Raw genomic sequence first — 113,143 nt, 5'->3', positions numbered from 1 at the left:
AGATCGAGATGTTCGATGCCGGAGGCAGCTACGCGGGCCGCATGATCTACGGACGGCGGGTGATGGAGGCGGATGACGTGACGTTCAAGCGAGACGTCCACAATCCGGATCCAGCGCTCAGGAGCCGGTCACTCCAGCATGCCGTCGTGAAATGGCACGCCGGTCATCGTCGGTGGGAGGGGGGTCATCTCTACGATGGCGCCTCTGGCCGGACCTACTCTGCCCGCATCGAACTCAAGAACGGCAGGATGGAGATGCGTGGTTACATGGGATCGCCGGTGCTTGGCCGCACGGTCGTCTTGGACCGCGTAGCCGGCTGAGCCGCGCGCCCGGCGCTGACGCCGAGACGCCGTCGCGCGGATGGCGAAACGCGTCGTTTTCACACCGGCGAAGACGCGCGGCCGTGCGCGCGACGCGTCGACCTCCCTTGTTTGTGGAATGCGATCATGAACCTTCCCTGGAGCTCGGTACTGTCGCTGCTGAGCCGGAGATGTCCTGCCGGAACGCCATCGAGTCTGGAACTGCTGGCGACCGCAGGCGCAACCCGCGACCGCGCGGATCGCTGCGCCGGCATGCCTTTGCGCATGGCAGAATTGGCATCCGGCAACGAACCGGCGCCCCGCTTCTGGTCCGATGCGGCGAGGTTCTTGGTCGAGTGGTCGCGCCACCCTTACGATACCGCCGCCATCGCCCCGTCGGGACGAGCGCTGGCTGTGTTGATCACCTGCGAGATCGATGGCGGCTCGGGGCCGGTGCTCGAGCTCGGCCCGGGTACTGGCGTCTTCACACGGGCTCTCACCCGCCGGGGAGTAGCCGAGCGCGATCTGACGCTGGTCGAGCGGAGCCTGTCCTTCGCCGGGCTGTTGAAGGACCGTTTTCCGGCGTCGACGGTCCTCACCAACGATGCCGCCGACCTTCATCTGACGAGGCGAGCGGCTGCGCAGCCGTTCGGTGCTGTGGTGTGCGGGCTCGGTCTTCGCAACATGACGTCGCCCGAGGTCGAAGGCATCGTTCGGGCCAGCTTCACCGTCCTGCGACCGGCGGGATCATTCTACCTGTTCACCTATGGCGGCCGCTGCTCGGTGCCGGATGACGTTCTGGACCGGCTCGGCCTGATCGCCGACAAAGTGGGTTCGACGCTGCGCAACCTTCCGCCTGCGTCGGTCTACCGCCTGCGACGGGTCGGGACGACAGGATGAGCCACGAACCGGTCTGCGGCGCGTTCGGTCATAGCACGGCGCCCGAGATCATATTGCGGTGTGTCGGCCATCTGATCGTCGTCGGCGCTCTGCCGTTCAGGCTCGGTCAGACCGGAGCGCCATGGTGGTGTCTGCCGATTTACGCTGTCGTCGCGGGTGTGATGATGACTGTGGCCGAGGACATCCGCTTCGCCCGGGCGATCTTCCTGCGTCGGGACGTACGTGGCTACGCGCAGGTGCGTATCGCAATCATTGCCCTCTTGGGCACGGCGCCCTTCGCTGCGGGGACGGGCTTCGTGGCGTGATCACCGGCTGCGGCCTGCACCCGAACCGGGCCACAGGATCGGGCAAGTTTTCCATGGGATCGGGTGTTCGCGGCGCGTGGTGCCTGGCCTAGCATCGCGCCATGATCAACATCGTGACGGCCTAGCTCATGGCGTATTCCCTTTGGGTCAACGGCGCGACGTATCAGGTCGACGAAGAGGGGCAGACCCCCTTGCTCTGGGTGCTGCGTGACACGCTGAAGCTTACAGGGACGAAGTATGGTTGTGGCGTCGCGCAGTGCGGCGCCTGCACCGTGCATGTCGATGGCCAGCCGGTCCGCTCCTGCTCGTTTCCGCTCGAGGCAGCGTCGGCATCGCACATCGTCACCATCGAAGGCTGCGAAGGCGCCGAGGTCGAGGCGATCCAGAACGCCTGGGTGGCGCGTGACGTGCCGCAGTGCGGCTTCTGCCAGTCGGGGCAGATCATGAGTGCGGTGGCGCTTCTACGCGCCAATTCCGCGCCGAGTGACGCCGACATCGACGTGGCGATGAGCGGCAACATCTGCCGCTGCGCGACCTACAACCGGATCCGCGCCGGCATCCACGACGCCGCAGGACAGCTAAGGCACCGCCCGTCGTGAAATGGCGGCGTGCTGCCGGTGAGCGCCGACGTGTCGGCTGTCTCCCGATCCTGGTGTCGCTCGTCGCGCTCCTCGTGCTCGGCGTAGCCATCGCCTTTCGCCCGCAGGCGCTGCCGTCATCGCAGCCGCTGGTCGCTGCGCCGGCACGATTGCACGGTTCGGCTCTGCGGCCGGCATCGACATTCGCGTCGATCGCGGACCCGAGCGTGCGATCGCTCGCGCTGTTCGAGGAGGCGGGACGCGTGATCGAGCACCCGCGCTGCATGAACTGTCATCCGCGAGGCGACCGGCCGACCCAGACGGCGGCGATGCGGCCCCACATGCCGTGGGTGACGCGAGGACCGGATGATGCCGGTGCGCCGACGATGCGGTGCGCGACCTGCCACCGTGCCACCAACTTCGCGGCGTCCGGGGTTCCCGGCAATCCGAAATGGAAGCTCGCGCCGATCGAAATGGCCTGGCAGGGCAAGACGTTGGGAGAGATCTGCCGACAGATCCTCGATCCGGCCCGATCGCACCTGAACCGGGCCGAACTCCTCCACCATATGGCCGAGGACGAGCTGGTTGGCTGGGCCTGGCACCCCGGCGGCAACCGGGAGCCCGCTCCCGGCTCTCAGGCAGCGTTCGGCGCCCTCATCACGGCATGGTTGGAGACGGGGGCTGCATGTCCCGTCTGACCCCTTGCCGAGCAGGAGATTGCTCGTGACCGACGCCCCGGCATCCGGACGCCGCTTTCAGATGACCCGCCGCAAGATGATCCTGGGCGGTACGCTGGCGGGCGGAGCGCTCGTCGTCGGCTACACGGCCACTCACCCGATGCAGGCCGCAGGCGCGATCCTGTCAGGAGGTGGGCCCGCGCCCGAGGAAAGCGCCTTCGGCTCCTTTATCCGGATCAGTCTCGATGGCTGGGTAACGATCGTCAACAAACAGCAGGAACTTGGCCAGGGCATCCATGCCGGCATGGCCGCGATGATCGCGGAGGAACTGGATGCCGACTGGGACCGGGTTCGGGTCGTCAGCGCCCATGCCAATTTCCGTGCTTACGGCCCCCAGATCACGGCAGGCTCGCGATCGGTGGCGACGAACTGGGATCCGATGCGCAACGCCGGCGCCGCCGCGCGTGCCATGTTTGTCGCGGCAGCGGCCTTGCGCTGGAGCCTGCCCCGGCGACTGATCGACGTGCGCGACGGGGTGGTCTCTCACGGCGCATCTGGACGCTCGGCGACCTTTCCGGATCTTCTCGCGGACGCCGCCCGCCAAACCGCGCCGCAACGCCCGACGCTCAAGAATGCCAAGGATTACCGGCTGATCGGCACGGACCGCGTGCGGCGCAAGGATAGCCTGCCGAAAAGCACCGGCGCGCAGGTCTACACGCAGGACGTCCATCTGCGCGACATGCTCGTGGCGATGGTCGCCCACAGCCCGCGCTTCGGTGGCCGTCTTGCGCGATACGATGCAGCGGCGGCGCGCAAGGTGAAAGGCGTCGTCGACGTCTTCGCGATCGAGACGGGCGTCGCGGTGGTGGCGAGAAACACCTTCGCCGCGCGTCAGGGCCGGAATGCGCTCATCCTCGAATGGGACGACAGCGAGGCGGAGAAGCGCTCCACCGCCGATCTGATCCGCTACTTCCACGACATCGCTGCAGGTCGCACCGACGTCGCCTCGGCCGACTTCCACAGCAAGGGAGAAGAGCCGGACGGACCTTTCTCCGCAGCGGCGGTCGAGTTCAGCTTCGACTTCCCCTATCTCGCTCATGCGCCGATGGAGACGCTCGATTGCGTCGCCGAAGTGGATGGCTGGGATGTGAAGATCATCTCCGGCTCGCACCTTGCAACCGTCGACCAGGTGCAAGCGGCACGCGTCGCGCTCACCATCCCCGGCCGAGTCGACATCGAGGTGGTCCCGGCCGGCGGATCCTTCGGCAGGCGCGGGATCATGGGCGCCGACTATCTCGTCGAGTGCGTGCGGGTCGCAAAGCGGATGCCGCGGCGTCCGGTCAAGCTGATCTGGACCCGTGAGGACGAGATGTCGTCCGGCTTCTTCCGGCCGATGAGCCACCACCGCGTGCTGGTCGAACTGGGTGAAGACGGCTTCCCGGCACGGTGGCGGCACCGCACCGTCTCGCAGCCGCTGCTGCCGCTCGGACCCAATGCGCAGGCGGTCGAAGGCGTCGCGGAGTCGCCGTACCTCGCCGCTGCGAAGGTGATCGACGGCAAGATCTACTCTCCCACCTTTCCGGTGCCGGTCGCGTTCTGGCGTTCCGTCGGTCACTCGCACAATGGCATGGTGATGGAACATATCGTCGATCAGCTCGCGCGGCGGCTCGATCGCGATCCGGCAGCGTATCGGAGAGCCTTGTATCGCCGTGCCAACGCCAAGCGGCACCTCGCGGTGCTCGATGAACTATGCCGGCGGGCGGGCTGGGGCACGGCGATAGACGCCGGCTGGGCACGCGGTCTCGCCATCCACGAATGTTTCGGCACTGTCGTCGGGCAGATCGCGGAAGTCCGCATCGATGCGGGCAGACCGGTGGTCCGTCGGGTCGTCGCGGTCGTCGATTGCGGCACCGCCATCTCTCCAGACCAGATCGCAGCGCAGATCGAAGGCGGCATCGGCTTCGGTCTTTCCGCCGCTCTCTTCGGAGCGATGACGATGGAGAAAGGCATCGTGCAGGAGACCAATTTCGACAGCTACCCGGTCATCCGCATGAACGAAATGCCGTCGATCGAGACATACGTCTTGCCCTCGACCAATCCGCCAACGGGCATGGGGGAGCCCGGTGTGCCGCCGATCGCGCCCGCCGTCGCCAACGCGGTGCTTGCGCTCACGGCCGCACCAACCACCAGCCTGCCGATGTGGCGAAACGGGACGGCGACAAACGCCGGCTTCTCTACCCAGCGAATCTCGGCGTGACGTTCTTACCGTCGGCTCTGAGCGCGACCAGCTATCCCTGTTGCAGCCGCGCGCGGTGAGACGGTGGACAGCCACGACAATCCTGTGGCCGCGCCATCGCTTCGTAGCGACGCGGACACTGCCCACCGCCTCTATGCACGCGAAGGAGGACAGATGATGCCAACACGATCGAGCATTGCCTTGCTTTCGGCCGTCCTGCTTGCCTCTGTGACGCCGGCGGCAGCGCTGGGGCAGGATGCGAGCGACACGGACAGCGGCAAGGAGGCGCGCAATCGCACCCTGATCGCCGGCGCTTTTGCTCGCTGGTCGGCGGGAACGGGTGACGTGTTCAGCCTGCTTGCAGACGACGTGGTCTGGCGCATCACCGGCCTCGATCCGGCGGTGGCGCAGACCTACAACAGCCGCCAGGCGCTGCTCGACGCGGCCGCCAATCCGCTGCGCGCTCGGCTGAGCAAGCCGCTCAAGCCGATGGTGCGTAGGATCTGGGCCGATGGTGACGACGTGTTGGTCCACTGGGACGGCGCCGCGCCGTTCAGGGATGGCACGTCGTACCGCAATACGTACCTGTGGATCATGACCATACGCGGGCAAAGGATCGTGGCGGTCACCGCCTTTCTCGACAACGCCGCCTTTGCGGCGGCGCTGGCGAAGCCGGCCCCGTGATCGCGCGAGAACGGCTGGTGCAGCTGCCGAGAAGAAAAGGCCGCTCCCGATGTCCACGCCGCGCTGCCTGGATGCATCTTAACGCACGTTGGCGAGGGTGGAGCGAGCGTGTGGCACATCGAACCGGGAATGTGGATGAGGTGCACCCGTGCAAGGCGGACCGGCAGACCGTCGTATCGAGATCTTGGCTGAAGGCTTGCGGACGGCAGCGCGGCTCGCCCGCACCAAAGCGTTCCCGGTCCTTGCCGCCGGCGAGGACGCCGACCACGATCGAGCGCTTATCGCCAGGACCTTGGGTTCCTTCGCCGACGAACTTGATGCAACGGCGTTCCGGTTTGAGGAACTCGTGGAGGGGACGATCGCCGTAACCCGCTAGCCTCGCCCAGTCGTCCCGTTCCCACCCGCGCGGGTCGCTTGAGGTGCACGCGTGGAAACCAGGGTTGCCAACGAGGGTGCGCCGAAGCCGAACAGCCGGGCACGAGCGCACGCTGCCGCCGCTCGTAAGAAAATGCGGTACCGTCCGGTACATAAAGCGTTGACGGGAATGGCGCCGCTTCTATACCGGTCAGTATAGATGGTGGTGGCGTTCCGGCGGCACCGCGCGGGAGGCCTGTCCATGAACATCACCGGGTTCGGCAACACTGCCGCCCGCTGGCGATGGTCCGGAGGGGCTCGTCCGGGCGCGCCGTCCTTTTTCTCAACCGGATGGGCTTCCGTCTCTCCCCGATGTCGCTCGGCGAGAGCGCGGGCGGCGCCCATTCCAAGGAGGCACGACATGGCTATCGTCCGGGCGGGAGTGTCAATGGCGCGAGACGGAACGGGGATCGCCGTGTCGTCATCGCGCGGCGAGACCGCGGTGGACGCGACGATCTCACTTGGCCGGGGCGTGGCTCTCGCCGACGGAGGCGAGCAGGCACGCTACCAGTCTGCTGCTCGCGGAGGTGGCCAGTTCGGCGCCGACGATTCGCGTGAGGACGGATCCGACCGAGATCATCATGAACGCCTCCGCGAGCAGTCGATGCTCCGCCGTCACGCTGGTGCTGCCGGTCAGGCCCGCGAACGCACGGCTGATGTTGTCGAACATCATGCGCCGGACGCCGAGGAAGATTTCCCTGATGCGATCGTTGCGCGAGGCTTCCGCTGCGATCTCGAGGAAGAGCCGGTCGCCTTCCTCGTCCTCCCGACGGGTGGCGGAGGTAAGCCATTCGCGCACGCCGTCACGGCTGCGCGCGGCCAGCGCGGTGTCGAGCGCGTCCAGATCGGCGAATTTCCGGCAATCCTCCTCCGCGATCGCCGCGATGATGTCCTCCTTGGCGGGGAAGTCGCGATACAATTGCTGCACCGCAACGCCCGACTCGCGCGCGATCAGCGCGATGCCGGTGCCGTGGAAGCCATTCTCCACGAACAGGCGCCGTGCGGCTCGCTTCACATGCTGTCGGCGCTGCTCGGCGCGAGTCTGGCGGGGACGTTCGACGTTGACCAATCGGGGACCTCTTAAAGCGATGTTGACGCTTTTGTGCAGTGCGGCTAACCACTCACTTTGGAAGTGATCGCTCCCTTACATTTTAGCAAGCGAGAAATGTCTCATGGTGTGGAAGCGGCTGACTGGCGGTATGTTGGCCTCGAGCGCCCTGCTCGTGCTCGCCGGATGCGGTGACGGCGGGAAAGCGCAGCAGCAGGCCCCGCAGGGCCCGCCGCCGGTCGGCTATGTCGTCGTGCGCGAGGAGCCGGTCACGCTGACGACCGAGCTGCCGGGGCGGACGACCGCCTTCGAGACCTCCGAGGTGCGGCCGCAGGTCAACGGGCTGGTGCTCGCGCGCCTGTTCGTCGAGGGCGACGTGGTCCGCAAGGGTCAGCCGCTCTACCGCATTGATCCCGCGCCGTATCAGGCGCAGGTGGCGAGCGCGCGTGCCGCGCTGGCGCGGGCGCGCTCCAGCATCGCCTCCAGCGCGGCGCTGGCGCGTCGCTACGGCGAGCTGGTGAAGATCAACGCCATCGCACGGCAGGAATTCGAGAATGCGCAGACCACGGCGGCGCAGGCGCAGGCCGATGTCGCCGCGCAGCAGGCCGCGCTGCGGGCGGCTCAGATCGATCTCGCGCGCACCACCATCAGCGCCCCGATCACCGGCCGGATCGGCCGCTCGCTCTTCACCACCGGCGCGCTGGTGTCGGCGGCGCAGGCGAATCCGCTCGCGACGATCCAGCGGATCGATCCGATCTACGTTGATATCCAGCAGTCGAGCGCCGACCTGCTCAGGCTGCGCCAGCAGATCATCAGCGGCCAGCTGACCCGCGACGGCAACGCGCGGGTAAAGCTGAAGCTCGAAGACGGCAGCGACTATGGGCCGCAGGGCAGCCTCCGCTTCGCCGACGTCACCGTCGACCCGACGACCGGGTCGCAGGTGATCCGCGCGCTCTTTCCGAATCCCAACGGCCTGCTGCTGCCGGGCATGTTCGTCCGCGCCGCGCTGGCGCAGGGCACCGCGCAGAAGGCGATCCTGGTGCCGCAGCGCGCGGTCGGCCGCGACGAGAAGGGCCAGGCGACCGTCATGGTCATCGGCAACGACGGCAAGGTCCAGGTCCGCAGCCTGCAGACCAGCCGTGTCGTCGGCGACAATTGGCTCGTCTCCGGCGGCATCAATCCCGGCGAGAAGGTCATCGTCGAGGGTGGCATGATGCTGCGCCCGGGGATGCCGGTGCAGGGGCATCCGTTCGACCCCAATGCCAAGCCCGCGGGCGGTCAGCCGCCCCAGGGACAGGCACAGGCGCAGGCGAAGTAATCGGTCATGTCACGCTATTTCATCGATCGTCCGATCTTCGCCTACGTGCTGGCGGTGATGGTCGTCATCGTCGGCATCCTGGCCGTCCGCACGCTGCCGATCGCGCAGTTCCCCGCGATCGCGCCCCCCGCAGTGTCGATCACGGCGAACTATCCGGGCGCGGACGCGCAGACGCTCGAGAACACGACGACGCAGATCATCGAGCAGCAGATGAAGGGGATCGACCACCTTCGCTACTTCTCGTCCTCGTCGTCCTCGTCGGGCACGGTGACGATCACGCTCACCTTCGAGCAGGGCACCGATCCCGACATCGCGCAGGTCCAGGTGCAGAACAAGCTCCAGGCCGCGACGCCGCTGTTGCCGCAGGAGGTGCAGCGCCAGGGCATCATCGTCGCCAAGGCGACGCAAAACTTTCTGCTGTTCGTCGGCCTTTACTCCGAGAACGGCAAGCACGACGCGGACGACCTCGCCGATATCGTCGCGTCGCGCATCCAGGATCCGCTGTCGCGGGTGACGGGCGTCGGCGACACGCAGATCTTCGGCTCGCAATATGCGATGCGGATCTGGGTCGACCCGCTCAAGCTGAACAATTTCGCGCTGACGATGTCCGACGTGACCAGCGCGGTGACGGCACAGAATGCGCAGGTCTCCGCCGGCCAGATCGGCGCGCAGCCCGCGCCCAAGGAGCAGATGCTCAACGCGACGGTATCGGTATCGTCGCGGCTCACCTCGCCCGAGCAGTTCGCGCAGATCCGGTTGAAGAGCAATCCGGACGGCTCGGTCGTGCGGCTCGGCGACGTCGCCCGCGTTGCGATCGGCGCCGAGAACTACAGCTTCTCGGCGCAGTGGAACGGCAAGCCCGCGTCGGGCATCGGCATCAAGCTCGCGCCGGGCGCGAACGCGCTCAACACCGTGGTGGCGGTGAAGGAGCGGGTCAACGAGATCGCCAAGCAGTTCCCCCCGGACGTGAAGGTGATCTTCCCGTACGACACGTCGCCGTTCGTGCGGCTGTCGATCGAGCAGGTGATCGAGACGCTGATCGAGGCGATCGTCCTCGTGTTCCTGGTGATGTTCTTGTTCCTGCAGAACTTCCGCGCGACGCTGATCCCGACGATCGCGGTGCCGGTGGTGCTGACCGGCACCTTCGCGGTGCTGGCGGTGTTCGGCTACTCGATCAACACGCTGACCTTGTTCGGCATGGTGCTGGCGATCGGCCTGCTGGTGGACGACGCGATCGTGGTGGTCGAAAACGTCGAACGCCTGATCACGACCGAGCATCTGTCGCCGCGCGAGGCGGCGCGGAAGTCGATGGACGAGATCACCGGCGCACTGATCGGCATCGCCATGGTGCTGTCGGCGGTGTTCCTGCCGATGGCGTTCTTCGGCGGCTCGACCGGCGTCATCTACCGCCAGTTCTCGATCACCATCGTCTCGGCGATGATCCTGTCGGTGGCGGTGGCGCTGATCCTGACACCGGCGCTCTGCGCGACCATCCTGAAGCCGCACGACCCGAACAAGGGGGAGGGCAACGGCCCGCTGGCGCGCTTCTTCCGCTGGTTCAACGATCGCTTCGATCGCGGGCGCGCGCGCTACGAGCGCGGCGTGCAGTCAACCGCGCGCCGCTGGGGCCGGTCGCTGATCGCCTATGCGCTGATCCTTGCGGGCATGACCTTGCTGTTCACGCGGCTGCCGACCGGCTTCCTGCCCGACGAGGACCAGGGCGTGATGATCGCGCTGGTGCAGGGGCCGCCGGGCGCGACCACGGCGCGCACGCAAAAGGGCCTGGATCTGATCCGCGACCAGTTCCTCGGCGACGCCAAGGACGCGATCCGCGGCGTCTACACCATCAACGGGTTCAGCTTCGCGGGCGTCGGCCAGAACAGCGGCATCGCGTTCATCCCGATGAAGGAGTGGAAGGATCGGCCCGGTGCCGAGAACAAGGCGCAGGCGATCATCGGTCGCGCCATGGGCGCCTTCGCGCGCTACAATGACGGCCTGATCTTCGCGGTGATCCCGCCCGCGGTGCAGGAGCTGGGCAACGCCACCGGCTTCGACCTCCAGCTCGTCGACGAACTCGGCATGGGGCATGAGAAGCTGCTGGCGGCGCGCAACCAGCTGCTCGGCATGGCGTCGCAGAACAAGTCGCTGGTCGGCGTGCGTCCCAACGCGCTCGACGACGCGCCGCAGCTCAAGGTCGACGTCGACCAGGACAAGGCGCGCGCGCTCGGCCTCGATTTGTCGAACGTCAACAACACCATCGCCACGGCGTGGGGCGGCTCGTACGTCAACGACTTCATTGATCGTGGCCGCGTCAAGCGGGTCTATATCCAGGCGGACGCGGCCTACCGCATGTCGCCCGAGGATCTCGGCGATCTCTATGTGCGCGGCGCGAGTGGCAGCATGGCGCCGTTCACGGCCTTCTCCAACCTTTCGTGGAGCCAGGGGCCGATGCAGCTGACCCGCTACAATGGGCAGCCGGCGATGGAGATCCTGGGCCAGCCGGCGCCGGGCGTGTCCTCGGGCGCGGCGCTGAAGGCGATGCAGGATATGCAGGCCAAGCTGCCACCGGGCACGCGGCTCGACTGGACCGGGCTCAGCTACGAGGAGCAATTGTCGGGCGGTCAGGCGCCGGCGCTCTACGGCCTGTCGCTGCTGATCGTCTTCCTCTGCCTCGCGGCACTCTACGAGAGCTGGTCGGTGCCGATCTCGGTGATGCTGGTGGTGCCGCTGGGTGTCGTCGGCGCCTTGCTCGCGGCCTGGCTGACCGGGTTGAACAACGACATCTACCTCCAGGTGGGTCTCATCACGACGATCGGCGTGTCAGCGAAAAACGCCATCCTCATCGTCGAGTTCGCGGAGGAGAAGATGCGCGAGGGCAAGGGCGCGTTCGATGCCGCGGTGGAGGCGGCCAAGCTGCGGCTTCGCCCGATCCTCATGACCAGCCTCGCGTTCGTCTTCGGCGTGTTCCCGCTGGCGGTGTCGAACGGCGCCGGCGCGGGCGGTCAGAACGCGATCGGTCGCGCGGTGGTGGGCGGCATGCTGTCCGCCACGGTGCTGGCCATCTTCTTCGTGCCGATGTTCTTCGTGGTGGTGCTCCGACTGTTCGGCCATGGCGGCAAGGCGGAACCCGTCGTGCAGGACCGGCCTGACGGCGACGGGCGCGGCTCAGACGACGGCCGCGACCACGCGCCCGCGTCGCAAGGGATCTAAGCGGTGATCAAGACCAGAAACGCCTCGCTCTTGCTGGTGAGCGCCGCGCTCGCCGGTTGCAACCTCGCGCCCAACTATGTGCGGCCGGTCGGCGCGGTGCCTGCCGCGCTGCCGCAGGGCGGCGTCTTCCCCGCCGCGGCGACGGATGCGCCGGACGTGAGTGCGACCGGCTGGCGCACGTTCTTCACCGACGAGCGGCTGCGCCGCACCATCGCGCTGGCGCTGGAGAACAACCGGGATCTCCGGATCGCCGCCGCGAACGTCCTGCAGGCGCGCGCGCAATATCGCATCAGTCGCGCGGATCTGGTGCCCTCCACCGTCCTGTCGGGCTCGGGCACCTATACCAACAACATTCAGGGCGCCGCCGGCGCGCTGGGCGGCGCCGCGGGCGGCGGCACCGGCGCCGGAGCGGGAACGGGTACTGGCACCGGCACCGGCACTGGCACCGGTTCGAACGGCGGCGCCGCCGGTTCGGGCGGGACCGGGGTCGGGGTGGGCGTGGGATCCTCGTCCAACAACCTCGAATTCTACTCGGTGAACGCCGGCTTCTCGGCGTTCGAGCTCGATCTGTTCGGCCGCATCCGGAACCTGAACCGCGCCGCGCTCGAGCAATATTTCGCCACGCAGGAGGCGCAGCGCTCAGCCCGGATCAGCCTGATCGCCGAGACCGCGACGGCGTGGCTGACCTATGCATCGGATCAGGACCAGCTGCGAATCTCGCAGGACTCGCTCAGGTCGTTCGAGCAGTCGCTCGAGCTGACCCGCGCGCAGTTCCGCATCGGAGTCGCCTCCGAGCTGGAGGCGCGCCAGGCCGAGACGAGCTACCAGGCCGCGCGCAACGATATCGCGGTGCTGCGAACCCGCCTGGCGCAGGACAAGAATGCGCTCGACCTGCTCGCCGGCGCGCCCGTGCCCGCCGGCCTGCTGCCCGAGAGCCTGGGGAACGGGAGCGCGTCGCTGCAGACGCTGCCGGTCGGTGTCTCCTCGGACGTATTGCTCAGCCGTCCGGACGTCCTCCAGGCCGAGCACCAGCTGATCGCGCAGAATGCGAATATCGGCGCCGCGCGCGCCGCGCTGTTCCCGCGCATCTCGCTGACCGCGACGCTGGGGACGATCAGCACCGCGCTGCGCGGCCTCTTTGCCGACGGCAGCTTCACCTACACCGGCGCGCCGTCCGTCTCGCTCCCGCTGTTCGACGGCGGTCGCCTGCGCGGCAATGTCGAGGTCGCGCGCGCGCAGCAGCAGGCGGCGGTGTCGACCTACGAGCGTGCGGTGCAGACCGCGTTCCGCGAGGTCGCGGACGCGCTGGCGCAGCGCGGCACGATCGACGAGCAGATCGCGGCGCAGACGGCGCGCGCGGAGGCAGCGGCGGCCGCGCTGCGGATCTCCGATGCGCGCTATCGCGCCGGCGTCGAGTCGTTCTTGAACACGCTCGACTCGCAGCGCTCCTCTTATGCGGCGCAGCAGCAGCTGGTGACCACGAGGCTCAACCGCGAGAGCAACCTGGTGGAAATCTATCGCTCGCTGGGCGGCGGCATCAACGACGACGATCGACCGGCCGCGCCGCGCACCGCCAACACGCCGGGCTGAGCGGGCGGGGCGCGTCATCGCCGGGGAGACGCGGCCGGTTCGCGTCTGATCCATCGACGCCGGATCGCGCTCCGGCGAGCGCAGCTTGGCTCGAACCGCATGGCGCCGCCGGCGGTTCGCCACGAGCGCCGAGCTCCTCCGGTTGGTCGGTCGGCGGGCGGTTGCCAGTGCCGGACCGGAAACCGCGACGCCGCTACCCCGCCAGCAGCGTCTGGGTGAAGCGCTGCGCATCGCCCGCGAGCAGCGACAGCGTGCGGTCGAGCGTGCGCGAGGCGTCGCGGAAATGCTCCACCGAGGCGAGGTTGCGCTGCACCGAGCTGCCGATCCGCTCGCTCGCGGTCGCCAGCGCCTGGCTGCGCTCGCGGACCTCACCGATGCGCGCGTTGAGCTGGTCGATCGAGCGCGCCTGGCCGCGCGACATCAGCGCCACCCGGCCGGCGCCCTCGTCCAGCCCGGCGATCAGCGTGCCCAAGCTGTCGGTGTTGGTCACCATCGTGCCGATCGTGCCCTGCACCGCCTCGATCGTGCGGCGCACGTCGCTGGTGGAGGCGCCGGTGCGGCTCGACAGCGACTTGATCTCCGCCGCCACCACCGCGAAGCCAGCGCCCGCGCTGCCGGCGCGCGCCGCCTCGATCGTGGCGTTGAGCGCGAGCAGGTTGGTCTGCTGCGCGATCGCGTCGATCACGTCGACGATCTGCTCGATCGTCGCCGCCTGCTGCTGCGACTGCGCCACCGCCGCCTGCGCACCCTGGGCGTGGCGATTGATCGAGCGCGCGGCGCGGCTGGTGCCCTCCACCTCCTGGTCGATGTTCTCGAAGGCGCCCGCGAGCGAGCGGGTCGCCTCGCTCGCGTCGCGCATCTCCTCGCTGAACTGGTGCGCGATCGTGTCGAGCTCGGCCGCGAGTTCACGGTTGCCGCCAGCCGAGTCGGTGAGGTCGCGCGCGCTGCGGTCGAGATGCGCCATCGCCGCCTGCGCCTCGCGGATCGCGCCCGCGACCTGCTCCTCGAAGGTCTGGGCCAGCACCCGCAGCGTCTCGCGGCGGTGCGCCTCGGCCTCGCGCGTGGCGCGCGCCACCTCCTCGTCGCGGCGGCGCTCCTGGCGACGCGCTTCCTCGTGCAGCCGCGCGGTCTCGCGCGCCAGCCGCTCGGCCTCGCCGCGCTGCTGGTCGAAGCGCTCCAGCGCGGTCACCATCTGGCCCAGTTCGTCGCGCCGGCGCAGCGCGGTGAGATCGGGCGTCTTGCCGGCCAGCACTGCCTCCGTCGCGGCGGCGATGCTGGTGATCGAGCGCACCGTCGAGCGACTGATCAGATAGGCCATGGCGACACCCAGCAGCGCCGCGAGCGACGACACCAGCACGATCGCCAGCAGCGTCGCGCGCGTCGCGAACACTGCGCTGGCCGCACCGGCGTCGGCGCTTGCCACCCCGGCGCGGGTCATCGCGCGCAGCCGCTGCTCCACCCGGTGCGCGTTCTCGCGGAACGGCGCCACCATCGCCGCGCTGCTGGCGAAGTCGATCTCGAGCATCGAGGTGATCACGCCCACGGTGGCGCGATACTCGCCGAGGTCGGCGAGCATGCCGTCCAGCGCGGCGCGATCGGCGGGGTGGCGCGCGCGGTAGCGCAGCAGCGCGTCGCGCACGCCGTCGAGGTCGCGCTCCACCGCGGCGGCGCGAGTCGGCACGTTGGTGGCGGGGGCGGCAGCCTTGGCGATCAGCAGCCGGTACAGCTCGGAATCGGCCATCTCGAAGCGCAGCGCGACCGCGTTGAGCTGGCTGAGGTCACGCATGTCGACCTGGACGATGCGGTTGACGCTGCGATCCGCCACCACCAGCGCGGTGGCGCTCAGCGCGGCGATCAGCGCGAACAGCACCAGCATCAGCAGCGGCGTGGCCGCGACCTTGGCGGTGATCGGCCGGTCGGCGAGCCGCGCGCGCCGCTCAACGCGGTCCGCCAGCGCGGAGAGCAGGGTCAGCATCGCGCCAGTGTCGCCTCTCGCGCGGTCACAGCGTCACGCGAAGCCCGCCGCGCACGCGGCGGTCGGCCGGGATCGGCGAGACCGCGGCGCCATCGGCCAGCGACAGATTCTCGCCCGCGACGAACAGCTCGAGCGCCTTGCTCAGACGATAGCCCGCGCGCGCGTCGAGCGCGACCGCGTCGTCGACGCGGTACAGCCGCAGCTGCTGCAGCGTCGAAAAGGCGAACTGGCGCGTCGCGGCGGTGTAGCGTGCCAGCGCGCTCGCGTACCAGCGGCCGCCGTCATAGCCGAGCGCGACATTGGCCTTGTGCCGCGGCGTCGTCGCGCGCGGCGCGAGCGCATAGGGGATCGGCAGCGCCGTGCCGGCGAGATCGCCGTCAGTCGCGGTCCAGGTGTAATTGACGCGCCAGTCGAGCGCGGCGACCCGCCCGCTCGCCTGCCATTCGGTGCCATAGGTGGCATAGTCGCCCACCGCGGCGAAGCGCGCCGCCAGCACCGGAGTCGGCGTGAGGAACAGGTCGAGGTTGGGCTCCAGCCCGTCGCCCGGCGAGGCGATCGCATCATTGGTACGCGTGTAGAAAGCGGTCGCCTCCAGCCGCGTCGGGCCGAGCGCATGGGTGTAGCCGAGCTCGGCGCTCCACACCGCTACCGGGCGGATTCGCGGCGAGCCGGTCACGACGATCGGTACCGGCGTCGGCACCGACAGCGGCAGGCGGAAGCCGAAGCTCACCAGCGACGGCAGCTGGTAGCCGCGGCCGCCGTTGAGCCGCAGTCGGCCGTTCGCGCTGGTCTGCACCACCAGCGCGGCGTTGAAGCTGAACCGGGTGAAGGCGCGGTCGAACGCCGCCGGATCGTCGAGTACCGGCTGCGCGATCGCGCCGGACTGACCCAGCCACAGCCGGTCGACCCGCGCCGCGGCGCTGACGCCGACTCGGTCGAGCGGGTGAAGATCGAGCATCGCGTCGAGCGACGCGACGTCATAGGCGATCGTCTCGGCGAACTGCGCCTGGCCGCGCATCCGGCTGTTGCGATATTCGCCGCCGACGCGCAGCGTGTCGTCGGTGTCGACCCGGTAGAGCGCCGCCGCCTTCACCGCGATCAGCCGGTTCTCGATCGGCGCGCTGACGCGATTGACGCCGTCGCTGCCTTCCTTGCCATAATCGGCGTCGAGCCAGTTGACGTAGCCGTTGAGCGACGCCCCGCCCCACGGCGTGTCGTGCGTCAGCCCGGCATGGACGTTGCTGCTGCGATAGCGCTGGTTGGAGAGCAGCTGGCTGGGCAGATATTCAATCTGCTCGTTGCTGGCATAGCCGCCGCCGAGCACCGCTTCGGTGGTGCCGAACCGCGCGCTGAGCTCGCCCGCGACCTGGTCGGCAGCGACGTCGACGATCGGCGTCGGCGCGAGCAGCCCGGCGGGCAGGCGGCGCTCGTCCTCGCGCAGCCGCCCGGCGCTGACGCGCGCGCGCACGCTGCCGCCCAGCGGCAGCGACGCGGTGCCCGCCAGCCGTGAGAAGCCGTGGTCGCCCGCCGAGGCGGTGGCGCGCGCGCTCGCCACGTCGCCGGCGCGCTTGGTGATGATGTTGACCACGCCGCTGGCCGCGTTGAAGCCGAACAGCGCCGCGGCGGGGCCGCGCACCAGCTCGATTTGCTGGATTTCCTCCAGCTGCACGCCGAGCAGGTTCCAGTCGGTCAGGCCGTAATGGTCGAGATAGACCTGCCGCCCGTCGACCAGCACCAGCAGCCGCGCGTTATAGGTCTGCACGCCGCCGCGCACCGCGATATCGCTCTGCCCCGCGGTCCAGCGGTTGACGTCGACCCCGGCATAGCCCTTGAGCAATCCGGGCAGATCGCGCGCGGGGGAGCGCGCGATCTGATCAGCGGTGATGATGGTCACCGAAGCGGCGACCTCGGAGGCGCGCTGCGGCTTGCCGATCACGCTGGTGGTGACGGGCTCGCCGATCATCGCTTCCAGCGCGGAATAGTCCACCGCCTGCGCGGTCGCCGGCGCGGCCGCCGCGATTGGCGCGAGCGCGGCGCCGAGCGCGAGCGCGCGGCGCAACATAAGCGCGGTCACGCTCAGATCTCCTTGACGAGCATGAGGAAGGCCGAGCCGAAGCGGGCGTTGGCGGCGCGCGCCGCGGCGCGGTTGACGGTGATCTGGACGCGCGCGCCACTGCCGATGCCGACGACGCAGCGCGCCGCCTGGACGCAGGCGTCGTCCGAGGTGATGGTGACGACCGAACTGCGCGCGGCCGCCGCGGCGATCGCGCCCTGGTCTTCGCGCGTGCCGGCGGTGACGAAGGCGACGCGATAGCCCGTCAGCGAGTCGAGAGCGGTCACCGGCACCCGCTTGGTGCGCAGCGTCGCCTTGCCCGCGGCGGCCCCGCCGCCGAGCGCGCGCTCGATCGCGGCGGCGTCGGCCATCGAAGCGGCATTGCCCGGCGCGACGACGATCGCGGCGGGCATGATGCCGCTCGCCGGCGGTTGCAGGAACGACACCACCCGCACCGCAATCGGTACGTTCAATTCTGCCTGCAGCGGCAGCGCAGCCACCGACGTGCCCGCGACCACCGCCGCCCCGATCAATTGTCTCACGCGACCCTATCCCCAAGCCCGAGAGCGGCAGTAGGCGCGCGAGGTCACCAGATGATTAACGCTGCGGTGACGATGGGGCGGGCGGCCTCCTTATCGCCGGGATCCGGGTAGCCGGCCGCATCACGGAGAGCCGAGTGTCACTCGCGCGCCTGATCATAGGCGACGGCGGCGGCCGCGAAGGCTTGCTCATGCTCGAGCGCCCAGGAGCAGAGTGCCTCGAAGGGGCCGCGCAGCGAGTGACCGAGTGGCGTGATCGCATATTCGACCCCGATCGGGCTCGTCGGAAACACCGTCCGGGTGATCAGCCCGTGGCGTTCCAGCCGCTTCAGCGCGTCGGCGAGCGACTTGTGCGTGATGCCGTCGAGCCGGCGCTTGATCTCGTTGAAGCGCGCCGGCTGCGGGCACAGCACCGTCAGGATCATGATCGTCCACTTATCCGCGATCTTGTCGAGCACGGGGCGAATGCGGGGCACGTCCATCATCGCCCGGCACGACAGCGCCGCCAGGTCGGTATCCTCGGCCATATCTAGGCTATTTCCAGTGCGTTCTTGATAGCAGATACACATCATATATCTGGTCGCCCGTCTCGAAGAAAAGGACGGATGATGACGAACATGACCGGCAAGGTCGCCGTGGTGATCGGCGGAGCGAAGGGGATCGGGCTCGCGACCGCACGCGCGCTCGCAGAGGAAGGAGCGACGGTGCTGCTGACCGGGCGCAGGGAGCAGGAGGTCGAGGCCGCAGCCGCCGGCATCGGCCCCTCGGCGCACGGGATCGCGGCCGACGCCGCCGTGCCGGCCGATCTGGAGCGGGTCATGGCCGAGGCGCGAAGCCGCCACGATCGCATCGACGCGCTGGTGCTCAACGCCGGATTGTCGGAGCCGGCGACCATCGCGGAGGAGACCGCCGAGCATTTCGATCGCCATTTCGCGGTCAACGTGCGCGCTGCGCTCTTCGGCCTCCAGGCGGCCTTGCCCGTGCTGAGCGACGGCGCGGCGGTGGTGCTGGTCGGGTCGATCGCCGACGTGATGGGGGTGACGCCCTTCAGCACCTATGCCGCCACCAAGGCGGCGCTGCGCTCCTACGCGCGCAGCTGGGCGGCGGAACTCGCGCCGCGCCGCATCCGCGTCAACGTCGTCGCTCCCGGGCCAACCGACACCGATATGATGAGAGCGGTGTCCGACGACATGCGGCAGACGTTGATCGCGCCGATCCCGCTCGGCCGCATGGCGCGCCCGGAGGAGGTCGCGGCGGCCGCCGTGTTCCTCCTCAGCGATGGCGCCAGCTTCGTGACGGGAAGCGAGCTCTGCGTCGACGGTGGCATGCGGCAGGTGTAGCGGCACCGTCCTCCACGTGGCAGCGCAGCGTGTCCGACAGGCCGCGCATCACGGACCTGCGCTCCCGCTCCGGCGTTGGGCCGGCATGCGTCTCCCCTTGATCGCGTCGGCTGCCGACGCGCTGTCCTGGACCCTCGTCGGTGGCTTGGCGTTCGCCTGCCTGCTGCTGACCTTTCTGATGGGGTTTGGCGTGCTGCCGGGCCGCGCGCTGCTTGCCGGCATCGGCCTGGCCGTGCTGGCGGCCGCGCTGGTGATCGGACGCCGGCGAGCGGACGCCCGGCTGGCCGCGGGCGCCAGCGCGTTCCTGCAGATGACATCGTTCACCATCCTCGGCGTGGTGCTGACCTATCTGCTGGCGGCGCGGGGAGCGCCGTTGTGGGACGCGCGCCTGGCCGCCGCGGACCAGCGCCTCGGGGTGCACTGGCCGGCGATCCTCGGCGCGGCCGATCGCCTGCCGGCACCGGTGCTGGCGCTCGGCGGCCTGGCCTATCACAGCCTGGTGGCGCAGATGGTTTTGTGCATCCTCGTGCTCGCCGGGACGGGGCGGCTCGACCGGTTGCGCGTGATGACCGCCGCCGCAATCCTGGCGGGGGTGACGACGGTGCTCGTCTCGGGCGTTGTGCCGGCGGTCGGCAACCTGTTCGATCCCGATCGCTACCAGGCGCTCTGGCCGTCGGTGGCCTGGCTGGAGCGCGCCCTCGTGCTCGGACTGCGCGACGGCAGCGTGCGGCAGATCGACCTGCTGCACATGACGGGGATCGTCAGCTTTCCCAGCTATCACGCGGCCTTGCCGGTGATCCTCGGCTGGGGGCTGTACCCGATCGCGCGATTGCGCCTCCCTGCGGCGATCTGGGCCACGCTGACGATCGCGGCGACGCCGCTGTTCGGCGGGCATTATCTCGTCGACGTGCTGGCCGGCGTCGTGCTCGCGTCCGCCGCGCTCGCGCTCGCCGCGCGGCTGGTATCGAAAAATGCCGGGCACGGAGGCATGCCCCGCGGCCAGGAATATGCTATACTTCCGCGATCTAGGGCCGCTGCGACGCTGGCCGCCGCGAGGAATGCCGGATCGCCTGATGACGTGGTATGAGAAACTGCTGATCGTGTCGGCCATGGTGCTCTTCATGGAGTGCTTTGCCTGGGCCACGCACAAATATGTCATGCATGGCTGGGGCTGGGGCTGGCATCGCTCGCACCACGAGCCGCATGACCGCGCGTTCGAGAAAAACGATCTGTACGCCGTCACCTTTGCCGCGATCGTGATCGGACTGTTCGCGCTCGGGACCTATTGGGAACCGCTCTGGTGGGTCGCGCTGGGGATCACCGTCTATGGCGCGATCTACGCCTTCGTGCACGACATGCTGGTGCATCAGCGGTTCGGCATGCGCTGGGTGCCGCGCAAGGGCTATTTCAAGCGGTTGCACCAGGCGCATCGGTTGCACCATGCGGTGAAGGGCAAGGAGGGGGGCGTCAGCTTCGGCTTCCTGTTCGCGCCCGATCCCGCCCGGCTGAAACGTCGGCTCTCCGAACGCGCCGACCGGTGAGCATCGGCGCGCGACACGGCGGCGACACGCGGCGCGGTCTCGCGCTGGCGGCGGCGATCGGCGCCGCGTGGCTCACCGTGCACCTCGGCGGCATCTTCTTCTGGCGCTGGACGCCGGCCACCGCGCTGCTCGCGCCCGTCGTTGTGGTGGTGCAGGCCTGGCTCAGCACCGGGCTGTTCATCATCGCGCATGACTGCATGCACGGCTCGCTGGCGCCCGGCCGGCCGCGGCTCAACCGAGCGGTGGGAACGCTCTGTCTCGGCGCCTATGCCGGCCTGTCCTACGGCGGGCTGCTCCCCAAGCACCACGCCCACCACGCCGCTCCCGGGACGGCGCGCGACCCGGACTTCCATGCCGACGCGCCGACGCAGATGCTGCCGTGGTTCCGATCCTTCTTCCGCAACTATTACACGCACGGCCAGATCGTGCGGATCACCGTCGCGGCGACAGTCTATCTGCTGCTGGGCGCCTCGCTCTTCAACATCGTCGTGTTCTGGGCGGTGCCGGCGCTGCTGGCCTTGGCGCAATTGTTCGTCTTCGGCACCTATCTGCCGCACCGGCATGACGAGCGGCCGTTCGCGGATGCGCACAATGCGCGCAGCAGCACGCTGGGGCCGCTGCTGTCGCTGATGACCTGCTTCCATTTCGGCGCCTATCACCACGAACATCATCTCAGCCCCGGCACGCCGTGGTGGCGCCTGCCCGCGTTCAGGCGGGAGCGGTTAGCGCGGCGGTGATGGCGGCGGCGGCAGCGGCGGCACCGCCGTCCGCCGCGATCTCGTCCGCCAGCGCGCGCGCCGCCTGGCGATAGCTCGGGCGCGCGATCACCGCCGTCAGCGCGTCCGCCAATGCGCCGACACTCAGGCGATGCGGCGACAGCATCCGCCCCGCGCCGATCCGCACCAGCCGGGCAGCGGTCGCGGGCTGCTCGAAGCCGATCGGCAGGGCGACGATCGGCACCCCGGCCGCCAGCGCGTCGAGCACGGAGTTGAAGCCGCCATGCAGCACCGCGGCCGAGCATCGACGCAGCACCGCTGTCTGCGGCCAGAAGGCGCGCACCAGCGGCGCGCCGGGCAGGTCGGCCTCCTCCGCCGGCGAGAGCCCGCCGCCATGGCCGATCACCGCAAGTGCCCCGACGGCGGCACAGGCTTGCGCCATCGTCGCGAACAATTCGCGGTGCGCGCCTTGCAGCGTGCCGAGCGAGCAGAAGATCAGCGGCGTGTGCTCGGGGAGCGGCTCGTGCGGGATCGGTGCATCAGAACGCCACGGGGATCCGTAACGAAAGGTGGGCGGCAAGGCGCGCCGGGGGAAGTCGAGCCCGCGCGGACATTGCGCGACCTGCACACGCGGTGTGGAGTGACCGGTCAGCTGCCATTCCCGCTGCCGTGCCTCGATCACGCGGGTGACCGGTCGCATCAGCCAATCCGTCACCGCATATCCGCCGCGGTTGCGGAACCTGCCCAAGGCGTCAGGACGGTAGCGCCACCCGAGGAACGGCGGCGGCACGTCGGGCTCGCGCAGCAGCGGCAGGCCGGTGGCGGCGACCACATACGGCAGGCCGAGCCGCTCCGCGATGAGCGGGCCGGCGGGTTCTACCGCGTCCGCCAGCACGGCGGTGGCACCGATCCGCTCGAGCACGGCGGGCGCTTCGGCCAGCAAGGCCTCGGTCATCGCCGCCGTGGCGCGGATCATGCGGTTCAGGCGAACGGGTCCGTTGGGCTTCACCAGCGATGCCAGATAGGCGTCGAACGACGTCGCGCTCCCGCTCGGCAGCGCCGCGAACCCGACCCCGGGATCGGTGATAAAGCGCCGCGCCGCCTCCATGTGGACGACCGACACCCGCCAACCCTGATCGATCAGCGATCTGGCCAATATCTGCATCGGGTTGAGGTGACCCGGCAGCGGCGCGGTGATGACGGCGAGATGCCCCGGCGGCGAGCTATCGCTCTGGAGAAGCTCACGATTATGCATCCGTGGCGATCATGAACCGATCAGGCGCCGGCGCAAGGAAGAAACTTGCCGGACGCGGCCAGGCCTCGGCGCCGACTAGACGAGAGACCGCGGAAGCGCTCTGGCCGCGGCTATGTCGCCCGCCGGCGCGAGCATGCGTCGCATTGCGGCGGCGACAGCGACGCGCGGTTCGGCGCCATGCGCCGGCAGCCCGCACGTTTCGGGCAAGCGGCTGAGTTATCGCGTTTTCAGGTCGGAGCGACGGGACTGAATTCGTCTTGCGCGCTGTCAGTCCGCTCGCCATGACCTGTATGACAGGATGCGACGGCGGGCTTGGCAGCGAGGTTGCCGCCCATGGTCGCGGAGCCCGCCGCCGCCAGGGCGCGCAGCAAGGAGCGATGAGAGTGACCGATCCGACTGACAGCGCGGTGTCGCGGCGCATGCTGCTCGGCGGCGCGGCGCTGGGCGCGATGCTGTCTGCGCTGCCGGCGCCCGCGGGCGCGACTGCGGACGAGACCGATGCGGCGCTCGATCCCCGCGTGGCGTTTCCGCTGATCGCGTCGAGCCGTGCGGCGTCGGTGCTGGTCGATGCCGCCGCGGACAGTGCGGTGCAGCGTGTCGGCGCCAGTCTGGCGACCGATCTGGCGCGCGTGTGTGGCGCCCGTGCCGCGCCGGTGCGGCAGCGCGTCGAGGCGGTGCGCGGGCCGGTCGTCGTGATCGGCGTGCTCGGGCAGAGCGAGACGATCGACGCGCTGGTCGCCACCGGCAAGATCGCCGCCGCGGACCTGCGTGGCGAGTGGGAAGCGTTTCGCCAGATCGTCGTCGATCAGCCCTGGCCCAACGTGCCGCGCGCGCTGGTCATCGTCGGCTCCGACCGGCGCGGTGCGGTCTTCGGCACCTATGACGTGTGCGAGCGGATCGGCGTCTCGCCGTGGCATTGGTTCGCGGACGTGCCGGTGGCGCGCCGTCCCGACGTGCTGTTCCCGGCGGGGTCGCGGCGCGACCAGCCCAAGGTGCGCTATCGCGGCTTCTTCATCAACGACGAGGATCCGTGCCTCAAGGGCTGGGCGACCAAGAAGTTCGGCGGGGTCAATGCGGCGATGTACGCCTATGTCTTCGAGCTGCTGCTGCGGCTGAAGGGCAATTACCTGTGGCCGGCGATGTGGGGCAAGGCGTTTGCGGACGACGATCCCCGCAGCATGGTGCTGGCCGATGCGATGGGCGTGGTGATGGGCAATTCGCACCACGAGCCGATGCTGCGCGCACAGGCGGAATGGCACCGCCACGAGGACGATCGCACCCGCGGCGGCGCCTGGGATTACACCAAGAACGGTGCCAATCTGCGTGCCTTCTGGCGCGGCGGCATCGAGCGGATGATGTCCAAGGGCGGGGGGCAGCGCTACGAGTCGGTCGTCACCGTCGGCATGCGCGGCGACGGGGACGAGGCGATGGCGGAGGGCACCGCGACCGAGCTGCTCGAGCGGGTCGTCGCCGACCAGCGCCAGATCATCGCCGAGGTCACGCGCCGGCCCGCGACCGAGACGCCGCAGGTCTGGGCGCTCTACAAGGAAGTGCAGGACTATTACGACAAGGGCATGAAGGTGCCCGACGATGTCACCCTGTTGTTCTCGGACGACAATTGGGGGCAGATCCGACGCGTGCCCGAGCCCGGTGCGGCGCCGCGCCGGGGCGGCTACGGCATCTATTATCATTTCGATTATGTCGGCGCGCCGCGCAACTACAAGTGGATCAACACCAACCAGATCGAGAAGGTCTGGCAGCAGATGGATCTCGCCTATGCCGGCGGGGTGCGCAACATGTGGATCGTCAATGTCGGCGACATCAAGCCGATGGAATATCCGCTGAGCTTCTTCCTGGCGATGGCGTGGAACCCGGAGGCGATGACGCCGGCGGCGCTGGCCGCTTACCCGCGGCGCTGGGCGGCGGCGACCTTCGGTGCCGCGCAGGCCGACGCAATCGGCGCGATCGTCACCGACTATGGCCGCTATGCCGCGCGGCGAAAGCCCGAGCTGATCGACCAGAACAGCTTCCCGCTAGGCGGCGTGACCGCGACCGAGCTCGACGGCGGCGAGTTCGGCGCGATGGTGGCGGAATGGGACGCGCTCGAGCAGCGCATGCTGGCGGCGCGCGCGCAGCTCTCACCCGATCAGCTCGACGCTTATTACCAGCTGGTTGAACACCCCGTTGCCGCCATGGCCAATCTGTACCGGCTCTATTACGCGGCGGCATGGAACCAGCGGCTGACCCGCAGCAACGACGCGCGTGCCAATTACTTTGCGGATCAGGTGGAGGCGACCTTCCGGCGCGACGGCGAGCTGACCCAGCGCTATCATCGCATCAACGGCGGCAAGTGGGACGGCATGATGGCGCAGGTCCACATGAGCTACGTCACCTGGAACGACCCGACCCAGCAGTCGATGCCCAGCATCACCCGCGTCGCCGCGGACACGCCGGTGTCGGAGCGCAACCGCCAGCCGCGCTTCGTCGCGCCTGCGCCCGCACCCGCGGGCGTGGTGGCGATCGAGGCGAGCGCGTTCACGCGCGCGCGCGGCGGGCGCGGGCTGCGCTGGACCCGCATACCGCACCTCGGGCGCACCGGGGGCGCGATGGTGGCGCTGCCGCAGGGCCGCCTGGCGACGCGCGTCGAGGATCAGGTGGCGCTCGACTATGACGTCACGCTGGATGTCGCGGGCGCGGCGCGGCTCACGCTCTATCTCGCGCCGTCGCTCGACACGTCGGGCGGGGCGGGGGTGCGCGTCGCGGTGGCGCTGGACGGCGGCCCCGCGCAGCTGCTCCAGGCGCGGCTGACCGCGACCGGGGGCGATCAGGACACGCCGGCCAAACAGGCCTGGGCCGCGGCGGTAAGCGACAATGTCGTGCGGCTGACCGCGGATGTGGGGCGCCTTGCGGCGGGCAAGCACCGCATCACGGTGTCGCGGGTCGACGACAATGTCGTGCTCGAGAAACTGGTGCTGAGCACCGTGCCGGTGCCGGCGAGCTACCTCGGGCCGGGCGCACGGCAGGGGTGAGCCAGCGGCGAGGACATTCCGTCGCTTGCCCTCCGTCAACCTGAGTCAAGCTCAGGATGACGCGAGAGGGGTAGGGAGGCCGAAGCTCGGCGCGGTCCCGCCGCAGCGCGCCGCGCTTCGTCTACTGGCGCGCGCAGCATCCGGGCTATGCAGGCGCCGGCCATGCGCGCCACACCCGCATCCGCGACAAAAAAGGCGCGGCGGTCACAGGACCGCCGCCCTCCAGGCAGGAAGGATCGGGAAGTTTAGAACGTACCGCGCAGGCCGACGAGGAACTGACGGCCGGGCTTGTACGACGTGAAGGTCGCGTCCTTGAACTGGAAGTAGGAGCGCAGCGTCGCGTCGGTGAAGTTGGCGATGTTGAACGTGAGCTGCGGCGCGTTCCGGATGCCGAAGATCTTGTCCAGGTCGAACGACGACGAGAAGTCGTAGGTCGTATAGTCGGTGCCGAACAGCCCCGCGGCGGGAATGCCGTTCTGCGCCAGCCCGCTGTTCTGCGAGCCCTGCCGCGACGTGGTCGCGACGCGCAGCATCACGCCGTTCTTCTCGTAGAATCCGGTGATGTTGTAGGTGAACGGCGCAACGCCGAACGCGGTCGCCGGGCCGTCGCTGCGCTGGTCGACGATCGTGGCATTGGCGTTGAAGCCGAAGCCGGTCACGCCGATCATCCGGGTGAGGAAGTCGAGCGGCTGCACCCACTGGAACTCGAGCCCGTTGATCGTCAGCTTGTTGGGCACGTTGACCTGCGAGGTGACCTGCACCTGCGCCGCGCCCGGCCCGCCGCGCGAGTTGATCGCGATCTGCTGCGTCGGGTTCAGCGTGTCATAGGTGATGCCATATTGCGCCAGGTTCGAGAACGGCACCGTGTTGATCGCGGTGGTGGTGAAGCCCTCGATCGACTTGCGGAACGCGTTGAAGCTGACGACGCCCTCGCGGCCGGTGTAATACTCGAAGCCGAGGTCGAGGTTGGTCGACAGATAGGGCTCGAGCGCGGGGTTGCCGATCGAGGCCTGATCCGCCGACGGCGCGCCGAAGTTCACGCCCGGCAGCTGCGCCGAGGGGTCGGGACGCGTCATCGTGCGCGAACCCGCGACGCGGACCACCGCATTTTCGCCGACGTCATAGGCGAAGGTCGCCGCCGGCAGCCACTTCGAATAGACGTTGCGGGTCGAGACGATGTTGACGAGGTTCGTGTAACGGCTGCCGTCCGGCAGCGGCGCGCCGGTGGCGGTGGTGTTGCGCGGATCGGGGACCGAGACGCGTCCCTCGATCGTCTGGATCGTGTTGACGTAGCGCACGCCCACGTTGAAGCGCAGCATGTTGTCGCCGATTTCCTGCGCGCCGTTGACGGTGGCGAAGGCCGACTTCACCACCTCGCGGATCAGGCCGCCGCTGGCGCCCGTGGTCGAGCCGCCGCTCTCCGGCGAATTGTCGTGGAACTGATCATAGTTGGTCGCGGAGGCGAAGGCAGGGAAGTCGACCGTGACGAAGCCCGCCGGACCGGGGCGCAGATAGGTCGGCGCGGCGCTGTTGGGCACCAGCGATCCGCCATAGGTCAGCGGCCCCGCGACCCCCGCGCTCGCCCCGGTCCCGAGCCCCGGATAGGTCGGGTAGCCCGCGGGCGCGGCGCCGGGCGCGTTGAGCCCCTCGCACGGCGGCTGGCTGTTGGGCGACTGCAGGAACACGCTGGGATTGTTGCCGCAGACCGCATTCTGCCACGCCTGGCTGTTGTCGAAGCCGCGGATGCGGCGCGACACGTCGTCATAGGCGCCGCCCACCTTGAGGTTGAGCGACTTGTCGCCCCACGTCAGATCGCCGCGGAAGCCCTTGTTCTCGTTGACACGGCGCTCGTCGTTCAGGTTGACGCGGCTGCCGGCATTCCAGCCGAAGTTGTTGGGATCGTTGAGGTCGAGCGCGCTGGTGATCTGCGGGATGCCGCCGTCGTTCGAATAAGTGACGGTGTTGCCCACGCCGAGCGGCGTGGTCATGCCGACGGTCGGGTTCTCGCGATGGAAGGTCGAGCGCGCGTAATTGCCCTGCAACGTCAGCTTGAGGCTCTCCGAAATCTCCCATTCGCCGCCCGGGTTGACGCTGAACAGCTTGGTGGTCTCGATATACGGCCGGAATTCGTTGAAGAACTGGACGTTGGCGAAGGTGCCCCCGGTTACGGTACAGCCCGCGCTGCAATCCGGCTTGTCGAAGGTGAGGTTGGTCGGGATCGCCGCGCCGTTGCGCACGATCCACGCCATGTTCTCGCGGATCAGGTCGTTCTTCTTATAGCCGTACAGGCCATCGATGTAGAAATGCAGCGTGTCGCTGGGCTGCCACTCGGCACTGACGATCGCGTTGATGCGGTCGCGCGGCCCGCGGATGCTGGTGGAGCGGCCGAGCCGCGGCAGCAGCCCGTTGTCGATCTGCTGGATCGTCGCGCCGGGATTGTTGGCGAGCAGGAACGCGCTGTTGATCGTCGTGCCCGCGACCAGGCCCGCGCCGGCGCCGACCGGCACCACCGCTGGAATCGTCCAGTTGCCGCCGCCCGTGCTGTTGCAGCCCGAGGTCGCGCCGCACTGTGCCGCGGTGAGCGCGGGATTGGTGTAGCCGATCGTCTCGAAGCCACGCGTGTCGGTGAACAGGCGCTGCGCCGACACGCCGGCGAGAATGCCGATCGTGTCGTTGCGCCAGCTGCCGATCAGCGAGCCGCGCGCGCCGATGCGATCCTCGGGCGACTGTTTCGTGCCCTGGATGTTGTACGCGAGGAACGAGTTCTGGCGATCGAACGGGCGCGCCGAGCGCAGGTCGATGTTGCCGGCCGCGCCGCCCTCGAGCAGGTCGGCGGTGTAGCTCTTGTTGACGGTCAGCTTGGTGAACAGGTCGGTCGGGAAGAAGCTGAGGTCGACCGAGCGGTCGGTGCCCTGCGCGTCGGTCGCGCCCGAGGAGGCGACCGCGATCGTCGCGCCGTTCAGCGTGACGTTGGTGAAGTTCGAACCGAGGCCACGGATCGCGACGTTCGTGCCCTCGCCGGTGACGTCGCGGGTGATGGTGATGCCGGGGATGCGGTTGAACGACTCGGCGATGTTGGTGTCAGGGAACTTGCCGATGTCCTCGGCGAAGATCGAGTCGGTGAATCCGGTCGAGGCGCGCTTGGCGTCGGTCGACTTGGCCAGCGCCGAGCGATAGCCGGTGACGACGATGTCCTCGCCCGGCGTGCCCTGGGTAGCGTCAGTCTGCGGCACCGGCGGGGCGGCAGGCCCATTGTCCTGACCGTCAGCAGGCTGCTCGGTTGCCGTGGGCGGCACTGCCTGCGCGGAGGCGACCGCAGGCACCGCCGCGCCGAGGATGGTGGCGCTCAGCAGCAGCGCGCGACTGGCGCGGACCGGACGGCTCATCGTCATTCTCTCGTTCCTCTCCTGCGTGCGCTGCCGTCGTCGCGGCATGCGGACACCATCGCGTTCGTCATCACGTGAGCACCCCGCGGACCATCCCGCGCGTATGCTGGTAGCGCTACCTTCCTCAATTGGACTGACTTGTCAATTCGTTCTGTCTGGCCAAAAACGTCGCGTTAGCGCTCTCACTCATTGGTGTGGCCTGCTCGTCACGCTGCCATCATGCGTGCGGGTGCCGAAGGTGCCCGCGTGCCGCGCCGCCCGCGTGACCCGCTCACTGCGGGAGACTGATGTATCCAAGCCGAGCCGTTCTCCCGCGCAGGCGGGAGCCCAGAGCCACAGGCGGAAACGTGATTGGCTCTGGGCTCCGGCGTTCGCCGGAGCACGCTGGCGGTTCAGACGAGGTGGATGAAACTCCACGAACGCGGTGAAGGCAGGCGCGAGCCGTCGCCGCGTCAGACGAGGCGAAACGCGAAGCGCCCGCCCGATAGGTCGGAGCGGGCGCGGCAGCGTAAGCGGAGGCGTCGTTCAGAAGCGCGCGCGCACCCCGAAGAGGTAGCGCGAGCCCGTGTTCTGCAGCATCAGCAGACGGTCCTCGATGACCGAATAATCGTGCACATATTGGTTGGTGAGGTTCACGCCCTGCGCGTAGACCTGGAACACCGGGGTGACATCGTAGGACACGCTCATGTCGAGCTGGCCGTAGGCGGCGCGGTTCTCGGGGCGGGACGCGGCGCCGAAGCACTGGCGCAGGAAAGACGAACGCCAATTGTACGAGGCACGCGCCTGAAGCCCGTATTTCTCGTAGAACAGGCTGCCGTTGGCGGAATGCGGCGACAGCCCGTTGTAGCCGCAGTTGTTGGCATTGCTGCCGTTGCTCTCGCTGCGCTCGACGTTGCTGGAGACATAGGTGTAATTGCCCGCCACGCCGAACCCGCCGAGCGCCCCCGGCAGCAGCCGGTCGAACGTATATTGGCCGCCGATCTCGACGCCCGCGATAGAGCCGCTCTGGCCGTTGCGCGTGCGCGTGTCGAGGAAGTCAAAGCCCGCGATCGTCACCGGCAGCGTCTGGCTCTCGAGGAAATCGGAGAAGGTCTTGTAGAAGCCCGAAACGCTCAGATAGCTGACGTCGGTGATATAATATTCGAGCGACACGTCATAATTGGTCGATTTGAACGGGCGCAGCTGGGGGTTGCCGCCGCTCGACGTCGCATTGGTGAGCCGCCCGCCATAGCTGTTGTCGACGCCCAGCGAGGTCAGCGTCGGGCGCGTCACCGTCTTGGACGCCGCCGCGCGCGCGAAGACGCGCGGGGTGATCTCGTACTTGATGTTCGCGGAAGGCAGGAAGTCGGTGTAGCTGTTGCGAACCTCGATCGCCTGCGGATCGGTGTAGACGAAGTTGAGGTTGTCGTCGCCCGGATTGACGAAGATGCGTACGATCTGCTGCCCGAAGCCGCTCGACTGCAGTCGCGTGCTGACGAAGCGCCCGCCGATATTGCCCGACCAGTCAGCGCCCCTGAAGTTGGCGTTGAGATAGGCGGCGACCACCTTCTCCTCGACATCGAGCCGCGCGTTGGGGCGGTCCCGCCGGCCGTACGGTCCGCCCGCCAGCGCCTGGACGCGCGCCGCCTCCACGGCCTGCTCCGCCGCGGTGCGGCCCTGGCGCGCGCGCACCAGATTGGCGGGATCGGACAGGAAGGCGAAGATGTCTTCCTGGTTGAAGGTGAAGAAGTCCTTCGGCAGCGCGTCGCTGCCCGACGCGCCCGGCAGGAAGGTGCCGAGCGAATAGGGCTGGACGAGGTTGGACGGGATCGGGATGTCGTAGCCGCAATAGGTGCACACCGTGTCCGAATTGTCAGCGCGGGTGCGGACCTTGCGACGCTCGTTGTACGAGGCGCCGAACATCAGCGACTGGAGGATGCCGCGGTCCGCCTTCCACTCGCCGTCGAAATGAAATTCATTGCCCTTGTCGCGCACGCGGGTGAGGTCGTTCTGCGCGAAATGCGCGCGCAACAGGCTAGCGTCGGTGATCGGGCCGAGGTTGGTGAGCCCGGGCAGATCGTTCTGCGGGTTGAGATCGAACCGCACCGCGGTCTGCGCCAGCGAGCCGACGACAACGAACTTGTACGGGTTGCGCTGTGTCGCCTTGGTGGTGGAGGCGTCGAACTTGAGGCGCAACTGGTCGGACACGTCCCAGGCGAGATTGGCGCCGATCTGGTAGCTCGCGGTCTCGCGCTGGCTGGTCCAGACGATATTGTCGTTCTGCTGCTTGGTCACGCGCGTGTCGCTGATCCCGGGGATCGGCTGGAGCAGCCCGGGATTGGCGGCGAGGAAGTCCGAGCCGGGGCGGTTGAACCCGATCACGGTGTTGTTCGCATCGGTCTCGACGCCGAGGAAGCGCTCGGTGAAGAAGTCGCCGTAGCGACGCGTATATTGCGAGACGTTGAAGCGCGAGTAGATGCCGTCGACGGTCAGCAGCAGCCGGTCGCTGAGCTGGCCCTGGATCGAGCCGGCCACGTTGATCCGCTCGCGCGTGTCCTCCTCGCGGTCGAAGTTGAACTCGCGCGGGGTGTGGATGTTGCTGGCGCTGTCGCTCAGCGCGGCGGTGGTGAGCCCGGTGGAGCTGGCGGTGCCGTTGATCAGCCCCTGCGAGCCGAGGATCCAGCCGCCGATCCGCGCCGAGTCGAGCTGGCTCTTGCGGTTGGTGTAGGAGGCCGAGAGCAAGGCGCCGAACGTCTTGTCGGGGTTGGTCCAGGAGACGATGCCCGAAACGTCGGGGCTGACCTTCTTGGCGAGCGAGTCATAGATGCCGCCACCCGCGAGCGTGGCGTGGAAGCCCGCCTTGCCGTCAAGCGGGCGCGCGGTGATGACGTTGACGGTAGCGCCGATGCCGCCCTCCTGCAGCTGCGGCAGCGAGGTCTTGTAGACGTCGACGCGCTGGATCAGGTTCGAGGACAGCACGTCGAACGAGAATTCGCGTCCGGGATTGTCGGTCGCCATGATGCGACCGTTCACCAGCACGGTGTTGAACTCCGGCCCGAGCCCGCGGACCGTGATGAACTGACCTTCGCCGCCCGAGCGGTCGATCGCCACGCCGGTGATGCGCTGGAGCGAGTCGGCGATGTTGGTGTCCGGGAACTTGCCGGTGTCTTCGGCGGTGATCGAGTCGACGATGTTTTCCGCGTTGCGCTTGGTGGCGAGCGACGAGCGCAGGCTGCTGCGGATGCCGGTGACGACGATGTCATCGCCCGCGCTCTCCGGCGCGGTCTCGGACGGCGCCCGCGGTTCGGCGGGGGTGTCGGCCTGCGGGGTGCCGGTGGGCGCGACCGAGTTGGCGTTTGACGATTGCGCCAGTGCAGGCGCCGCGAAACAGGCGAACGCAGCCGCGCTCGCGAGCAGACGAGCTCTCATAACATCCTCCCTAAGTGCAGGTATTCTGACGCCCTGCGCAGATTGATCATCTTGTAGGAGTAGTCGGCTGTCAAGCCAGCGTGTGTCTGGGTGGGTGCGGTGATTTCTTACAATGCCGTGCCGGCAATCGCCTAGGTCGTGACGCGCCACCATCGGCTTGACGCCGCTCCCTGATTTCGTCGCGTCGGCACGCATCTGATCCTCACGGCTTCTGACACGAGGCAGTGAAGAAGAAGGAGTCGACCGGAAAGACACCGTTTCGTTTCGCTGCGCTCGCCACATACCGTGAAAGGGAAACGCATCATTCCACACCGGATGGTTGCACGACCGGATCGACGCCCGTCCATTCGCTCTCGACAATTGTTTGAGTAATGGTACGTCTGTCCCAACAAGGGCGGCGACAAGCGCCCGGGCGACGGGAGGAGAGGGTGATGGACGACGGACGTCTCAGTCGGCGCGGCATGCTGGCCGCTGGTCTCGGGAGTGCCGCGACCGCGGCGCTGGCGCCGCGCGCCGGCGCGCAGCCCGGTACGACGGCGCGTTCGGCGCGCCTGCTCGCGCCGCGGCCGCCGATGGGGTGGAACAGCTGGAACAGCTTCGCCACCACGATCAACGAGGCGCAGGCGCGCGAGACCGCCGCGATCATGCGCGAGAAGCTGCTGCCGTTCGGCTATGACGTCTTCACCGTCGACATCCAATGGTACGAGCCCAACGCGACGAGCTACGAATACAATCAGGTCGCCACGCCGACGCTCGACGCGCACGGGCGCGTCATCCCCGCGCCCAACCGCTTCCCCTCCAGCGCGGACGGATCGGGCTTTACCCGGCTCGCCGCCGCGGTGCACGCCATGGGGATGAAGTTCGGGATCCACGTCATGCGCGGGATCCCGCGCGAGGCGGTGAAGCGCAACCTGCCCGTGCTCGGTACGTCGCTGCGGGCCGCGGACGTCGCCGATACGGACAGCATCTGCCCGTGGAATCCGGACATGTACGGCGTCGACATGACGAGGCCCGGCGCGCAGGCCTATTACGACAGCATCTTCGCGCTGTACGCCTCATGGGGCGTGGACTTCGTCAAGATGGACGACATGAGCCGCCCCTATGACGCGCATGCCCCCGAGATCGAGGCGGCGCATCGCGCGATCGCGAAGTGCGGGCGCCCGATCATCCTCAGCCTCTCGCCCGGCGAGACCCCGGTGGCCCGCGGCGCGCACGTCCGCGACTATGCGCAGATGTGGCGGATCAGCGACGATTTCTGGGACGAGTGGGCGATGCTGGAGGCGCAGTTCACCCGGCTGGAGAACTGGATCCAGTGGCGCCGCCCCGGCGCCTGGCCCGACGCCGACATGCTGCCGCTCGGCCGGCTCGCGCTGGGCAAGCGCGACACCAAATTCACCCCGGACGAGCAGCGCACGCTGATGACCCTGTGGTCGATCGCGCGCTCGCCGCTGATCATGGGCGGCGACCTGCGCCATCTCGACGCGCCGACGCTGGCGCTGCTGACCAACCGCGAGGTGCTCTCGGTGAACCAGGCCAGCACCGACAACCGGGCGCATTTCCTCGCCGATGGCACACGCGTCTGGTCGGCGCGTCCTGAGGGCAGCGACGATCGCTACCTCGCGCTGTTCAACACCACCGACAAGCCCAAGGCGGTGGGCGTGCCGCTGGCCGCGCTGGGCAAGAACGGCACGGTGCAGGTGCGCGACCTGTGGGCGGGACGGTCGCTCGGCAGCGCGCGCGGGCGCGTGACCCAGACGCTGCCGCCGCACGGTGCCGCGCTGTTTCGTTTGTCCTGAGCGGGGGTTCGGCGGATAGAGGGAGGAGAGGGGGAGGGCGATGGCGGACCAGCAGGACGGGGATACGGCGCTCCAGTCGACCGGGCGGCGCTGGCGCGGCGCGATCGGCAACATGCTCGGCCGCGCCATCCTCGCGGGCGAATATGCGCCGGGCGACGTGCTGCCGGGCGAGCTCGTCTTCGCCGAGACCAACGGCGTGTCGCGCGGCGCGTACCGTGAGGCGGTGCAGGGGCTGATCGCCAAGGGACTGGTGGAGAGCCGTCCCAAGACCGGCACGCGCGTGCTGCCGCGGCGCCGCTGGAACATGCTGGATCCCGACGTGCTCGCCTGGGCCTTCGCGGACAAGCCCGACATGGCGCTGCTGCGCAGCCTGTTCGAGCTGCGCGGCGTGGTCGAGCCCGCCGCGGCCGCCTTCGCCGCCGCGCGGCGCGATCGCGACGATCTCAAGGCGCTCAAGGACGCGCTCTCGCGGATGCGGCGGCATACGCTGTCGACCGAGGCGGGGCTGACCGCCGACCGCGACTTCCATGGCGCGATCCTCACCGCCTCGCGCAACGATGCGCTGGTGACGCTCTCCGCCGGGATCACGGCGGCGGTGGCCTGGACCACGCAGCTCAAGCAGCGCGACCGCGCGCTGCCGCGCGACCCGATCCCCGAACACGCCGCGGTCTATGATGCGATCGCGGAGGGCGACGCCGCAGCGGCGTCGGCGGCGATGCGCGCCTTGGTCGATCTCGCGCTGGCGGACACGCGCGCCGCGCTCAACGACGGAGTGGAATGACGATCATGAAGATACGACAGGCGCTCCTCGCCGCTGCGCTGCCGCTCGCCGCCGTGCTGGCGACCCACGCGGCGGCGCAGCCGCGCGACCCGCTGGCGCCGACCGCGCGCTGGTCCGCCAACACTGACGGCCGCGCCGCGACCCCGCCGATGGGCTGGAATTCGTGGAACGCCTTCTTCACCGACGTCGACGAGGAGAAGGTGCTCGCCTCGGCCCGGCTGATGGTCGATTCGGGACTGGCGGCCAAGGGTTATCGCTACGTCAATCTCGACGAGGGCTGGTGGGATCACCGCCGCGCCGACGGGCGCATGCTGGTGCGCGCGGACAAATTCCCGTCGGCACGCACCGCCGACGGCGCCACCTCGTTCAAACCGTTCACCGATCGGCTCCACGCGATGGGGCTGCGGACCGGTATCTACACCGACCTCGGCCGCAACACCTGCGCGCAGGCCTATGGCCCCAACGAGGTGAACCTGCCGCGCGGCAGCGTCGCCGAGCGCGAGGTCGGGCTGTATGGCCATATCGACCGCGATATCGCGCTGTACTTCGGCGAATGGGGATTCGACTATATCAAGATCGACGGCTGCGGGTTGCGCGCCTACGGCCCCGACAGCGCGCCGGTGCGCTCGGGCAAGTTCCGCGCGCTCGCCCCCATCCTCGATCTGGAGACGGTCAGCCGCGCCGACATCCCGCGCGTGCGCGCGCTGTTCGGCGAGGTGAAGGACGCGCTCAAGCGCCACAATCCCGATGGCGACTATCTGCTGTCGCTGTGCATCTGGGGCTCGGCCAACGTCCGCGCCTGGGGCAAGGACGTCGGCAACGTCTCGCGCACCAGCGACGATATCACTCCCGACTGGGGGCGGATGCTGACCAATTTCGACAGCGCCGCGCGGCGTGCGCTCTACGCGCATCCCGGTTCGTGGAACGACCCCGACATGCTGTTCGTCGGCAAGGGCGATTTCGACGCCAACCATCTCACCGAGGCGCGCTCGCATTTCGCGCTCTGGGCGATGATCAACGCGCCGCTGCTGATCGGCAGCGACCTGCGCAAGACCCCGCCGGCGCTGATGGCGATCTTCGGCAACGCCGGGCTGATCGCGCTCAACCAGGACCCTGCTGGTAACCAGGCAGTGCCGGTGTTCGATACCGATGACCTGCAGATCTTCGTCAAGACGCTGGCGAGCGGCGAGAAGGGCGTGGCGATCTTCAACCGCTCGTCGCGCCCGATCGACGCGCAGCTCACCGCGCAGCACCTGCGCTTCCGCGCCGACGCGCCGGTGCGGCTGACCGATCTGTGGAGCGGGCGCACCAGCAGCTTCACCGGTGAGGACAAGCTCAGCGTGCAGCCGCGCGAGACCCTGGTGTTTCGCGCTGCGGGGACGCGCGCGCTGGCAGACGGTGTGTATCTCTCCGAGACGCCGGGGGACGTGAACCCGGCGGTGGACGGCGTCACCGCGCCGCAGCCCGACCCGACCATCCACCGAGCGCTGGCACCCTGGGGCGGCGGCACGCGCGGCACCGGGCCGCGCCCGATCTATGCCGGCTGGGGCGGTGCGCAGCCCGACGCGACGCCATACGGCCGCGAGCTCCAGCTCGCCGGCACGCGCTTCGCACAGGGGCTGGGGGTACTCGCCAACTCACGGCTGGAAGTGCGCAACCATGATTACACGCGGCTGACCGCGACGGTGGGCGTGGACGATTCGGCGACGGACGGCGACACCGCGGCGCGGTTCGAGATCTACGGCGACGGGCGCCTGCTCGCCGCGAGCCGCGCGCTGCGGCGCGGGGCGGTGCCACAGCCGCTGAGCGCCGACGTGCGCGGTGCCAAGATCGTCGAGCTGGTGGTGCGCGCCAAGGGCGGTATCGCCGAGCAGCTGCCGGTGTCCTGGGGCGACGCGGCGTTCCACCGCTGAGCGTACCAGGCCCTCTCTCCTTGGCCTGCTCCGCGGAACACCCGGGACGCTGATGACCTTCCGTCATCCCGGACGTGTTCCGGGATCCACTACTCGCGAAACAACGCTTTGGGCGTGCGCGGTGAGATGGATCCCGGCTCCACGTCCGGGATGACGAGGCGTGTCGTAGCGTGATCCGTCCGGAGAGGACTTGGCGCGGCGGTTACGGCACCGACAGCGGACCTTCGAGCGGGTGCGGGAACCACCGCAGCAGCGCGTCGCACAAGGCGGTGGCGACCGCCTCTGGCGTGCCGGTTGCGGTGCCCGCCGGGCGCGCGGTGCTCGCCTCGCCGGTCCAGACCGCATTCGAGCCGGCGCGCAGCATCAGCGTCACGCGCAACCTGGTCACCACCAGCGCGCGCAGCTGCTGCTTGCGCGAGGGCAGGCCGACCGAGAAGCCGCCACCGCGATAGGTCGGCGGTGCCGCCTCCGCACCGCGTGACGCGACCACGCCGTTCTCGCTCGTGCGCACCTCCAGCTCGGCGACGTAGCGGCTGTGGCCGGTATCGGGGAGCGGGGTGAAGTCGGCCCGTGCCAGTGCCGCCTCCGCCGCCTCGACGTAGCGTGCCGCAGCGGGCAACGAGGCGCCGTCGCGCAGCACCACCGCGACGGTGCCGGGTGCCGGCGCGGCGGCAGCGGCGAGGAGCAGCAGCGGAGTCACGCGCGCGCTCCGGTTACCCCCGCACGCGGGTAAAGCGTTGGTGCGAGCACCGCCCGGCGCTCAGTCGGGCGGCTCGCTGCCGCGTCGTGCGTCCAGGCGGGATTGCCGCGATCGCGCACGCAAAAGGCCAGGCAGCGCAACCGGAGCGGCGAGATGCCCGGCCCGGTGCTGCCGAGTTTGCGATAGTCCATCCGCCCGCCTCCGCTATGCCCGTGTCGTTCCAACGAGCGGACCGGCGATGCGGTCCGTCCGGCCCGACGCGGCGGTTACGCGCCGGCATGCTGGCTTGATCCAGAGCCGCGCTTGCTTGATGCAGCACTATGACAGCATGATTGACGCGCCGACGATGCCTGTACGAGAGTTACGCCGGTGCCGCCAGCGACCCGCCGCGCGGCGCTGACCCGCCGCGGCGACTGGCTGCCGAACGAGAGAAAGCGACGTGAGCGACTGGCAGATTCCGGACGAGTTGAGCGGATCGCGGCGGTTCGAGCGGCTGGTCAACTCGATCCGCGATTATGCGATTTACCTGCTCGACCGCGACGGCCATGTCGCGACATGGAACGCGGGCGCGGAGCGGTTCAAGGGCTATGCCGCCGACGAGATCATCGGCCAGCATTTCTCGCGCTTCTACACCGCAGAGGACCGCGCCGCCGGGCTGCCCGAGCGCGCGCTCGCCATCGCGGCGGCGCAGGGGACGTTCGAGGCCGAGGGCTGGCGCGTGCGCAAGGACGGCACGCGCTTCTGGACCAGCGTGGTGATCGACCCGGTGCTCGACGAAGCGGGCACGCTGATCGGCTTTGCCAAGGTGACGCGCGACATCACCGACCGCCGTGCCGCCGAGCGCGCGCTGCTGGAGAGCGAGCAGCGCTTCCGCCTGCTGATCCAGGGCGTGCGCGACTATGCGATCTACATGCTCGACCCGCACGGGCATGTGACCAACTGGAATCGCGGCGCGCAGGCGATCAAGGGCTATGCCGCCGAGGAGATCATCGGCCGGCATTTCTCCGCCTTCTACACCGAGGAGGAGCGCCAGAGCGGCGAGCCAGCACGCGCGCTGCGCGTGGCGATCGAAGACGGCAAATATGAGGTGGAGGCGTGGCGCGTCCGCAAGAGCGGCGAACGCTTCCGCGCCGGCGTGCTGATCCATCCGATCCACGATGAGGACGGCACGCTGATCGGCTTCGCCAAGATCACCCGCGATCTGACCGAGCGCTGGCAGGCGCAGCAGGAGGTGGAGCGCGCGCGCGAGGCGGTGGCGCAGGCGCAGAAGATGGAGGCCGTCGGACGGCTGACCGGCGGAGTCGCGCATGACTTCAACAATCTGCTGACGATCATCCGCTCGTCCGCCGATCTGCTGCGGCTGCCGACGCTGACGCCGGAGAAGCGCGACCGCTATGTCGAGGCGATCGCGCAGACCGCCGAGCGCGCCGCGGCGCTCACCTCGCAGCTGCTCGCCTTTTCGCGGCGCCAGCCGCTCAAGCCCGAGCTGTTTGACGTGAGCGAGCGGATCGCCGCGATGCAGCCGCTGATCCAGACCAGCGTCGGCGCGACGGTAGCGCTCAGCAGCACCGCGGTCGCGGGCGCGCTCGTCAACGCCGACCGCAACCAGTTCGAGACCGCGGTGCTCAACCTCGTCATCAACGCGCGCGATGCGATGCCCGCGGGCGGGCGGCTGTCGCTTACCCCCGCGATCGTCGACTCGCTGCCGCCGGTGCGCGGGCATGGCGGCGCGGACGGGCGCTTCGTGGCGCTGCGCGTGGCGGATACCGGCAGCGGCATCGCGCCCGATACGCTGGAGAAGATCTTCGAACCGTTCTTCACCACCAAGCCGCTCAACCAGGGCACCGGGCTGGGGCTCAGCCAGGTGCACGGCTTTGCCAAACAGTCGGGCGGCGAGATCGCGGTTGATAGCGTGCTCGGCATCGGCACGGCGTTCACGCTCTATCTGCCGCTCGCGCGCGACGGCGTACCGCGGCCGGCGGCGCCGCGGCGGCGACTGGGCGCGGTGGCGACCAAGCGCGTGCTGCTGGTCGAGGACAATGAGGCGGTGGGGCAGTTTGCGCGCGGGCTGCTGGAGGAGCTCGGCCAGATCGTCACCTGGGTGCCGCACGGCGAGGCGGCGCTGGAGCTGCTCGCGCGTGCACACGACAAGATCGATCTCGTCTTCACCGATGTGATCATGCCCGGGATCAACGGGCTCGATCTGGCGCGCTCGATCCGCGATCGCTGGCCGGCGCTGCCGGTGGTGCTGACCACCGGCTACAGCCATGTGCTCGCCGCCGAGCAGGATCACGACTTCGCGCTGTTGCGCAAACCCTATTCGGTGGAGGGCTTGCTGGCGATATTGGCGTGACGGACTGGCTCTGCGGCTGAGCCGGTCCCCCGCCGCGGCTGGTATCGCGGCCAGTGCGCTGAATTCTGCGGCACGCAGCATGCGCACATGGCGTTTGACGTGAAGGTGGAATCGCCTGCCGACTTCCGCGCCTGGCTGGCCGCGCAGGCGGCGCCCGCGACGCCAGCGGAGGGGCGCGGCGCCACGGTGTTCCAAAGCTGCGCCGCCTGCCACGCGATCCGCGGCGCGGGTGCGGCGGGCCGCGCAGGACCCGACCTTACCCATGTCGCGGCACGCCGCTCGCTTGCCGCGGGGACGCTGGCGATGACGCGCGGCAACCTCGAGGGCTGGATCGAACAGCCGCACGCGGTGAAGCCCGGCACGTCGATGCCGCAGATCCCGCTCACCCCCGCCGACGCCGATGCGGTGGCGGCCTATCTGGCGAGGCTGCGATGACCCCCGACCTCGACCGCCGCGACCGGCTCGCGCTGACCTGGCGCGAACCGCCGGGTTGGTGGGGTTTCGTCACCACGGTCGACCACAAGCGCATCGCCGCACGCTACGTCGTGACCGCGCTGCTGCTGCTGTTTCTCGCCGGGATGCTCGCACTCGACATGCGCTGGCAGCTGTCCTGGGCAGAGAACACGCGCATGGGGCCGCAACTCTACAACGAAAGCTTCTCGCTGCACGGCTCGACCATGCTGTTCCTGGTGTCGGTGCCGGCGATGGCGGCGATGGCGCTGTGGCTGGTGCCGCTGATGCTGGGGCAGCGCAACATGGCGTTTCCGCGGCTCGGCGCGTTCAGCTATGGCTGTACCTCGGCGGTGTGCTGACCTTGTGGGTGGCGCACGCGCTCGACGTCACGCCCGACCTCGGCTGGTTCGAATATCCGCCGCTGTCAGGGCCGAGCTACGCGCCCGGACACCGCGCCGACATCTGGGCGCAGATGATCACCTTCACCGAAGTGGCGGCGCTGTGCGCCTCGGTCAATGTCGCTGCCACCATCCTCAAGATGCGGCCGCCGGGCATGACGCTGGCGCGGATGCCGGTGTTCCTCTGGGCGATGCTGGTGGCGTCGCTGATGACGATCCTGTCGATGCCCGCGATCATGCTGGTGACGAGCATGCTGATCGCGGACCGGCTCGTCTCGACGCATTTCTTCGCGCCGGCCGCGCACGGGGACGTGTTGCTGTTCCAGCACCTGTTCCGGTTCTTCGGCCATCCGGAGGTGTACATCATCTTCATCCCCGCGACCGGCTTCGTCTCGCCGATCGTCGAGACCTTCGCGCGGCGGCGGCTGTTCGGGCATCATGTGCTGGTGCTCGCGATCCTCGCGATCGGCTGCCTCGCCTTCGGCCTGTGGGTGCATCACATGTTCGCGGTCGGGCTGCCGCGGCTCGGCAACGACTTCTACACCGCGGCCAGCATGGCGATCGCGGTGCCGGCGGGGTTGCAGATCTTCTGCTGGGTGGCGACGATGGCCACCGGACGGCTGTGGCTGGCGACGCCGATGCTGTGGGTGCTCGGCTTCGTCGCCACCTTCGTGCTCGGCGGCCTCTCGGGCGTGATGACCGCCTCGGCCGCGCTCGATCTGCAGCTGACCGACAGCTATTTCGTCGTCGCGCATTTCCACTACGTGCTGGTCGGCGGGGCGATGTTCCCGCTCTTCGGCGCCTTCTGCTATTGGTATCCGAAGGCGACCGGGCGGCTGATGTCGGAGCGCTGGGGGCGGGTCGCCTTCGTGCTGATCGTCGGCGGATTCAACCTCGGCTTCGCGCCCATGCACCTGCTCGGGCTGATGGGTATGCCGCGGCGGGTCTACACCTATCCCGCCGGCACCGCCGCGCTTCCGCGCCGCGCCGAAAGGCTCTACAGCCGGGCCGCGAAGGGGAGGAGCACGGCCATGGCGCGACCACCGCAGCAGGACCTCACCGCCGGCCCGATCGGCCGCACGCTGCTGCTGTTCGCGCTGCCGACGCTGGGGTCGAGCGTGCTCCAGTCGCTCAACGGCTCGATCAACGCGATCTGGATCGGGCAATTCCTCGGCGAGCGCGGGCTGGCCGCGACCACTAACGCCAACATCATCATGTTCCTGCTGATCGCCGCGGTGTTCGGCTTCGGCATGGCGGCGACGATCCTGATCGGCCAGAACATGGGGCGGCGCGACCTGGACGCGGTGCGCCGCGTGCTCGGCACCTCGCTCGCGCTGTTTGCGATCGTCTCGGTGATGACGTTGCTGATCGGCTGGTTCGCCGCGCCCGCGATCCTGCGTGCGCTCGCCACGCCGGCGGAGGTCTACCCGCTCGCGCTCGCCTATCTCCGCGTGATCTTCGTCGCGATGCCGCCCGGCTTCCTGTCGGTGCTGCTGACGATGGCGCTGCGCGGCACCGGCGACTCGATCACCCCGCTCAAGTTCATGGCGCTGGGCTCGGCGATCGACGTTGCGCTCAATCCGCTGCTGATCCGCGGCTGGGGGCCGCTGCCCGCGTTCGGGATCGAGGGGTCCGCGCTGGCCACCTTGCTGGCCAACACCGTGTCGCTGCTCGCGCTGCTCGCTTATGTCTACCGCCGCGACCTGCCGGTGCGGTTACGCGGGCGCGAATGGGGCTATGTGCTGCCCGATCCGGCGCTGCTGCGCACGATCGTCGCCAAGGGCATCCCGATGGGGTTGCAGATGCTGGTGGTGTCCACCTCGGCGCTGGCGATGATCGGGCTGGTCAACCGCCACGGCACCGCCACCACCGCGGCCTATGGCGCCGCCAACCAGCTGTGGACCTATGTCCAGATGCCCGCGATGGCGGTGGGCGCGGCGGTCAGCGCAATGGCGGCGCAGAATATCGGCGCGGGGCGGTGGGACCGCGTCGGGCAAATCACGCGCACCGGCATCCTCACCAACCTGGCGCTGACCGGCGGGCTGGTCGCGCTGCTCACCGTGCTCGACCGCCACCTGCTGTGGCTGTTCCTCGGGCAGGACGGCGGCGCGGTCGACATTGCGGTGCGGATCAACCTCATCGCGGGGTGGAGCTTCGTGCTGTTCGGCGTGTCGATGGTGCTCTCCGCCGCGGTGCGCGCGAACGGCGCGGTGATCGGGCCGCTGGTGATCCTGGCGCTGGCGATGTTCCCGCTACGGCTCGGCGTGGCCGCGGGCCTGTCGCCGCGCTGGGGCGCGGACGCGATCTGGTGGAGCTTCCCGGCGGGCTCGCTCGGCTCGATGCTGCTGATGATCGGCTACTACCTGCGCGGCGGCTGGCGTCGCGGCGGGCTGCCGGCGACGCCGCACGCCGCGACGGAGAAGGCGCTCGCCGGCGCGGAGCCGACCGCCAAGACGATGCCGGTGGGGTGAGGCGCGGCCGTGCCGGAACGGTGCCGTCAACGTCCCCGCGGGGTCAGTCGCCCGCCGCGCGCAACGTGATGCGCGTCAGCTCGGACGGGCGCCCCAGCCGCAGCGCGAAGCCGGGCCACAGCGCGGTGCCGTTGCTGACGTACAGCGTCATCGCGCCGACCTGGTAGCGCCGCGACACGAAGCCGTCATTGCCGCGCGCCACCAGCCGGTCGAGCCCGACGATCATGCCGCCATGGGTATGCCCCGACAGCTGGAGCGCCACCCCGCGCGCCGCGGCGGCGCGGGCGCCCCGCGGTTGGTGGTCGAGCAGCACCACCGGCGCGCCCGCGGGCGCGCCCGCCAGCGCGGCGGCAAGGTCAGGCGCGGGGTGGCCGCTGTGCGCTGCGGAGGCGTCGGTCACGCCCGCGAGCACGAGCCGCTCGCCCGCGCGGGTCAGCACCGCATGCGCATTGGGCAGCAACCGGATGCCGAGCCCGGCGAGGTGCCGCATCCACCCGTCATAGTCGAAGAAATATTCGTGGTTGCCGGGCACCGCATAGACGCCGTCGGGCGCGTGCAGCGTGGCGAGCGGCGCCACGTCGGCGCGGCGCATCGCAACCGAGCCGTCGATGAAGTCGCCGGTGACCACGATGACGTCCGCGCCCGCCGCATTGGCGCGCGCCACCATCGCCGCGGCCCAGCGCGCCGGGAACAGCCGGCTGAGATGGAGGTCGCTGAGCTGGAGCAGGCGATAGCCGTCAAACCGCGACGGTAGCCCCGCGATCGTGACCGTCACGTCGCGCACCGGCGGCTGGCGCAGCGCGTTGGCCACCCCGATCGCGGCGAGCGCGCCCGCCAGCGCCATCGCACCATAGCGCGCCGGATCGGGCAGCGCGGTGCCGCGCCGCACCAGCTGCGCGGCGAGCAAACCGAGATCGAGCAGCAGCTGGAGCGCGGCGAGCAGCACGATCGCGCCGAACGCCCAGTTGAACAGGATCACGATCGCGCGCGGGAACTCGGGCGCGAACACCGAGCCCGAGGAGAGCCGGCTCCAGAAATGGAACTGCGACGCCGCGATCAGCAGCAGCGCGACGCCGCCTTTGGCCCAGAACGGCAGCGCGAGTGGCCAGAGCGTGCGCGCGATCACGTAGAGGCACGGGGTCGCGAAGATCAGGTGGAAGATCGTGGGTCTCCTTCCGAGGCAAGGTGGGAGCATGTCTCGTTCATTGCGAGTTTTTCTCCTCGACCGCCTTCAACGATCGTCATCCCGGGCTGGAGCCGGGATCCATTCGTCCGCAAGCGCCACGGCCGAGGCTGCGCGGCGCCACGGTTTCCGAGTCAGGCCCGGGATGACGGAAGAAGGTCGGGTAAGATAGCGTGGCGAGCCGAGATCCATGCCAACGGCGGAACCCTTCCAGCCGAACCGTGCTCCCGCGCACGCGGGAGCCCAGAGCGGCAGGCACTGACGTTGATGGCCCCGGGCTCCCGCGTTCGCCGGGGCACACCGACCGTTCAGCTGGGGTGACGAGACCTCCCACTTCGTCGCGAGATGGGGAAAAGGCTCGCCTCGCGAGGCGTCAGCTCTCCTCGATCCGGCGCTCCTCCTCGGTGCGCAGGCTCATCTCGGTGAAGTCGAGTTCCTCCTGCAACACCAGGAACGAGTCCGCGCCCACCTCCTGCGCCTCGCGCAACTCCTCGAGGCGCGTGCGCTGCCACGCCACCGCGGCGAGACCGAGCTGGCGCTCGTCTCAGGATCCACCGTGCCGCGAGCACCACCGGCGCCCGGGAGTGCGGCGGCGTGGATCCTGAAACGAGTTCAGGATGACGCTATGAAGAGGAGGCATCCCGTTCCCGGCTTCTCACCAGAAGGTAGCGTAAAGCGCGACCAGGATCAGCAGCAGCGCCAGCGCGCCGAGGTTGAACGCGTCGCTGGTGGCATAGCGCACGTCGCCGGTGACGATCGTGTCGCGGTCGGCGCGCGCGGGGGTCAGCAGCGAGGCGACCACCGCCAGCGCCAGCGCAATCAGGAACACCAGCCCCATACGGTCCATGAACGGCAGCCCCGGCGCGAGCAGCTTGAACCCCCAGGACAGCAGCACCGACGCAACCGCTGCGGCGATCGCGCCGGCCTCGTTGGCGCGCTTCCAGAACAGCCCGAGCAGGAAGATCACGGTGATGCCCGGCGTGAAGAAGCCGGTGAACTCCTGGATGAACTGGAACGCCTGCTCGGACGATCCCACCAGCGGGCGCGCGGTGAGGATCGCGATCACCGTCGCCACCATCGCGGCGACGCGACCGACCAGCACCAGTCGCGAGTCATCCACCGCGCCGTCCTCGGCCGCCGACGGGCGGCGCTTGACCTTGGCCCAGACGTCGAGCGTGAAGATCGTCGCGATCGAGTTGATCTTGGACGCGGTGGAGGCGATGATCGCCGCCACCAGCGCGGCGAAGACGAGGCCGAGCAGCCCGGTCGGCAGCAGCCGCATCATCGTCGGATAGGCCTCGTCGGGCTTGGCCAGCCCGGGGGCGAGCACCACCGCCGCGATCCCCGGCAGCACGATGATGATCGGCATTAGCAGCTTGAGGAAGGACGCGAACAGCACGCCTTTCTGCGCCTCCGCCAGCGACCGCGCGGCGAGCGCGCGCTGGATGATATATTGGTTGAAGCCCCAATAGCTGAGATTGGCGATCCACATCCCGCCGATCAGCACCGACAGGCCGGGCAGGTCCATGTAATGCGGGCTGTCGCGCGACAGGATCATCTCGAAATGGTCGGGCAGCTCGCGCGTCAGCCGGGTGAAGCCAGCGGCAAGGCCGGCGCCCTGGCCGAGTTCGCCGAGCGTGAGATAGGCGATGATCAGCCCGCCGAGCACCAGCAGCGTTACCTGGACGATATCGGTCAGCGCCACCGCCTTGAGTCCGCCTTTCAGCTGGTACAGCAGCGCGAAGGCGCCGAGCACCACCAGCGCGACATTCTGGTCGACCCCCGCCACCTTGGTGACCGCGATCGAGCCGAGCCAGATGATGCTGGTGAGGTTCACGAAGACGTAGAGCGCCAGCCAGAACAGCGCCATCAGCGTTCGGATCGAGGGGCCGTAGCGCCGCTCGAGGAACTGCGGCATCGTGTGGATCTCGTTACGCAGGAAGATCGGCAGGAAGAACTTGCCGACGATCAGCAGCGTCAGCGCCGCCATCCACTCGTAGGACGCGATCGCCAGACCGATGGCATAGCCCGATCCCGACATGCCGACGATCTGCTCGGCCGAGATATTGGCCGCGATCAGGCTGGCGCCGATCGCCCACCACGGCAGGTTCTTGGAGGCGAGGAAATAGTCGGTGGTGTTCTTCGGGCCGGCGCCCGCCTTGTCGCGGCTGACCCATTGCGCCAGCGCGAAGATGAAGATCGCATAGGCGACCACCACCAGCACGTCGATCGTGGCAAGCTGCACCCGTGTCTCTCCCTCACCCGCCGCGTCTCGCGTGTCGCTGGCGATCTTGCCGGCCGGGGCCGCCGTCTGTCCACCGCCTTGTGGTAAGCCGCTGATACCGCGTCGCTGGCACGCACGTGGCGGGCGGCAAAGATTGCAACGGCGACATATGGCGTCATCGCGCGGTGAAGCGACCGCGCGAAATCGGGGGCAAGGCGGTGGCGCTCCCGTGCCGTCCCGCCTCGCGTCGCCCGCTTTCCTCCCGGTGGGCGGGCGACGCCTGCCTGACACCGCGGCGAGAGACACGACATGATGGCCCTTCTACTCGCCGCGGTCCTTGTCGGCACCGCCGGCGCGGACGCCGCCGCCGCTCCAGCGCCGACTCCGCCGCAGCGGCTGCGCAGCGTCGCGCTCGCGCCGGGCGAGACCTGTCCCAAGCCGACCGGGGACGAAGTCGTGGTGTGTGCGCCGCTCGACGAACCGTACCGCATCCCCAAGCCGCTGCGCCGCGGCGGCGCGATCGCGGCGCGCAACCAGAGCTGGTCGAATCGCGTCGCGACGATGGACGAGGTTGGCCGCGTCGCCGGCGGGCTGCCCAACACCTGCTCCGCGGTCGGCACCGGGGGGCAGACCGGCTGCACCCAGGCGATGATGCGCGGCTGGTTCGCCGACCGGCAGCAGATGACGCGCGAGTCCGCCGCAAGGCCGTGAGGCGCCGGGCGCGGCCTCCGCGCGCGTCACCGCGCCGGTGAGCATTGTCAAAGCGCCGTGGCTCAGTTGCTTGCGCGCCTTGTGCCGCGCCGTTTGGGCGCCGATAGGACGCGCATGATGTCCCATCCCGTCTCGCACTCGCATCCCGCGCCCCCGGGCATGCACCCGCGCGAGTTCGTCGCGTTCGTCGCCGCGCTGATGGGGGTCAACGCGCTCGGCGTCGACCTGATGCTGCCCGCGCTCGCGCATATCGGGCAGGATCTCGCGGTGAGTGCGGCCAACCACCGGCAGTGGATCGTCACCGTCTACATGATGGGCTTCGGGCTCGGCCAGCTGCTCTACGGCCCGCTGGCCGACCGCTACGGCCGTCGCCCGGTGCTGATCGTCACTTTGGTCGGGTTCGTCGCCGCGAGCATCTTCGCCGCCAGCGCCGGCACCTTCGCGGCGTTGCTCGGCGCGCGGCTGCTGCAGGGGCTGATGTCGGCCTCCACGCGCGTCTTGGCGGTGGCGATCGTGCGCGACACCGCCGCCGGGCGGCAGATGGCGCGCACCATGTCGATCGCGCAGATGATCTTCTTCATCGTGCCGATCCTGGCACCGACGCTGGGGCAGGGCCTGCTCGCGTTCGGGCCGTGGCGCTTCATCTTCTACGCGCTTGGCGGGTTCGCCGCTTTCGTGCTCGCCTGGACGCTGCTGCGCGTGCCCGAGACGCTCGCGCGCGAGCGCCGTGTCGCGATCTCGCTCGCCAATCTGCGCCACAATTACGCGCAGACGCTGACCAACCGATTCTCGATCGGCTATGCCGTGGCGGCCTCGCTGACCTTCGGCGGGATCATCGCCTTCGTCTCGTCGGCGCAGCAGATCTTCGTCGACGAGTTCGGTGCTGGCGATCGCTTCACCCTGCTGTTCGCATTGTGCGCGGGCGCGATGGGCTGCGCCTCGTTCGCCAACAGCCGCCTGGTCGAGCGGCTCGGCACGCGGCTGATCTCGCAGGCGGCGGTGCTCGCGCTGATCGCGCTGTCGCTGGCGCACCTGCTGGTGATCACCGCCGGATGGGAGACGCTGGTGAGCTACATCGTCTTCCAGGCGCTGAGCATGACGTGCATCGGCCTGTGCGGCTCGAACTTCGGCGCGATGGCGATGGAGCCGGTCGGGCATATCGCGGGCACCGCCTCGTCGGTGCAGGGCTTCATCACCAGCATTGGCGCGGTGCTGGTGGGGAGCGCGATCGGACAGTCCTATGCCGGCACCACGCTGCCGCTCGCGCTGGGCTATCTTGCGATCGGCGTAGCGGTGCTCGCGCTGGTGTGGGTGATCGAGGGTGGCCAGCTGTTCCGCGCGCGGATGGGGTGAGGGTCGGTCCTTCCCGCGAGCGGGGAGGGGCTATCGCCGATGGCGCTCTGACGAAGCGCCCTGCACTCTGCCGTCGCCGCGGCCCCGATCCGGGGCCAGGGCGCCGCAGGACGAGCGACTGGCGGGTAGGCGGCGCAAGAAATCCTGGGTCACGCCCGGGATAACGGACCAGGTTCAAACGCCGACGCAGCACGCGCCACCGATAAGCGGTCGCCCTCCCCGAGTGAGGAAGGACGATCGCTCAGAAGCCCGACCAGTCGCTGCTTACCGCCACGGTCGAAGCGCCCGCGGCTGCGCTTGCGGCGATGCGCCGCCCCGCCGCCGCGGCGCGCTGCTGGAGCTGGTGAACCGGGCTGGCGGCGCGCGCCGGCGCGCCGACGCGGAAGCGCGTTACCTGCTTGGCGAGCGCATCGGCTTCCTCTGACAGGCTGCGGGCTGCCGCGGTGGCCTCCTCCACCATGGCGGCATTCTGCTGCGTCACATTGTCCATCTCGCTGACCGCGGTATTGACCTGCTGCAGCCCGGTCGCTTGTTGCTTGGCCGCGGTCGCGATCTGGCGCACCAACCCGCTGAGCTCGTCGACGCGCCCGTTGATCCGCGCCAGTGCATCGCCCGCCTCGTTGACCAGCGTGACGCCGGCATCGACCTGCTCGACCGATGCGGTGATCTTGCTCTTCACGTCCTTGGCCGCGTCCGCCGAGCGCTGCGCCAGCGCGCGTACCTCGGAAGCCACCACCGCAAAGCCCCGGCCGGCATCGCCCGCGCGCGCCGCCTCGACGCCGGCGTTGAGCGCGAGCAGATTGGTCTGGAAGGCGATCGCGTCGATCACGCCGATGATCTCGCCGATCTCGTTCGAGGCGCGCTCGATCCCGCCCATGGCGGCGACCGCACGTTCCACCACCTGCGCCGATTGTGCGGCCTCGGTCCGGGCGGCCTCGACCGTCTCGTTCGCCAGCGCGGCGCTGGCGGCCGTCTCGCTCACCGTGCTGGTGATCTCTTCCATCGCCGCAGCCGTTTCTTCGAGGCTGGCGGCCTGTTGCTCGGTACGCTGCGACAGATCGTCCGAGGCGGCGCGGATATCGGCGGCGCCGTCGTTGATGCCATTGGTGGCCTGTGTCACCGCGCCCATCACCTGCGACATCGCCTCCATCGCGGCGTTGAAGTCGCGCTCGAGCTGTGCGTAGGCGGGCGGAAAGCCGCTGAACCGCGCGGCAAGATCGGCGTCGGCGAGCCGGGCGAGCCCGTTGCCCACCTCGTCGAACACCGCCTGGCGCTCGCGCTCGTCGCGCGCCTTCGCCACCGCGGCGTCGCGGAATACCGCTACCGCCTGCGCGATCGTGCCGATCTCGTCGCGCCGGTCGATGCTGGGCAGCGCAACGTCATGGCGCCCCCTGGTCAGCTCGCCCATTACGGTGGCGATCTCCACCACCGGACGCGCGATCGCGCGCGAGAGCAGCCACCCCATCAGCGCCGCAAGCGCCACCGCGATCGCGCCGCCGAGCGCGAGCGCCAGCGTCACCATCATCTCGGCATGGCGCTGCGCGGCGTCCTGCTCGTCCACCCAGGCCTGCTGCGCCGCCTGAATCTCCTTGATCACGTCGCGCATCGCGCCGAGCTGCTTGGAGCCGGCGAGTTCGCGCGCCTGTTCACGCGTCGCCGGATCGGCGAAGGCTGCGAGCGTCGGCGCCACCTTGGTGCGCTTCCACGTGTCCACTGCCGCAAGGAAGCGGCGGACGCGCTCGGCCTGGTCGGCGCGCGGGGCGTAGCGCCCGAACGCGGCCGCGGCGCCGTCGATCGCGTCGACATTCTCCTTGTAGGTGTCGAGGAACGCGGGCTTGCCCAACAGCACGTAGCCGCGGACCGCACTCTGCCCCTCGACCACGTCGTTGAGCATCTCGTCGGCGTGATCGGAGGCGAGCTTGGCTTCGTCGCGCGTGATCGCGACGTGGTGCAGCGTGCGAACGTTGGCGAACACGACCAGGCTCACCGTCGAGAAGGTCGCGATCAAGACCGCGAAGGCGAGCGCAAGCTTACGCGGGATGGCGATGTGGCGAATGGTCATGATCCTCTCCGGGCGATGCTGGAGGGATAGAGGCAGAGAGTTAAAGCACCGCTAAGCCTGCGACCAAAGTATTGTTATAACCCAAGTTTACTGGGGAGCTTGGCGGCCGTTCGTTAACTACTTCGCAAATGGGTCACGCTAACGAGACCCATGCTTCATTGCTTTCCCCTGACTCGCCGCGGCGCCGCGGCCAGCCTCGCCGCGCTCGTCGCCACGCCCGCGCTCGCCGATCCGATCACGCTAACGCCCACCGAGGACGTGCGGCTACGCTACGAGCATGTCGAGCAGGACGGCATCGCGCGCGCTGCGGACGCGGTAACGATCCGCGTGCGCAGCGGCGTCGTGGCCACGAGCGGGCCGTTCTCCGCGTTGGTGGAGGCGCAGGGCAATCTGGCGATCGTCGACCATTATGACGACACGGTCGGCAATGGCGCAGGCTATCCCGCGATCGGCGACCCCGAGAACATCGCCCTCTATCGCGCGCAGCTGCAGTACAAGACGCGTGCGGTGACGTTGACCGGCGGACGTCAGCGAATCGCGCTGGAGGACGAGCGCTTCGTTGGCCAGGCGGCGATCCGGCAGAACTCGCGCTCGTTCGACGCGGTGCGGACGCAGCTGAGCCTGACCCGGCATCTGCGCGCCGATCTCACCTATGCGTGGAGCGTGCGCACGCCGAGCGGGATCAACGGCACCGGCGCCAAGCCCACCGCGATCGGCGGCGACAATGTCTTCGCGCTGCTCGCGCAGGACACGCCGCTGGGCGTGCTGACCGGTTTTGCCTATCTGGTCGATCAGGACGAGGCCGCGGTGCAGGGCTATCGCCTGTCGAGCCAGAGCTACGGCGCACGGCTGGCGGGGTCGCACGCGCTCGCGCCCAAGATAAAGGCGTCGTGGCAGCTGAGCTACGCCACTCAATCGGATTATCATCGCAATCCCAACGACTATCGCGCCGATTACTACCTGATCGACGGCGGGCTCGATCTGCGCGCATTGCACGTGGGCGCTGGCTATGAGGTGCTGGGCGCGGGCAACGGCACGCCGCTGACCTCGTTCCAGACGCCGCTGTCCTCGATCTTCCGGTTCCAGGGCTGGGCCGACAAGCTGACGACCACGCCCCCCAATGGCGTGCGTGACCTCTATGGCAGCGTCGGCTGGGCCTGGCCCAAGCTGGGCGCGTTCAAGGCGGCATCGGTGCAGGCGGTATATCACCGCTTCGACGCCGAGCGGGTCGACAGCCACTACGGCAACGAGGTCGACCTGCTCGCCTCGGCCAAGCTGGCGCGCTACGGCATCTCCGCCCGCTTTGCGACCTATTGGGCGGATCGCTTCGCCACCGACACGCGCAAGCTGTGGCTGGAGCTGACCTGGGCGCTGTAACGGGGCGACGTGCAATCGCGGATGCCGGTGAGGGGTCGACGGGCCGGACGTGCCCTTCTCGGCAACAGCAGAAGCGCGCACCGCGCTGGGAGATCGTCGCGACTGCGGTTACGCACACCAGCTTCGGGGTAGGCCGGTCGACGCTGGCTTAGACTCGAACGCTGAGCGAACCGCCTGCCTTGTGCGGGCATAGCAATCGGCAGGCATGGTGAGACGTGAGTCCGCGATGAAGGCTATCGTGTCGTTGTCACAGGAAGCGACTCGCCGCGCATTCGGGTAAGGCGACACTTGACTAGTCCGATGCACCAAAGGCCTGAAGCTGGTTGAGAGCGAGCGGGTTCTGACCGGCGCCCGGACATGAGGTGGTAATGACGAGTGGCCGAGAACGGGGCAGGGACGCGGCGAGCGACAGCTTGTTTCGCGACATTGTCACCTCTGTCGATACCGGCCACCCGCGCTGTAACGAGTTGCTCGGGATGAGCCGCCTAATCTGCGGCGCGATGCACTCGACCGCGCCGATCCAGGAGGGTGAGGGGCGCGCCCACTGCGCCATCGTCGCGCTCCATGACGCCGCGCCGGGCTGGCGCTTCTGCACGCTCGATGCGCGCTGGCCGGACTTCCCCATCCTCTCGTCCGACGACCGCCGCCGCCTCACTCGCCCGGCAAACGATCGGCCGGTGCCGCGCCTTGACCGCACGACCGGCGCCGCGCGCGTCGCATGGTGACCGCCGCGATCGGCGCGACTTGGGCGATCACGGGCGTCTCGACCGCCGCGGTGATCGCTCGGCCGATGCGCTGGCCCGAATGGATCTGGGCGGTTGCGGGCGCGCTGCTGCTGGTGCTGCTCGGGTTGATCACGCCGCGCGAGGCCGGCGGCGCAGTCGGGCGCGGGCTGGACGTCTATCTCTTTCTCACCGGCATGATGCTGTTGAGCGAGACCGCGCGCGTGCATGGTGCGTTCGACTGGATCGCTGCGATCACGGTCAACGCCGCCAAGGGCTCGCGCGGGCGCCTGTTCCTGCTCGTCTACGCGACCGGGGTGGTGGTCACCACCTTCATGTCCAACGATGCGACCGCGGTGGTGCTGACCCCCGCCGTGTTCGCCGCCGCGAAGAAGGCAAAGGCCGATCCGCTTCCCCTGCTGCTGGCCTGCGCGCTGATCGCCAATGCGGCGAGCTTCGTGCTGCCGATCTCCAATCCCGCCAATCTCGTGCTTTACGGCGGGCACATGCCGCCGCTCGCGCCATGGCTGCGCTCGTTCGCGCTGCCGTCGATCGCGTCGATCATGGTGACCTTCCTCGCGCTGCGCTGGATCGAGCGCCGCCGGATCGCGGGCACGTGCGCGCGCGACGTGGCATGCGACGCGCTGACCCGCCCGGGCAAGCTCGCCATCCTGGGGATCGTCGCGACCGCGCTGCTGCTGCTCGTCGCCTCCGCGCTTGACCGTGAACTGGGGCTGCCCGCCGCGGTCGCTGGCATTGCTACCGCGCTGATCGTGTCGGGCGCGGCCAAAGCATCGCCGCTGCGGCTTGCGCGGCAAGTGTCATGGGGCGTGCTGCCGCTGGTCGCCGGGCTGTTCGTGCTGGTCGCCGCGCTCGATCGCACCGGCGTGATCGCGCAGGTGGCGGCATGGCTCCGCGCCGCCTCCGACGCACCGGTGCGCGCCGCGGCCACCTCGGGCACGATCCTCGCGTTCGCGTGCAACCTGATGAACAACCTGCCCGCCGGACTGGTCGTGGCGACCGCGATCGGCCAGGCGCAGCCGCCGCGGCTCGTCACCGATGCGTTGCTGATCGGGGTCGATCTCGGCCCCAACCTGTCGGTCACCGGGTCGCTCGCCACCATCCTGTGGCTCCAGGTGATCCGGCGCGAAGGCGAGGACGTCGGCTTTCTCGCCTTTCTGAAGATCGGCGCGGTGGCCATGCCGCTCGCGCTCGTCGCGGCGCTCGGCGCGCGCCTGCTGCTCGGCTGACGATGAAGTGGGGAACGCCGCCGTAGCGCGATCCGCCGGACGCGAGACCTCACGCCAGGCAACGCGACCTGCTTTGGCATTGAGCATTGTCGCGAAAAGCGTTCCGACTGCTGTGGACGGTTCGCGCCAGAAGAACGCGCGGTGGTCGGAGAATCGGGACATGGCTTAAGGCCGCGAGAGGAAGCCCGGCGTAGAAGCGAGGTGGCCCAGTGGGAGCCTGGCAATGAAGGAAGGGGCTGCCATGCGAGCGCGCCGCGAGGCGCGACGCGTCCGAGAGGGCGAATGGCCAAAGGTCCTGACGGGCGCGCGCGTCGACGAGCCCGACGTCGTTGCTTTCCGCACGGATCGTCTCGTGCGAGCCGCCGTTCAAGCCGGGCCAGGACGAGCGTGCGGCGACCTTCGCCGAGATCGTTGCCGGCCATACCGACGCGGCGCTGGTCGCGGCCGTGCTGAGGAACCGCCCCGACGATGCGAGCTGACCGTGCACCTGCCCACCCGTCCTCGCCGCGCGATCGCGCCCACGTGCTGAGCGGCCCGTCGGCGCGGATCCTTGCCGGGCTGGTGCTCGGTCTGGTCGCGGGGGCGCTGCTGGCGGGCAGCGCGGCGGCGCCCACAATCGCCGAACTGGCCAAGCCGGTCGGGCGATTGTGGCTTGATTCGCTGACGATGACGGTGGTGCCGCTGGTCTTTTCGCTGCTCGTCACCGGGGTGATGCGCGCCGCCGAGCAGGCCAGCGGCGGGCGGCTGGCGGCGCGCGCGCTCGGCTGGTTTACGGTGCTGCTGCTCGCGGCGGCGCTGGTCGGCGCCGCGGCCACCGCGCTGCTGCTCCAGCTCGCGCCGCTGCCCGCGGCTGCGGCCGCGCTGCCCGCGGCGGTGAGCGGCCCCGGCCCCGCGGTGCCCGCCGCGTCCGACTGGCTCGGCAGCATCGTGCCGACCAACCCGGTGCGCGCCGCGGCCGAAAGCGCGATGGTGCCGCTGGTCGTCTTCGCGCTGCTGTTCGGCCTCGCCGCCAACGGGATCGAGCCCGGCCCGCGTGCGGCGCTCGCGCAAGTGTTCACGGGCGTGGCGCAGACGATGCTGCGGATCGTCGGCTGGGTGCTGTGGGTGGCGCCGCTCGGCGTCTTCGCGCTTGCGATCGGGGTTGGGCTGGTGCTCGGCGGCGGCGCGGCGGGGGTGCTGGCGCATTATGTCGCCGTGATCGTCGGCGCCGCGCTCGCCTCGATCGCGCTTGCTTATGCCGCGGCGGCGCTGCTCGGCCGGATCAGTCCGCTCGCCTTCGCGCGCGCCGCGCTGCCGGCACAGGTGATCGCCGTGAGCACCCAATCCTCGCTCGCCTCGCTGCCCGCGATGGTGGCGGCGGCGCCGGTGCTGCGGGTGCGCGACGAGGCCGCGGGGGTGGTGCTGCCGCTCGCGGTGTCGCTGTTCCGCGCCACCACCGCGGCCGCCAATGTCGCGGTGGCGACCTATCTCGCGGCGGTGCACGGCGTCGCGCTCGGTTCGGCGACGCTGGGGCTGGGCGCAGTAGTCGCCGCGACCGTGAGCGTGGCCGCGGTCGGGCTGCCGGCGCAGGTGTCGTTCTTCGCGGTGATCGCACCGGTGTGCCTGGCCATGGGCGTGCCGGTGACGCTGCTGCCGCTGTTGCTGGCGATCGAGACCATACCCGACGTGTTCCGCACGCTTGGCAACGTGACCGCCGACCTGGCAGCGCTGCGGATCGTCGGGACGCGCTAACATCGTTCCTGCCGGACGCGCGCGCCGCGCCCCCTGCAGCCGTCGACATATCGGCGTAGCTAAGGCGCAGCCTGATCGGGGCCAATAAGGCCGGCAAACTTGCCGGCTGAGGTGAGCCCGATTGCGACGAGCAAAGTCCGGTCGGGGTAAACGAGCTCGAATTCGTCCAATCCAAACCCGTCGGGCCGGTGAAAGCGGATGCCTTCTGGAACGCCAAGTGGTTGTAGGCGGCGGTGTGTGTCAGCAAATGCTGTGCGACCTACATCCGGGATGTCCGGTGCCAGCAACGTGTAATCAGGTGTTGCGGTGCGGTTGGCGAGGAGGCGGCGCAGCATGGCCTCCCCGCCCACCAGCGGCACGGTCCGCGGCGTGAAGACCGATGCGGAGGACGCCGCTTCAATCGTCGCGGGAGCGGGTGCTTGGCCGAGGCGGCGCAGCGTCGTGGCGAGCGCATCCGCGGCGGCCACTTCCAGATCGGGCTTTACCCCGCGCCTCCCCCTTTCGATCCGGTAAGGGGATTTTCGGCACGACCAGTAGAGATAAACGCCGTGACACCGTGTCCGATCGGAACTTGTACGCCGGGATTCGCGCCGCCACCCGTCACCTCGCCGACCACGGTGCCGAGCTTCAATGCCTGTATGTCATAGGCGAGCTCCTCGCCGCCCGAGAAAGTGTTGCCACTAGTAAGGACATAGGCAGGCACGCCGGCGAAGCTGACGGGGGTCGGCTCGCTAAAGAAAGATTTGCGCCTAAGCACAGTGGTTCCTGCCTTACGCTCGACGATGCCGCTGATCTCGATGCGCTTGCCCGCGGGCAGAAAATAACTGACCAGATAGCTGACCGCGATGCGCTCGGCATAGAAGTCTGCGCAGCAGCCGGTGCGGCGGCGGTGCCAATAAGCAGGAACGCAAGAGAGGCGGCAGGCCGGAAATGCATATGCTGTCCTCAGCGAGGTGCGCAAGCTTGTCCCACCAGGATGCCAGACCTGCGATTCTGGCTCAAGCGCCTCCGGTCGGGCCATGAGTGAACGAGCATGGCACTGACCCACCGCTTCAGTCAGATCGGTGTTTTGGCAGAATGACATGGCGATCGTCGGCAAAGCGCAAGGTCACGCGCAACCCCGGACGCGTGTTCTCGATCTCGACCGATGCGCCGAGCCGCTGCGCCGCCGACCGCACGATTGCGAGACCCAGTCCGCTGCCGTCCTGCCCCGCGCTGGTCGTCAAGCGCACGAACCGCTCTCCCGCCCGCGCGATGTCGGCGTCCGGCAGGCCGGGACCGTCATCCGCTACCGACAGCGCCACGCCCGCCGCATCGCGCTCGATCGCGATCATCACGTTGCCGCCGCGGCGATGGTAGCGGATCGCATTGTCGATCAGGTTCGACAGAATTTCGAACAGCAAGGTGCGGTGGCTCGCGATCGTCACGCCCTCAAGGGGTGCGTGTAGATCGACCTCGATCCCTGCCTCGATCGCCTGCGCGATACGGCGGTTGAGCACCACGATGGCGAGCGCCCGCAGCTCGACCGGCTCGAGCGGCGGGGAGGTGCCCGCCTCCTCGGCGCGCGCCAGCGCCAGCAGCTGCGCGACGAGATGCTCGAGCCGGTCGGCGGCGTCGGCGATCTCGGGCAACGCCGCGGGATCACCGCGCCGCGCGAGCGCAACCTGGATCTTGAGCACCGACAGCGGCGTGCGCATCTGGTGCGAGGCGTCGGCGGTGAAGCGGCGCATGCCCGCGGTCGCCACGTCGAGCCGCGCGAGCAGATTGTCGAACGCGTCGGCGAGCGGCAGCAGCTCGGCGGGGAGCGGCCCGGGGTTGAGCGGCGAGAGGTCAGGCGTGGCACGCGTGTCGCGCGCGGCGACGACGCCGCGCAGGCGCGACAGCGGGCGCAGGCTCCAGGCGAGCGCGGGACGGAGCAGCAGCATCGCGACGCCGACCAGCACCGCCTCGCCGCCGAGCAGCGCGCCGAGCAGGCGGCGGCGCAGCGCGGCGCGGCCGTCCAGCGTTTCGGCGACCTGCACGATCACCGGGGCGTCGACCCGTGGCAGCTCGCGCCGCACCTCGGCGATCCGCACGGCCTGCCCGCGGAAGTGCGCGTAGCGGAAGCGCGGGGTGTCGGCGGCAAGCTCGTCGGCGCGCGGCGCGGGCAGGTCGCCGTAGCCGGTCAGCACCCGCGCGCCCACCGCGATGCGGTAATAGACGTTGTCGCGCTCATTGTTCTCCAGCATGCCGAAGGCGGCGGCGGGAAGGTCGAGCGTCACTTCGCCGCGTTCCACCTGCACCGTCTCGGCGACGGCGCCGAGCGCGCCGCCCAGCACGCGATCGTTGGTCCGCCGCACCACGTCGCTGATCAGCGCCGCGCCGGCGAGCCCGAGCAGCACCGCGATGACGAGCAGTGGCGTCAGCAGCGCGGCGAGCAGCCGCGTGCGCAGTGCGACCGCGCGCGCGCGATCAGCCGGCATCCAAGATATACCCCACGCCCCGGACCGTGCGGATCGCGGGTCCCTCCGGCGCCAGCTTGCCGCGCAGCCGCGTGATGTTGACCTCGAGCGCGTTGGGCCCGACCGGCTCGTCGAAACCGAACACCTCCGCAAGCAGCGTCTCGCGCGGAACGATCTGGCCGGCGCGGGTCGCCAGCGCGTCGAGTACCGCCCACTCGCGCCGGCGCAGGTCGAGCGCGCGGCCGGCGACCTGGGCGTCGCCGCTCGAACGGTTGAGCACCAGCGCGCCGACGACCAGCTCGGGCGTGGGATCGCCGCCGCGACGTCGCCCGAGCGCGCGGATCCGCGCCTCCAGCTCGACCGGCGCGAACGGCTTGCGCAGATAATCGTCGGCGCCGAGATCGAGCCCGCGCACGCGGTCGTCGAGGGCGTCGCGTGCGGTCAGCATCAGCACCGGCACGCGCTCGCCGCGCCGGCGCAATGCCTGCAACACCGCGAAACCATCCTGCCCCGGCAGTCCGACGTCGAGCACCACCAGTGCGTACGGCTCGCCCGCGGTGACCATCAGCGCGTCCTCGCCGGTGGCGACATGGTCCACCGCGTGGCCGGCGCCGCGCAGCAACGCCACGAGGCTACGCGCGAGCGCGGCATCGTCCTCCACGATCAGGATGCGCACGATCGCGCCGCACGCTGAAAGGTTGCTGACAGGTATAGGACGTAGCCCATGTTCGGTGAGCTTACCCGAACGCAGAGGCGGGAAGCGAGAGGAGCTTCGAGATGCGCGTGGCGCTGTTCATTCTGTATCTGTTGGCGCTCGCCGCTCCCGCGGCGGCACAGCGCCCCGCCGGCTATCCGCGCTCCTATGACGCGCTGATCGCCGAGGCGCGCGCCGAGCGGGGCGTGCGCGTCTACGGCAATGCCGACGCGGCGTCGATGAAGGCGGTGATCGCCGCCTTCCGCCAGCGCTACCCCGGCGTGACGGTGGCCTATGACGACCTGGAGTCACGCGAGATCTACCGCCAAGTCGTGACCGAGCGCCGCGCCGGCGCCACGCGCGCTGACCTGATCTGGTCCTCGGCGATGGACCTCCAGGTCAAGCTCATCAACGACGGCTACGGCCAGGCCTATCAAAGCCCCGAGAAGCCCGCGCTGCCCGCCGCCGCGGTATGGAAGAACATCGGCTATGGCATCACCGCCGAGCCGGTCGCGCTGGTCTACAATCGCCGCCAGGTCGCGCGCGCCGACGTGCCGCGCACCCACGAGGCGCTCGAACGCTTCCTCCGCGCCGATCCTGCCCGCCGCCGCGTCGCCACCTATGACCCGGCGCGTTCCAACGTCGGCTATCTCTACCTCGCCGAGGATTGGGCGATTACCAATGACACGCGCTCGCTGCTCGGGGCGATTGCCGCGACCCGGCCGCTGCTGGCAGCAACCGCCAACCCGACGCTCGACGCGGTCGCGGAGGGGCGCGCGGCAATCGGCTACAACGTGGTGAGCGCCTATGCGCTCGCCCGCGCCCAGCGCGACGCGCGGCTCGGCGTCGCTTTCTTCCGCGACTATTCGATCATCGCCTCGCGGGTCGCCTTCATCAGCCGCGACGCACCGCATCCTGCCGCCGCGCGACTGTTCCTCGATTACCTGTTGTCGCGCGCGGGGCAGAGGCTGCTGGCGCGTGCCTGGCTGCTGCCGGTCCGCAGCGATGTCCACGCGCCGCGGCTCAACCCGGCGCACGTCCGCCCGATCCGTGTCGGCCCGCAGCTGCTGGTCAACCTCGACACCATCAAGCGCCGGCGGTTCCTCGCCCAGTGGCGCACCACCCTCGCTCAGGAAGCCCCCCGCCCGTGACGACCTTCGCCACCGCCAGCGCGCTCGTCGCGCTGCTCGCCGCCATGCCCGCGACCGCGCAGACCGCCAGCCAGGCCGAGCTGGAGGCGCTGGTGCGCGCCCAGGCCGCCGAGATCGCCGGGCTGAAGGCGCGGCTCGACCGGCTCGAGGCCGATCCATCCCGCCTCGGCCGTGCTTCGGCGCAGGCCGGAGCGCAGGGGCAAGGAGACGGTGCTCGCGGCCCCGGGCTCCTGCCTCGGCAGGAGCGGGTCGACGCTTCGAGCGGGACGGATCGGCCCGTCGTGGCGGCCCCAACCACCTCGGCACCCGCACCGACGCAGCTCGCGCAGCGCGACCGGCCGGTCGTCACCTCGCCTTATGCGCCGCAGCTGGTGCCGCCCGGTCCGGCCGAGCGCGACGTGGCGCGCGCGCGCGAGGCGAACGAGGCCGGGGTCACCACCGAATGGGGCTCGGGGCTGCCCGTCTTCCACTCCGCCGACGGCCTCTACACCTTCAAGCCGCGCGGGCGCATCCTCGCCGACGTCAGCTCGTCGTTCGGCTCGCGCGACGCGGCTCGCAACATCACCACGACCGGAATGCGCGCGCTGCGCCTCGGCATCGAGGGCGGCGTCGGCGCGCACTTCTTCTACCAGTTCGAGACCGACTTCTCGGAGAACGAGGTCGACATCGTCACCGCCTTCATCGGCTGGCGCGACCGGATCGCACCCGGGCTCGACTATGACGTGCGCGCTGGCCACCTGTTCAACGACCGCGCTTTCGAGGGCTCGACCGGCTCCGACTCCACCCCGTTCCTCGAGCGCAGCACCGTCTCCACCGCGATCATCCCGCAGCGCGGCTTCTACGGCATCGGCATCATGCCGCGGCTGTTCTGGAGATCAGGCCACGCCTCGCTGACCGTCACGGGCGATCGTGTCGACGGCAACCAGTCGGTCAGCGACAGCCGCACCGTGCTGGGGCGTGCGCACTGGAACCCGGTCAAGAGCAGCACCGGCGTGCTCCACCTCGGCCTGTGGGGCTTCGACGAGGGGCTGTCGTCCGCCGCCACCACGCTGACGCGCAACACCGTGATCGGCGGCCGCTTCAACGGCGCGCTGCGGGTTTCCACCGGGCCGCTCACCGGCGGCACCGGCACCACCGGCTATGGCGCGGAGCTGGGCGGATACCTCGGCCCGGTGTGGCTGATGGGCGAAGCCGGCGAGCGCCACGCGCGGCTCGACGGCGGCCGGCCCGATTTCGTGAGCAAGGCGTACAGCCTCTCCGGCGGCTGGTTCATCACCGGTGACCTGCCGCCGTACAACCCGCGGCTGGGCAGCTTCGGCCAGCCGCGCGTGCTCCGCCCCATCTTCGAGGGCGGGCCCGGCGCGATCGAGCTGACCGCCCGCTACGAGGATCTCGACTATAAAGATCTGGCGACGGGCGGCCGCGGCTGGGCCGCGACGCTGGGCGCCAACTGGTACCTCAACAGCTTCACCCGCATCCAGGTCAACGCGATCCACTGGGGCACCGACAACCGCGCCGGCGCGGTCACCGGCGCCGATGACGGCGAGACCGTCAGCGCGCGCGTCGCCGTCACCTTCTGATCGCCTCCGCACACAGGATTTCCCGCGATGAACCTCGCTTTGCTCGGCTTCCTGATGGTGGCCACCTTCATGACGCTGATCATGACCAAGCGGATGACCCCGCTGGTCGCGCTGATCGTCGTCCCCACCGCCTTCGCGCTGATCGCCGGCTTCGCCGCCGGACTCGGCGAGATGATGATCGACGGCATCAAGAATCTCGCCCCGACCGGCGTAATGCTGCTGTTCGCGATCCTGTTCTTCTCGACCATGACCGACACCGGCCTGTTCGATCCCCTGGTCAACCGGCTGCTGCGGCTGGTGCACGGCGACCCGCTCAAGATCCTGATCGGCACGGTCGCCTTGTGCGCGATGGTGAGCCTCGATGGTGACGGCTCGACCACCTACATTATCACGATCGCCGCGCTGCTGCCGCTGTACAAGCGCTACGACATGAACCGGCTGTATCTGTGCTGCCTGCTGATGACGACCAGCGGCATCATGAACCTGACACCCTGGGGCGGCCCGACCGCGCGCGCGGCGAGCGCGCTCAAGCTCGATCCCGCGACGTTGTTCCTGCCGCTGATCCCGGGGATGATCGCGGGGCTCGCCGGGCTGGTCGCGCTCGCGGTTTATTTCGGCCGCAAGGAGCGCCGCCGCATCGGCCAGCTCGACGCTGAGGCGCCGACGAGCTTCACCGGCATGGCAGTGTCGCAATTCCCTGAGGCGCGCCGGCCGCGGCTGCGCTGGTTTAACGCCGCGCTGACGGTGGCGCTGCTCGCCGGGCTCGTCTCGGGCGTGCTGCCGCTGTCGGTGCTGATGATGCTGGCCTTTGCGGTGGCGATGATCGTCAACTACCCGCAGGTGGCCGAGCAGAAGGAGCGTATCGCGGCGCACGCGGGCAACGTTCTGTCCGTGGTGTCGCTGATCTTCGCCGCGGGCATCTTCACCGGCATCCTCTCGGGCACCGGGATGGTCGAGGCGATGAGCAAGGAGGTGGTCGGCGTCATCCCGCCCGCGCTCGGGCCGCACATGGCGCCGATCACCGCCGCGCTCAGCTTGCCGTTCACCTTCTTCATCTCAAATGATGCCTTCTATTTCGGCATGCTGCCGATCCTGGCCGAGGCGGGCGCTCACTATGGCGTCGAGCCGATGGCGATCGCGCGCGCCTCGCTGATGGGGCAGCCGGTCCACCTGTTGAGCCCGCTGGTGCCCTCGACCTATCTGCTGGTGAGCCTGGCCGGGGTCGATCTGGCCGACCACCAGCGTTTCACGCTCGTCCCGGCCGCGGCGGTCTGCGCACTCATGACGATCATCGGCATGCTGGTGCTGGCCTTCCCGCTGGTCGGTTGAGCGCCCCCTTCGTCGTACCGCATCGGAGAACCGATCATGACCGCCAAGCCGATTCCGCTCGTCCTGCTGCCGGCGATGGGGTGCGATGGCCAGCTCTGGGCGCGCCAGGTGACCGACCTCGGCGATATCGCGCATCCCGAGTTGGGCGATCTGACGGTCGACGATACGCTTGAGGCGATGGCGGCGCGCGTGCTCGCGCATGCGCCGCGGCGAATCGCCATTGCCGGGGTCAGCCTCGGCGGCTATGTCGCGCTGGAGATGATCCGCCAGGCACCCGATCGGGTCGAGCGTCTCGCCCTATTCGGTACGCGCGCCTCGATGCAGTTGCGACCGCGCAGCGTGCGCGAGCAGGGCCTGCTCGCCACCGCGCCGCACGCCGATCCGATGCTCACCCCGATCGTCAGCGGCCCGGTCCAGGCGATGGCCGAGCGCGTCGGCGCGGCGACCTTCGAGCGCCAGCAGCGTGCGCTGCTCGCCCGCCCCGACATCGCGCCCGCGATCGACGCGGTGCGCGTACCCACTCTGGTCGCTGTAGGCGACCGCGACCGAATCTGCCTGCCCGAGGACGCGCGCGCCCTCGCCGAACGGATCCCCGGTGCCCGCTTCCATACGATCCGTCACTGCGGCCATCTCGCGCCGATGGAGCGGCCCGGCGAGGTGACGATGCTGCTGCGCGAGTGGCTGCGGCGTTAGCCGCGCTCGCCACGCGCGCTCACCAGATACCACACGCCGTCCACCAGCCGCTCCCTCGTCGGCACGGTGTCGGACGACTCAAGCCCGGTGCGCGGAACCGATGCGCGGCTAAGCTCCTTGCTCGATCTCGAAGCGCTTGATCAGCCGGTATAGCGTGGTCCGCCCGACGCGCAGCTGGCGCGCGGTTTGAGACATATCACAGCGATTGTCGCGCAGCGCAGCTTTTACCGCGTGGCGGTGCGTCAGTGGGCAAAGGACCAGCGCTCAATTGAGCATACCGTGCATGACAGCGAGGATTGCAGGGCCGCGCGGCGGCAGATCCGAACATGTCACATCGGACTACCCAAATGTGACGGTCGTCCCGCGTCAGCAACTTGCCGCAGGCCAGCACAACGAACTTCATGTTCGTGAGTTCAAGCGGAACGCAAAAACTTATCGGCCCAGCTGGATCCAATCTGCCGCGCCTCTGATGAGCAGCAACGATGTCCCGGCGCGGTGGGCCTGCCTTTCGCTCGATCTTGCCGAGCTTCTCCAAGCCACCACGAGGCTGGTGACCGGCGCGAAGGAGTACGTGGAGGAGAATACCATGGCCCCGCTGGGGCAGCGCCTCAGGCAGACAGATACGCCTGCCCGCGATGGTTTGTGTCGAGCGCCCGATTGAAGCGGGACACACGTGAGAACACACGCAGTTTGCGACCTCTCGGGGAGCTACCCGAGCAGGCCGGCGCTCGAGTTTAAGAAAAATCAAGATACCGTCGCTACGCATGCGCGAGAGGGGGAGGACGTGCGCGACTATCAGGAAGGAGCCAGGCTTAACGCCCTGTACCAGCTAAATCTGCTGGACACGTCACCGAGCGAGAGCTTCGATCGCATCACCCGCATGGCCAGCCAGATCTTCGGTTTGCCGGTAGCGGCCGTGTCGCTGACGGACCATGACCGTCAGTGGTTCAAGTCGCGCGTCGGAGTCGACCGGTGCAGCATTCCACGCGACAAGGCTCCCTGCTCGCAGGTTGCGGAATCGACCGTGCCGCTGGTGATCGAGGACTTCCTTGTTGATCCCTATTACGCCGACAGCCTACTCGGGCGCGCGGGCACACGCTTCTATGCCGGCGTCCCTCTGGTCACGGGAGACGGCTACGGCCTGGGTGCGCTCTGCGTGCTTGGAACCAAGCCTCGACACGCGTCCGCATCGGAGATGGCAGCGCTGGTTGACCTGGCTGCCATGGTCATGGCGCAGATCGAGTTGCAGCATGCATTTGGGCGCGTCGATCCAATCAGCGGTCTGCCGACACGCAGTCAGTTTCGCGACGATGTAGCTGACCTCGCCAGAGACCATGCGGGTCAGCGGCGCTTCGCGGTAGTGATTGATCTTGCTCGGGACGATCAGATCGGCCGGATCGCGCGGGTGCTGGGTGGTTTGCGAGTAGACGACCTTATCCGGGAGGCATCCACCGCGGTACAGAGGGCCCTCGGACCGGGGCGGACGGCCTATCACGTCGGGACGGCACAATTCGCCTTCCTCTCGCCGCCGAACGTTGACGAAGCGTCGTATCTGCACATGCTTGCGACCGCGTTCGAGCAAACCCGCGCCGGCTCGTCAGTTCGCCTGATAACGACAGTGTCTGTCGGTGTTCGCCCGTTCGTGCTCGGCGAGGTATCCGCAGACGATGTGCTGCGCGGAGCCGCGAGTGCAGCGCAGGATGCGAAGGGTGCCGATGGTGCCATCGCGGTCTACTCGCCCGTGAGCGATCAGGCACAGCGCCGCCAATTCATGCTGCTGAAAGACTTCGGTGTTGCGCTGACATCATCAGATCAACTCCGCCTCGTGTACCAGCCGCGCATCGAGCTCGCGACGTCACGCTGTGTTGGCGCTGAGGCCCTCCTGCGCTGGCAACACCCGCAACTGGGCGACGTCTCTCCGGCCGAGTTCATTCCCATTATCGAGCAATCCTCCCTGGCGCGAGCAACGACGCAGTGGGTGCTGGACGCAGCCCTCGAACAGCTGGTGCGGTGGCAGGCAGAGGGCATCCATCTTCCACTCTCGATCAACATTTCCGCAGCCAATCTTTCGGAGGAGGACCTCGCCGAACGGATTCAACATGGCCTGCAGGAGCGTGGCCTCGCCAGCCACCTACTCGAGCTCGAGTTGACGGAGAGCGCCATCATGGACCAGCCCGAACGGGCACTGGCCACCTTGCGAGAGCTGTCATCGGCCGGCATCTCCCTCGCCATCGACGACTTCGGCACCGGACACAGTAGTCTGGCCTACCTGCAGCGCTTGCCCGCAGATGTCGTCAAGATCGATCAAGCGTTTGTTCGCAACCTTACCGACGCTGCCGGACCGGACTTCGTCCTGATCGAGACCATGGTGGCGCTCGCGCATAAGCTTGGCTTTCGCGTGGTGGTCGAAGGCGTCGAAACCGCCGCAACGGCGACGGTGCTGAGCGCGCTCGACTGCGAGGAGGCGCAGGGTTTCCTCTTCGCCAAACCCTTGGAGTGTGGCGCATTCGCCGGGTGGCTTGAAGATCACCGGCAACCGGCGTTTCGCAACGGCTTGAACCGCTCCAAAGTTACTCCCTGCGCAGAGAGCGCAAACCCAGGAGCGCTCCCCGACGACGAGAACGATGGCTTACCGAAACCGATAGTTTGTTAGATTGCCCATGTCAGGAGGCGGCGCCGATACAATTCCGCATCGAGCGTTTCTGCCTCTCCGGCGACGTCCGGAACGTCTCAGGTTACGCTGTCCCTGCAGCTGACGCGATCCGCGAAGTCCACCGCCGCTTTGACCTTCTCCCAGCCCACCACGTCGTCGTGAGTCGGCAGCACGAAGTGCGCATTCTGGCGCTTTCCGCTGAAACGCGTGAGTGCCCGGGAGACGATCCGCTCGTCGTGGAGATGCGGGCGGGACGCGGCGATCTGCGCGGCCGCCGCGGGGGGCAGGCCGGCGGTGTCGAACTGGCCGGTCGCCGGTGGCGGCGCATGATCAAGCTGCAATGTCGGCGTCGTGGCGAGCGGCAGGCGCAGGGTAATGACCCCGGACAGAAGGTCGGCGAGTCCTCGGCCCGCGAAATTATAGTCGCCGTCGCGATCGAGCACCGCCTGCACGCGGTAGCTGCCGGGCGCCAGCGTTGCGAGGCGCGCGGACACGGCGTCTGTCGTCGCGTCGATCGTCACCGCGCGCTCCGGGCCGAACCTCGACACGTCGCGACCGGTCACCCAGACTTGGCGCCCACGCTCCAGGTCGGCCGCGTCGCCGCGTGCGACCGCGCCGCTCGCCGGCGTGGCGAACACCAGCAGGCGGCCACGCGCGTCCGCGGCGAGGTCGGGGCGGAGCGTCACGATTAGGCGCGGCTCCGGGTCGGCCGCGCCGATGAGGAGCCCGGCCGAGACCGACGCGAGCAGCAGGCGCGTCAGCTTGGACACGCCGGCGTGCCGCGCTACGGCGGTCATGATGCCGACGCTCATCCGATCGCCCGCCGCGCTTCGTCGTCGCGCTCGACCGACAGCGCGCGGTCGAGCGCGGCGGCCGCATGGAGCGCGGTGGTGTCGAAGATCGGCACGGGGCTGTCGTCCTGGCCCACCAGCATCAAGATCTCGGTGCAGCCGAGGATCACCGCCTCGGCGGCGGACGCGACCAGCCGTGCGATCACCGCCCCAAAGGCCGCGCGCGAGGCGGGCTCGACCCGCCCGGCGACCAGTTCGTCGTAGATGATTCGGTGCACGGTCGCGCGGTCCGCCGCCTCGGGGACGATCACCTCCAGCCCGAAGGCGTCGCGCAGCCGCCCCTTGTAGAAGCTCTCCCAGCTCATCCCGCCGATCAGGCCGATCATGCGCATCATGCCGCTCCGTTCCAGGGTTCGAGGTCGAGCAACAGCGTCGGGATCAGTTCCGACATGGTAGGATGGATCGGCACCGCCCAACGGAGCCGCTCGATCGGTTGGTCGGCGTTCATCATGTCGAGCAGGCCGTGGATCGCCTCGTCGCCGCCGGTGCCGAGGATCGCCGCGCCGAGCACGCGTCGCGTCTCCGCGTCGGCGACGACCTTCATGAAGCCCTGCGTCTCGCCTTTCTCGACCGCACGGCCGACACGCGTCATCGGCCGCGTCGCGCGCAGCAGCGGCCGACCTGTCGCAAGTGCCTGCGCGTCGGTCAGGCCGACGCGGGCGAGCGGGGGATCGATGTAGAGCGCATAGCCGGGCAGACGCTGGCTGACGCGCCGGTCCTCGCTATCGAGCAGGTTGGCCGCGACGATCCCGAAATCATTGTAAGCCGTGTGGGTAAAGGCGCCGCGCCCGTTGCAGTCACCGAGCGCCCAGATGCCGGGAGTGCTGGTCTCCAGGTGGTCGTCGACGATGATGTAACCGCGCGGGTCGACCGCGACGCCGGCTGCCTCGAGCCCGAGATCGTCCGTGTTCGGCCTCCGGCCCACCGCCACCAGCACGTGGCTGGCGCGCAGTGGCGACGCGTCGGTGGCACAGTCGACGCGCACCGCGACCCCGTCACCCTGGCGCGCGAAGCCGATGCAGTCCGCGCCGGTCCGCACGGTGATGCCCTCGGCCTCAAGGATCGTGCGCACCGCCGTGGAGACGTCCTCGTCCTCGCGCGCGATCAGCCGGTCCATGCGCTCGACGATCGTCACCGCCGCGCCGAAGCGGCGGTACATCTGCGCGAACTCCAGCCCGATATAGCTGCCGCCGATCACCACCAGGTGGCGGGGCAGCGTGTCGAGCGCGACCATGCCGGTGTTGGTCAGGAACGGGACCTCGCCGATGCCCGGCAGTCTCGGGACGGTCGCGCGACCGCCGACGTTGATGAAGATGCGCGGCGCGGTCAGGCGCTCGCTCGCACCGCCACGTTGTCGGCGGACACGAATCGGGCGTGGCCGCGGATCAGCTCGACGCCGGTCAGGCCGGAGAGCCACGCCTCGTTGCCACGGCGGCCGTCTTGGATGACGGCCGCCGCGCGCGCGGCCACCGCGCCCATGTCAACGGCGACGGAGGCGGCGGTGAAGCCATAGTCCGCGCCGCGTCGGGCGGTGTGGAGCGCGTAGGCGCTGGCGACCAGGGCCTTGGTCGGCCGGCAGCCGGTGTTGACGCAGGTACCGCCGACGCAATGTCGCTCGATGATGGCGACGGTCTGGCCCGCGGCGCTGAGCCTGGCGGCGACGGCCGGCCCGGCCTGGCCGGCACCGATGATGATGGCGTCGAAGCTCCGCATGCTATGCGTACCTTGATCGAGTGAAGCGCTGAGCCTTGTGGCAGAGGTGGTGGGCCCGCGCGAGGCGGGCATGTTCGCAATCAGACGAGGCTAAGGCGCACGTCATGGAGGGGAGACCGCTCAGGCGGCGGCAACCTTCGCGCGGCGGCGTGCGGCGCTGACCGTCAGCGACACCGCCGAGACGAGGAAGTAGAAGGCGCCGAAGGCGGCATAGGGTGCGATGTCGGCGATGCCGACCGCGGCCGGGCCCGCGGCCTTGCTCAGCATATGCCCACCGGCGAGGCCGGACTGCGCGCCGCTCAGGATCATCGCCCATTGCGCGCCATAGGTTTTCCAGCGTCGCACGCCGGTGGCGAGCTGGAACAGACCGGACAGGACCGCCCAGGCGCCAAAGACCTGCAGGACCGCGTGCGGCCCGTGCGGCAGGGTCGCCGCGACCGCGATCGCGGTCACGGCGCTCACCGCAAAGTTGAGCATCTGGCTCTTGTTGCGCGCAAGGCCGCCGCTCCGCGCGGCGTCGAGGCAGTTCGCCAGCGCGTCCCAGGCGGGGTAGGCGATGAGCATCGCGGCGGCGAGCGCGGGCATCGTGCCGGCGATCGTGAAAGCCAGCGCGACCCAGGCGGCAGCTACCGTGAAACGCAGGTAATAATAGGTCCTGAGCCAGTTCAGGTCGGGCGCGTTCACATCGGCAGTAGTCGTCATGGCAGGTTCCTTCTGGGGTGAGGGCGTGCGTCTTCGCTCCCGGCAAACCGAGTTGATCGGTGACGGTCGTGGCGATCGAGGCGGCCAGGCTGGCCGCGGCACATCAGGTCAGAGGCGGAAGCGCCGCGGCAGACACCATCGCGCCGCGGCGGTCACGGCACCGCACCCGGTGCTGTACCAGACCACCGCGTAGAGTGGGTCGTTGAAGGGGCAGCAGAAGGCGAAGACGAACGCACCGCAGGACCCCGCCGCTAGGCCGGCTGCGAGCGCACTGATCAGCGGCTGGGCCGGCGCGGCGCGTCGCATCAGCGCGGCAAGCAATGCCATGACCGGCAGCGAGAGCACGACGATCGACGTGGCGCATATGATCCCGCTCGCCGGATCGATACGGTCGAGCAGCGCGCGGTGCGCCGCTCCCGAGGGCGTGACGAACACGCCCCCGACGAGCGCCGCGGCCGCGAGCGCGCCGGCGAGCGTCAGGCCCGGTCGCGTCCGCGCCGCGGGCGAGAAGGAGCGGATCGCCACCGCGCAGGCCACCACGGCGAGGAGCGCGAGGCTTCCCACCCGCCACATCAGATAGGGCGAGTCTGCCGCGTGGTTCATGTCCGGCCGCATGGCGCCCATGGCCAGGAACAGCGCCAGTTCCATCCCGCACAGCGCGAGGAGGAGCGCGCCCTCGCGCACGACGCTGCGGCGCCGGACGGGCGCGAGGTCGGACGAGAGCGCGGCGATCAGGGCGTCATTCGACATCGGAGGTCTTCTCGATCAAGGCGGTTAGGCGGGCGAGGCCACGGTGGATGTTCATCTTCACGGCCGAGGGCGACAGGCCGATCCGCGACGAGGCCTCCTCGACGCTATAGCCCTGCACCTTCACCAGCAGGATCGCCTGGGCCTGCGCCGGGCGGAGCGCCTCGAGCAGGGTGGCGAGCACGGAGGTGCTGACCACCGACGCCTCGTGGTCGCCGACCGAGACGTCCTCGGACAGCTCGCCGTCCGGGCGCCGCGCCAGGCTCCGCAGCTGGTCGACCCATTTGTTCTTGGCGATCGCGGCGAGCCACGGTCCGAACGGGTAGCGCGGGTCGTAGGTATGGCGCCGCCGATGCACCGCCATCAGCGTCTCCTGGACGGCATCGTCCACCTCGCCAGGGGGCAGTCGCCGCGTGAAATAGCGCGTCAGCCATGCCGACGTTTCCGCGAGCAGCCGCCGATACGCACCGCCGTGTCCGTCCTGAGCGGCGGCCATCAGCTTGCCCCACTCGTCAAACGCGGTGTGCGCCGGTCGCTCGCGGCTGACCCGTGCCTCGCCGGGCGACGACCGGTGGATCAGTCTCGAGAGAAACTCGGTTCGCATGATCTGCTATTCGTCCGCTGCGCGATCTCGGTCACCCACCTCGATCTTTTCTTCTCCGAGCAGTCGCTTGAGCGGAGTTTGCCTGTCATGCCCCACGCCACGGCGATGCCTGTGCACACCTTGGCCGGGTTGAACTGAAAGGCGGCGGACTCTCGTATGAGAGGAGGCCGCGTGCGACGTCGCGGGTGCAGTGGGAGGACCGAGATGGAGTGGAGCGACGTCCGCATCTTTCTGGCCGTGATGCGATCGGGCACGCTGGGCGGCGCGGCCCGGGCGCTGCGCCTCAGCCATCCTACGGTCGGGCGGCGCCTCCGTGCGCTCAAGGAGGCGACCGGTCAGATCCTGTTCCAGCGGACCGTCGACGGCCTCGTGCTGACCGAGGAGGGGAGCGCCATCGTGGCGCTGGCGGAGCAGATGGAGGAAGGCGCGCTGGCGCTCGAGCGACGGCTCGCCGGGCAGGAGCAGGCGCTCCGCGGCGCGCTGCGCATCTCCTCGGCCGATTGGTTCGGCGCCTATGTCCTCCCCCCGATCGTCGCCGATTGAACGAGCGCCTATCGCGGTGTCGACGTCGAGATCCTCACCGGCACACGCCTGTTCAGCCTCGCGCAGCGCGAGTCGGACATCGCCTTTTCGCATCGTCCCCTTCGACACCTCGGATATCGTGCAGCGACGGCTCAGCCGGTTGAACTATGGTGTGTACGTCGCGGCGGCGGCGCGCGAGCCCGTGTTCGGCGAGGGCACGGGCTTTCGTCTGATCACCCATGACACCTCCACAGGGCATTTGCCCGACATCGAATGGCTCAAGGCGAGCTTCCCCAATGCGGCGCCGATCGTGCGGTCGAACAACAGGAACGTGCAGTCGCATCTGTGCCGCCAAGGCGTCGGCATCGCCGTGCTCCCTCCCGCGGTCGGCACCCAGGTGCCGGGACTGCGCCGCATCGACCTGCCGGCGGAGCCGCCCAGTCGCGACATCTGGATGGGCTACCATCGCGATCTGAAGCATTTGGAGCGCCTGCGCGCCTTCATCCGGGTCGTCGACTCGCATCTCCGGGCGGTGTTGCCGTGATCCGACGATAGCGCGAGCACCTTCGTGCCTGCTCAGTCACCGTCCTGCCACCGGCGTAGGTCGGTCTGGTCATGGTAGGGCATCCAATCCGGCGTGGTGATGAACTCGACCATCGTGCCCCAGGGCGTCCGGCAGTAGCACACCTTGTTTCCGGTCCCCCGCTCGGTCGCATAGGGGATGGCGCGCGGTGCCGTCAGCGGTGTGCCGCCGGCCCGCTCGAAGCGCGCGACCGCCGCGCCGATGTCGTCGGTGTACAGCGCGAAATGGGTGATGCCGAAATCGCTCGCCCGTACCGGCGCGGCCTGTTCGGGAGCGTGCATCTCGAACAATTCAATCGGGTCCGGTGCCGATCTTCACCATTGCCTGCGCGCACGACCGTTCCGGGAAAGGCGTCGACCGCACGTTAAAGGTCGGGCCCTTGCCGCGGCGGATCCTGCGGGCCGAACGACTGGTAGATCAGCTGTCCGTCGAACGCCTTCGACAGAAAGGACAAAGCGGCGGCGATATCGGGCACGGTGATGCCGATGTGGTTGATGCCGCGGGTGACAGGGTCGGATGATCACCGCGCAGGCGGACGGCGTTGATCCTGAAACCACCGAAGAGAAGGCTTGGGCGGAGCGCGTCAGCAAGCTGGCCGAGGAGGAGCGCGGCTACTTTCTCGAGCAAAGCACCCGCCCTCAGATGCTCGGCATCGCCATGTCGGACAGCCCGGTTGGTGTCGCCGCCTGGATCCTCGAGAAGTTCGGCGTTTGGGCGGACGTTCCTCGCTACGACGCCGGCCGTCCCGACCTATGGGCTGCCTTCGACGAGAATCTACTCCTCACCAACATCATGCTCTACGTGGCGCCCCGATCGTTCGTCACCTCGACCTGGCTCTATCGCGGGCGTCCTGGAAGGCTCCCATGTTTTCCCGGCCGGCTCGCGCGTCACCGTTCCCACGGGGTTCGCGGCGTTTCCCGACCCGGTCTTCCCGCTTCCGCCGCGCTCGCTCGCAGAGCAAAGCTACAGGATTGAGTGGTGGACGGAGATGGAACGTGGCGGCCATTTCGCGGCGCTCGAACAGCCCGATCTGCTGCTGGCGGATCTTCGTGCCTTTGTGCAGAGCTTCCCGTAACTCCGTAGCCGCTCGATTATGGCCGGTCCGCTAGAGGCATACCTAAAACGTACCGCCACTAAATCGATCAATGGCGCGGTTCAGGCCAGGTCCGATTGGGGGGGGAGGGGGGGGAGCGGAGGACCGGCCGCAGCTCTAGAACGCACCGTACGCTTCCGCCCCAATACCGGCTGCCCGGAACGACATACGCTATCGCGGAAGTGGTTGCTTGTTCGTCTGCGTTCATGGTGCGATACTTCGGTGCCCAAGCGACCGGCGAAAGCCTCTAAGCGGCTTGTGAACATCGGGGACGCAGATGATACCTGCTGTGACACTTCCCGCGCGCCTTGTTCACGACAGCACGGCCTCAGTCCCCATTATCCTTAAATGCTATGTTAATCAGGACGTTGAGCAAAATGAATTTACAATTTCCGTTGATCGAGAAAAGCGTCTGATGACGGTAATAAGCAGGTTCTTTGAGCCGGCAACGATGGCAGTATCGATTAGCTCGGCTTCGTTGAAGGGGTACGGCCCCATCCATTACAACATGACCAGTTTCGAAATAACGATCCCTGACTTGAAGGTTCGAGAGACCGTGGTGCCGCACATCTGGCCCGGGCGCACGCCAACCTTGGTCTTCGAGGGGCGCTGCTCAGGTGACGTCAGATGACGCTGAGGATATGAGCCGCGCTATGATGGCCCTGAGTATGCGTCCCCGAAGGGGCGCGGTCCGCATTCCACTGATAGCGGTCATGCGCCGGGCTATCATCAATCGGAGCGCGCCAGATCAAACGGAGGCAACGTGATGAAGGATGTGACTGGGCGGCAGATCAACCGACCCGGCGATCAGCGCCGTCGTCCTTCCATCACTGTTTCGTTATCGGGAAGCAACCTTTGCCGAATTCAGTTTGGAAATATGATCGGTGCATGTTGATCCGGGTGTTTGAGCCGAAAGACGCGAGCGCGCTCGCGGACCTATTTCATATGTCGGTGCACCACGCGGCAATCAGCGACTATTCGCCGGAGCAGGTAGCTGTTTGAAGTCCATCCAAGCCAGACGCCGAACGCTATGTTGAACAAGCGGTCGGCCGGATATTTATGGTTGCTGAAGGCGATGACGGCAGGATCGCTGGCTACGGTGATCTCGGACCCAACGGTCATATCGACCATCTATATTGTCGCTTCGACGTGGTAGGAACTGGCGTCGGCTCTGCGATCTATGCAGCTCTGGAAAGCGCCGCGATTCGAGCTGGGATCGTAACCTTGTTTGTGGAAGCGAGCGAAGGCGCACGTCGACTCTTTGAGCGTCGAGGTTTTACCATGGACGGTCGAAATGATGTAACCATCGACGGTGTTGCGATCCACAACTACCTAATGTCGAAGTCGCTCGCTCGATAGTCATCGCCCGCCTGCTTTCCCGATATTCGATCGTTCGTGGGAATGGGTGGGAGGGTAGGTCATGATCGCGGCTTTCGATCAGCGCAGGCGGAGCGCGCCGCGCACCGCGGCCCAGCTGACATACTTGAAGTTCTGCGTGGCCGGCGCGTTGTCGCCGTCCTGCGCCACCATCAGCCCGCCGGGAAATGCCGGGCCGAAATCACCCAGCGTCACATCGATGCCGTCGGTTTCGCTGGTGCCGTCGATCGCGCCGCCCGTGATCTGGAAGCGTCCGGCGTAGCTGACGTCCGGCAGGCGATAGAGCGTGTAGGCGTTGTCGCCCTGGCTGGACACGACGAGATAGCCGCCGCGCCTACCCGCGGGCGCGAGTGCCAGCCCTTCGGCATCGGCGACGAGCGTGCGTCCGTCGGCCCGCGCGATCGGGGTCGGCGTGGTCGGCGCAGCGGGATCTGCGTCGAAGCGCCACAGCCCGACATCCTCTTCCGCGACGTAGAGCTGGCCGGTGCGATCGTCGACGACGCACCCTTCCGACTGGCTCCCGAGCCTCATCGACCGCACGATGCGCACGGCCGGCGTTCCCGTCGCGCTCGCATCGATCGATACCTGATCGATCCGACCGTCCTTCAGCACCACGAACCCGAACAGCGCGGCGTCGCGCGCGCGCCGCCACAGGCACATGCCGTACGCCTCGCCCGCGCCGATGGGGGCGCGATGGAGCGCGCGCAGCCGCGCCGTCGCCGGGTCTAGTTCGAACAGCGAGACATGAGCCTGGCCCTCGTCCGCGCGGTCGCTGGCGGCGACGAGGATCCGGCCGCCGACCTCGCGCAGGTCGACGTTGTTGAGCCGTGGCGCGGGCGTGTAGCTGAGCCTCTTGCCCGCGAGGTCGTAGACGTGAATTCCCGCCTGCTTGTCGGTCGCGACCACCAGGCTGAGCGTGGGATCGCGGCGGTTGCGCCAGATCGCAGGGTCGTCGGCGGCATCGTCGGTACTGGCCACCGGCTCGGTTTCCACGACCGCGGGCACCGCGACGTTCTGCACCGACGGCGACGCGGCCGGCGTGGCGCACCCCGCCAGCAGAAGCGCGACGCCGAGCGGCCGGCGCCGCATCAGAAGGTCACCCGCACGCCGCCGGTGTAGCGGCGCCCGAACGTCTCATGCTCGATCGTGTACCGGTCCTGCCCGACGAAGCGGCGACCGGGGCCGTTGAGCAGATTGGCGAAATCGCCGTAGATCTCGATGTTGGGCGTGATCGCGTAGCGGACGCTGGCGTCGAGCTCGTCGTCCTGCGCCCAATAGAAGTCACCGCCATCGATGCCGCGGGTGACGCCGTTTACCGGGCCGAACGACCCGATCGCGTCGATCCACGGCGAGCGGTTCTGGTACGACACGCGCGCGGAGAAGCCGTATTTCTCGTAGTAGCCGATCAGATTGTACACTGCGTCCGAGGTGCCGGGCAGGCGGATGCGGCGACCGTCAGGCGTTTCCGACCGGCTTTTGTTGAGCGTGGTGTTGAGCTGCACGCCGAAGCCGCCCATCCAGTCGGGTAGTCCCAGATCAGTGACGAACGGCTCCAATTGCTGCTGGATCGCCGCCTCAAGCCCCAGGATGTAGCCGTCGCCGCCGTTGGCGATCGTCGCGTAGGTGTATTGCGAACGGTCGACGCCGCCGGCGTTCAAGGTGTTGCGCCCGAATGTCTGCGCGGTGTCGAACAGCACGTCCTTCACGTCCTTGTAGAAGACGCCGACTGACAGGAACCCGCGCGGCATGGTGTAATATTCGACGTACAGGTCGACGCCGCGTGCCTTCTCAGGCTTGGCATCGGGGTTTCCGCCCGAAATCGTCTGGTTGGCGTCGTTGAACGACAGATTGGGGCGGAGCTGATCATAGTCGGGGCGCGCCGCGCCGGTGTTGAACGACAGCCGCGCCTTCATCTGTGCGTTGACGTCCCAGTTGAAGTGAAGGCCAGGGTAGACGAGCGTCTGGTCGCTCCCGACCTTGACCGGGGTGGCGATGTTGGTGGCGGTGTTGATCGCGAAGGCGCGGCTGTCGTTACGGATATGCTCGACGCGCGCGCCGCCGATAATGCTGCCCCAATCGGTCGTCGCGGTCACCATCGCGTAACCTGCGTAGACCTTCTCCTTGACGTTGTAGAAGTTGGCAGTGACGAAATCATACGGTGCCGCGGTGCTGGCGCGATCGACCAGGCCGAGGATCTTGTCGCGGCCGAAATACTGGAAGGTGTAGCCGAGCGGGATCTCGCCCTGGAACCCGCCAGGGATCGCAATCGCCGAGAAGCCGGTCGGGATGCCGGCTGCGGCGAACAGCGCCGCGCTGTTGATGTCGAGCAGATACTCGTTCGAGGTCTTGGCGCGATCGTCGTATCGCAGGCCTGCGGCGATGGTGACCGGCACTCGGCCGAGATCGAGCTCGCGCGACACGTCTAGCTTGGCGGTGTACGCTTCGGTCACGTCTTTCGCGTCGAGCGAGCGCAGCCGGCTCAGCGTGCGCGGGAAGTCCTCGATCGCGGTGACGCGGTCGCCGCGGGACAAGGTGCCGTCGCCATTGCGGATCGTGCGGAACAGCTGGACGCGCGCGAGTTGCCGGTCTGTTAGGTCGTAGCCAACGGTCAGGCGATTGGCCGCGTTCGCGCCGTTGGTGCCGAAGCTTGGGCTGTCATAATTAAGCTGCGCCGGCTGCGTGCGATCGTCGATCGAGCGTGTGTAATTGCCGCGCCACGCGACCTTCCAGTCGCCGATCGTGTGGTCGCCGCCCAGCGTGTTGGTGAACACCGACTGTTTGTACGCGCGCACCGTGAAGTTGGAGTTCAGATCGATGCCGTAGACCGTGCCGGCGAGCGGCGTGTTGCCGGTGCAGATATCGGCGTAGCCGGTCGTATTTCGCGCCGGCGTAGCGTTCACCGCGCAAGGCGCGGAGCCGGACGGCGTGCGCGATTGCTGGTCGTCGAGGTCGAAGATATAATTGCTACGCTGCTCGTCGTCCTGGAAAGCCGAATAGATAGTCTCGAAGAACAGCCGCGAGTTGCCGTCGTTCGGGCGCCAGTCGAGCCGCGTCGACAGCGAGTAGTTCTTTCGCACCAGCCGGTAGAGCTTGTTCTCGGTCTCGCGCGCCCAGATGCGGTTCTCGAACCCGGGTCGGCGATCCTCGCCCACCGCCTCGAAATCGGTCTCGAAATTGTCGGTCACCATCCCGCGGCGATACAGGCTGCCCGACGAGACGATGCCGAACTCGCCGATGCTGGTATTGAAGCGGTCGGCGATAACCAGCGATGCTTCATACTCGGTCTTGCCACCCAGCTCGACGTGGCCGACACCACCCTTCGCCTGTACGCGAAACGCGGGATAGTCGAACGCCGAACGGGTGATGATGTCGACGTTGCCCGCGATCGTCTCGCCCGTCATATCGGGGGTCACGGCCTTGCGCACGATGATCTGCGACGCGATCGCCGATGGGATCGAGTCGAAGCGCGCGTCGCGACCTTCCGGGCTCACCACGTTGATGCCGTCGAACGACAGGGTGGTCCAGTTGATCGGCGCGCCGCGCAGGTTGATGTAGCGCGCCTGGCCTTGATCGCGCTGCACCGCGACGCCGGGCAGGCGACTGACCGCCTGCGCGATGTTCTGGTCGGGCAGGCGCCCGACCGCGTCGGAAGCGACGACCGAGACGAGCGACGGGCTGGTGCGCTGGATCTGGAGCGCGGCGGCCTCGGATTCCGCGATCGGGCGCGAGGCGGTCACGACGATGTCGTCCCCGCCGGCCGCGTCCGCGGGGAGGTTCGCGCCGGTGTCGCCCGTGCCGAAGCGAACGTCAAGGACGACCGGCTGGTCGGTGATGGTCACGCTCAGTCGCTGGTCCGGGAAGCCGACGTAGCGCACCACCAGCTCGTGCGTGCCCGAGGGCAGGTTCGTCAGTTCGTAGCGCCCCGAGCGGTCCACTACCGTGGCGCGGCCGAGCGCGGGGATCGTCACCGAGGCGCCGTCGAGATACTCGCCGTTCGCCTGAGTTACGGTACCGTCGACACGGCCGGGCGCGCCCGCAGGCGCGCTGACAACGGCTGTATCGAGAGGCGCCGCCGCGGCCGCCCGAGCGGCCAATGCGGCGCAACCGCAACCCGCGAGCAGCAGGCGCGCGAGCGAACCGCCGCTGGCGCGGCGACGACGGAAGTATGTCACGTAGCGATCCCCCGAACCCACGTGATCGTTATCGGTTCACGTGTCTGAGCCGCCGCCTAGGTGCGGCCCGCTACGATCGCATGACGTGAAGATGAAGATTACGTGACAAGCAGGAGTGCGTGAGCGCTTGCGCCTCCTGCCGTAAGATTGCTGCTACTGCACGCTTCGAGGCGCGTTCGCGGCAAGGATGAATGCCATCCGCACGCATGTATCCCTCGCCGATGCACTAGTCGCCAAATATGCTACCTCGACATACTGATAAAATACTGCAGCGGTATCCTGCTACTACATAGTTAGTATCATGCTGGGCAAAGAGCGCTTTTGACATACCGCTAATCTGGGCCACTTTCACCGTTGATGGCTTTTCAAGTTATACCGCGCTGAGAGACTGAAACAGGGCAAAAGTATATAGGGCTGAAAAGGCGCCGCTTTACACATGCCGCAGAACATGCAGGCTGTTTGCCGACGTCGGGAAACCGCCGCGGCGCGCCGCGGGCGACGTAGCGCGCCAGGTTACCCGGGCTGCGTCCGACCTTGCGAGACAGCTGTGACCCGCTCGCAGGGTACCTGAGTCTCGGCGAAGTCCGCGGTGACGCGCTGGCGTTTACTTATCGACGGATCGATATTCGCCCGCAGCTTGCGCGCGGCGTCCTCGCGCAGCTGACGTGCTCGCGCCAGCGAGATCTCGGGAACGGGGGCGAAGGTGAGCAGCTTCTCCTTGCCGCCTAAACGATACCGCCAGCGCCAGGAGCGATAGCCGCTGGGCAGCGCGAAGAAATGTTGAGCGTCGGTGGGACTGGAAACGACCCGTCAAGCCGCGGGAACGTGGCCGGGAATGGCGGCGACGGGGGCCAGCTGACATCGGGTTGTGGTGGAAGGGGCTGGATTCGAACCAGCGTACACTTGCGTGGGCAGATTTACAGTCTGCTGCCTTTAACCACTCGGCCACCCTTCCACGAGCGGCGCTGTCGAAAGCGAGGGCGCCCAATGCCCGCGCCGCGCCGCGCTGTCAACGCCTTCCGTTGCCCCCGTCGCATACCGTTGCGGGCGGTTGCGTCGCGGCGTCGGCGCGCATAGCGTCCGCGCCACGCCCCCATCGTCGGAAAGCCTCATCGTCATGTCGCGTCGCTCGCTCGTCTTCTCCACCGTCCGCTGCAGGAGCCGCGGCTGATGGCGCGGCGCGGGCATCGCCCCAGTCAGCAGCAGGGCAACCGCACGCGGCTGTGGGGGCGCCATCCGGTGCTGGCGGCGCTCGCCAATCCGGCGCGTACCGTGCGCAAGGTCTGGGGCACGCGCGAGGCGCTCGCCGCGCTCGACCTGCCGCCGGTGCTGCCGGTCGTCTTCGCCGAGGCGCCCGATCTCGGCCGGCTCGTTCCCGCCGACGCGCCGCACCAGGGGCTAGTGGCCGAGGTCGACCCCCTCGAGGACGTGTGGCTCGGCGACCTGCTTGAGGAGGGTCGCGACGACCAGCGCCCTCTCGTCGTGCTCGACCAGGTGACCGACCCGCACAACGTCGGCGCGATCCTGCGCTCCGCCGCGGCGTTCGACGCGCTCGGCATCGTCACGCAGGACCGTCACGCGCCGCCCGAATCGGGCGCGCTGGCACGCGCCGCCTCGGGCGCGCTCGAGACCGTGCCGTGGGTGCGCGTGGTCAATCTGGCGCGCGCACTCGACGAGATCGGCGAGGCGGGCTTCTGGCGCATCGGCCTCACCGGTCATGCCACCCAGACGCTGGCGGAGGCGATGGGCGCGCAACGCGCCGCGATCGTGCTGGGCGCCGAGGGCGAGGGCATGCGCCAGAACACCGAGGCGCATTGCGACGAGCTGGCGCGGCTGCCGATCTCGGCCAAGGTGGAGAGCCTCAACGTTTCCAACGCCGCCGCGATCGCGCTCTACGCGGCGGCGGCGCGGGGCGGCTGAGGTTCGTTTCACGCGAGGACGCGAGGGACATTCGTTCACGCGCAGGCGCGGAGGCGCAGAGACGGAGCGCGCTCGGCAGCGCCCTACGCCTCCGCCTCTCCGCGTGAACCAACCCATTCTTCAACGCTTCGCGTCGCCGCGCTGGGCCTATCCGGGATCGCTCAGTCCTCCGCGCCGACGCGCACGCGCAACCCGTCGAGCGCCGGGCCGAACTCGATCTGGCACGACAGCCGCGAGGTCGAGTCGCGGTCGCTGGTGGCGTCGAGCAGGTCGTCCTCGTCCTGCCCCATCGGCGGCAGCAACGCGACAAAGGCGGGATCGACATGGACATGGCAGGTGGCGCAGCTGCAGCAGCCGCCGCACAGCGCCAGGATCTCGTCGATCCCCGCCTCACGGATCACCTCCATCACGGAGAGACCGGCGGCGCCGTCGATCTCGCGTTCTTCCCCCGCGCGCGTCTCGACGATAAGCTTGGGCATGCTGGTCTCCACCGAAAATCGTCCGATCCATGCCGCTTGCGCCGGGGTCGCGCAATGGGGCTGAGCGCCGCTGCGCTCACCGCCGGGCTGGACGCGCTGGCCGCGATTGAACCCGCCTTCGCCGCCGCGCTCGACCGCGTCGGCTATCCCGCGCCGCGGCAGCGCGCCACCGGCTATGCCACGCTGCTGCGCACGATCCTCGGCCAGCAGGTGAGCGTGCGCGCCGCCGACGCGGTGTGGCGCAAGCTCGCCGAGCTGGGCGATCCCGGCGATCCGGCGCTGGTCGCCGCGCTCGGCGACGAGCAATTGCGCGCGTGCGGCTTCTCGCGGCAGAAGACGAGCTACGCGCGCAGCCTCGCCGAGCAGGTGACCAGCGGCACGCTCGACCTCGACGCGCTGCCGCAGGACGACGAGGCGGCGATCGCACAGCTCGTCGCGGTCAAGGGGATCGGGCGCTGGTCCGCCGAGGTGTATCTGCTGTTCGCGGAGGGACGCGGCGATATCTGGCCGGCGGGCGATCTGGCGGTGCAGATCGAGGTCGGCCGCATCCTCGGGCTGGAGGAGCGACCGAGCGAGAAGCGCACCCGCGCGCTCGCCGAACCATGGCGCCCGCATCGTGGCGCGGCGGCGATCTTTGCCTGGCATCATTATGGCGCGGGCGCCGACGCCGCCCCGGTGTGAGTGCGACGGCCAAGCCGTTGGAATGGCGGCGGTCCGCTCACGACCGTGGCGCGAATGTTGAGAAAGTTGAGACACGGGCGATGAGCGTCGAGCGGCGCCACCGCGTGTTGCGCGGCATCGCCGCATCAACGGCGGACGCGCGGCCGCCCGCGCGGGCGCGCGCATCCCGTAAGCACCGACGATGAGACAGAGCCGCCGCCACCTTGCCACGACCGCGCCGTCGTAGGACAGCGCGTCGCGCGGGATCGCGGGCTACGCCATGCTGGGTCGCGGTCGCGCGCGCGGCGGCACCCGCCACCAGCCCTCGGCGAGCGCCCCTGCCGCGGCGAGCGCGGCGAGCGCGAACAGCAGGGGCGCGGGTACCGCCAGCAGCGCGCGCGCCGCGTTCGCCCATGCCGCACTGGCGCCGAGCGTCTCGAACCCGATCGCCTGGATCCCGAGCGACAGGGCCACCGCAACGAACGCGCGCGCGTGCTCGCTGCGGTACAGCGCCAGCGCGCCGAGCGTCGCGCTCAGCATCGCCAGCTGGAACGAGAGGGCGAAGCCGCGATGCCCCGCCACGTTCCAGTCGAAGAATCCCGGCAGCACGGGGAACAGGCGCCCGAGGATCGGCGGCAGCACCAGCAGCGCGGTGGCCAGCATCGCGGCGCCATGCGCGCGCACCTGGCGTCGCCGGAGCAGCGCCTGCCGGACCAGCGCGACGAAGGTGACGAGCGCGACCAGATCCACCAGCGCCAGCCGCGCCCCGAAGGTGGCGTGAAACGGATCGCTCGCCGCGGCGAACAGCGTCACGTTGCCCTGAACCGCGGCAAGGCTCGCGCCGGCGAACAGCGGCACCAGCGCGAACACCATCACTCCGGCGGCGCGGTGGAGCGCGAGGCGGCGGTCGTGGATCGACCATGATTGCACCGCCAGCAGCGTCAGCCACAAGGTCGCGCTCAGTCCGTGCGCGTGGAGCGCCAGTGGCGCGGCGCTTAGCGCGCCGAAATAGGCTGGCCAGAAGGCCAGCAGGATCAGCGGCAGCAACAGCACGACCATCCAGTGCGCGCGACGATAGGGCATCACCGTTCCCTTCTTCCCGGCGTCATCAGCCCGTCTTGGCCGGACCCGGCTCCGCTCCGGCCGTGCGACGATAAGCCACCCCGCGCGCCCCGGATTGGACGGACTCAGCGAGGGGCGGTGAGATACTTACAAGTGGTGGGCGACGGCGCAGCGAAGGGCGCCGCGACGAGGTGCGGTCCTCGATCGGCATCGTGGACGAGGTTGAGGCCGTGACGAGAGGGTCGACGTTCGTCACGGGGCCGTCTTCGTCGCGACGTTTCCAACCGAAGTCCGCTCGATGGTTCTACGGATGGGGCGGTCGCGCCCGGGATGACGGACAGATCTGTCGCCGAGCCTTCTTGCAGCGAAGGCTTCAGCGCCTCGGCCTGATGGTCGATACAACCCGGCGCTTCAATGGCTCCCGTTGATCATGGAGCCGGGACGCCCAACCGCTGCGGCACGCCCCACCACGCCAACGTGCCGCCGAGCTGCAACAGAAGCTCAGCACGCCTGACACATCGGCTTGCCAAAGCCGCGACGAACACGGAAGCGGCGGAGACGGGCGATGCGGCGGTGGGTACGGGCGGGCGCGACCGCGCTGCTGTTATTGCTGTCCGGTCTGTCGGTGGCTGGCGCGTCCGAGCGGTTCGACGGTGCGGTCGAGGGGGCCCAGCTGCTCGGCACGCTCGCGCTCGGTGGCGAGCTGTACCACGTCCAAGGCGTCGAGGTGGCGGGGCGGCGCATCTGGGTCACGTCGGTCGATGCCGCGGCGCGGCGCGGCTATCTCCACGAGTTCGACCGCGCCACGGGGCGCTTCCTGCGCCGCGTCGAGCTGACCGACGGCGCGCGCTACCATCCCGGCGGGCTGTCGCTGCACGATGGCGCCTTGTGGGTGCCGGTGGCGGAGCTGCGCCCGAACAGTTCGGCGGTGCTGCTCGAGCTCGATGCCGTGACGTTGCGGCTGCGGCGCCGGCTGCGCGTGTCGGATCATCTCGGCTGCGTCGCCGTGGCGCCCGACGGGCGGCTCGTCGCGGGCAATTGGAACAGCCGGCTGCTCTACGTAATCGACCCCGACAACCTTGATCACGTGGGCGTCGTCGCCAACCCGTCGGCGACGCACTATCAGGACATGAAGTTCGTCGACGGCGGCTTGGTGGCGGGCGGCAACCTCGACCTGTGGAGCGGCACGGTCGATTTCCTCGACTGGCCCTCGCTGACGCTGCGCCGCACGTTGCGCGCCGGCGCGATCGGCCCGGTCCGCCCGTTCGGCCGGGGCGGGCCTTACACGGGCGAGGGCATGGCGGCCGACGGGCGCGACCTCTACCTGCTTCCCGAGGACGGGCCGAGCCGGCTGTTCCACTTCCGCCTTGCCGCCTGAGCCGCGCCGCTGCGCGTCGGCGGCGCGGACAGCGGGGTGGCGCCGCCCGCTCGGACGATGGCCCAGCGCGCTACCCGCGGTCGCCGCACGCGGGAGCAGGATCATGGCCGAATGTCACGCCCGATGTTCGGAACACCGGACGCGGCGCACGCCTACCTGGCCGGCTTCCACACCTGGGTCTTGCAGAAGAACGCGATGCAGCCCTTCACGTTGAGCGTGCCGTCGGCGTTGCGCGCAACGATCGACTTGTAGCTCTTGCCGTTGCGCGGATCGTAGATCGTGCCGCGCCAGTCCTTGCCCTGATCGGTGAAGCCCGACAGGATCGGCATGCCGAGCACCGGCCGTGTGCGCAGCGCGGGGTTGGAATTGTTGACGTCGGTATCGGGCGCACCCGGCCGCTTCTTGAGGATCGTGGTGAGCTTGCCGCAGACGCTGCCCTCGCACGGCGCCACGGTGATCACCCCGGCGCCATCCTCGGTGATGTAGCGTCCCGCGATCGGGGCCGCGGCGTTCGCAGCGGCGGGAACGGTCAGGGCGAGCAGCGCAAGCGCGGCGAGGGGGGTGGAACGCATGATCGCAATTATCGAGGATCGATGATGAACACGCAATGGACGATCGGAATCATCGGCGGCTCGGGGCTGTACGCGATCGACGGGCTCGAAGATGCGGTATGGTGCGATGTCACCAGCCCGTGGGGGCAGCCCAGCGACGCGATCCTCTTCGGGCGCGTCGCCGGCGTAGAAGTGCGCTTTCTCCCGCGCCATGGCCGCGGTCATCGCCTCGCGCCCGGTGGCATCCCGGCGCGCGCCAACATCGATGCGCTCAAACGGGCAGGCTGCACCGACGTGATCGCGCTGTCATCGGTCGGCTCGCTGCGCGGCGAGCTGGCGCCGGGCACGTTCGTGCTGGTCGACCAGTTCGTCGATCGTACCGTGGCGCGCGCCGCCTCCTTCTTCGGCAGCGGGCTGGTGGCGCATGTCGCATTCGCCGATCCGGTATGCCAGCGGCTCGCCGCGCTCGCCGCGGCGGCGCTCACCCAGGCCGGCGGGCGCGTGACCGAGCGCGCGACCTATCTGGCGATGGAAGGGCCACAATTCTCGACCCGGGCGGAGAGCCGGCTGTACCGCGACTGGGGCTGCGATGTGATCGGCATGACCGCGCTGCCCGAGGCGCGGCTCGCGCGTGAGGCGGAGCTACCCTATGCGCTGATCGGGATGGTCACCGACTATGACTCGTGGCGGGACGAGGGGCCGGCGGTCGATCTCTCCGCGGTGGTGGCGCAGGCGGGTGCAAACGCGCGGGTGGCGCGCGCCGCAGTCGCGGCGCTGGTACGCGCGCTGCCGCCGGAACGCTCGCCCGCGCTGGCGGACACCGCGCTCGACGGCGCGATCTTCACCGCGCCCGCCGCGCGCGACGCCGCACTGGTCGCCCGCAACGCCGCGATCCTGGCGCGGGTGCTGGGGTGAGGGTGGCGGCGGCTGGCGGTGCGGCGTGACGGCAGGTGCCTCGCAGCGGGGCCGTCTCGGTGAAGCCCCGACCCCCTCGCAACCTCTCCCCCCACGGAGGGTTTGAGAGCAAGCGACGTCCGCCGCCGGCGTGCGGGTCGCGCCCGGCCTTTGGCCGAGCGGCGGCGGCTCTTCGGCGGTCCTGTCGGTGGCCGACCGATTCCCGGCGCCTCCCCATTGAAACCACGGCGCGTCTCCCGCATTCAACGGCGCACATGACCTCCACCACGCGCTCGCTCGGCGACAGCTTCGCCACCGTCCCCGTGCCCGATGGGGCAGGGTTCTGGCGCAAGCTGCTCGCGTTCATTGGCCCCGGATGGCTCGTCGCGGTCGGCTATATGGATCCGGGCAATTGGGCGACCGACATCGCCGGCGGCTCGGCATTTGGCTACACGCTCCTCTCGGTCGTGCTGCTCTCCAATCTGATGGCGATCGTGCTACAGGCGCTGTCGGCACGGCTCGGCATCGGCGCCGGGCTCGACCTCGCGCAGGCGTGCCGCCAGCATTCGTCGCGCCCGGTCGCCTGGCTGCTGTGGGGGCTGGCCGAGATCGCGATCATCGCCTGCGACCTCGCCGAGGTGCTGGGCACCGCGATCGCGCTCAAGCTGCTGTTCGGCCTGCCGCTGGTCTATGGCGTGGTGGTCACCGCGCTCGACGTCTTCCTGATCCTGGCGCTGCAGCGCTACGGTTTCCGCCGGCTCGAGGCGTTCATCGCCAGCCTGTTGATCATCATTGCCGGCTGCTTCGCGTTCGAACTGTTCTGGGCCAACCCCGACTGGGGCGGTGCGGCGCGCGGGCTGGTGCCCTCGCGCGAGGTGGTGACCAACCCGGCGATGCTCTACATCGCGATCGGCATCCTCGGCGCCACCGTGATGCCGCACAACCTCTACCTTCACTCGTCGATCGTGCAGACGCGCGCCTACGGCAGCGGCGCGCGCGACCGGCGCGAGGCGCTCAAGCTGGCGACGATCGACTCGACCGTGGCGCTGGGGCTGGCCTTCTTCATCAACGCCGCGATCCTGATCCTGGCGGCGGCCGCCTTCCACACCGCGGGCCGCACCGAGGTCGCCGAGATCGAGCAGGCGCACGAACTGCTCTCGCCGATGCTCGGTGTCGGCGCGGCGAGCGCGGTGTTCGCGGTGGCGCTGCTGGCGAGCGGACAGAACTCGACCGTGACGGGCACGCTGGCCGGGCAGATCGTGATGGAGGGCTTCCTGGACGTGCGGCTGCCGGTGTGGCTGCGCCGGCTGGTGACGCGCGCGATCGCGATCGTGCCGGCGGTGCTGGTGGTGGCGGCGATGGGCGACCGCGGCGCGACCGAGCTGCTGGTGCTGAGCCAAGTGGTGCTGAGCCTGCAGCTGCCGTTCGCGGTGATCCCGCTGGTCGCCTATACCGCCAACCGCCGGCTGATGGGCGAGTTCGCCGCGCCGCGCTGGCTGGCGGGGCTGGCGTGGGCGATCGCGGCGGTGATCGTCGGGCTGAACGGCTATCTGCTGTGGGGGATGATGGCGGGCTGAGCCGCATCCCCGTCGTCACGCGACGCCACGGCGGGTCGGCGCGTGGAAATCGGGGGGTTTGTCCGCGATCCAGCCGAGGAAGCGCGCGATCGCTGGCCAGTCGCGGATCGCGTCGAGCGTTCCGGCGCGAGCGAGGGCGCCGTTGTCCGCGGCGGCGTGGATCGCGCGGTGACAGATCGGGTGGAGCGGCACGGTGTCGCGCCCACCCTCGCTGCGCGGCACGACATGGTGCCACTCGACCCGGCGGCTGAGCGGACGGCCGCACAGCGCGCAATGCTCCGGCGGCGCGGCCTCGGTGGCGGCGCGCCGCTCGGCCTCGGCCAGTCCCTGCTTCCGCCGCACGCGTCCCGCCATGCGGGCGGAATGAGCGGGCAGGCGGGGTGTTCCGGTGGGTGGTCGGCGGAGCGTAGGGCGAGCGACGGACCTACCCGCTGGCGTCATCCTGAGCTTGTCTCAGGATCCACGTCGCGGCAAACCCAGCGGCGGCGGTACGTGCGGCACGGTGAATCCTGGAACGAGTTCAGGATGACGGCGAGAGGAGGGGTCGGGCGTGGCGCTTCTCCACAGGCGGCCGTGCTCCTGCGCACGCAGGAGCCCAGGATAACGGAGCGCAGCGTTTGCGGCTCTCGGCTCCTGCGTGCGCAGGAGCACCGCTACGTCACCGCCGCCGCCGCCCCCGCGCCGGCGCCTGCGCCGACAGCGCGGCGAGCAGCGCCTTGGCCGCCTCGGTTTCGGCCTCCTGCTTACTCGTACCCTCGGCGAGCATCTCGTCCTTGCCCACCGCCACGCGCACGGTGAAGCGCGGCGCGTGGCCCGGGCCGGCGCGCTCGACGATCGCATAGGACGGCACCGCGCGGCGGTTCGCCGCGGCCCATTCCTGCAACGCCGACTTGGGATGCTGCGGCGCGCGCGCCTCGGCATGGACCTTGTCCTGCCACAGCCGCCGTACCGTCGCGCGCGCGGGCGCCAGCCCGGCGGTGAGATAAACCGCGCCGAGCAAAGCCTCGACCACGTCGCCCAGCACGTTGTCGCTATGCTGCGCGCCATCGTCGCGCGCCTGCTTGCCGAGCCGCACGCGCGCGTCGGCGCCGATCTCGCGCGCCACCTCGGCGCACACCGCACCGGTGACGAGCGCGTTGAACCGCTTCGACAATTGTCCCTCGGGCTCGGCCGGGAACAGCTCCACCAGCCATTCCGCCATCGACAGCCCCAGCACGCGGTCGCCGAGAAATTCGAGCCGTTCGTAGCTGCCGCCGGCCTGACCCTCGGCGTGGCTGCTGTGCGTCAGCGCGCGGACGAAGGGTGCGGGATCGTCGGGGCGGACGCCGAACTGCGCCTCGACCCAGCCGGCGAGATCGTCGCCGGCGTCGCTCAAAAGCCCTCCCCGATGCGGCGGAGCCGCGCCGCCGACACCCAGGTCCATGGCTTGATCCACTCGGCCGACCCGTCGGTCGACCAGAAGGTGACCAGCGCCTTACCCTCGATCCGCTCCATCGGGATATAGCCCATGCCGACCGGCGGGGCGAAGCGGCTGTCCGCCGAATCGTCGCGATTGTCGCCCATCAGGAAGACGTTGCCCGCCGGCACGTGATAGACGTCGGTGTCGTCGGCGACCGGGATGTTCTCCTGATCGAGCACGTCGTAGCTGCGCCCCCCCGGCAGCGTTTCACGGAAGCGCGGGTAGCGGCACACCGGACGGCCCTGCGCGTCGCTGTCCTGGAACGGCGCGCCGCATTTCTCGGCCGGGAAGTTGGGCGAGAGCGGCAGCACGAAATCGGCGACGCGCTGCTTGGGGATCGCCTTGCCGTTGAGGAACAGCTGGCCGCCCCGCATCTGCACCGTGTCACCGGGCAGGCCGATCACGCGCTTGATCACGTCATGATCGTCCGGCCCCATCGAGCGGAATACGACCGTGTCGCCGCGCACCGGGTCGTGCGCGAAGATCCGCCCCGGGATCAGCGGCACGCCCCACGGCAGCGACCAGCGCGAGTAGCCGTAGTTCCACTTGGAGACGAACAGATAGTCGCCGACCAGCAGCCGCGGCAGCATCGACTCGCTCGGGATCGAGAAGGGCGAGAAGATGAAGCTGCGCAGCACGAAGACGAACAGCGCCAGCTTCAGCAGGAAGCGGATCGTCTCGGCGGTTTCCGAACGCGCGGGCTTGCCGGCGGCTTTGGGGGTGGCCATGAAGCACCGCGTCGCGCAACCGTCGCGTCGCGTCAAGCGGAGCCTTGGCGCGGGCGACCCGTTGTGCGCCGCGACACGAGACAGCCGGAAGGACAGATGACATGGCGGACTGGTCGACGATCGAGGCGCTGCCGCAGGAGCGGCTCGAGACGCTCTTCGCCAATGACCCGGATCGGTTGAAGCGGCTGTCGCTCGACGTCGCCGGGATCCATTTCGACTGGTCCAAGACGCACCTCACCGCCGAGGCGCTCACCGCCTTCGAGGCGCTGGCCAGGTCGGTCGATCTCGCGGGCAAGCGCGAGGCGATGTTCGCGGGCGCCAACGTCAATGTCACCGAGGACCGCCCGGTCGAGCACACCGCGGAGCGCGGCGAGGGCAAGGCCGAGAGCGTGGCGCGCGCGGCCTCGTACCACGCGCGCATGCGCGGGCTGATCGACGCCATCGAGGCCGAGGCGTTCGGCCCGGTGCGCTCGATCCTCCACGTCGGCATCGGCGGCTCGGCGCTGGGGCCGCACCTGCTGGTCGACGCGCTCGGGCGCGGCAGCGACCGCTACGACGTCGCGATCGTGTCCAACGTCGACGGCATGGCGCTGGACGACGTGTTCGACGATTTCGACCCCGAGACGACGCTGCTGGTGGTCGCCTCCAAGACCTTCACCACCACCGAGACGATGATGAACGCCGACAGCGTCATCCAGTGGATGACCGGCGCGGGCGTCGAGGATCCGTACGGCCGCGTGATCGCGCTGACCGCCTCGCCCGAGAAAGCGATCGAATGGGGCGTCGACGAGACGCGCATCCTGCCCTTCTCGGAGGGCGTGGGCGGGCGCTACTCCTTGTGGTCGTCGATCGGCTTCCCCGCCGCGATCGCGCTCGGCTGGGACCAGTTCGAGGAGCTGCTCGAGGGCGCGGCCGAGATGGACCGCCACTTCCGCCTCGCCGCGCTGCACGAGAACGCCCCCGCGCTCGCCGCCTTCGCCGACCTCTATTACACCCAGGTCCGCCACGCCGAGACGCGCGCGCCCTTCGCCTATGACGAGCGGCTGCGGCTGCTGCCGAGCTACCTCCAGCAGCTCGAGATGGAATCGAACGGCAAGGGCGTGACGGTCGACGGTCAGCCGGTCGGTCGCCCGACCGCGCCGATCACCTGGGGCGGGGTGGGCACCGACGCGCAGCACGCGGTGTTCCAGCTGCTCCACCAGGGCACGCATCTCGTGCCGGTCGAGTTCCTCGCGGTGATCGAGGCGGGCGACACGCTGCCGGCGGAGCATCACCGCCAGCTGCTGCTCAACGCCTTCGCGCAGGGCGCGGCGCTGATGACCGGCCGGGCCAACGCGGCGGATGCGGCGCGCAGCTATCCCGGCGACCGGCCGTCGTCGACGCTGCTGCTCGACCGGCTCGACGCGCGGACGCTGGGCGCGCTGATCGCCTTCTACGAGCATCGCGTGTTCGTGAATGGCGTGCTGCTGGGGATCAACTCGTTCGACCAGTTCGGCGTCGAGCTGGGCAAGGAGATGGCCAAGGCGGCGGCCAAGGGCGGCGGCGACTTCGACGCCTCCACCGCGGACCTGATCAAGCGCGCTTTCGGGGAGTGAAGGGGGGAGCCTTCCTCTTCGCTCCTCTCCTCTCCCGACGCTACGCTGCCGTCATCCTGAACTCGTCCCAGGATCCACTTGGCCGCTCACTTGAGCGCCAAGTGGAGGCGGAAGCGTTCGCCGCCCGCACCGCTCTCCCCCAGCGGCGGCTGCGCCCCTGCAGCGTGGATCCTGAAACGAGTTCAGGAGGACGGGTGGGGAGGGGAACGGCCATCGCCTTCCCCGTCCCGTGTTCCTGCGCACGCAGAACCCAGGGCCACGCACGTCGCGCCAGCGGCCCTGGGCTCCGGCGTGCGCCGGAGCACGTCGGTCGGCCGGAGCCTCTCGCCCCGACGCGCTCACCCCACCCGCGGCAGCCACTCGCGCAGGATCGCGTTGACCGCCTCGGGCGCCTCCTGCTGCACCCAGTGCGACACGCCCGGCAGCCGCCGCACGGTGAGGTCCGCGACGTAGCGCTCGGTGCCGTCGAGCGTCTCCAGCCCGAGCGCTGTATCCTCCTCGCCCCAGACGATCAGGGTCGGCACCTCGACCCGTCCGTCATTGCCGAAGCGCATCCGCTCGCGGTGGCGCGCGGCGGCGCGGTACCAGTCGATCATCGCCTTGAGCGCGCCCGGCCGCCGCGCCGCCGCGGCGTAGACGTCGAGCACCGCGTCGGGGAAGCGCGTCTTGTCCACCGCCATGCCGCGGAAGGCGCGGCGCACCAGCGCGGCGTCGCCCAGCGCCATAACGCGCTCGGGCAGCCACGGGAGCTGGAACGCGCCCATGTACCAGCTGCGCCGCCGCTGCGGCCGGTGGCGCAGCGCCGCGGCGAAGCAGGCGGGATGGGGCAGGTTCATCACCACCAGCCGCTCGAGCGGGCGCACCCGGTTGATCGCGAGGTTCCACGCGATCGCCCCGCCCCAGTCGTGCGCGATCAGCGTGAACGTGCGCGCCCCGCTCGCGTCGAACAATGCGGCGGCGTCGGCGACGATCTGGTCCATTGTATAGTCGGCGACCGCGGGCGGACGCGAGGTGCCGCCATAGCCGCGCTGGTTGGGCGCCCAGACGCGGTAGCCGAGCTTGGCGAGCAGCGGCATCTGGTGGCGCCAGCTATAGTGCAGTTCGGGGAAGCCGTGGAGGCACAGCGCGAGATGCTCGCCGCTCCCCGCCTCGGCGACCTCGAAGCTGAGGCCGTTGGCGGCGACCTGGCGGATCGTAACGCCGCTGTCAGGCGCGGGGTGCCAGCTGGGGGTCATGGTGTCCGCTCCAACGATCGTTTCGGGCGGCAGGAGGTCCAGACGGCGCTGTCGATGAGCGATGAGGTCGCTCCCTCCCCTTCAGGGGAGGGCGGGGGTGGGGCGCTTCCGCGAGCGGCGCGCCCGCGGTGAGGCCCCACCCTCAGCCCCTCCCCTGAAGGTGAAGGGAGCTAAGTCACTCTGCCGCGACGCCCGCGAACATGTCCCCGCTGGCCTCGCCCGCGTCTTCGTTGGCGGGCTTGCCACCTTTGGCCTTCTGGCGCTTGTCGAACGAGTCCCACACGTCGTTCCACTGGCCCTTGGTCGCCGCCTTCGAATACTCCGTCGCGCGCGTCTCGAAGAAATTGGCGTGCTCCACGCCGTTGAGCAAAGGCGTCAGCCACGGCAGCGGGTGCTCGTCGATCATGTAGATCGGCTTCAAGCCCAGCTGATTGAGCCGCCAGTCCGCGATATAGCGGATATACTTCTTGATCTCCTTGGGCTTCATCCCCTCGACCGGACCCATCTCGAAGGCCAGGTCGATGAAATTGTCCTCCAGCCGGATCGTCGTCTGGCACACGTCGGCGATGTCGTCCTTCACCGCCTTGGTGAGGCACTGGCGCTCCTGGCAGAAGGCGTGGAACATGCGAATGATACCCTCGCAGTGCAGGCTCTCGTCGCGCACCGACCAGCTGACGATCTGCCCCATGCCCTTCATCTTGTTGAAGCGTGGGAAGTTCATCAGCATCGCGAAGCTGGCGAACAGCTGCACGCCCTCGGTGAAGCCGCCGAACATGGCGAGCGTGCGCGCGATGTCCTGATCGTTGTCGACACCGAAGTTCTGCATGTAGTCATGCTTGTCCTTCATCTCGCCATATTCGAGGAAGGCGCCATACTCGCTCTCGGGCATGCCGATCGTGTCGAGCAGGTGGCTGTAGGCGGCGATGTGCACCGTCTCCATGTTGCTGAACGCGGTCAGCATCATCTTGACCTCGGTCGGCTTGAACACGCGGCCGTATTTCTCGTGGTAGCAGTCCTGCACCTCGACGTCGGCCTGGGTGAAGAAGCGGAAGATCTGCGTCAGCAGGTTGCGCTCATGGTCGGTCAGCTTCTGCGCCCAGTCGCGGCAGTCCTCGCCGAGCGGCACTTCCTCGGGCAGCCAGTGGAGCTGCTGCTGGCGCTTCCAGAACTCGAACGCCCAGGGGTATTCGAACGGCTTGTACTGCTTGCGGGCTTCGAGAAGGGACATGGCGATGGCTCCGGGATGCTGTGGGTCTAGATAGGGTTGATCGGGGCGGATCAGGAGGGCGGGTCGGTCACGGCTCGAGGCTCCACTGCCACATCGCCGCGGCGGACAGCGCCAGCACGATGCCGCCCGACAGCGCCATCACGCCGACCATGCGATAGGCGTAGACGCGTGCCTCGGGCAGGGGATGGCGCAGCTGCGCGAGCAGCCACGCGCCCGCGAGCGCGAACACCGCGGCGACCGCGAACATGATCGCGGACTGGAGCGGCAGCGTGCTCAGCATGCGACCATCTCCCGCTCCGTGCGTTGCGCCCCCGAACCGAACAGAGGAGATTGACGATGGTCGATGCCAGCCAGATCAAGGAACATGCCGAGGTGATCGGTGCGGACGGCGTGCACGTCGGCACCGTCGACCATGTCGACGGCGACCGGATCAAGCTGACCAAGAACGACTCGCCCGCGACGCAGGACGGGCAGGGGGCGAAGCATCATTACCTCCCGCTCGGGCTGGTGGCGGAGATCGAGGGCGACACGGTGCGCCTCTCGGCGACCGCGCAGAACGCGCAGGACATGTTCGAAGAGGACGAGTGAGCTGACTTCCCCTCTCCCCTCGCGGGAGAGGGAGGGACCCGCGGCCAGAGGCCGTGGGAGGGTGAGGGGGCCGTCCGTCATGGGCGGCCCTTCGCTATGTGATCGAGCCTGCGAGCGATCGCCGTCGCGCCACCGTCGATGTTATGCATGACATCGTCGTTGCCGAACCGCATCACGTCGTAGCCCTCCTTCTCCAGGAAACGAGTACGCGCTGCGTCTCTCGCTTCGTCGTGGGCGTGCTCGTCGCCGTCCACCTCGATGATCACCCGCGCTTCATGACAGCAGAAATCGGCATGGTAGAGACCCAGAGGGACCTGCTGCCGGAACTTGGCCGCGGGCAGGCCCTCACGAGGCGCCCGCCATAGCAGCCGTTCCGGCTCGCCTGCCGCCCCGCGCAACGCACGTGAGCACCGAACGATATCCGCCGGGAGGAGTTGGCGCTTGGTCAGACCTTGCGCATTCCCCCTCACCCTCCCACGCGGCTCCGCCGCGCGGGTCCCTCCCTCTCCCACAAGGGGAGAGGGGGGTCAGCGCCCCCTCAGCGCCCTCACTGGCAGGCGAGGCACTCGTCATAGTCGGTGCTCTCGGCGAGCGAGAATTGCGGCTTGTCGAGCGTGTTGTCCGCCTCCACGCCGCCCTGGCCCTCGGCCCCCGCGAAACCGGCGCGCTGCACCGACTTGGAGCGGAGATAATAGAGCGACTTGATCCCCAGCTCCCAGGCGCGGAAGTGGAGCATCAGCAGGTCCCACTTCTCCACGTCCGCCGGGATGAACAGGTTGAGCGACTGCGCCTGGTCGATATAGGGCGTGCGGTCGCCGGCGAGCTCGAGCAGCCAGCGCTGGTCGATCTCGAACGACGTCTTGTAGCAGTCCTTCTCCTCCTGGCTGAGGAAGTCGAGGTGCTGCACCGAGCCGCCATGCTCGAGGATCGAGTTCCACACCGCGTCCGAGTTCTTGCTTTTCTCGGTGAGCAGCTTCTCGAGATACGGGTTCTTCACCGCGAAGCTGCCCGACAGCGTCTTGTGGGTGTAGATATTGGCCGGGATCGGCTCGATGCAGGCGCTGGTGCCGCCGCAGATGATCGAGATCGACGCGGTCGGCGCGATCGCCATCTTGCACGAGAAACGCTCCATCACCCCCATGTCGGCGGCGTCGGGGCACGGCCCGCGCTCGTGCGCGAGCACCATCGAGGCCTCGTTCACCTGCGCGTTGATCTGGCGGAACATCTTGAGGTTCCAGCTCTTCGCCATGGCGCCTTCGAACGGCAGCCCGCGCTGCTGGAGGAAGGAGTGGAAGCCCATCACGCCCAGCCCGACCGAGCGCTCGCGCCCCGCCGAATAGGCCGCGCGCTCCATCCCGGGCTCGTGCCGGTCGATATAGTCCTGCAGCACGTTGTCGAGGAAGCGCATCACGTCCTCAACGAAGCCCTTCTCGTCCTTCCACTCGTCCCAGGTCTCGAGGTTGAGCGAGGAGAGGCAGCACACCGCGGTACGGTCGTTGCCGAGATGGTCGCGCCCGGTCGGCAGCGTGATCTCGCTGCACAGGTTGGAGGTCGAGACCTTGAGCCCGAGGTCGCGATGATGCTTGGGCATGGTCGAGTTCACATGGTCGGCAAAGACGATGTACGGCTCGCCCGTGGCCAGCCGGGTCTCGACCAGCTTCTGAAACAGCGCGCGCGCGTCTACCGTGGCCCGCACCGAGCCGTCCTTGGGGCTCTTGAGCTGCCACTCGGCGCCGTCGCGCACCGCCTCCATGAAGGCGTCGGGGATCAGCACGCCATGGTGCAGGTTGAGCGCCTTGCGGTTGAAGTCGCCCGAGGGTTTGCGGATCTCGAGGAACTCCTCGATCTCGGGGTGCGAGATGTCGAGGTAGCAGGCGGCCGAGCCGCGCCGCAGCGAGCCCTGGCTGATCGCCAGCGTCAGCGAGTCCATCACGCGCACGAACGGGATGATGCCCGAGGTCTTGCCGTTGAGCCCGACCGGCTCGCCGATGCCGCGGACGTTGCCCCAATAGGTGCCGATCCCGCCGCCGCGCGAGGCGAGCCAGACGTTCTCGTTCCAGGTCTGCACGATGCCGTCGAGGCTGTCGGGCACCGAGTTGAGATAGCAGCTGATCGGCAGGCCGCGCCCGGTGCCGCCATTGGACAGGACCGGGGTGGCGGGCATGAACCACAGCTTGGAGATATAATCGTACAGCCGCTGCGCGTGCGCGGCGTCGTCCGCATAGGCCGAGGCGACGCGGACGAACAGGTCCTGGAAGCTCTCGCCGGGCAGCAGGTAGCGGTCCTTGAGCGTCTCCTTGCCGAAATCGGTCAGCAGCGCATCGCGCCCGTGATCCACCTCGACCGGATAGGGCCGCGCGCGCGCGCCGTGCCGGGCGATCGTGTCGCCGCTGGGCTGTGCCTCGCCGGTCTTGGTCTCGGCCGACGCCGTGTCGATCGTCTCGGTGATCATCGCCGCACCGTCCGTTTCCCTGAAATCCATCGCCATGCCGCTCCCGCTCCTGGCTCCCATCACCGAATCGAGGCAGAACCCGATCCTAGCCGACGCCGAACCCGTTGAGAACAAAAAGAGACCATGGCCTTAGCCGCGATCGTCCCGGCGGACCCCAGCAATATGGGAGCCAACGCCTTGTTCTACTACCATTGGGGTCGAAACGCCGTCCTTACCTCTACAGATTGTGGCAGATCGCGCCCACGGGCAAGCCGATAAAAGCGTTGGCCCGGCGGCGCGGTGTCGTGCGCCGGCTCACGCCGCGCTGCGACGCGCGGACTTCCGCGGCCTTCCGGGAATGCAAGAGAACGATGGTCGAACGAAAATTTTTTGCTGGAACGCCGGTGCGGCGTTTGGCCGTGCTACCGGGCGCCTGTCCCGAAACGGGATGGGTGCCGCGGCGACGCGATCGCATCCACTTGCGGCTGCCGCAGTTATTTCAGAACCCTGTTCGTTTCCGGGCAGCTGACAAGAATTGACGCTGCATCTCCGATGGCGATGCGGAGGGGGAGACGGACGCGATGCCTGCTGACGGTCCTGCGCTGGACGCGAATGCCGCGTCGCTGCGCGCGCCCGCCGCCGCGCTGCACCAGTATGAGATGCTCGCCGCCTTCGCCGAGCTGGCGATCCTCTCCGAAGATATCGACCGTCTGCTCCAGGAAGCATGCGACTATGTCCGTCGCGCGGTCGGCGCGGACCTCGTGCTCCTCTACCGCCAGGGCGTCGGGGGTGGCTCGGTCGAGGTGCGCGCCGTTGCCGGGGGCGATCCTGCGCTCGTCGGCGCACAGGTGCGGCGACGCGACGACGCGTCGCTCGAAAGCCGGCTGCTGCGCGACGGCGAGCCGGTGATCGTGCCCGACGCCTGGGCCGAGCCGCGGCTCGAGACGCGCGCGCTGCTGCGCCGCTTCGACCAGCGCGGGCTGGCGCTGATCCCGCTGCGCGACGGCGCGGGGACACCGATGCTCGGGATGCTGCATATCAGCACGCGCACGCCGCGCGACTTCGCGGGCGAGCTCGCGTTCCTGCGCATCTACGCCAGCCTGGTCGCCGCGAGCATGGCGCGGATCGAGGCGCTGCGGCGGCGTCGCGACGAACAGGCCGCGCGCGAGCGGAGCGAGTGGCAGCTCCGGCTGGTGCTCGAGGGGATACCGCAGCTGGTCTGGTCCGCCGAGCGCGGCGCCCAGTGGCGCTGGATGGGGCCGCAATGGACCGAGGTGACCGGCCGCGACCCCGCCGCCAGCCTCGGCCGCGGCTGGCTCGAGGCGATCCACCCCGACGATGCTGCTGCGGTGGAGGAAGCGTGGCAGCTGGCCGATGCGCGCGGCATCTTCGAGGTGGATTGCCGCATCTGGCACCAGCATGACGGCGCTTATCGCTGGTATCAGGGCCGCGCATTGCCGATCGTGCCCGACCATGGCGAGCGCAGCTGGGTCGGCACCTTCACCGACGTCGAGGACCTGCGCGCGCTGGAGGCGCGTCAGGCGGTGCTGGTCGCCGAGCTCCAGCATCGCACCCGCAACCTGCTCGCGGTGGTCGAGGGAATCGCGCTGCAGACGCTGGAGGCGACGGAGTCGCCCGAGGCGTTCGAGGCAAGCTTCCACGATCGGCTCGAGGCGCTGGCACGCGCGCAGCAGCTGCTCTCGCGCGCGGAGGGCGAGACGTTGACGCTGCGCCATCTGCTGGAGACCGAACGCGCCGCGCTCGGCACCGCGGACGAGGACGCGCTGATCACGCTGGACGGCCCGGACGTGCTGCTGCCGAGCACGATGGTGCAGACGCTTGCGCTGCTGATCCACGAGCTCGCCACCAACTCGCGCAAGCACGGCGTGATCGCGCGCGGTGCGGGGCGCATCGCGATCACCTGGCGCGTGACCGGCGACGGCGGCGCGCGCGTGCTCGATCTCGCCTGGCACGAGACCGGCGATCTGCCCGCGCCGGCGTGCGATGCGCGACGCGGGTTCGGGCGCGAGCTGATCGAGCGCGCGCTGCCGTTCCAGCTGGGCGCGTCGAGCGAGTATCGCATCGTCGCCGGCGCGGTGACCTGTCGGTTGCAGCTGCCGCTCGGCGGCACGCCGGCGTGAGCGACCCGGCAGGCGGCGTCTTCGCGGGGCGACGCTTCCTGATCGCCGAGGACGAGTTCTTCGTCGCCTCGCGGCTCGAGCGCGCGCTGCGCGACGCCGGCGCGGAGGTGATCCTGGCGGCCGCGCTCGCGCCCGCACTGGCGCACGCCGCCGACGCGGCGCTCGACGCCGCGCTGCTCGACATCAACCTGCGCGGCGAGCTGAGCTATCCGCTGGCGGACGCGCTGCTGGCGCGCGGCGTGCCGGTGGTGTTCCTCAGCGGCTATGACACCGCGACGCTGCCACCGATCTACCGCGATGTGCCGCGATTGCAAAAGCCGGTGACGCTGGCGCAGCTGTCCCTGCGGCTCGACGCGCTGCTGCGCGATTGACGGCCGCTCTCCGGTCGCCTGCGGAACCTCGCGCCATTGCAGCGGGTTGCCCGGCCACGTCGCCCTCATTCACAGGCTGTTCAAGCCGTATTGCCTATGCCAGCACGAGTGAGAATGCTGCTCTTCCTGCTCCCGCTGCTGGTCGCCGCGCCTGTCGCGGCCGCGCCCGACCAGGTGCGCGAGGGGACGGTGGCGCTCCAGGCGCGCCGCGCGGGCCGGATCCTGCCGCTGCCCGAGATAGAGCGCCGCGTGCTGCCGACGATGAAGGGCGCGCAATATATCGGCGTCGATCTCGAGATGCCGAGCGGCGTGTACACGCTCAAGTTCCTGCGTAACGGCAATGTGATCTGGGTCGACGTCGATGGCCGTTCCGGGCAAGTCATCGGCCGTACCGGCAATTGAGGGGGAAGAACGGTAATGCGTGTGCTCATCGTCGAGGACGAGCCGAACCTCGGCCAGCAGCTCAAGTCGACGCTGGAGGGGGCGGGCTATGCGATCGACCTCGCCACCGACGGCGAGGAGGGGCATTTCCTCGGCTCCACCGAGAATTACGACGCGATCGTGCTGGATCTCGGACTGCCCGAGATCGACGGCCTCACCGTGCTCGATCGCTGGCGGCGCGAGGGGCGCACCACCCCCGTGCTGGTGCTGACCGCGCGCGACAGCTGGTCCGACAAGGTAGCGGGGCTCGACGCCGGGGCGGACGATTATGTCGCCAAGCCGTTCCAGACCGAGGAGCTGATCGCCCGGCTGCGCGCGCTGATCCGTCGCGCCTCGGGCAACGCCTCGTCCGAGCTGACCGCGGGCGACGTGCGGCTCGATACGCGCTCGGGCAAGGTGACGCGCAACGGCGAGCCGGTGAAGCTCACCGCGCAGGAATATAAGCTGCTCAGCTATCTGCTCCATCACAAGGGCAAGGTGGTGAGCCGCACCGAGCTGATCGAACATATCTACGACCAGGATTTCGACCGCGATTCGAATACAATCGAGGTGTTCGTCACGCGCATCCGCAAGAAGCTGGGGCAGGACGTGATCACCACCATCCGTGGCCTCGGCTACAGCCTGGACGATCCGGACGCGTGATCGCGTGACCGCGGCCGATCCCGTCGCCGACGCGCCGGTCGAACCGCCGCGCGCGCGCGGCTCGATCACGCGACGTATGATCCTGATCGCGGCGGCGTGGATTTCGGCGCTGCTGGTCGGCGGCGGATTCGCGCTGGACCGGGTGCTGGTCGGCGCGGTGACGGGCAACGCCGACGACCAGCTCGAATATGTGCTGCGCTCGCTGCTGGTATCGGCCGAGATGGACTCGACCGGCGAGGTGACGTTCAATCGCGAGCCCGCCGACCAGCGTTTCCTTGAACCCTATTCCGGGCTCTACTGGCAGGTGTCGGCGCCAGGGCACGAGGCGTTCCCGTCACGCTCGCTGTGGGACCGGCAGCTCGCCTACGGCCAGCCGCACAACGACCGCGCGGTCCACAGCTATGACAGCACGCAGTTTGCCGACGAGAAGCTGCGCATCGTCGAGCGCGACGTCACGCTGCCCGGCTCCAAGGTGCGCTGGCGTTTCCAGGTGGCATCGAGCCGCGAGGCGCTCGACGCGCAGATCGCGGTGCTGCGCCGCACGCTGGTGCGGAGCTTCGTGCTGCTCGGCGTCGGTCTGGTGATCCTGGCGGCGTTGCAGACCTTCTACGGGCTGCTGCCGCTCCGCCGGCTGCGGCTCGAGATCGCCAAGATGCGCGCCGGCCGCTCCAGCCGGATCAGCGGCAAGATGCCGCTCGAGCTGCTGCCGATGGTGGAGGAGCTCAACGCGCTGGTGGCGCACAACGAGACCCAGGCGGAGGAGGCGCGGCGCCACGCCGGCAACCTCGCGCACGCGCTCAAGACGCCGCTGACCGTGATCATGAACGCCGCCACCGCCCAGTCGGACGACCTCGCCGACACCGTCATCCGCGAGGCGCGGACGATGCGGCGCCAGGTCGACCACCATCTCGCCCGCGCGCGCGCGGTGGGGCGGCGCGGCTCGGCGCACAGCCGCGCGGCGGTATGGCCGAGCGTCGAATCAGTCGAGCGCGCGGTGCAGCGGCTCTACCCGCACGTCCGCATCGACATGACCGGGCCGAAGGACCTGGTCGCGCATATCGAGCGCCAGGACCTCGACGAGATCATGGGCAACCTCGTCGAGAACGCGGCCAAATATGGCGGCGGCAGCGTGTTCGTGACGGTGGGCGCGCAGGCCGGCTTCGTCGAGGTGCTGGTGGAGGACGACGGCTGCGGCATCCCCGAGGCCGATCGCGTCCGCATCTTCGATCGCGGCGTGCGGCTCGACACCGGCAAGCCCGGCACCGGCCTCGGCCTGGCGATCGTGCGCGACGTCGCCGAGATCTACGACGGCACGGTGACGCTGGAGGAGAGCGAGGATCTCGGCGGGCTGCTGGTGCGGCTGCGCCTGCCCATGGCGAGCTGAGGGCGCGCGGCGCAAAGCGAGCGGGTCGTCATGCTGACGGCGCTCACCCGGCCGTTTCGTTCCCCGTGGGCAGGCACGCGCGCAGCTGGTCGACCGTGTCGCCGCCTGCGCTACGCGTGAGCACCGACAGCGCGCGGCAGCGGCGCCTGTCCTCGGCTTCGGCCGCGCCCGCGACCACGAAGCCGCGCGTGCCGTCGGGCTGCTGCCATTCGCTCATCTCGCCCGTCCGCAGCGCCGCGGCCACCGCGGCGGCGCGCGTCACGCGGCCGGATAGCACGGTTGCGGGATCGTCGGTGTCGCCGGTGTCGGCGGTGAGGTCGGCAGGCGACCGCGGCGCGGGCGCGCTATGGGACGAGCGGGGCGGGGCGGGGCGTGTTGCGGGCGTTGGCGCGACGACACGCTCGGGCACCGGCACGCTCACCGAATAGCTCGCGCGCGGCGGCAAGCGGGTCGCCCCCACCGCCAGTCCGCCGAGGCTGGTCGCCGCCGCCGCCGCGAGCAGCGCTGGCCAGACGCGCCGCCGTGGCCGCGCCAGCGCGGGCAGCCCGGTCGGCAGCGCGACGATCACGCGCTCGCGCGTGATGCGCAGCGGGCCGAGCTTGATCGTGGTGCGCCGCATCAGCCCGGTCGCGGGCGCGTCGCCGCAGTCCTGTCCGCCTGTCATGCGCGCACCATCGCGCGCCGTCACCGTGCTGGCAAGCCGCGCGCGGATCGGGCAGCGCGCGACGGTTCGGCGCGCTTCAGCCGCGGCGCGCGCGATACCCCTTGTACCATTCCACCCACAGCGGAATGCCGACCGCGATCGGCGTCGTCGGGTTGAAGCCGAGGTCCTCGCGGATCGCGGTGAGATCGGCATAGGTCGCGGGCACGTCGCCGGGCTGCATGCCCTTCTCGACGCGGATCGCCTTCTGGCCGCACGCCTCCTCGATCAGCGTGATCAAGGTCTCCAACTCCTCGGCCTTGTTGTTGCCGATATTGTAGATGCGGTGCGGGGAGACGCTGCCACCCGCCTTCACCTGGCCGTCGTCGGCAGGCGCGTTGTCGAGCGCGGCGACGATGCCGGTGACGATGTCGTCGATATAGGTGAAGTCGCGCCGCATGTTGCCGCCGTTGTAGACCTCGATCGGCTGGCCCGAGAGGATCTTGTCGGTGAAGCCCCATACCGCCATGTCGGGCCGGCCCCACGGCCCGTAGACGGTGAAGAAGCGCAGCCCCGTCTGCGGGATGCGATACAGATGCGCGTAGGTCTCGCTCATCAGCTCGTCCGCCTTCTTGGTGGCGGCGTAGAGCGAGATCGGGAAATCGACCCGCTGCTCAACGCGGAACGGCAGGTCCGGGCTGGTGCCGTAGACCGATGAGGAAGAGGCATAGACCATCTGGTCGACCCGGCGCGCGCGCGCCAGCTCGAGCATGTTGACGTGCCCCGCCAGGTTTGAGGCGACATAGGCGCGCGGGTTGCTGAGCGAGTAGCGCACGCCCGCCTGCGCGCCGAGATGGACGATGCGCTCGATGTCGGTGCTGCCGAGCGCGGCGTCGATCGCCTCATGGTCGCTGAAGTCGAGGTGGTGGAAGGTGAAGCGTTCGGCGCCGCCGTCCACCGTGATCGCCTCGAGCCGGTCGCGCTTGAGCTGGACCGGGTTATAATCGTTGAGATTGTCGATCCCGACCACGGTGTCGCCGCGCGCGAGCAGCCGCCGCGCGACATGGCTGCCGATGAAGCCGGCGACGCCGGTGACCAGAACCTGCATGATCTCTCCCCGCTAGAGGCCTGCGCCTTCACCGATAACGGTTCATGCTGCAAGTGCTCAGTGCGGCGCCAGCGACAGGCCGACGCCGGGCCGCGGCGGGATCGCGGCCCCGGGGTGACGGCTCACCCGAAGTGGAAGCCGGTGTCCGTACTGAGCAGATGGGCCAGGTCGAGCCCTTCGAGCAGCACCGAGCTGGTCGGGTCGATCGTCACCAGCACGCCGCCCTGATCCTGCGCCACCGCGGCGACCTTGCCGCCCTTGAGCAGCGCGGCCAGGTCGAGCGCGTCCCCCGCGCCGAAGTCGGTGATCGTGGCATGTCCCGCCTTGGTGAACACGAACGTGTCGCTGCCGCCGCCGCCGGTGAGCCGATCGGCGCCGCCCATGCCGTTGATCACGTTGTTGCCGGCATTGCCGATCAGCGTGTTGGCCTGGCTGTTGCCGGTGGCGTTGATGTTCGCGGTGCCGGTCAGCGCGAGCGTCTCCACGAAGGTGGCGGCGAGATTGTAGCTCACGGACGCGTAGACGGTATCATTGCCCTGGCCGACACCCTGCAGCTCGATCACCTTGTCGCCGACATGGTCGACGTAATAGACGTCGTCACCGGCGCCGCCGGTCATCGCATCGGCACCGCCGCGACCGTCGAGCACGTTGCTGCCCGCATTGCCGAACAGCGTGTCCGCGCCGGCGCTGCCGAAGGCAGAGAGGTCGGCCTTGCCGGTAAGGCGCAGCGTCTCGACGTTGCTGCCGGCGAGGTCGTAGCTGATCGAGGCGTAGATCGTGTCATTGCCTTCGCCGACCGCCTCGACGACGCGATCGCCGACGTGATCGACATGATAGGTGTCGTCGCCGCGACCGCCCACCATCAGATCGGCGCCGGCCTTGCCGTCGAGCACGTTGTTGCCGGCATTGCCGTAGAGCGCGTTGACCTGAGCGTTGCCGTTGGCGTTGATGTCGGCGGTGCCGGTCAGCCGGAGCGTTTCCACGAAGGTGGCGAAAAGGTCGTAGCTGGTCGAGGCGTAAACCGTGTCGTTGCCCTGGCCCGCGCCTTGCAGCTCGATCACCTTGTCCGCGACATTGTCGACGTAATACACGTCGTCACCGCGCCCCCCACGCATCGTGTCCGCGCCGCCGCGCCCGTCGATCACGTTGTTGCCGTCGTTGCCATCGATCACGTCCGCGGCGTCGCTGCCCCAGGCGTTAAGCGCGGCGGCGCCGGTGAGGCGCAGCACCTCGACATTGCGCCCCGCCATGTCGAAGTCGATCGACGCCTCGACCGTGTCATAGCCTTCGCCGGCGTTCTCGATCACCTTGTCGCCGACGTGGTCGACGCGATAGATGTCGTCGCCGGTGCCGCCGGTCATCACGTCCGCGCCGGTGCCACCGTCGAGCAGGTCATTGCCCGCACCGCCGCTGAGCACGTCGTTGCCGGCGCGGCCGTGGAGAAAGTCGTTGCCCGCGCCGCCCGAGAGCGTGTCGTTGCCGGCATGGCCGATCAGCATGTCGACGCCGTTGCCGCCGCTGCGGTTCACCACCGCGGTGTCATTGGCGTAGGGATCGATGCCCTGCCCGAAGATCGCCTGGAACACCTTGCCCGCGTTCGGATATTGCCCGTCGGACAGGCGGCCCTTGAAGTCGGCGTTTGAGTTCCAGTAATTCTGGTAGGTGACGTTGTGGTCCTTGAACCATTGTGCCGCCATCTCGATGAACGCGCCCGCCGTGTCCGAGTTGACGCCCCATTCGCCGATCGCGGTGGGCTTGCCGTGCGCGTCGGCGAAGTCCTGCTGCCATTGCAGCCCATAGGGCTGGTTGACGAAATAGTTGAACGCGGCGACCGGGTCCTTGGGATCCCACTGCGTGTTGTAATAGAAGTCCAGCCCGATCACGTCGACATACTGGTCGCCCGGATAGACCGAGGCGACGTCCATGCCCTGGCTGCCGATGTTGGGTGTCCATTCGAACACGAACTTGTCCGACACCGACCGCGCGGTATCGACGAATTGCTGGAACGCACCGACATAGGCCTTCTCATGGCCGTTGGCAGACCAGGGGAACCAGCCGTTGCCGTTCATCTCCCAGCCGAGGCGAACGTAGATCTTGTCGCCGCCGCCGGCATTCGCCACCATGTCCTTGGCAAGCGCGAGATAGTTGGCGTTATACTGACCCGCGGCGGCCTGCTCGAGCGATGCGCCCCAAGGGATTAGACCGATCGACCATTTGATGTCGACGTCCGCGCCCGCAACCTGCTGCGCGATCCACTTCGGCGAGTTGCTCCAGTCCCACCAGCTGCCGAACCCGCCGACGAGCTGGATCGCGTCGAGCTTGCTGCTGAGCCAGCTCGCGTTCTGAGTGACGGAGCTCATGCTGTTGTCAATGTAGACGGAGTTCTGCATTGTTGCGGTCCAATTGCGGCGAGGCCTGATTGGACGTCTATTATGCGACAGGGGCAGAAAGCTTCGTCACCGAACGAAGTTAAGTGGTGGTTATTGATGAACAAACGTTAACTATTGGCGCCGCCCTTGTAACGCTAGCGGAACATCCGTCGCGGGTCTACTCCCCCACTTGCGAGGATTCCGCTGCGACATGTCTGGCACGCTCCTCACCTTCCGTCATCCCGGACGTCGTCCGGGATCCACTTCTTCGCAGAGGCGACGTTGCAGGGGTACGCGGCACGGTGTTCCGGACCACGTCCGGGATAACGGGCGAGCTTGCGCATCGCGGAGGGACGGTGGGGGACGACTCGATGACGCGACTCACGCCCGACCCCTCCCTTGCAGGGAGCTAACGGGCAGGAAGGGGGCGTCAGGAAGCGCAGGCGCCATCTGAGCCCGCAGTCACCTCATCCGGCGAGTTGCACCGGGAACGGGCGTGCCGCTGTACCATGCGTCTCGATCAGCGCCACGTCCGCGCCGTCGAACACCGCCGCGGTCAGCCGGCCGCTAAGATAGCTGCCGCTGTCGAGGCATAGCCGGCCGGGCCCGGCATAGGCCTCCTCCTTTGGCGTGTGACCGTGCACGACCAGCCAGCGATCGTCGCGCTGGCTTTGGAGGAACTCGCTGCGAATCCACAGCAGGTCGCGCTTCTCCTGTTGCTCCAGCGCGACCCCGGGCCGGATCCCGGCATGGACGAACAGCAGCCGGTCCTGCACCACCGCGAGTTCGAGCCCCTCCAGGAACGCGCGATGCGCCGCGGGCACGGCAGCGCGAAAGGCGTCGCGCCGTGCCGCCCAGGCGGTGCGCGACGCCTCGGCGGGCGGCGTCACGCCGTAGGAGCGCAGCGTCGTGTCGCCGCCGTGCTTGCTCCATCCCAATCCGCTGATCCGCCCGTCGAGATAGTCGAGCATCGCGTCCTCGTGGTTGCCCAGCAGGAAACGACATTCGAATCCGGGCTCGTCGCGGAAGGCGATCAGCCGGTCGATCACCTCGCGCGATTGCGGCCCGCGATCGACATAATCGCCGAGAAACACGATCAGTGCGGGCGTCGCCGTCGCGCGTGCGGCGCGATCGGCGCGCAGCTTGTCCAGCAACCGCGCGAGCAGGTCGGCGCGGCCGTGGATGTCACCCACGGCATAGGTCAGTCGCTCGGTCAGCAGCGGCATGCGGTGCTCCTCGCGGATTACGCCGGCACCGCCACGGGCGCCGCGCCGCTGCGCGAACGGCGCTCGCGCGCCGGCGCGTCGCGGACGACGAACATCGTCGACAGCATCACCAGCGCGAGCGGGTTGAGCGGCGTCAGCAGCGTGCCCTCGAACGAATACCAGAGGATCAGGATGAACGACAATTGCCGGCTCGGCGCGCGATCGAACAGCGAGAAGATCAGGAAGACGTAGAGCAGCAGCCCCTGGATCAGGCCATATTCCACTGCCGCCTTGACGAAAGGCCACCAGAAGATGTTGCCGCCGCGCTCGATCTGCCCCGGGCCGATGCCCGAGTAGATCGAGGCGGGATCGAGCAGCGCGCGACGCACGCGGTCGAGCGGCTCGATGAAGCGCGAGCTGCCGCTGGTGCCCTGCTTCTGGAACTCGCCGAGGCGGTCCGCGACGATATCGAACCAGTGCAGCTGGAGCGCCACGAACAGCGCGATAAAGGCGGTCGCCAGCACGATCACGAAGGTGCGGACGTTCATCCGGCTGAACACGATCGGCAACGCCACCAGCAGCAGCACCAGCCCGGTACCGGCGAAGGTGGCGAACAGCGTCGCGCCAAAGAAGATCGCGCGCGGCAGCCGCTGGAGGTGCATCAGCTCGATCACCAGCGCCAGCGTGATGAACTGCGAGATGAAGGACACCTCGAGGAAGGTTATCCCCGACGGCTTCATGAAGTTCATGCCGGCTTGCAGCGGCTGTATGTAGAGGAACTCGGGGACGAGGAACTGCTCGGGCACGAGCTTGTCCAAGTCCGGCCAATATTCCCACCCGATGGTGAACTGGATCGCATGCTGGATCCACACGATCGCGGCGAACACCAGCATGACGTTGCTGAAGAAGGTGAGGCAGCGGCGGTATGTCTCCTCGGTCGTGTCGAACGCGACGAGGAAGGGGAGGTACAGCACGATATAAAGCGCCGAGCTGCTGTACGCGGTGGATTTGGCGAACAGCACCGCGCTCAGCGCCGAGGTGATCAGCACCAGCAGGTACAGCAGCGCGCGCTCGGGGCGGAACACCGGGCGCGCGAACAGTACGCCCACCGCGAGCGCGGCATAGGTGATCGGCACGATCACCGGCAGGATGAAGTTCGCCGTTCCGAAGCCGATCTTCTGCAGCACCGTGATGCCGATCGTCATGGCGGCGAACATGCCGAAGATGATCTTCTGCTGCGCACGCTCCTGCTGGCGTGTCGGCTCGTCCGCCGCGCCGCTACGCTCGGCGGCCACACTAGCGCCGATCTCGCTGCTGCTGCGGCGGACGCGCCGACGCGGTGCTGCCTCGCCGCGAACCGGCATACCGAATTGGTCCAGCGCGGGCGGGGCGCGCCGACCGTCGTCAGAACCGTCAGAAACCGCCAACGCGCCCTCCTTGAATGGCTAAAGCTCCCGATACACGGAAGTCTTTGATCGTGTCTATCGGCCCACCGCCGCCGTTGGTGTCCCGTCCCGGTTCAGCGACGATGCATCCGCTCCACCGCACTGGCGGCGGTTCGCTCGGCCAGCCGCGCGCGGTAGCCGGCGCGATAGTCGGGCGCGTCGGCGAGATCGGCAGGGAGCGCGAGCGGGGCGAAGCTGGTGGTCGGCACCACGGTCGCGCCGCGTGCGCCGGCGTCCTGCACCAGCATGGTCAGCTCGTTGAGATGCATCAGGAAGTCCGGTCCCATCAGCTGCGGCAGCCCTCCCGCCAGCGCCTTGCCCATCTCGGCGATGCCGAGGATCTTGTCCTGCGCATACACCTCGCGGCGGCGCAGCCAGCTGACCAGCTTGTGCTTGGGCGAGTTGCCGACACCGCGCTCGGCCTCGACCGCGTGCGACTTCCAGCGCCGCACCAGCGACAGGCGGCGGCCCTTGATGCCGAAGCGCCGCCCGATCGCGGGCTGGCTGCGCGCGCTGTACGCCTTGCGCGCGCTCAGGCTGACGCGCGAGAAGCGCTCGAGGAACACCGGCGACTGGTCGTGAAAGACGTTGTCGACGCTGATCTCGCCCGCCTCGCCGATGACGCGCATCTGATGGTCGCGCGGCGCCACCCAGCTGCACGTCACGCGCGCGGCGACGCCATGGTCGAAGGCGAGGCACGCCACCGACAGGTCGGGCGTGGTGGCGGGATGGAGCGGCTCGGGCGTGTTCTTGTCGGGCACCAGGCAGGTAGAGAAGGCCGTCACCGCGCGCACCGGGCCGAACAATGCGCACAGCCAGGCCAGGTGATAGCCGATATGCTCGACGGTGCAGCCCTCCTGCAGCTCCTCGGCATAGGGGAAGGGCGCGCCGGTCGGGCTGGTCACGGTATCGAGCCGCATCAGATGCGCGGGATTGTCGTCGAGCTCGGCGTAGACCAGCACGGGGCGGCCGATCGCGCCGTCGGCGATCGCCTTCCACAGCGTCATCACCGCGTCCGAATAGAGGTTGCACGGCGCCGCGGCGAGCACGCGGCCCTTGGCCTCGGCGAGGTCGAACAGCGCGCGGGTGCGCGCCAGTTCGGTGGTCACCGGCTTCTCGGTATAGACGTGCTTGCCCGCCTCGAGCGCGCGGCGCGTCACCTCCTCGTGCGAGGCGATGCTGGTGAGATTGATCACCACCTCCACCCGCGCGTCCGCCAGCAGCGCGTCGAGCGAGGGATAGAGCGGGAAGCCGTAATGCTGGTGCACTACCGCGGCGCGCGCGGCATCGCGGTCGTAGACACCGCAGATCTCGATCTCGGGATAGGCCCAGCGCGTGCGCATGTAGATGTCGAAGACATAGCCGCAGCCGACGAACGCGATCTTCATGCCTGTGTCCTTCCCGTCGCGCCCGCCGCGGGACGCTCGAACCATTCTACCCCTGACGTCGTCCCGGCCTTGAGCCGGGATCCATGGTGCCGCGTACACCGCGGCCGAGGTGCTCCGCGCACGATGGATGCCGGGTCAAGCCCGGCATGACGGGGTGGGGTCGCCCTGATGTTACCGCTCCCCGCCGACAGCCGCGGCGAGCGCGCGGACGCGCTCGGGCTGGCGCGAGCCGATCAGCGTGGTGGTGACCAGCGGCGACGCGTGCGCGCGCCGCACCGCCGTCGCGGCGTCGACGCCGGGCTGGAAGCGCAGCACCTCGCGCGCGATCACCGGCAGCCCGCGCGTGCGGATCGCCGCGCCGCGCGGATCGTCGGCGATCGCCGCGATCACGTCCCACGGCAGTTCGAGCACCTCGGTCACTTCGCTCGCCAGCGCGGCGTCGAGCCCCGCGAGATCGTCGCAGGCGATGCCGACCAGCCGTGCGCGCCCTGAGGCCTTCGCTTTGGCCAGCGCCGAAACCGCTTCGCCGCGCGCGATCGTCGCGGCGTCGGGGCTATGGAGCAGGAAGGCGTCGACGTGATCGCTGCGCAGCCGCCGCAGCGAGCCGTCGAGCTCGCGCAGCAGTCCGGCCTCGCTCCAGTCGGTGCGCATCGCGCCGGCGCGCTGCGCGGTCACCGCCGCACCCATCTGGCGACGCGCCAGCACCGCGCGCAGCAGCGGCTTGAACGGGCGCATCACTCGCATCTTCGCGGAGAAAGCGTTGCCCGCCTTGGTGACCACCTGCGCGCGGTCGCGCTGGCCGCGCAGCGCGCGACCGATCGCGCGCTCGCTGTCGCCCTGGCCGTAGATGTTGGCGGTGTCGAGCAGGGTCACGCCAAAGTCGAGCGCGAGCTGGACCAGCGCGACGCTGTCGGCGAGCGTGCTGGGATTGTTGAACGACCCCATCTTGGCACAGCCGAGGCCGAGCGGCGGGAAGGCGGGCGCGGTCATCGGCGGGTCTCCGGGTGGGGGATGACGTCAACACTCCCCGCCCCTTCAGCGGAGGGGCTGGGGGTGGGGGCTCTCCATGGGCGCGGTGCTCGCGGCGGCGCCCCACCCCAATTGCTCCCCTGCAGGGGAGGGGCTGCTCGCGTCCGCCTCATCGCCACAGATGCCCCCCGCAGTCGCGGATGTAGCGCCGCGCGGGCTTGCCGATCGGCTGGCGCGCGGGGCGGTCGCGGCGGCGCAGCCACGTCACGAATTGGCGCATCGCGCGCACCACGTCCATCTCGCCGCGCGCGAAGGCATAGGCATAAGGCGGGAAGGCGATCAGATTCACCCACACGTACGGCGAGGGCATGCGCAGATAGCTGATGATGAACTTGTTCGTCAGCCGGTCCGACTGCACCAGCCGCTTGGGCTTGCGCCCGGCGGGATGCTCGAGCTCCTCGCACACGATGTCGGGCTGATAGCGGATCGTCCAGCCGCGATCGATGATGCGATAGGAGAGCTCGATCTCCTCCAGCCCGTAGAAGAAATCGGGCAGGAAGCCGCCGGTCTCGCGGATCGTCGTGGCGCGGAACGCCACGCAGCCGCCGACGAAGCGGAAGGTGTCGAACGGCTTGGTCAAATCGATCGACTTGTCGGTGTGCGGGATCAGGTCGGGGCGCGGGCGAGTCTCGCCGCGGACGTGCTTGCGGATCGTCACCGCGCCCAGCCGCTGCGTGGCGTCGAACAGCGCGCCGAAGCGGTCGAGGAAGTCGGGCGTTTCGACGAACACGTCGTCGTCGAGCAGCACGACGACCTCGCCGCGCGCGCGCTCGAATGCGAGGTTACGCGCGACCACGCCCTTGTTGACGCCGTCCCACAGATGCACCGCGTGCGCGAAGGGGGCGAGCTGCACGGTCCGGTCGATCCGCTCGACATTGTTGTCGATCACGATGAGCTCGTAATCGGCGCGCCCGGCGAGATGCTGGGCGAGCCGCTCGATCACCTCGGCCAGGATCGGCTCGCGCGCATAGGTGAGGATCGCGATCGAATAGCGAATGTCGGTCATGCGTAGGTCTCTCGCGCGTGGCGCGCTTCGGCGGCGCGCAGCAGCAGCAGGTTGATCGCCTGGGTCACGGCGAAGGCGATCGCCATGCCGGCGACGCCGTGGCGGCCGCCAAGCCACAGGCCGAGGATGGTCAGCGCCGCGGTGACGCAGCGGATCACCAGCATCGTCCGTCCGGCGCGGCGCACGATCAGCAGCGTCTCCGACGGCAGGTTGAGCCCGAACAGGAAGAAGCCGAGCGCGAGCAACCGGACGTTGCCGGCGGAGCCGTCATATTGCCCGTGGAACACCAGCGCGACGAGCGGCGCGGCGAACAGCGCGACCAGCGCGAGATAGCCACCGGTCGCCACCGCGATGGTCAGTCGCGAGCGCCGCACCACCCGCGCCAGCCCGGTCAGCCCCTCGGCGGCGAAGGCGCGCGCGGCGCGCGGCTTGTCGATCGAGTCGATCGCGGAGACGATGCTCATCGCCGGGTTGGTCAGCGTCCGCGCCGCGGTGAACAGTGCGGCGGCGACCGGGCCAACCAGCACGCCGATCACCACCACGATCGAGGCGGTACTATAGACCGAATAGGGCAGGTTGGTCGCGGCGAGCCAGCTCGACTCGGTGCGGTGGCGGCGTACTAACAAGCGCACCCCGGTGCGGTCGGCGCGCGCGGGGGCGAGCCCCGGCAGTGCCAGCGCGAGCGCGGCGAGGCTGGCGAGCACCCAGGCGAGCGCGCCACCGGAGGCGCCCAGCCCGGCGTGGCCGACCAGCGCGGCGGCGAGCGCGAGCACGAGGAAATAGGCGGTCGCGCACAGCGCCACCATGTCGGCGCGGTCGATCTTGTAGAGCCAGCGCCGCGCAAACTCCCACGCCAGCATCGCGGGCGAGATCAAAGCGGTGAGCAGCAAGGGCTCGACCGCCCAACTACACTCCGGCCAGCGCCGCGCCGCGAGCGCGACCGCGCCGCCGACCAGCCCGGTTGCCGCGGAGAGCGCCAGCGCGAGCGCGAGCGCGATCCACCACCAGTCGCTGTTCTCGGCATGCGCCGCACGCGGGTCGTGGTCGGCGCGATGGTCGGTGGTGAACGGCAGCACCGCGGCGGAGCGGTGGAACCCGGCGATGACGTAATGCAGCCCGATCATCATGCCGACCGCGCCGAACTCGGGCACTGCCAGCGCGCGGCCGAGCAGCGCGAAGGCGATGATGTTGCCGAGCCCCGACGTGCCCTGGTCGACCAGTGCATAGAGCCGCGCGCCACGAGAATTTCACCGCGGCCGCGGGCGAGCTGGGGATGACCCAAGCAGCGGTGAGCTATCAGATCCG

At 69.0% G+C, this 113,143-nt stretch carries 103 protein-coding genes, 1 tRNA gene and 2 pseudogenes (1 of these 106 cut by a window edge); 54 read left to right on the top strand and 52 right to left on the bottom strand.

Features of this window, described 5'->3' with window-relative positions:
- The 8 genes from ACMGDM_RS15080 to ACMGDM_RS15045 all read left to right on the top strand — a co-directional run.
- Positions 1 to 320: the 3' portion of a DUF2147 domain-containing protein gene (locus tag ACMGDM_RS15080; RefSeq protein WP_436804939.1), read on the top strand. The gene continues 136 nt to the left of window position 1, outside the view; 320 of the gene's 456 nt are visible here — the last part of the coding sequence; its start codon lies beyond the left edge, outside the window; it ends in the stop codon at positions 318 to 320.
- A gap of 126 nt (positions 321 to 446) precedes the next feature.
- A complete protein-coding gene (locus ACMGDM_RS15075; RefSeq protein WP_436804938.1) occupies positions 447 to 1,199 on the top strand; it encodes a class I SAM-dependent methyltransferase in 753 nt (250 codons plus the stop codon).
- Complete coding sequence (locus ACMGDM_RS15070) at positions 1,196 to 1,504, top strand: hypothetical protein (RefSeq protein ID WP_436804937.1); 309 nt, start codon at positions 1,196 to 1,198, stop codon at positions 1,502 to 1,504. Before ACMGDM_RS15075 ends, ACMGDM_RS15070 begins: the two co-directional genes overlap by 4 nt.
- 128 nt (positions 1,505 to 1,632) lie before the next feature.
- On the top strand, positions 1,633 to 2,103 hold the full coding sequence (locus ACMGDM_RS15065) for a (2Fe-2S)-binding protein (RefSeq protein ID WP_436804936.1): 471 nt from the start codon (positions 1,633 to 1,635) through the stop codon (positions 2,101 to 2,103).
- A gap of 53 nt (positions 2,104 to 2,156) precedes the next feature.
- Positions 2,157 to 2,780 carry an Isoquinoline 1-oxidoreductase subunit gene (locus tag ACMGDM_RS15060; RefSeq protein WP_436804935.1) on the top strand — a complete coding sequence of 208 codons (624 nt, stop codon included), beginning with the start codon at positions 2,157 to 2,159 and terminating at the stop codon, positions 2,778 to 2,780.
- Positions 2,668 to 5,016 (top strand): xanthine dehydrogenase family protein molybdopterin-binding subunit, encoded by a 2,349-nt coding sequence (locus tag ACMGDM_RS15055; protein ID WP_436804934.1) that lies wholly within the window; start codon positions 2,668 to 2,670, stop codon positions 5,014 to 5,016. Before ACMGDM_RS15060 ends, ACMGDM_RS15055 begins: the two co-directional genes overlap by 113 nt.
- 63 nt (positions 5,017 to 5,079) lie before the next feature.
- Positions 5,080 to 5,679, top strand: a complete 600-nt coding sequence (locus ACMGDM_RS15050; RefSeq protein WP_436804933.1) for a nuclear transport factor 2 family protein — start codon at positions 5,080 to 5,082, stop codon at positions 5,677 to 5,679.
- Between the two features lie 148 nt (positions 5,680 to 5,827).
- A complete protein-coding gene (locus tag ACMGDM_RS15045) occupies positions 5,828 to 6,055 on the top strand; it encodes a hypothetical protein (RefSeq protein ID WP_436804932.1) in 228 nt (75 codons plus the stop codon).
- 495 nt (positions 6,056 to 6,550) lie between these two features.
- On the opposite strand, the gene ACMGDM_RS15040 is transcribed toward ACMGDM_RS15045, so the two are convergent.
- The gene (locus ACMGDM_RS15040) at positions 6,551 to 7,108 is read right to left on the bottom strand and encodes a TetR/AcrR family transcriptional regulator (protein WP_436804931.1); all 558 of its coding nucleotides are present in this window, start codon (positions 7,106 to 7,108) and stop codon (positions 6,551 to 6,553) included.
- Positions 7,109 to 7,265: 157 nt separating this feature from the next.
- Between ACMGDM_RS15040 and ACMGDM_RS15035 the strand changes: the two genes are divergently transcribed.
- From ACMGDM_RS15035 to ACMGDM_RS15025, 3 genes are read left to right on the top strand one after another with little or no spacing between them, the layout of a single operon-like run.
- Positions 7,266 to 8,459 carry an efflux RND transporter periplasmic adaptor subunit gene (locus tag ACMGDM_RS15035; RefSeq protein ID WP_436804930.1) on the top strand — a complete coding sequence of 398 codons (1,194 nt, stop codon included), beginning with the start codon at positions 7,266 to 7,268 and terminating at the stop codon, positions 8,457 to 8,459.
- Positions 8,460 to 8,465: 6 nt separating this feature from the next.
- Entirely contained in the window at positions 8,466 to 11,669 is a 3,204-nt protein-coding gene (locus ACMGDM_RS15030) for an efflux RND transporter permease subunit (RefSeq protein WP_436804929.1), read from the top strand.
- Between the two features lie 3 nt (positions 11,670 to 11,672).
- Positions 11,673 to 13,259 carry an efflux transporter outer membrane subunit gene (locus tag ACMGDM_RS15025; protein ID WP_436804928.1) on the top strand — a complete coding sequence of 529 codons (1,587 nt, stop codon included), beginning with the start codon at positions 11,673 to 11,675 and terminating at the stop codon, positions 13,257 to 13,259.
- A 193-nt stretch (positions 13,260 to 13,452) separates the two neighbouring features.
- Here the strand turns inward: ACMGDM_RS15025 and ACMGDM_RS15020 are convergent, their stop codons facing one another.
- From ACMGDM_RS15020 to ACMGDM_RS15005, 4 genes are all read right to left on the bottom strand, one after another.
- Positions 13,453 to 15,234, bottom strand: coding sequence for a methyl-accepting chemotaxis protein (locus tag ACMGDM_RS15020; protein WP_436804927.1), 1,782 nt, complete (start codon positions 15,232 to 15,234; stop codon positions 13,453 to 13,455).
- A 25-nt stretch (positions 15,235 to 15,259) separates the two neighbouring features.
- Positions 15,260 to 17,308 (bottom strand): TonB-dependent receptor plug domain-containing protein, encoded by a 2,049-nt coding sequence (locus ACMGDM_RS15015; protein WP_436804926.1) that lies wholly within the window; start codon positions 17,306 to 17,308, stop codon positions 15,260 to 15,262.
- A 2-nt stretch (positions 17,309 to 17,310) separates the two neighbouring features.
- Entirely contained in the window at positions 17,311 to 17,829 is a 519-nt protein-coding gene (locus ACMGDM_RS15010; RefSeq protein WP_436804925.1) for a YfiR/HmsC family protein, read from the bottom strand.
- A 137-nt stretch (positions 17,830 to 17,966) separates the two neighbouring features.
- Positions 17,967 to 18,353 carry a winged helix-turn-helix transcriptional regulator gene (locus tag ACMGDM_RS15005; protein WP_436804924.1) on the bottom strand — a complete coding sequence of 129 codons (387 nt, stop codon included), beginning with the start codon at positions 18,351 to 18,353 and terminating at the stop codon, positions 17,967 to 17,969.
- Between the two features lie 81 nt (positions 18,354 to 18,434).
- On the opposite strand from ACMGDM_RS15005, the gene ACMGDM_RS15000 reads away from it, so the two are divergent.
- The 4 genes from ACMGDM_RS15000 (at position 18,435) to ACMGDM_RS14985 (ending at position 21,444) form a co-directional block, all read left to right on the top strand.
- Positions 18,435 to 19,166, top strand: coding sequence for an SDR family NAD(P)-dependent oxidoreductase (locus ACMGDM_RS15000; RefSeq protein ID WP_436804923.1), 732 nt, complete (start codon positions 18,435 to 18,437; stop codon positions 19,164 to 19,166).
- A gap of 85 nt (positions 19,167 to 19,251) precedes the next feature.
- Entirely contained in the window at positions 19,252 to 20,253 is a 1,002-nt protein-coding gene (locus ACMGDM_RS14995) for a phosphatase PAP2 family protein (protein ID WP_436804922.1), read from the top strand.
- Complete coding sequence (locus ACMGDM_RS14990) at positions 20,240 to 20,707, top strand: sterol desaturase family protein (RefSeq protein ID WP_436804921.1); 468 nt, start codon at positions 20,240 to 20,242, stop codon at positions 20,705 to 20,707. Before ACMGDM_RS14995 ends, ACMGDM_RS14990 begins: the two co-directional genes overlap by 14 nt.
- Complete coding sequence (locus ACMGDM_RS14985) at positions 20,704 to 21,444, top strand: fatty acid desaturase (protein WP_436804920.1); 741 nt, start codon at positions 20,704 to 20,706, stop codon at positions 21,442 to 21,444. Before ACMGDM_RS14990 ends, ACMGDM_RS14985 begins: the two co-directional genes overlap by 4 nt.
- On the opposite strand, the gene ACMGDM_RS14980 is transcribed toward ACMGDM_RS14985, so the two are convergent.
- Positions 21,416 to 22,678: a glycosyltransferase gene (locus ACMGDM_RS14980; RefSeq protein ID WP_436804919.1), complete on the bottom strand. Its 1,263-nt coding sequence runs from the start codon at positions 22,676 to 22,678 to the stop codon at positions 21,416 to 21,418. The genes ACMGDM_RS14985 and ACMGDM_RS14980 overlap by 29 nt on opposite strands.
- A gap of 383 nt (positions 22,679 to 23,061) precedes the next feature.
- Here ACMGDM_RS14980 and ACMGDM_RS14975 point away from each other — a divergent pair, with 383 nt between their 5' ends.
- On the top strand, positions 23,062 to 25,707 hold the full coding sequence (locus ACMGDM_RS14975; protein ID WP_436804918.1) for a glycosyl hydrolase 115 family protein: 2,646 nt from the start codon (positions 23,062 to 23,064) through the stop codon (positions 25,705 to 25,707).
- Between the two features lie 245 nt (positions 25,708 to 25,952).
- Here ACMGDM_RS14975 and ACMGDM_RS14970 read toward each other — a convergent pair whose 3' ends face one another.
- Both ACMGDM_RS14970 and ACMGDM_RS14965 read right to left on the bottom strand, forming a co-directional pair.
- Positions 25,953 to 29,093 (bottom strand): TonB-dependent receptor, encoded by a 3,141-nt coding sequence (locus tag ACMGDM_RS14970; protein ID WP_436804917.1) that lies wholly within the window; start codon positions 29,091 to 29,093, stop codon positions 25,953 to 25,955.
- Positions 29,094 to 29,618: 525 nt separating this feature from the next.
- Positions 29,619 to 32,501: a TonB-dependent receptor gene (locus tag ACMGDM_RS14965; RefSeq protein WP_436804916.1), complete on the bottom strand. Its 2,883-nt coding sequence runs from the start codon at positions 32,499 to 32,501 to the stop codon at positions 29,619 to 29,621.
- A gap of 431 nt (positions 32,502 to 32,932) precedes the next feature.
- On the opposite strand from ACMGDM_RS14965, the gene ACMGDM_RS14960 reads away from it, so the two are divergent.
- Genes ACMGDM_RS14960 through ACMGDM_RS14950 form a run of 3 tightly spaced genes read left to right on the top strand, consistent with a single transcriptional unit; the run spans position 32,933 to position 36,991 of the window.
- The gene (locus ACMGDM_RS14960; RefSeq protein ID WP_436804915.1) at positions 32,933 to 34,297 is read left to right on the top strand and encodes a glycoside hydrolase family 27 protein; all 1,365 of its coding nucleotides are present in this window, start codon (positions 32,933 to 32,935) and stop codon (positions 34,295 to 34,297) included.
- Between the two features lie 40 nt (positions 34,298 to 34,337).
- Complete coding sequence (locus ACMGDM_RS14955) at positions 34,338 to 35,078, top strand: FadR/GntR family transcriptional regulator (RefSeq protein ID WP_436804914.1); 741 nt, start codon at positions 34,338 to 34,340, stop codon at positions 35,076 to 35,078.
- A 5-nt stretch (positions 35,079 to 35,083) separates the two neighbouring features.
- Positions 35,084 to 36,991, top strand: coding sequence for an NPCBM/NEW2 domain-containing protein (locus ACMGDM_RS14950; protein ID WP_436804913.1), 1,908 nt, complete (start codon positions 35,084 to 35,086; stop codon positions 36,989 to 36,991).
- 202 nt (positions 36,992 to 37,193) lie between these two features.
- On the opposite strand, the gene ACMGDM_RS14945 is transcribed toward ACMGDM_RS14950, so the two are convergent.
- Positions 37,194 to 37,691 (bottom strand): hypothetical protein, encoded by a 498-nt coding sequence (locus ACMGDM_RS14945; RefSeq protein WP_436804912.1) that lies wholly within the window; start codon positions 37,689 to 37,691, stop codon positions 37,194 to 37,196.
- Positions 37,688 to 37,882, bottom strand: coding sequence for a hypothetical protein (locus ACMGDM_RS14940; protein WP_436804911.1), 195 nt, complete (start codon positions 37,880 to 37,882; stop codon positions 37,688 to 37,690). Before ACMGDM_RS14940 ends, ACMGDM_RS14945 begins: the two co-directional genes overlap by 4 nt.
- A 248-nt stretch (positions 37,883 to 38,130) precedes the next feature.
- Here ACMGDM_RS14940 and ACMGDM_RS14935 point away from each other — a divergent pair, with 248 nt between their 5' ends.
- The 4 genes and pseudogenes from ACMGDM_RS14935 (at position 38,131) to ACMGDM_RS14920 (ending at position 43,366) form a co-directional block, all read left to right on the top strand.
- Positions 38,131 to 40,044, top strand: coding sequence for a hybrid sensor histidine kinase/response regulator (locus tag ACMGDM_RS14935; RefSeq protein ID WP_436804910.1), 1,914 nt, complete (start codon positions 38,131 to 38,133; stop codon positions 40,042 to 40,044).
- 99 nt (positions 40,045 to 40,143) lie between these two features.
- A complete protein-coding gene (locus ACMGDM_RS14930; RefSeq protein WP_436804909.1) occupies positions 40,144 to 40,479 on the top strand; it encodes a c-type cytochrome in 336 nt (111 codons plus the stop codon).
- Positions 40,476 to 41,797, top strand: a pseudogene (locus tag ACMGDM_RS14925) (cbb3-type cytochrome c oxidase subunit I); the annotation flags it as partial. The gene ACMGDM_RS14930 and the pseudogene ACMGDM_RS14925, both read left to right, overlap by 4 nt.
- Before the next feature lie 6 nt (positions 41,798 to 41,803).
- Positions 41,804 to 43,366 (top strand): MATE family efflux transporter, encoded by a 1,563-nt coding sequence (locus ACMGDM_RS14920; protein WP_436805165.1) that lies wholly within the window; start codon positions 41,804 to 41,806, stop codon positions 43,364 to 43,366.
- Positions 43,367 to 43,409: 43 nt separating this feature from the next.
- Here the strand turns inward: ACMGDM_RS14920 and ACMGDM_RS14915 are convergent, their stop codons facing one another.
- From ACMGDM_RS14915 to ACMGDM_RS14905, 3 genes are all read right to left on the bottom strand, one after another.
- Positions 43,410 to 44,561: a metallophosphoesterase gene (locus tag ACMGDM_RS14915; protein WP_436804908.1), complete on the bottom strand. Its 1,152-nt coding sequence runs from the start codon at positions 44,559 to 44,561 to the stop codon at positions 43,410 to 43,412.
- 361 nt (positions 44,562 to 44,922) lie between these two features.
- A complete protein-coding gene (locus ACMGDM_RS14910; protein ID WP_436804907.1) occupies positions 44,923 to 45,066 on the bottom strand; it encodes a hypothetical protein in 144 nt (47 codons plus the stop codon).
- A gap of 138 nt (positions 45,067 to 45,204) precedes the next feature.
- Positions 45,205 to 46,794 (bottom strand): sodium/sugar symporter, encoded by a 1,590-nt coding sequence (locus ACMGDM_RS14905; protein WP_436804906.1) that lies wholly within the window; start codon positions 46,792 to 46,794, stop codon positions 45,205 to 45,207.
- A gap of 288 nt (positions 46,795 to 47,082) precedes the next feature.
- On the opposite strand from ACMGDM_RS14905, the gene ACMGDM_RS14900 reads away from it, so the two are divergent.
- Both ACMGDM_RS14900 and ACMGDM_RS14895 read left to right on the top strand, forming a co-directional pair.
- Positions 47,083 to 47,484, top strand: coding sequence for a hypothetical protein (locus ACMGDM_RS14900; protein ID WP_436804905.1), 402 nt, complete (start codon positions 47,083 to 47,085; stop codon positions 47,482 to 47,484).
- A 159-nt stretch (positions 47,485 to 47,643) separates the two neighbouring features.
- A complete protein-coding gene (locus ACMGDM_RS14895; protein WP_436805164.1) occupies positions 47,644 to 48,837 on the top strand; it encodes a multidrug effflux MFS transporter in 1,194 nt (397 codons plus the stop codon).
- A 241-nt stretch (positions 48,838 to 49,078) separates the two neighbouring features.
- Here the strand turns inward: ACMGDM_RS14895 and ACMGDM_RS14890 are convergent, their stop codons facing one another.
- On the bottom strand, positions 49,079 to 50,899 hold the full coding sequence (locus ACMGDM_RS14890; RefSeq protein WP_436804904.1) for a methyl-accepting chemotaxis protein: 1,821 nt from the start codon (positions 50,897 to 50,899) through the stop codon (positions 49,079 to 49,081).
- 150 nt (positions 50,900 to 51,049) lie between these two features.
- On the opposite strand from ACMGDM_RS14890, the gene ACMGDM_RS14885 reads away from it, so the two are divergent.
- The 5 genes from ACMGDM_RS14885 (at position 51,050) to ACMGDM_RS14865 (ending at position 55,979) form a co-directional block, all read left to right on the top strand.
- A complete protein-coding gene (locus ACMGDM_RS14885) occupies positions 51,050 to 52,276 on the top strand; it encodes a hypothetical protein (protein ID WP_436804903.1) in 1,227 nt (408 codons plus the stop codon).
- 476 nt (positions 52,277 to 52,752) lie between these two features.
- Positions 52,753 to 53,001: a hypothetical protein gene (locus tag ACMGDM_RS14880; protein ID WP_436804902.1), complete on the top strand. Its 249-nt coding sequence runs from the start codon at positions 52,753 to 52,755 to the stop codon at positions 52,999 to 53,001.
- Positions 52,995 to 54,248, top strand: a complete 1,254-nt coding sequence (locus ACMGDM_RS14875) for an SLC13 family permease (RefSeq protein ID WP_436804901.1) — start codon at positions 52,995 to 52,997, stop codon at positions 54,246 to 54,248. Before ACMGDM_RS14880 ends, ACMGDM_RS14875 begins: the two co-directional genes overlap by 7 nt.
- A 329-nt stretch (positions 54,249 to 54,577) precedes the next feature.
- Positions 54,578 to 54,727 (top strand): hypothetical protein, encoded by a 150-nt coding sequence (locus ACMGDM_RS14870; RefSeq protein WP_436804900.1) that lies wholly within the window; start codon positions 54,578 to 54,580, stop codon positions 54,725 to 54,727.
- A 43-nt stretch (positions 54,728 to 54,770) separates the two neighbouring features.
- Positions 54,771 to 55,979 carry a dicarboxylate/amino acid:cation symporter gene (locus ACMGDM_RS14865; RefSeq protein ID WP_436804899.1) on the top strand — a complete coding sequence of 403 codons (1,209 nt, stop codon included), beginning with the start codon at positions 54,771 to 54,773 and terminating at the stop codon, positions 55,977 to 55,979.
- Between the two features lie 59 nt (positions 55,980 to 56,038).
- On the opposite strand, the gene ACMGDM_RS14860 is transcribed toward ACMGDM_RS14865, so the two are convergent.
- The 4 genes from ACMGDM_RS14860 to ACMGDM_RS14845 form a co-directional block, all read right to left on the bottom strand.
- Positions 56,039 to 56,446, bottom strand: coding sequence for a hypothetical protein (locus tag ACMGDM_RS14860; protein ID WP_436804898.1), 408 nt, complete (start codon positions 56,444 to 56,446; stop codon positions 56,039 to 56,041).
- 14 nt (positions 56,447 to 56,460) lie between these two features.
- Entirely contained in the window at positions 56,461 to 56,940 is a 480-nt protein-coding gene (locus ACMGDM_RS14855) for a S41 family peptidase (RefSeq protein WP_436804897.1), read from the bottom strand.
- A gap of 91 nt (positions 56,941 to 57,031) precedes the next feature.
- A complete protein-coding gene (locus ACMGDM_RS14850; RefSeq protein WP_436804896.1) occupies positions 57,032 to 58,441 on the bottom strand; it encodes a sensor histidine kinase in 1,410 nt (469 codons plus the stop codon).
- The gene (locus tag ACMGDM_RS14845) at positions 58,431 to 59,096 is read right to left on the bottom strand and encodes a response regulator (protein ID WP_436804895.1); all 666 of its coding nucleotides are present in this window, start codon (positions 59,094 to 59,096) and stop codon (positions 58,431 to 58,433) included. Before ACMGDM_RS14845 ends, ACMGDM_RS14850 begins: the two co-directional genes overlap by 11 nt.
- A 101-nt stretch (positions 59,097 to 59,197) precedes the next feature.
- On the opposite strand from ACMGDM_RS14845, the gene ACMGDM_RS14840 reads away from it, so the two are divergent.
- From ACMGDM_RS14840 to ACMGDM_RS14825, 4 genes are read left to right on the top strand one after another with little or no spacing between them, the layout of a single operon-like run.
- The gene (locus ACMGDM_RS14840; protein ID WP_436804894.1) at positions 59,198 to 60,265 is read left to right on the top strand and encodes an ABC transporter substrate-binding protein; all 1,068 of its coding nucleotides are present in this window, start codon (positions 59,198 to 59,200) and stop codon (positions 60,263 to 60,265) included.
- Between the two features lie 44 nt (positions 60,266 to 60,309).
- Positions 60,310 to 61,845 carry an OprO/OprP family phosphate-selective porin gene (locus ACMGDM_RS14835; protein ID WP_436805163.1) on the top strand — a complete coding sequence of 512 codons (1,536 nt, stop codon included), beginning with the start codon at positions 60,310 to 60,312 and terminating at the stop codon, positions 61,843 to 61,845.
- 27 nt (positions 61,846 to 61,872) lie between these two features.
- Entirely contained in the window at positions 61,873 to 63,174 is a 1,302-nt protein-coding gene (locus ACMGDM_RS14830) for a CitMHS family transporter (RefSeq protein WP_436804893.1), read from the top strand.
- A 36-nt stretch (positions 63,175 to 63,210) separates the two neighbouring features.
- Positions 63,211 to 63,867, top strand: a complete 657-nt coding sequence (locus tag ACMGDM_RS14825) for an alpha/beta fold hydrolase (protein WP_436804892.1) — start codon at positions 63,211 to 63,213, stop codon at positions 63,865 to 63,867.
- A gap of 108 nt (positions 63,868 to 63,975) precedes the next feature.
- Here the strand turns inward: ACMGDM_RS14825 and ACMGDM_RS14820 are convergent, their stop codons facing one another.
- On the bottom strand, positions 63,976 to 64,113 hold the full coding sequence (locus tag ACMGDM_RS14820) for a helix-turn-helix domain-containing protein (RefSeq protein ID WP_436805162.1): 138 nt from the start codon (positions 64,111 to 64,113) through the stop codon (positions 63,976 to 63,978).
- Between the two features lie 103 nt (positions 64,114 to 64,216).
- Between ACMGDM_RS14820 and ACMGDM_RS14815 the strand changes: the two genes are divergently transcribed.
- Together ACMGDM_RS14815 and ACMGDM_RS14810 are read left to right on the top strand one after the other, a co-directional pair.
- Positions 64,217 to 64,528 (top strand): hypothetical protein, encoded by a 312-nt coding sequence (locus ACMGDM_RS14815; RefSeq protein WP_436804891.1) that lies wholly within the window; start codon positions 64,217 to 64,219, stop codon positions 64,526 to 64,528.
- A gap of 123 nt (positions 64,529 to 64,651) precedes the next feature.
- The gene (locus ACMGDM_RS14810; RefSeq protein ID WP_436804890.1) at positions 64,652 to 66,520 is read left to right on the top strand and encodes a sensor domain-containing phosphodiesterase; all 1,869 of its coding nucleotides are present in this window, start codon (positions 64,652 to 64,654) and stop codon (positions 66,518 to 66,520) included.
- A 77-nt stretch (positions 66,521 to 66,597) separates the two neighbouring features.
- On the opposite strand, the gene ACMGDM_RS14805 is transcribed toward ACMGDM_RS14810, so the two are convergent.
- The 6 genes and pseudogenes from ACMGDM_RS14805 to ACMGDM_RS14780 all read right to left on the bottom strand — a co-directional run bounded on the left by ACMGDM_RS14805 (position 66,598) and on the right by ACMGDM_RS14780 (position 71,029).
- Positions 66,598 to 67,317 (bottom strand): hypothetical protein, encoded by a 720-nt coding sequence (locus ACMGDM_RS14805; RefSeq protein WP_436804889.1) that lies wholly within the window; start codon positions 67,315 to 67,317, stop codon positions 66,598 to 66,600.
- Positions 67,318 to 67,328: 11 nt separating this feature from the next.
- Positions 67,329 to 67,706: an aspartate/glutamate racemase family protein gene (locus ACMGDM_RS14800; protein ID WP_436804888.1), complete on the bottom strand. Its 378-nt coding sequence runs from the start codon at positions 67,704 to 67,706 to the stop codon at positions 67,329 to 67,331.
- Positions 67,703 to 69,084: pseudogene (locus ACMGDM_RS14795) on the bottom strand (FAD-containing oxidoreductase). Before ACMGDM_RS14795 ends, ACMGDM_RS14800 begins: the two are co-directional and overlap by 4 nt.
- A gap of 120 nt (positions 69,085 to 69,204) precedes the next feature.
- Entirely contained in the window at positions 69,205 to 69,786 is a 582-nt protein-coding gene (locus ACMGDM_RS14790) for a DUF308 domain-containing protein (RefSeq protein WP_436804887.1), read from the bottom strand.
- A gap of 108 nt (positions 69,787 to 69,894) precedes the next feature.
- Positions 69,895 to 70,536 carry an NrsF family protein gene (locus ACMGDM_RS14785; RefSeq protein ID WP_436804886.1) on the bottom strand — a complete coding sequence of 214 codons (642 nt, stop codon included), beginning with the start codon at positions 70,534 to 70,536 and terminating at the stop codon, positions 69,895 to 69,897.
- Positions 70,526 to 71,029, bottom strand: a complete 504-nt coding sequence (locus tag ACMGDM_RS14780; protein WP_436805161.1) for a sigma-70 family RNA polymerase sigma factor — start codon at positions 71,027 to 71,029, stop codon at positions 70,526 to 70,528. The genes ACMGDM_RS14785 and ACMGDM_RS14780 overlap by 11 nt, the downstream gene beginning before the upstream one ends.
- Before the next feature lie 312 nt (positions 71,030 to 71,341).
- Here ACMGDM_RS14780 and ACMGDM_RS14775 point away from each other — a divergent pair, with 312 nt between their 5' ends.
- Both ACMGDM_RS14775 and ACMGDM_RS14770 read left to right on the top strand, forming a co-directional pair.
- Positions 71,342 to 71,680 carry a LysR family transcriptional regulator gene (locus ACMGDM_RS14775; RefSeq protein WP_436804885.1) on the top strand — a complete coding sequence of 113 codons (339 nt, stop codon included), beginning with the start codon at positions 71,342 to 71,344 and terminating at the stop codon, positions 71,678 to 71,680.
- 118 nt (positions 71,681 to 71,798) lie between these two features.
- Entirely contained in the window at positions 71,799 to 72,203 is a 405-nt protein-coding gene (locus ACMGDM_RS14770; RefSeq protein ID WP_436804884.1) for a LysR substrate-binding domain-containing protein, read from the top strand.
- A 32-nt stretch (positions 72,204 to 72,235) separates the two neighbouring features.
- Here ACMGDM_RS14770 and ACMGDM_RS14765 read toward each other — a convergent pair whose 3' ends face one another.
- Both ACMGDM_RS14765 and ACMGDM_RS14760 read right to left on the bottom strand, forming a co-directional pair.
- Positions 72,236 to 72,523 (bottom strand): VOC family protein, encoded by a 288-nt coding sequence (locus ACMGDM_RS14765; RefSeq protein WP_436804883.1) that lies wholly within the window; start codon positions 72,521 to 72,523, stop codon positions 72,236 to 72,238.
- 83 nt (positions 72,524 to 72,606) lie between these two features.
- Positions 72,607 to 72,717, bottom strand: coding sequence for a VOC family protein (locus tag ACMGDM_RS14760; protein ID WP_436804882.1), 111 nt, complete (start codon positions 72,715 to 72,717; stop codon positions 72,607 to 72,609).
- 41 nt (positions 72,718 to 72,758) lie between these two features.
- Here ACMGDM_RS14760 and ACMGDM_RS14755 point away from each other — a divergent pair, with 41 nt between their 5' ends.
- Entirely contained in the window at positions 72,759 to 73,217 is a 459-nt protein-coding gene (locus ACMGDM_RS14755; protein ID WP_436804881.1) for a hypothetical protein, read from the top strand.
- Positions 73,218 to 74,271: 1,054 nt separating this feature from the next.
- Here the strand turns inward: ACMGDM_RS14755 and ACMGDM_RS14750 are convergent.
- Positions 74,272 to 74,466, bottom strand: coding sequence for a hypothetical protein (locus ACMGDM_RS14750; protein WP_436805188.1), 195 nt, complete (start codon positions 74,464 to 74,466; stop codon positions 74,272 to 74,274).
- On the opposite strand from ACMGDM_RS14750, the gene ACMGDM_RS14745 reads away from it, so the two are divergent.
- Positions 74,395 to 74,694 carry a GNAT family N-acetyltransferase gene (locus tag ACMGDM_RS14745; RefSeq protein ID WP_436804880.1) on the top strand — a complete coding sequence of 100 codons (300 nt, stop codon included), beginning with the start codon at positions 74,395 to 74,397 and terminating at the stop codon, positions 74,692 to 74,694. The genes ACMGDM_RS14750 and ACMGDM_RS14745 overlap by 72 nt on opposite strands.
- Before the next feature lie 78 nt (positions 74,695 to 74,772).
- Here ACMGDM_RS14745 and ACMGDM_RS14740 read toward each other — a convergent pair whose 3' ends face one another.
- From ACMGDM_RS14740 to ACMGDM_RS14725, 4 genes are all read right to left on the bottom strand, one after another.
- Positions 74,773 to 75,801, bottom strand: a complete 1,029-nt coding sequence (locus ACMGDM_RS14740) for a phytase (protein WP_436804879.1) — start codon at positions 75,799 to 75,801, stop codon at positions 74,773 to 74,775.
- Positions 75,801 to 78,884, bottom strand: a complete 3,084-nt coding sequence (locus ACMGDM_RS14735) for a TonB-dependent receptor (protein ID WP_436804878.1) — start codon at positions 78,882 to 78,884, stop codon at positions 75,801 to 75,803. The genes ACMGDM_RS14740 and ACMGDM_RS14735 overlap by 1 nt, the downstream gene beginning before the upstream one ends.
- Before the next feature lie 513 nt (positions 78,885 to 79,397).
- Complete coding sequence (locus ACMGDM_RS14730; RefSeq protein ID WP_436805160.1) at positions 79,398 to 79,652, bottom strand: Arm DNA-binding domain-containing protein; 255 nt, start codon at positions 79,650 to 79,652, stop codon at positions 79,398 to 79,400.
- Positions 79,653 to 79,753: 101 nt separating this feature from the next.
- A tRNA-Tyr gene (locus ACMGDM_RS14725) sits at positions 79,754 to 79,839 on the bottom strand.
- A gap of 215 nt (positions 79,840 to 80,054) precedes the next feature.
- On the opposite strand from ACMGDM_RS14725, the gene rlmB reads away from it, so the two are divergent.
- Complete coding sequence (gene rlmB / locus ACMGDM_RS14720) at positions 80,055 to 80,804, top strand: 23S rRNA (guanosine(2251)-2'-O)-methyltransferase RlmB (protein ID WP_436804877.1); 750 nt, start codon at positions 80,055 to 80,057, stop codon at positions 80,802 to 80,804.
- Positions 80,805 to 80,965: 161 nt separating this feature from the next.
- Here rlmB and ACMGDM_RS14715 read toward each other — a convergent pair whose 3' ends face one another.
- Positions 80,966 to 81,283 (bottom strand): 2Fe-2S iron-sulfur cluster-binding protein, encoded by a 318-nt coding sequence (locus ACMGDM_RS14715; protein ID WP_436804876.1) that lies wholly within the window; start codon positions 81,281 to 81,283, stop codon positions 80,966 to 80,968.
- A gap of 54 nt (positions 81,284 to 81,337) precedes the next feature.
- On the opposite strand from ACMGDM_RS14715, the gene ACMGDM_RS14710 reads away from it, so the two are divergent.
- On the top strand, positions 81,338 to 81,964 hold the full coding sequence (locus ACMGDM_RS14710) for a DNA-3-methyladenine glycosylase family protein (protein WP_436805159.1): 627 nt from the start codon (positions 81,338 to 81,340) through the stop codon (positions 81,962 to 81,964).
- A gap of 252 nt (positions 81,965 to 82,216) precedes the next feature.
- Here ACMGDM_RS14710 and ACMGDM_RS14705 read toward each other — a convergent pair whose 3' ends face one another.
- The gene (locus tag ACMGDM_RS14705) at positions 82,217 to 83,026 is read right to left on the bottom strand and encodes a hypothetical protein (RefSeq protein WP_436804875.1); all 810 of its coding nucleotides are present in this window, start codon (positions 83,024 to 83,026) and stop codon (positions 82,217 to 82,219) included.
- A gap of 544 nt (positions 83,027 to 83,570) precedes the next feature.
- Between ACMGDM_RS14705 and ACMGDM_RS14700 the strand changes: the two genes are divergently transcribed.
- Entirely contained in the window at positions 83,571 to 84,383 is an 813-nt protein-coding gene (locus ACMGDM_RS14700; RefSeq protein ID WP_436804874.1) for a DUF6454 family protein, read from the top strand.
- Positions 84,384 to 84,535: 152 nt separating this feature from the next.
- Here ACMGDM_RS14700 and ACMGDM_RS14695 read toward each other — a convergent pair whose 3' ends face one another.
- Positions 84,536 to 84,955, bottom strand: a complete 420-nt coding sequence (locus tag ACMGDM_RS14695; RefSeq protein ID WP_436804873.1) for a DUF2147 domain-containing protein — start codon at positions 84,953 to 84,955, stop codon at positions 84,536 to 84,538.
- A 24-nt stretch (positions 84,956 to 84,979) separates the two neighbouring features.
- Here ACMGDM_RS14695 and ACMGDM_RS14690 point away from each other — a divergent pair, with 24 nt between their 5' ends.
- Together ACMGDM_RS14690 and ACMGDM_RS14685 are read left to right on the top strand one after the other, a co-directional pair.
- Complete coding sequence (locus ACMGDM_RS14690; RefSeq protein WP_436805158.1) at positions 84,980 to 85,849, top strand: phosphorylase family protein; 870 nt, start codon at positions 84,980 to 84,982, stop codon at positions 85,847 to 85,849.
- A 254-nt stretch (positions 85,850 to 86,103) separates the two neighbouring features.
- Positions 86,104 to 87,405: an Nramp family divalent metal transporter gene (locus ACMGDM_RS14685; protein WP_436804872.1), complete on the top strand. Its 1,302-nt coding sequence runs from the start codon at positions 86,104 to 86,106 to the stop codon at positions 87,403 to 87,405.
- A 15-nt stretch (positions 87,406 to 87,420) separates the two neighbouring features.
- Here ACMGDM_RS14685 and ACMGDM_RS14680 read toward each other — a convergent pair whose 3' ends face one another.
- The 3 genes from ACMGDM_RS14680 to lepB form a co-directional block, all read right to left on the bottom strand.
- On the bottom strand, positions 87,421 to 87,747 hold the full coding sequence (locus tag ACMGDM_RS14680) for an HNH endonuclease (RefSeq protein ID WP_436804871.1): 327 nt from the start codon (positions 87,745 to 87,747) through the stop codon (positions 87,421 to 87,423).
- A gap of 316 nt (positions 87,748 to 88,063) precedes the next feature.
- Positions 88,064 to 88,828 carry a ribonuclease III gene (rnc, locus tag ACMGDM_RS14675; protein ID WP_436804870.1) on the bottom strand — a complete coding sequence of 255 codons (765 nt, stop codon included), beginning with the start codon at positions 88,826 to 88,828 and terminating at the stop codon, positions 88,064 to 88,066.
- Entirely contained in the window at positions 88,777 to 89,592 is an 816-nt protein-coding gene (gene lepB / locus ACMGDM_RS14670) for a signal peptidase I (RefSeq protein WP_436804869.1), read from the bottom strand. The genes rnc and lepB overlap by 52 nt, the downstream gene beginning before the upstream one ends.
- 101 nt (positions 89,593 to 89,693) lie before the next feature.
- Here lepB and pgi point away from each other — a divergent pair, with 101 nt between their 5' ends.
- Positions 89,694 to 91,187, top strand: coding sequence for a glucose-6-phosphate isomerase (pgi, locus tag ACMGDM_RS14665; RefSeq protein WP_436804868.1), 1,494 nt, complete (start codon positions 89,694 to 89,696; stop codon positions 91,185 to 91,187).
- 338 nt (positions 91,188 to 91,525) lie between these two features.
- Here pgi and ACMGDM_RS14660 read toward each other — a convergent pair whose 3' ends face one another.
- The 3 genes from ACMGDM_RS14660 to ACMGDM_RS14650 all read right to left on the bottom strand — a co-directional run bounded on the left by ACMGDM_RS14660 (position 91,526) and on the right by ACMGDM_RS14650 (position 93,930).
- Positions 91,526 to 92,422 (bottom strand): alpha/beta fold hydrolase, encoded by an 897-nt coding sequence (locus ACMGDM_RS14660; RefSeq protein WP_436804867.1) that lies wholly within the window; start codon positions 92,420 to 92,422, stop codon positions 91,526 to 91,528.
- Positions 92,423 to 92,597: 175 nt separating this feature from the next.
- Positions 92,598 to 93,650 (bottom strand): ribonucleotide-diphosphate reductase subunit beta, encoded by a 1,053-nt coding sequence (locus ACMGDM_RS14655; protein WP_436804866.1) that lies wholly within the window; start codon positions 93,648 to 93,650, stop codon positions 92,598 to 92,600.
- A 67-nt stretch (positions 93,651 to 93,717) separates the two neighbouring features.
- Complete coding sequence (locus ACMGDM_RS14650; RefSeq protein WP_436804865.1) at positions 93,718 to 93,930, bottom strand: hypothetical protein; 213 nt, start codon at positions 93,928 to 93,930, stop codon at positions 93,718 to 93,720.
- 56 nt (positions 93,931 to 93,986) lie between these two features.
- Here ACMGDM_RS14650 and ACMGDM_RS14645 point away from each other — a divergent pair, with 56 nt between their 5' ends.
- Positions 93,987 to 94,238, top strand: a complete 252-nt coding sequence (locus tag ACMGDM_RS14645; protein WP_436804864.1) for a DUF2171 domain-containing protein — start codon at positions 93,987 to 93,989, stop codon at positions 94,236 to 94,238.
- Positions 94,239 to 94,315: 77 nt separating this feature from the next.
- Here ACMGDM_RS14645 and ACMGDM_RS14640 read toward each other — a convergent pair whose 3' ends face one another.
- Together ACMGDM_RS14640 and ACMGDM_RS14635 are read right to left on the bottom strand one after the other, a co-directional pair.
- Entirely contained in the window at positions 94,316 to 94,708 is a 393-nt protein-coding gene (locus ACMGDM_RS14640; RefSeq protein WP_436804863.1) for an endonuclease domain-containing protein, read from the bottom strand.
- 77 nt (positions 94,709 to 94,785) lie between these two features.
- Complete coding sequence (locus tag ACMGDM_RS14635; RefSeq protein ID WP_436805157.1) at positions 94,786 to 96,720, bottom strand: ribonucleoside-diphosphate reductase subunit alpha; 1,935 nt, start codon at positions 96,718 to 96,720, stop codon at positions 94,786 to 94,788.
- A 194-nt stretch (positions 96,721 to 96,914) separates the two neighbouring features.
- Between ACMGDM_RS14635 and ACMGDM_RS14630 the strand changes: the two genes are divergently transcribed.
- The 6 genes from ACMGDM_RS14630 (at position 96,915) to ACMGDM_RS14605 (ending at position 101,648) form a co-directional block, all read left to right on the top strand.
- Positions 96,915 to 97,208 carry a hypothetical protein gene (locus ACMGDM_RS14630; RefSeq protein ID WP_436804862.1) on the top strand — a complete coding sequence of 98 codons (294 nt, stop codon included), beginning with the start codon at positions 96,915 to 96,917 and terminating at the stop codon, positions 97,206 to 97,208.
- Between the two features lie 42 nt (positions 97,209 to 97,250).
- Positions 97,251 to 98,810: a sensor histidine kinase gene (locus ACMGDM_RS14625; RefSeq protein ID WP_436804861.1), complete on the top strand. Its 1,560-nt coding sequence runs from the start codon at positions 97,251 to 97,253 to the stop codon at positions 98,808 to 98,810.
- Positions 98,807 to 99,181 carry a response regulator gene (locus ACMGDM_RS14620; RefSeq protein WP_436804860.1) on the top strand — a complete coding sequence of 125 codons (375 nt, stop codon included), beginning with the start codon at positions 98,807 to 98,809 and terminating at the stop codon, positions 99,179 to 99,181. The genes ACMGDM_RS14625 and ACMGDM_RS14620 overlap by 4 nt, the downstream gene beginning before the upstream one ends.
- A 114-nt stretch (positions 99,182 to 99,295) precedes the next feature.
- The gene (locus ACMGDM_RS14615; protein WP_436805156.1) at positions 99,296 to 99,583 is read left to right on the top strand and encodes a hypothetical protein; all 288 of its coding nucleotides are present in this window, start codon (positions 99,296 to 99,298) and stop codon (positions 99,581 to 99,583) included.
- Positions 99,584 to 99,598: 15 nt separating this feature from the next.
- Positions 99,599 to 100,264, top strand: coding sequence for a response regulator transcription factor (locus ACMGDM_RS14610; protein WP_436804859.1), 666 nt, complete (start codon positions 99,599 to 99,601; stop codon positions 100,262 to 100,264).
- A gap of 76 nt (positions 100,265 to 100,340) precedes the next feature.
- Positions 100,341 to 101,648, top strand: coding sequence for a sensor histidine kinase (locus tag ACMGDM_RS14605; protein ID WP_436805155.1), 1,308 nt, complete (start codon positions 100,341 to 100,343; stop codon positions 101,646 to 101,648).
- A gap of 43 nt (positions 101,649 to 101,691) precedes the next feature.
- On the opposite strand, the gene ACMGDM_RS14600 is transcribed toward ACMGDM_RS14605, so the two are convergent.
- From ACMGDM_RS14600 to ACMGDM_RS14560, 9 genes are all read right to left on the bottom strand, one after another.
- Positions 101,692 to 102,312: a hypothetical protein gene (locus ACMGDM_RS14600; protein ID WP_436804858.1), complete on the bottom strand. Its 621-nt coding sequence runs from the start codon at positions 102,310 to 102,312 to the stop codon at positions 101,692 to 101,694.
- Between the two features lie 76 nt (positions 102,313 to 102,388).
- Positions 102,389 to 103,396 (bottom strand): NAD-dependent epimerase/dehydratase family protein, encoded by a 1,008-nt coding sequence (locus tag ACMGDM_RS14595; RefSeq protein WP_436804857.1) that lies wholly within the window; start codon positions 103,394 to 103,396, stop codon positions 102,389 to 102,391.
- Between the two features lie 122 nt (positions 103,397 to 103,518).
- Complete coding sequence (locus ACMGDM_RS14590; protein WP_436804856.1) at positions 103,519 to 105,756, bottom strand: glycosyl hydrolase; 2,238 nt, start codon at positions 105,754 to 105,756, stop codon at positions 103,519 to 103,521.
- A gap of 476 nt (positions 105,757 to 106,232) precedes the next feature.
- On the bottom strand, positions 106,233 to 106,991 hold the full coding sequence (locus ACMGDM_RS14585; protein WP_436804855.1) for a metallophosphoesterase family protein: 759 nt from the start codon (positions 106,989 to 106,991) through the stop codon (positions 106,233 to 106,235).
- A 17-nt stretch (positions 106,992 to 107,008) separates the two neighbouring features.
- Complete coding sequence (locus ACMGDM_RS14580) at positions 107,009 to 108,397, bottom strand: hypothetical protein (RefSeq protein WP_436804854.1); 1,389 nt, start codon at positions 108,395 to 108,397, stop codon at positions 107,009 to 107,011.
- A 92-nt stretch (positions 108,398 to 108,489) separates the two neighbouring features.
- On the bottom strand, positions 108,490 to 109,803 hold the full coding sequence (locus ACMGDM_RS14575) for a Gfo/Idh/MocA family protein (RefSeq protein WP_436804853.1): 1,314 nt from the start codon (positions 109,801 to 109,803) through the stop codon (positions 108,490 to 108,492).
- A 171-nt stretch (positions 109,804 to 109,974) separates the two neighbouring features.
- Entirely contained in the window at positions 109,975 to 110,793 is an 819-nt protein-coding gene (locus ACMGDM_RS14570; RefSeq protein WP_436804852.1) for an aldo/keto reductase, read from the bottom strand.
- A 148-nt stretch (positions 110,794 to 110,941) separates the two neighbouring features.
- Positions 110,942 to 111,838 (bottom strand): glycosyltransferase family 2 protein, encoded by an 897-nt coding sequence (locus tag ACMGDM_RS14565; RefSeq protein WP_436804851.1) that lies wholly within the window; start codon positions 111,836 to 111,838, stop codon positions 110,942 to 110,944.
- Positions 111,835 to 112,989, bottom strand: coding sequence for a lipopolysaccharide biosynthesis protein (locus tag ACMGDM_RS14560; protein ID WP_436804850.1), 1,155 nt, complete (start codon positions 112,987 to 112,989; stop codon positions 111,835 to 111,837). The genes ACMGDM_RS14565 and ACMGDM_RS14560 overlap by 4 nt, the downstream gene beginning before the upstream one ends.
- A gap of 68 nt (positions 112,990 to 113,057) precedes the next feature.
- On the opposite strand from ACMGDM_RS14560, the gene ACMGDM_RS14555 reads away from it, so the two are divergent.
- Positions 113,058 to 113,143, top strand: an 86-nt coding sequence (locus ACMGDM_RS14555) for a LysR family transcriptional regulator (protein WP_436805154.1), incomplete at its 3' end; no start/stop codon positions are given.

This window comes from Sphingomonas larreae, assembly GCF_051400595.1.
In the GTDB taxonomy this organism is placed as follows: Bacteria; Pseudomonadota; Alphaproteobacteria; order Sphingomonadales; family Sphingomonadaceae; genus Sphingomonas.
The sequence above is the reverse complement of the archived record's forward strand: the minus strand, read 5'-3'. Positions and strand labels throughout refer to the sequence as shown.

Excerpts from the sequence above, each read along its gene's own strand:
- ACMGDM_RS15075 (WP_436804938.1), top strand. The coding sequence starts at position 447 with ATGAACCTTCCCTGGAGCTCGGTACTGTCGCTGCTGAGCCGGAGATGT.
- ACMGDM_RS15070 (WP_436804937.1), top strand. The coding sequence starts at position 1,196 with ATGAGCCACGAACCGGTCTGCGGCGCGTTCGGTCATAGCACGGCGCCC.
- ACMGDM_RS15065 (WP_436804936.1), top strand. The coding sequence starts at position 1,633 with ATGGCGTATTCCCTTTGGGTCAACGGCGCGACGTATCAGGTCGACGAA.
- ACMGDM_RS15035 (WP_436804930.1), top strand. The coding sequence starts at position 7,266 with ATGGTGTGGAAGCGGCTGACTGGCGGTATGTTGGCCTCGAGCGCCCTG.
- ACMGDM_RS15030 (WP_436804929.1), top strand. The coding sequence starts at position 8,466 with ATGTCACGCTATTTCATCGATCGTCCGATCTTCGCCTACGTGCTGGCG.
- ACMGDM_RS15020 (WP_436804927.1), bottom strand. The coding sequence starts at position 15,234 with ATGCTGACCCTGCTCTCCGCGCTGGCGGACCGCGTTGAGCGGCGCGCG.
- ACMGDM_RS15005 (WP_436804924.1), bottom strand. The coding sequence starts at position 18,353 with ATGGCCGAGGATACCGACCTGGCGGCGCTGTCGTGCCGGGCGATGATG.
- ACMGDM_RS15000 (WP_436804923.1), top strand. The coding sequence starts at position 18,435 with ATGACGAACATGACCGGCAAGGTCGCCGTGGTGATCGGCGGAGCGAAG.
- ACMGDM_RS14995 (WP_436804922.1), top strand. The coding sequence starts at position 19,252 with ATGCGTCTCCCCTTGATCGCGTCGGCTGCCGACGCGCTGTCCTGGACC.
- ACMGDM_RS14990 (WP_436804921.1), top strand. The coding sequence starts at position 20,240 with ATGACGTGGTATGAGAAACTGCTGATCGTGTCGGCCATGGTGCTCTTC.
- ACMGDM_RS14980 (WP_436804919.1), bottom strand. The coding sequence starts at position 22,678 with ATGCATAATCGTGAGCTTCTCCAGAGCGATAGCTCGCCGCCGGGGCAT.
- ACMGDM_RS14970 (WP_436804917.1), bottom strand. The coding sequence starts at position 29,093 with ATGAGCCGTCCGGTCCGCGCCAGTCGCGCGCTGCTGCTGAGCGCCACC.
- ACMGDM_RS14965 (WP_436804916.1), bottom strand. The coding sequence starts at position 32,501 with ATGAGAGCTCGTCTGCTCGCGAGCGCGGCTGCGTTCGCCTGTTTCGCG.
- ACMGDM_RS14960 (WP_436804915.1), top strand. The coding sequence starts at position 32,933 with ATGGACGACGGACGTCTCAGTCGGCGCGGCATGCTGGCCGCTGGTCTC.
- ACMGDM_RS14955 (WP_436804914.1), top strand. The coding sequence starts at position 34,338 with ATGGCGGACCAGCAGGACGGGGATACGGCGCTCCAGTCGACCGGGCGG.
- ACMGDM_RS14950 (WP_436804913.1), top strand. The coding sequence starts at position 35,084 with ATGAAGATACGACAGGCGCTCCTCGCCGCTGCGCTGCCGCTCGCCGCC.
- ACMGDM_RS14940 (WP_436804911.1), bottom strand. The coding sequence starts at position 37,882 with ATGGACTATCGCAAACTCGGCAGCACCGGGCCGGGCATCTCGCCGCTC.
- ACMGDM_RS14920 (WP_436805165.1), top strand. The coding sequence starts at position 41,804 with ATGCACCTGCTCGGGCTGATGGGTATGCCGCGGCGGGTCTACACCTAT.
- ACMGDM_RS14915 (WP_436804908.1), bottom strand. The coding sequence starts at position 44,561 with ATGCTCCCACCTTGCCTCGGAAGGAGACCCACGATCTTCCACCTGATC.
- ACMGDM_RS14900 (WP_436804905.1), top strand. The coding sequence starts at position 47,083 with ATGATGGCCCTTCTACTCGCCGCGGTCCTTGTCGGCACCGCCGGCGCG.
- ACMGDM_RS14895 (WP_436805164.1), top strand. The coding sequence starts at position 47,644 with ATGCACCCGCGCGAGTTCGTCGCGTTCGTCGCCGCGCTGATGGGGGTC.
- ACMGDM_RS14890 (WP_436804904.1), bottom strand. The coding sequence starts at position 50,899 with ATGACCATTCGCCACATCGCCATCCCGCGTAAGCTTGCGCTCGCCTTC.
- ACMGDM_RS14885 (WP_436804903.1), top strand. The coding sequence starts at position 51,050 with ATGCTTCATTGCTTTCCCCTGACTCGCCGCGGCGCCGCGGCCAGCCTC.
- ACMGDM_RS14880 (WP_436804902.1), top strand. The coding sequence starts at position 52,753 with ATGAGCCGCCTAATCTGCGGCGCGATGCACTCGACCGCGCCGATCCAG.
- ACMGDM_RS14875 (WP_436804901.1), top strand. The coding sequence starts at position 52,995 with ATGGTGACCGCCGCGATCGGCGCGACTTGGGCGATCACGGGCGTCTCG.
- ACMGDM_RS14850 (WP_436804896.1), bottom strand. The coding sequence starts at position 58,441 with ATGCCGGCTGATCGCGCGCGCGCGGTCGCACTGCGCACGCGGCTGCTC.
- ACMGDM_RS14840 (WP_436804894.1), top strand. The coding sequence starts at position 59,198 with ATGCGCGTGGCGCTGTTCATTCTGTATCTGTTGGCGCTCGCCGCTCCC.
- ACMGDM_RS14835 (WP_436805163.1), top strand. The coding sequence starts at position 60,310 with ATGCCCGCGACCGCGCAGACCGCCAGCCAGGCCGAGCTGGAGGCGCTG.
- ACMGDM_RS14830 (WP_436804893.1), top strand. The coding sequence starts at position 61,873 with ATGAACCTCGCTTTGCTCGGCTTCCTGATGGTGGCCACCTTCATGACG.
- ACMGDM_RS14825 (WP_436804892.1), top strand. The coding sequence starts at position 63,211 with ATGACCGCCAAGCCGATTCCGCTCGTCCTGCTGCCGGCGATGGGGTGC.
- ACMGDM_RS14805 (WP_436804889.1), bottom strand. The coding sequence starts at position 67,317 with ATGACCGCCGTAGCGCGGCACGCCGGCGTGTCCAAGCTGACGCGCCTG.
- ACMGDM_RS14800 (WP_436804888.1), bottom strand. The coding sequence starts at position 67,706 with ATGATGCGCATGATCGGCCTGATCGGCGGGATGAGCTGGGAGAGCTTC.
- ACMGDM_RS14790 (WP_436804887.1), bottom strand. The coding sequence starts at position 69,786 with ATGACGACTACTGCCGATGTGAACGCGCCCGACCTGAACTGGCTCAGG.
- ACMGDM_RS14785 (WP_436804886.1), bottom strand. The coding sequence starts at position 70,536 with ATGTCGAATGACGCCCTGATCGCCGCGCTCTCGTCCGACCTCGCGCCC.
- ACMGDM_RS14780 (WP_436805161.1), bottom strand. The coding sequence starts at position 71,029 with ATGGCCGCCGCTCAGGACGGACACGGCGGTGCGTATCGGCGGCTGCTC.
- ACMGDM_RS14775 (WP_436804885.1), top strand. The coding sequence starts at position 71,342 with ATGGAGTGGAGCGACGTCCGCATCTTTCTGGCCGTGATGCGATCGGGC.
- ACMGDM_RS14765 (WP_436804883.1), bottom strand. The coding sequence starts at position 72,523 with ATGCACGCTCCCGAACAGGCCGCGCCGGTACGGGCGAGCGATTTCGGC.
- ACMGDM_RS14755 (WP_436804881.1), top strand. The coding sequence starts at position 72,759 with ATGATCACCGCGCAGGCGGACGGCGTTGATCCTGAAACCACCGAAGAG.
- ACMGDM_RS14745 (WP_436804880.1), top strand. The coding sequence starts at position 74,395 with ATGGTTGCTGAAGGCGATGACGGCAGGATCGCTGGCTACGGTGATCTC.
- ACMGDM_RS14750 (WP_436805188.1), bottom strand. The coding sequence starts at position 74,466 with ATGGTCGATATGACCGTTGGGTCCGAGATCACCGTAGCCAGCGATCCT.
- ACMGDM_RS14740 (WP_436804879.1), bottom strand. The coding sequence starts at position 75,801 with ATGCGGCGCCGGCCGCTCGGCGTCGCGCTTCTGCTGGCGGGGTGCGCC.
- rlmB (WP_436804877.1), top strand. The coding sequence starts at position 80,055 with ATGGCGCGGCGCGGGCATCGCCCCAGTCAGCAGCAGGGCAACCGCACG.
- ACMGDM_RS14715 (WP_436804876.1), bottom strand. The coding sequence starts at position 81,283 with ATGCCCAAGCTTATCGTCGAGACGCGCGCGGGGGAAGAACGCGAGATC.
- ACMGDM_RS14710 (WP_436805159.1), top strand. The coding sequence starts at position 81,338 with ATGGGGCTGAGCGCCGCTGCGCTCACCGCCGGGCTGGACGCGCTGGCC.
- ACMGDM_RS14705 (WP_436804875.1), bottom strand. The coding sequence starts at position 83,026 with ATGCCCTATCGTCGCGCGCACTGGATGGTCGTGCTGTTGCTGCCGCTG.
- ACMGDM_RS14700 (WP_436804874.1), top strand. The coding sequence starts at position 83,571 with ATGCGGCGGTGGGTACGGGCGGGCGCGACCGCGCTGCTGTTATTGCTG.
- ACMGDM_RS14695 (WP_436804873.1), bottom strand. The coding sequence starts at position 84,955 with ATGCGTTCCACCCCCCTCGCCGCGCTTGCGCTGCTCGCCCTGACCGTT.
- ACMGDM_RS14690 (WP_436805158.1), top strand. The coding sequence starts at position 84,980 with ATGAACACGCAATGGACGATCGGAATCATCGGCGGCTCGGGGCTGTAC.
- ACMGDM_RS14685 (WP_436804872.1), top strand. The coding sequence starts at position 86,104 with ATGACCTCCACCACGCGCTCGCTCGGCGACAGCTTCGCCACCGTCCCC.
- rnc (WP_436804870.1), bottom strand. The coding sequence starts at position 88,828 with ATGGACCTGGGTGTCGGCGGCGCGGCTCCGCCGCATCGGGGAGGGCTT.
- lepB (WP_436804869.1), bottom strand. The coding sequence starts at position 89,592 with ATGGCCACCCCCAAAGCCGCCGGCAAGCCCGCGCGTTCGGAAACCGCC.
- pgi (WP_436804868.1), top strand. The coding sequence starts at position 89,694 with ATGGCGGACTGGTCGACGATCGAGGCGCTGCCGCAGGAGCGGCTCGAG.
- ACMGDM_RS14660 (WP_436804867.1), bottom strand. The coding sequence starts at position 92,422 with ATGACCCCCAGCTGGCACCCCGCGCCTGACAGCGGCGTTACGATCCGC.
- ACMGDM_RS14655 (WP_436804866.1), bottom strand. The coding sequence starts at position 93,650 with ATGTCCCTTCTCGAAGCCCGCAAGCAGTACAAGCCGTTCGAATACCCC.
- ACMGDM_RS14650 (WP_436804865.1), bottom strand. The coding sequence starts at position 93,930 with ATGCTGAGCACGCTGCCGCTCCAGTCCGCGATCATGTTCGCGGTCGCC.
- ACMGDM_RS14645 (WP_436804864.1), top strand. The coding sequence starts at position 93,987 with ATGGTCGATGCCAGCCAGATCAAGGAACATGCCGAGGTGATCGGTGCG.
- ACMGDM_RS14635 (WP_436805157.1), bottom strand. The coding sequence starts at position 96,720 with ATGGATTTCAGGGAAACGGACGGTGCGGCGATGATCACCGAGACGATC.
- ACMGDM_RS14625 (WP_436804861.1), top strand. The coding sequence starts at position 97,251 with ATGCCTGCTGACGGTCCTGCGCTGGACGCGAATGCCGCGTCGCTGCGC.
- ACMGDM_RS14615 (WP_436805156.1), top strand. The coding sequence starts at position 99,296 with ATGCTGCTCTTCCTGCTCCCGCTGCTGGTCGCCGCGCCTGTCGCGGCC.
- ACMGDM_RS14610 (WP_436804859.1), top strand. The coding sequence starts at position 99,599 with ATGCGTGTGCTCATCGTCGAGGACGAGCCGAACCTCGGCCAGCAGCTC.
- ACMGDM_RS14605 (WP_436805155.1), top strand. The coding sequence starts at position 100,341 with ATGATCCTGATCGCGGCGGCGTGGATTTCGGCGCTGCTGGTCGGCGGC.
- ACMGDM_RS14600 (WP_436804858.1), bottom strand. The coding sequence starts at position 102,312 with ATGACAGGCGGACAGGACTGCGGCGACGCGCCCGCGACCGGGCTGATG.
- ACMGDM_RS14595 (WP_436804857.1), bottom strand. The coding sequence starts at position 103,396 with ATGCAGGTTCTGGTCACCGGCGTCGCCGGCTTCATCGGCAGCCATGTC.
- ACMGDM_RS14590 (WP_436804856.1), bottom strand. The coding sequence starts at position 105,756 with ATGAGCTCCGTCACTCAGAACGCGAGCTGGCTCAGCAGCAAGCTCGAC.
- ACMGDM_RS14585 (WP_436804855.1), bottom strand. The coding sequence starts at position 106,991 with ATGCCGCTGCTGACCGAGCGACTGACCTATGCCGTGGGTGACATCCAC.
- ACMGDM_RS14575 (WP_436804853.1), bottom strand. The coding sequence starts at position 109,803 with ATGAAGATCGCGTTCGTCGGCTGCGGCTATGTCTTCGACATCTACATG.
- ACMGDM_RS14570 (WP_436804852.1), bottom strand. The coding sequence starts at position 110,793 with ATGACCGCGCCCGCCTTCCCGCCGCTCGGCCTCGGCTGTGCCAAGATG.
- ACMGDM_RS14565 (WP_436804851.1), bottom strand. The coding sequence starts at position 111,838 with ATGACCGACATTCGCTATTCGATCGCGATCCTCACCTATGCGCGCGAG.